General features: G+C 69.1%; 97 protein-coding genes, 1 tRNA gene and 1 pseudogene. 56 read left to right on the plus strand and 43 right to left on the minus strand.

The features are described from left to right. Window positions 1–539 precede the first annotated feature (539 nt). The 4 genes from AB0K60_RS33410 (at window position 540) to AB0K60_RS33425 (ending at window position 5,589) form a co-directional block, all read left to right on the plus strand. Window positions 540–1,676: a DNA methyltransferase gene (locus tag AB0K60_RS33410; RefSeq protein ID WP_364064404.1), complete on the plus strand. Its 1,137-nt coding sequence runs from the start codon at window positions 540–542 to the stop codon at window positions 1,674–1,676. Between the two features lie 111 nt (window positions 1,677–1,787). Beyond that, entirely contained in the window at window positions 1,788–2,912 is a 1,125-nt protein-coding gene (locus tag AB0K60_RS33415) for a hypothetical protein (RefSeq protein WP_364064407.1), read from the plus strand. 44 nt (window positions 2,913–2,956) lie between these two features. After that, entirely contained in the window at window positions 2,957–5,152 is a 2,196-nt protein-coding gene (locus tag AB0K60_RS33420) for a DUF87 domain-containing protein (protein WP_364064409.1), read from the plus strand. A gap of 376 nt (window positions 5,153–5,528) precedes the next feature. Beyond that, a tRNA-OTHER gene (locus AB0K60_RS33425) sits at window positions 5,529–5,589 on the plus strand. 166 nt (window positions 5,590–5,755) lie between these two features. Here the strand turns inward: AB0K60_RS33425 and AB0K60_RS33430 are convergent. The 3 genes from AB0K60_RS33430 to AB0K60_RS33440 form a co-directional block, all read right to left on the minus strand. Then, window positions 5,756–6,115, minus strand: coding sequence for a hypothetical protein (locus tag AB0K60_RS33430; protein WP_364064412.1), 360 nt, complete (start codon window positions 6,113–6,115; stop codon window positions 5,756–5,758). Continuing rightward, on the minus strand, window positions 6,112–6,354 hold the full coding sequence (locus AB0K60_RS33435) for a hypothetical protein (protein ID WP_364064415.1): 243 nt from the start codon (window positions 6,352–6,354) through the stop codon (window positions 6,112–6,114). The genes AB0K60_RS33430 and AB0K60_RS33435 overlap by 4 nt, the downstream gene beginning before the upstream one ends. Window positions 6,355–6,605: 251 nt before the next feature. Beyond that, entirely contained in the window at window positions 6,606–7,067 is a 462-nt protein-coding gene (locus AB0K60_RS33440) for an alpha/beta hydrolase fold domain-containing protein (RefSeq protein ID WP_364064642.1), read from the minus strand. Here AB0K60_RS33440 and AB0K60_RS33445 point away from each other — a divergent pair. After that, a complete protein-coding gene (locus tag AB0K60_RS33445; protein WP_364064644.1) occupies window positions 7,032–7,823 on the plus strand; it encodes an MFS transporter in 792 nt (263 codons plus the stop codon). The genes AB0K60_RS33440 and AB0K60_RS33445 overlap by 36 nt on opposite strands. 40 nt (window positions 7,824–7,863) lie before the next feature. On the opposite strand, the gene AB0K60_RS33450 is transcribed toward AB0K60_RS33445, so the two are convergent. Both AB0K60_RS33450 and AB0K60_RS33455 read right to left on the minus strand, forming a co-directional pair. Next, window positions 7,864–8,463 carry a DUF1707 domain-containing protein gene (locus AB0K60_RS33450; protein ID WP_364064418.1) on the minus strand — a complete coding sequence of 200 codons (600 nt, stop codon included), beginning with the start codon at window positions 8,461–8,463 and terminating at the stop codon, window positions 7,864–7,866. 157 nt (window positions 8,464–8,620) lie between these two features. Next, window positions 8,621–9,568: a zinc-binding alcohol dehydrogenase family protein gene (locus tag AB0K60_RS33455; RefSeq protein ID WP_364064420.1), complete on the minus strand. Its 948-nt coding sequence runs from the start codon at window positions 9,566–9,568 to the stop codon at window positions 8,621–8,623. A gap of 128 nt (window positions 9,569–9,696) precedes the next feature. Here AB0K60_RS33455 and AB0K60_RS33460 point away from each other — a divergent pair, with 128 nt between their 5' ends. Together AB0K60_RS33460 and AB0K60_RS33465 are read left to right on the plus strand one after the other, a co-directional pair. Next, window positions 9,697–10,725: an AraC family transcriptional regulator gene (locus AB0K60_RS33460; RefSeq protein WP_364064422.1), complete on the plus strand. Its 1,029-nt coding sequence runs from the start codon at window positions 9,697–9,699 to the stop codon at window positions 10,723–10,725. 426 nt (window positions 10,726–11,151) lie between these two features. Further along, a complete protein-coding gene (locus AB0K60_RS33465) occupies window positions 11,152–11,580 on the plus strand; it encodes a hypothetical protein (RefSeq protein ID WP_364064425.1) in 429 nt (142 codons plus the stop codon). 178 nt (window positions 11,581–11,758) lie between these two features. Here the strand turns inward: AB0K60_RS33465 and AB0K60_RS33470 are convergent, their stop codons facing one another. The 3 genes from AB0K60_RS33470 to AB0K60_RS33480 all read right to left on the minus strand — a co-directional run bounded on the left by AB0K60_RS33470 (window position 11,759) and on the right by AB0K60_RS33480 (window position 13,527). Then, window positions 11,759–12,172 (minus strand): SgcJ/EcaC family oxidoreductase, encoded by a 414-nt coding sequence (locus tag AB0K60_RS33470; protein ID WP_364064428.1) that lies wholly within the window; start codon window positions 12,170–12,172, stop codon window positions 11,759–11,761. Further along, on the minus strand, window positions 12,072–13,163 hold the full coding sequence (locus AB0K60_RS33475; protein WP_364064431.1) for a helix-turn-helix domain-containing protein: 1,092 nt from the start codon (window positions 13,161–13,163) through the stop codon (window positions 12,072–12,074). The genes AB0K60_RS33470 and AB0K60_RS33475 overlap by 101 nt, the downstream gene beginning before the upstream one ends. A 73-nt stretch (window positions 13,164–13,236) precedes the next feature. Beyond that, complete coding sequence (locus AB0K60_RS33480; RefSeq protein WP_364064434.1) at window positions 13,237–13,527, minus strand: hypothetical protein; 291 nt, start codon at window positions 13,525–13,527, stop codon at window positions 13,237–13,239. A gap of 33 nt (window positions 13,528–13,560) precedes the next feature. Here AB0K60_RS33480 and AB0K60_RS33485 point away from each other — a divergent pair, with 33 nt between their 5' ends. Next, a complete protein-coding gene (locus tag AB0K60_RS33485; RefSeq protein WP_364064437.1) occupies window positions 13,561–14,241 on the plus strand; it encodes a hypothetical protein in 681 nt (226 codons plus the stop codon). A gap of 298 nt (window positions 14,242–14,539) precedes the next feature. Here AB0K60_RS33485 and AB0K60_RS33490 read toward each other — a convergent pair whose 3' ends face one another. Further along, entirely contained in the window at window positions 14,540–15,202 is a 663-nt protein-coding gene (locus tag AB0K60_RS33490) for a GntR family transcriptional regulator (RefSeq protein ID WP_364064440.1), read from the minus strand. A 131-nt stretch (window positions 15,203–15,333) separates the two neighbouring features. Between AB0K60_RS33490 and AB0K60_RS33495 the strand changes: the two genes are divergently transcribed. From AB0K60_RS33495 to AB0K60_RS33520, 6 genes are all read left to right on the plus strand, one after another. Then, complete coding sequence (locus tag AB0K60_RS33495) at window positions 15,334–16,992, plus strand: L-lactate permease (RefSeq protein WP_364064443.1); 1,659 nt, start codon at window positions 15,334–15,336, stop codon at window positions 16,990–16,992. Beyond that, window positions 16,992–18,377 carry an FAD-linked oxidase C-terminal domain-containing protein gene (locus AB0K60_RS33500; RefSeq protein ID WP_364064446.1) on the plus strand — a complete coding sequence of 462 codons (1,386 nt, stop codon included), beginning with the start codon at window positions 16,992–16,994 and terminating at the stop codon, window positions 18,375–18,377. The genes AB0K60_RS33495 and AB0K60_RS33500 overlap by 1 nt, the downstream gene beginning before the upstream one ends. Continuing rightward, a complete protein-coding gene (locus AB0K60_RS33505) occupies window positions 18,374–19,585 on the plus strand; it encodes a (Fe-S)-binding protein (RefSeq protein WP_364064449.1) in 1,212 nt (403 codons plus the stop codon). Before AB0K60_RS33500 ends, AB0K60_RS33505 begins: the two co-directional genes overlap by 4 nt. Before the next feature lie 21 nt (window positions 19,586–19,606). Then, window positions 19,607–20,026 (plus strand): RidA family protein, encoded by a 420-nt coding sequence (locus tag AB0K60_RS33510; RefSeq protein WP_364064452.1) that lies wholly within the window; start codon window positions 19,607–19,609, stop codon window positions 20,024–20,026. Between the two features lie 194 nt (window positions 20,027–20,220). Further along, the gene (locus AB0K60_RS33515) at window positions 20,221–21,444 is read left to right on the plus strand and encodes an FxsB family cyclophane-forming radical SAM/SPASM peptide maturase (protein WP_364064455.1); all 1,224 of its coding nucleotides are present in this window, start codon (window positions 20,221–20,223) and stop codon (window positions 21,442–21,444) included. Further along, on the plus strand, window positions 21,441–22,775 hold the full coding sequence (locus tag AB0K60_RS33520) for an HEXXH motif domain-containing protein (protein ID WP_364064458.1): 1,335 nt from the start codon (window positions 21,441–21,443) through the stop codon (window positions 22,773–22,775). The genes AB0K60_RS33515 and AB0K60_RS33520 overlap by 4 nt, the downstream gene beginning before the upstream one ends. A 43-nt stretch (window positions 22,776–22,818) precedes the next feature. On the opposite strand, the gene fxsT is transcribed toward AB0K60_RS33520, so the two are convergent. Beyond that, on the minus strand, window positions 22,819–25,434 hold the full coding sequence (fxsT, locus tag AB0K60_RS33525; RefSeq protein WP_364064461.1) for an FxSxx-COOH system tetratricopeptide repeat protein: 2,616 nt from the start codon (window positions 25,432–25,434) through the stop codon (window positions 22,819–22,821). Window positions 25,435–25,636: 202 nt separating this feature from the next. Here fxsT and fxsA point away from each other — a divergent pair, with 202 nt between their 5' ends. From fxsA to AB0K60_RS33545, 4 genes are all read left to right on the plus strand, one after another. Continuing rightward, window positions 25,637–25,807, plus strand: a complete 171-nt coding sequence (gene fxsA, locus AB0K60_RS33530) for an FxSxx-COOH cyclophane-containing RiPP peptide (protein WP_364064464.1) — start codon at window positions 25,637–25,639, stop codon at window positions 25,805–25,807. 133 nt (window positions 25,808–25,940) lie between these two features. After that, a complete protein-coding gene (locus tag AB0K60_RS33535; protein ID WP_364064647.1) occupies window positions 25,941–26,822 on the plus strand; it encodes an SIR2 family protein in 882 nt (293 codons plus the stop codon). Beyond that, window positions 26,822–28,873, plus strand: a complete 2,052-nt coding sequence (locus AB0K60_RS33540) for a tetratricopeptide repeat protein (protein WP_364064466.1) — start codon at window positions 26,822–26,824, stop codon at window positions 28,871–28,873. The genes AB0K60_RS33535 and AB0K60_RS33540 overlap by 1 nt, the downstream gene beginning before the upstream one ends. A 158-nt stretch (window positions 28,874–29,031) precedes the next feature. Further along, a complete protein-coding gene (locus tag AB0K60_RS33545; RefSeq protein WP_364064468.1) occupies window positions 29,032–30,465 on the plus strand; it encodes an MFS transporter in 1,434 nt (477 codons plus the stop codon). Between the two features lie 374 nt (window positions 30,466–30,839). Here the strand turns inward: AB0K60_RS33545 and AB0K60_RS33550 are convergent, their stop codons facing one another. Then, window positions 30,840–31,178: a hypothetical protein gene (locus AB0K60_RS33550; protein WP_364064471.1), complete on the minus strand. Its 339-nt coding sequence runs from the start codon at window positions 31,176–31,178 to the stop codon at window positions 30,840–30,842. Window positions 31,179–31,192: 14 nt separating this feature from the next. After that, entirely contained in the window at window positions 31,193–31,906 is a 714-nt protein-coding gene (locus tag AB0K60_RS33555) for a hypothetical protein (protein ID WP_364064474.1), read from the minus strand. 476 nt (window positions 31,907–32,382) lie between these two features. On the opposite strand from AB0K60_RS33555, the gene AB0K60_RS33560 reads away from it, so the two are divergent. The 5 genes from AB0K60_RS33560 to AB0K60_RS33580 are packed head-to-tail and all read left to right on the plus strand — an operon-like array spanning window position 32,383 to window position 37,615. Next, window positions 32,383–33,414, plus strand: coding sequence for a LacI family DNA-binding transcriptional regulator (locus AB0K60_RS33560; RefSeq protein WP_364064476.1), 1,032 nt, complete (start codon window positions 32,383–32,385; stop codon window positions 33,412–33,414). After that, entirely contained in the window at window positions 33,411–34,625 is a 1,215-nt protein-coding gene (locus AB0K60_RS33565) for an extracellular solute-binding protein (protein ID WP_364064479.1), read from the plus strand. Before AB0K60_RS33560 ends, AB0K60_RS33565 begins: the two co-directional genes overlap by 4 nt. 52 nt (window positions 34,626–34,677) lie before the next feature. After that, window positions 34,678–35,796: an ABC transporter ATP-binding protein gene (locus AB0K60_RS33570; protein WP_364064482.1), complete on the plus strand. Its 1,119-nt coding sequence runs from the start codon at window positions 34,678–34,680 to the stop codon at window positions 35,794–35,796. Then, window positions 35,793–36,746: a sugar ABC transporter permease gene (locus tag AB0K60_RS33575; protein ID WP_364064485.1), complete on the plus strand. Its 954-nt coding sequence runs from the start codon at window positions 35,793–35,795 to the stop codon at window positions 36,744–36,746. Before AB0K60_RS33570 ends, AB0K60_RS33575 begins: the two co-directional genes overlap by 4 nt. Next, window positions 36,743–37,615, plus strand: a complete 873-nt coding sequence (locus AB0K60_RS33580) for an ABC transporter permease subunit (protein WP_364064487.1) — start codon at window positions 36,743–36,745, stop codon at window positions 37,613–37,615. The genes AB0K60_RS33575 and AB0K60_RS33580 overlap by 4 nt, the downstream gene beginning before the upstream one ends. 80 nt (window positions 37,616–37,695) lie before the next feature. Here AB0K60_RS33580 and AB0K60_RS33585 read toward each other — a convergent pair whose 3' ends face one another. Next, a complete protein-coding gene (locus AB0K60_RS33585) occupies window positions 37,696–38,508 on the minus strand; it encodes an SAM-dependent methyltransferase (protein ID WP_364064490.1) in 813 nt (270 codons plus the stop codon). A gap of 171 nt (window positions 38,509–38,679) precedes the next feature. On the opposite strand from AB0K60_RS33585, the gene AB0K60_RS33590 reads away from it, so the two are divergent. Beyond that, the gene (locus AB0K60_RS33590; RefSeq protein WP_364064492.1) at window positions 38,680–39,669 is read left to right on the plus strand and encodes an AEC family transporter; all 990 of its coding nucleotides are present in this window, start codon (window positions 38,680–38,682) and stop codon (window positions 39,667–39,669) included. 3 nt (window positions 39,670–39,672) lie between these two features. Here the strand turns inward: AB0K60_RS33590 and AB0K60_RS33595 are convergent, their stop codons facing one another. Then, entirely contained in the window at window positions 39,673–40,173 is a 501-nt protein-coding gene (locus tag AB0K60_RS33595) for a MarR family transcriptional regulator (protein WP_364064495.1), read from the minus strand. Window positions 40,174–40,280: 107 nt separating this feature from the next. Between AB0K60_RS33595 and AB0K60_RS33600 the strand changes: the two genes are divergently transcribed. The 3 genes from AB0K60_RS33600 to AB0K60_RS33610 all read left to right on the plus strand — a co-directional run bounded on the left by AB0K60_RS33600 (window position 40,281) and on the right by AB0K60_RS33610 (window position 42,095). Continuing rightward, entirely contained in the window at window positions 40,281–40,745 is a 465-nt protein-coding gene (locus AB0K60_RS33600) for a VOC family protein (RefSeq protein WP_364064497.1), read from the plus strand. Between the two features lie 8 nt (window positions 40,746–40,753). Continuing rightward, window positions 40,754–41,620: a class III extradiol ring-cleavage dioxygenase gene (locus AB0K60_RS33605; RefSeq protein WP_364064500.1), complete on the plus strand. Its 867-nt coding sequence runs from the start codon at window positions 40,754–40,756 to the stop codon at window positions 41,618–41,620. Between the two features lie 109 nt (window positions 41,621–41,729). Then, the gene (locus AB0K60_RS33610; RefSeq protein ID WP_364064502.1) at window positions 41,730–42,095 is read left to right on the plus strand and encodes a hypothetical protein; all 366 of its coding nucleotides are present in this window, start codon (window positions 41,730–41,732) and stop codon (window positions 42,093–42,095) included. Between the two features lie 64 nt (window positions 42,096–42,159). On the opposite strand, the gene AB0K60_RS33615 is transcribed toward AB0K60_RS33610, so the two are convergent. The 6 genes from AB0K60_RS33615 to AB0K60_RS33640 form a co-directional block, all read right to left on the minus strand. Continuing rightward, window positions 42,160–43,374, minus strand: a complete 1,215-nt coding sequence (locus tag AB0K60_RS33615) for a hypothetical protein (protein ID WP_364064505.1) — start codon at window positions 43,372–43,374, stop codon at window positions 42,160–42,162. A gap of 43 nt (window positions 43,375–43,417) precedes the next feature. After that, on the minus strand, window positions 43,418–43,708 hold the full coding sequence (locus AB0K60_RS33620) for a DUF6098 family protein (RefSeq protein ID WP_364064508.1): 291 nt from the start codon (window positions 43,706–43,708) through the stop codon (window positions 43,418–43,420). 34 nt (window positions 43,709–43,742) lie between these two features. Next, window positions 43,743–44,528 (minus strand): aldo/keto reductase, encoded by a 786-nt coding sequence (locus AB0K60_RS33625; RefSeq protein WP_364064511.1) that lies wholly within the window; start codon window positions 44,526–44,528, stop codon window positions 43,743–43,745. A 66-nt stretch (window positions 44,529–44,594) separates the two neighbouring features. Beyond that, on the minus strand, window positions 44,595–45,017 hold the full coding sequence (locus AB0K60_RS33630; RefSeq protein ID WP_364064514.1) for an archease: 423 nt from the start codon (window positions 45,015–45,017) through the stop codon (window positions 44,595–44,597). Next, window positions 45,014–46,417 (minus strand): RtcB family protein, encoded by a 1,404-nt coding sequence (locus tag AB0K60_RS33635; RefSeq protein WP_364064517.1) that lies wholly within the window; start codon window positions 46,415–46,417, stop codon window positions 45,014–45,016. Before AB0K60_RS33635 ends, AB0K60_RS33630 begins: the two co-directional genes overlap by 4 nt. 64 nt (window positions 46,418–46,481) lie before the next feature. Then, window positions 46,482–47,252, minus strand: a complete 771-nt coding sequence (locus tag AB0K60_RS33640; RefSeq protein ID WP_364064519.1) for an HAD family hydrolase — start codon at window positions 47,250–47,252, stop codon at window positions 46,482–46,484. Window positions 47,253–47,570: 318 nt separating this feature from the next. Between AB0K60_RS33640 and AB0K60_RS33645 the strand changes: the two genes are divergently transcribed. Beyond that, complete coding sequence (locus tag AB0K60_RS33645) at window positions 47,571–47,966, plus strand: hypothetical protein (protein WP_364064522.1); 396 nt, start codon at window positions 47,571–47,573, stop codon at window positions 47,964–47,966. Between the two features lie 144 nt (window positions 47,967–48,110). Here AB0K60_RS33645 and AB0K60_RS33650 read toward each other — a convergent pair whose 3' ends face one another. The 6 genes from AB0K60_RS33650 to AB0K60_RS33675 all read right to left on the minus strand — a co-directional run bounded on the left by AB0K60_RS33650 (window position 48,111) and on the right by AB0K60_RS33675 (window position 54,527). Further along, complete coding sequence (locus tag AB0K60_RS33650; protein ID WP_364064524.1) at window positions 48,111–48,794, minus strand: SDR family oxidoreductase; 684 nt, start codon at window positions 48,792–48,794, stop codon at window positions 48,111–48,113. 2 nt (window positions 48,795–48,796) lie between these two features. Continuing rightward, entirely contained in the window at window positions 48,797–49,687 is an 891-nt protein-coding gene (locus AB0K60_RS33655) for a cupin domain-containing protein (RefSeq protein ID WP_364064527.1), read from the minus strand. Beyond that, complete coding sequence (locus tag AB0K60_RS33660; RefSeq protein ID WP_364064530.1) at window positions 49,687–51,033, minus strand: amidohydrolase family protein; 1,347 nt, start codon at window positions 51,031–51,033, stop codon at window positions 49,687–49,689. The genes AB0K60_RS33655 and AB0K60_RS33660 overlap by 1 nt, the downstream gene beginning before the upstream one ends. Before the next feature lie 230 nt (window positions 51,034–51,263). Then, window positions 51,264–52,253: an alpha-ketoacid dehydrogenase subunit beta gene (locus AB0K60_RS33665; protein WP_364064533.1), complete on the minus strand. Its 990-nt coding sequence runs from the start codon at window positions 52,251–52,253 to the stop codon at window positions 51,264–51,266. Next, the gene (locus AB0K60_RS33670) at window positions 52,241–53,221 is read right to left on the minus strand and encodes a thiamine pyrophosphate-dependent dehydrogenase E1 component subunit alpha (protein ID WP_364064536.1); all 981 of its coding nucleotides are present in this window, start codon (window positions 53,219–53,221) and stop codon (window positions 52,241–52,243) included. Before AB0K60_RS33670 ends, AB0K60_RS33665 begins: the two co-directional genes overlap by 13 nt. Next, entirely contained in the window at window positions 53,214–54,527 is a 1,314-nt protein-coding gene (locus AB0K60_RS33675) for a Xaa-Pro peptidase family protein (RefSeq protein ID WP_364064539.1), read from the minus strand. Before AB0K60_RS33675 ends, AB0K60_RS33670 begins: the two co-directional genes overlap by 8 nt. 259 nt (window positions 54,528–54,786) lie before the next feature. On the opposite strand from AB0K60_RS33675, the gene AB0K60_RS33680 reads away from it, so the two are divergent. The 8 genes from AB0K60_RS33680 to AB0K60_RS33715 all read left to right on the plus strand — a co-directional run bounded on the left by AB0K60_RS33680 (window position 54,787) and on the right by AB0K60_RS33715 (window position 65,733). Next, entirely contained in the window at window positions 54,787–55,830 is a 1,044-nt protein-coding gene (locus AB0K60_RS33680; protein WP_364064542.1) for an XRE family transcriptional regulator, read from the plus strand. A 492-nt stretch (window positions 55,831–56,322) separates the two neighbouring features. Then, window positions 56,323–56,520 carry a hypothetical protein gene (locus AB0K60_RS33685; protein WP_364064545.1) on the plus strand — a complete coding sequence of 66 codons (198 nt, stop codon included), beginning with the start codon at window positions 56,323–56,325 and terminating at the stop codon, window positions 56,518–56,520. After that, the gene (locus AB0K60_RS33690; RefSeq protein WP_364064548.1) at window positions 56,505–57,770 is read left to right on the plus strand and encodes an amino acid ABC transporter substrate-binding protein; all 1,266 of its coding nucleotides are present in this window, start codon (window positions 56,505–56,507) and stop codon (window positions 57,768–57,770) included. The genes AB0K60_RS33685 and AB0K60_RS33690 overlap by 16 nt, the downstream gene beginning before the upstream one ends. 299 nt (window positions 57,771–58,069) lie before the next feature. Then, window positions 58,070–58,939: a branched-chain amino acid ABC transporter permease gene (locus AB0K60_RS33695; protein WP_364064550.1), complete on the plus strand. Its 870-nt coding sequence runs from the start codon at window positions 58,070–58,072 to the stop codon at window positions 58,937–58,939. Beyond that, a complete protein-coding gene (locus AB0K60_RS33700; protein WP_364064553.1) occupies window positions 58,936–61,236 on the plus strand; it encodes an ATP-binding cassette domain-containing protein in 2,301 nt (766 codons plus the stop codon). The genes AB0K60_RS33695 and AB0K60_RS33700 overlap by 4 nt, the downstream gene beginning before the upstream one ends. Continuing rightward, the gene (locus AB0K60_RS33705; RefSeq protein ID WP_364064555.1) at window positions 61,229–61,933 is read left to right on the plus strand and encodes an ABC transporter ATP-binding protein; all 705 of its coding nucleotides are present in this window, start codon (window positions 61,229–61,231) and stop codon (window positions 61,931–61,933) included. The genes AB0K60_RS33700 and AB0K60_RS33705 overlap by 8 nt, the downstream gene beginning before the upstream one ends. 243 nt (window positions 61,934–62,176) lie before the next feature. Further along, on the plus strand, window positions 62,177–63,199 hold the full coding sequence (locus tag AB0K60_RS33710) for an NAD(P)-dependent alcohol dehydrogenase (protein WP_364064557.1): 1,023 nt from the start codon (window positions 62,177–62,179) through the stop codon (window positions 63,197–63,199). A gap of 77 nt (window positions 63,200–63,276) precedes the next feature. Next, window positions 63,277–65,733, plus strand: a complete 2,457-nt coding sequence (locus AB0K60_RS33715; protein WP_364064560.1) for an FAD-dependent oxidoreductase — start codon at window positions 63,277–63,279, stop codon at window positions 65,731–65,733. A 201-nt stretch (window positions 65,734–65,934) separates the two neighbouring features. Here AB0K60_RS33715 and AB0K60_RS33720 read toward each other — a convergent pair whose 3' ends face one another. Together AB0K60_RS33720 and AB0K60_RS33725 are read right to left on the minus strand one after the other, a co-directional pair. Continuing rightward, window positions 65,935–66,138 (minus strand): winged helix-turn-helix transcriptional regulator, encoded by a 204-nt coding sequence (locus tag AB0K60_RS33720; protein ID WP_364064650.1) that lies wholly within the window; start codon window positions 66,136–66,138, stop codon window positions 65,935–65,937. Between the two features lie 59 nt (window positions 66,139–66,197). Next, window positions 66,198–66,791 (minus strand): hypothetical protein, encoded by a 594-nt coding sequence (locus tag AB0K60_RS33725; RefSeq protein ID WP_364064562.1) that lies wholly within the window; start codon window positions 66,789–66,791, stop codon window positions 66,198–66,200. 495 nt (window positions 66,792–67,286) lie between these two features. Between AB0K60_RS33725 and AB0K60_RS33730 the strand changes: the two genes are divergently transcribed. Together AB0K60_RS33730 and AB0K60_RS33735 are read left to right on the plus strand one after the other, a co-directional pair. Next, on the plus strand, window positions 67,287–67,745 hold the full coding sequence (locus AB0K60_RS33730; protein ID WP_364064564.1) for a hypothetical protein: 459 nt from the start codon (window positions 67,287–67,289) through the stop codon (window positions 67,743–67,745). Beyond that, window positions 67,742–68,125 carry a hypothetical protein gene (locus AB0K60_RS33735; protein ID WP_364064567.1) on the plus strand — a complete coding sequence of 128 codons (384 nt, stop codon included), beginning with the start codon at window positions 67,742–67,744 and terminating at the stop codon, window positions 68,123–68,125. The genes AB0K60_RS33730 and AB0K60_RS33735 overlap by 4 nt, the downstream gene beginning before the upstream one ends. A 104-nt stretch (window positions 68,126–68,229) precedes the next feature. Here AB0K60_RS33735 and AB0K60_RS33740 read toward each other — a convergent pair. The 3 genes and pseudogenes from AB0K60_RS33740 to AB0K60_RS33750 all read right to left on the minus strand — a co-directional run. Further along, window positions 68,230–68,790, minus strand: a pseudogene (locus AB0K60_RS33740) (glutamate dehydrogenase); the annotation flags it as partial. A gap of 400 nt (window positions 68,791–69,190) precedes the next feature. Next, window positions 69,191–70,831, minus strand: coding sequence for a serine/threonine-protein kinase (locus AB0K60_RS33745; RefSeq protein ID WP_364064569.1), 1,641 nt, complete (start codon window positions 70,829–70,831; stop codon window positions 69,191–69,193). A 125-nt stretch (window positions 70,832–70,956) separates the two neighbouring features. Next, window positions 70,957–72,603, minus strand: coding sequence for a serine/threonine-protein kinase (locus AB0K60_RS33750; protein WP_364064571.1), 1,647 nt, complete (start codon window positions 72,601–72,603; stop codon window positions 70,957–70,959). Window positions 72,604–73,090: 487 nt separating this feature from the next. Here AB0K60_RS33750 and AB0K60_RS33755 point away from each other — a divergent pair, with 487 nt between their 5' ends. Continuing rightward, window positions 73,091–73,363, plus strand: a complete 273-nt coding sequence (locus AB0K60_RS33755; protein WP_364064574.1) for a GlsB/YeaQ/YmgE family stress response membrane protein — start codon at window positions 73,091–73,093, stop codon at window positions 73,361–73,363. A 306-nt stretch (window positions 73,364–73,669) separates the two neighbouring features. Here the strand turns inward: AB0K60_RS33755 and AB0K60_RS33760 are convergent, their stop codons facing one another. From AB0K60_RS33760 to AB0K60_RS33790, 7 genes are all read right to left on the minus strand, one after another. Continuing rightward, window positions 73,670–74,623 (minus strand): sporulation protein, encoded by a 954-nt coding sequence (locus AB0K60_RS33760; RefSeq protein ID WP_364064576.1) that lies wholly within the window; start codon window positions 74,621–74,623, stop codon window positions 73,670–73,672. A gap of 284 nt (window positions 74,624–74,907) precedes the next feature. Further along, the gene (nhaA, locus tag AB0K60_RS33765) at window positions 74,908–76,236 is read right to left on the minus strand and encodes a Na+/H+ antiporter NhaA (RefSeq protein ID WP_364064652.1); all 1,329 of its coding nucleotides are present in this window, start codon (window positions 76,234–76,236) and stop codon (window positions 74,908–74,910) included. Between the two features lie 297 nt (window positions 76,237–76,533). Continuing rightward, entirely contained in the window at window positions 76,534–76,776 is a 243-nt protein-coding gene (locus tag AB0K60_RS33770; protein ID WP_364064578.1) for a hypothetical protein, read from the minus strand. A gap of 49 nt (window positions 76,777–76,825) precedes the next feature. Continuing rightward, window positions 76,826–77,506 (minus strand): spermidine synthase, encoded by a 681-nt coding sequence (locus AB0K60_RS33775; RefSeq protein ID WP_364064581.1) that lies wholly within the window; start codon window positions 77,504–77,506, stop codon window positions 76,826–76,828. Between the two features lie 181 nt (window positions 77,507–77,687). Beyond that, window positions 77,688–78,506, minus strand: coding sequence for a class II fructose-bisphosphate aldolase (locus AB0K60_RS33780; RefSeq protein WP_364064583.1), 819 nt, complete (start codon window positions 78,504–78,506; stop codon window positions 77,688–77,690). Window positions 78,507–78,676: 170 nt separating this feature from the next. After that, window positions 78,677–79,561, minus strand: coding sequence for a sugar isomerase (locus AB0K60_RS33785; protein WP_364064585.1), 885 nt, complete (start codon window positions 79,559–79,561; stop codon window positions 78,677–78,679). A 130-nt stretch (window positions 79,562–79,691) separates the two neighbouring features. After that, complete coding sequence (locus tag AB0K60_RS33790; protein WP_364064587.1) at window positions 79,692–80,450, minus strand: DeoR/GlpR family DNA-binding transcription regulator; 759 nt, start codon at window positions 80,448–80,450, stop codon at window positions 79,692–79,694. A 274-nt stretch (window positions 80,451–80,724) separates the two neighbouring features. Between AB0K60_RS33790 and AB0K60_RS33795 the strand changes: the two genes are divergently transcribed. The 12 genes from AB0K60_RS33795 (at window position 80,725) to AB0K60_RS33850 (ending at window position 93,865) form a co-directional block, all read left to right on the plus strand. Then, on the plus strand, window positions 80,725–81,546 hold the full coding sequence (locus AB0K60_RS33795) for an endo alpha-1,4 polygalactosaminidase (RefSeq protein WP_364064590.1): 822 nt from the start codon (window positions 80,725–80,727) through the stop codon (window positions 81,544–81,546). Window positions 81,547–81,645: 99 nt separating this feature from the next. Beyond that, the gene (locus AB0K60_RS33800; protein WP_364064592.1) at window positions 81,646–82,968 is read left to right on the plus strand and encodes an ABC transporter substrate-binding protein; all 1,323 of its coding nucleotides are present in this window, start codon (window positions 81,646–81,648) and stop codon (window positions 82,966–82,968) included. Window positions 82,969–83,015: 47 nt separating this feature from the next. Continuing rightward, window positions 83,016–84,044, plus strand: coding sequence for a sugar ABC transporter permease (locus tag AB0K60_RS33805; RefSeq protein ID WP_364064594.1), 1,029 nt, complete (start codon window positions 83,016–83,018; stop codon window positions 84,042–84,044). Continuing rightward, window positions 84,041–84,931 (plus strand): carbohydrate ABC transporter permease, encoded by an 891-nt coding sequence (locus AB0K60_RS33810; RefSeq protein ID WP_364064597.1) that lies wholly within the window; start codon window positions 84,041–84,043, stop codon window positions 84,929–84,931. Before AB0K60_RS33805 ends, AB0K60_RS33810 begins: the two co-directional genes overlap by 4 nt. A gap of 86 nt (window positions 84,932–85,017) precedes the next feature. Then, entirely contained in the window at window positions 85,018–86,010 is a 993-nt protein-coding gene (locus tag AB0K60_RS33815) for a carbohydrate kinase family protein (RefSeq protein ID WP_364064599.1), read from the plus strand. A gap of 7 nt (window positions 86,011–86,017) precedes the next feature. Further along, entirely contained in the window at window positions 86,018–87,328 is a 1,311-nt protein-coding gene (locus AB0K60_RS33820; RefSeq protein WP_364064601.1) for an alpha-glucosidase/alpha-galactosidase, read from the plus strand. A 283-nt stretch (window positions 87,329–87,611) separates the two neighbouring features. Next, window positions 87,612–88,226, plus strand: coding sequence for a helix-turn-helix domain-containing protein (locus AB0K60_RS33825; RefSeq protein WP_364064604.1), 615 nt, complete (start codon window positions 87,612–87,614; stop codon window positions 88,224–88,226). Continuing rightward, entirely contained in the window at window positions 88,226–88,423 is a 198-nt protein-coding gene (locus AB0K60_RS33830) for a ferredoxin (protein ID WP_364064606.1), read from the plus strand. The genes AB0K60_RS33825 and AB0K60_RS33830 overlap by 1 nt, the downstream gene beginning before the upstream one ends. Then, a complete protein-coding gene (locus AB0K60_RS33835) occupies window positions 88,423–89,694 on the plus strand; it encodes a cytochrome P450 (RefSeq protein ID WP_364064608.1) in 1,272 nt (423 codons plus the stop codon). The genes AB0K60_RS33830 and AB0K60_RS33835 overlap by 1 nt, the downstream gene beginning before the upstream one ends. Before the next feature lie 323 nt (window positions 89,695–90,017). Beyond that, window positions 90,018–91,199, plus strand: coding sequence for a hypothetical protein (locus AB0K60_RS33840; protein WP_364064611.1), 1,182 nt, complete (start codon window positions 90,018–90,020; stop codon window positions 91,197–91,199). A gap of 45 nt (window positions 91,200–91,244) precedes the next feature. Further along, window positions 91,245–92,789, plus strand: coding sequence for a sugar ABC transporter ATP-binding protein (locus AB0K60_RS33845; protein WP_364064613.1), 1,545 nt, complete (start codon window positions 91,245–91,247; stop codon window positions 92,787–92,789). Further along, window positions 92,774–93,865, plus strand: a complete 1,092-nt coding sequence (locus AB0K60_RS33850; RefSeq protein WP_364064615.1) for an ABC transporter permease — start codon at window positions 92,774–92,776, stop codon at window positions 93,863–93,865. The genes AB0K60_RS33845 and AB0K60_RS33850 overlap by 16 nt, the downstream gene beginning before the upstream one ends. 313 nt (window positions 93,866–94,178) lie before the next feature. On the opposite strand, the gene AB0K60_RS33855 is transcribed toward AB0K60_RS33850, so the two are convergent. Next, window positions 94,179–95,045, minus strand: a complete 867-nt coding sequence (locus AB0K60_RS33855; protein ID WP_364064618.1) for a hypothetical protein — start codon at window positions 95,043–95,045, stop codon at window positions 94,179–94,181. A 491-nt stretch (window positions 95,046–95,536) separates the two neighbouring features. Here AB0K60_RS33855 and AB0K60_RS33860 point away from each other — a divergent pair, with 491 nt between their 5' ends. From AB0K60_RS33860 to AB0K60_RS33875, 4 genes are all read left to right on the plus strand, one after another. Continuing rightward, window positions 95,537–96,283, plus strand: a complete 747-nt coding sequence (locus tag AB0K60_RS33860) for a dienelactone hydrolase family protein (protein WP_364064620.1) — start codon at window positions 95,537–95,539, stop codon at window positions 96,281–96,283. Between the two features lie 31 nt (window positions 96,284–96,314). Beyond that, window positions 96,315–96,593 carry a DUF6295 family protein gene (locus AB0K60_RS33865; protein ID WP_364064622.1) on the plus strand — a complete coding sequence of 93 codons (279 nt, stop codon included), beginning with the start codon at window positions 96,315–96,317 and terminating at the stop codon, window positions 96,591–96,593. Between the two features lie 692 nt (window positions 96,594–97,285). Continuing rightward, window positions 97,286–97,903: a hypothetical protein gene (locus AB0K60_RS33870; RefSeq protein ID WP_364064625.1), complete on the plus strand. Its 618-nt coding sequence runs from the start codon at window positions 97,286–97,288 to the stop codon at window positions 97,901–97,903. Between the two features lie 67 nt (window positions 97,904–97,970). Then, the gene (locus tag AB0K60_RS33875; protein ID WP_364064627.1) at window positions 97,971–98,876 is read left to right on the plus strand and encodes a DUF72 domain-containing protein; all 906 of its coding nucleotides are present in this window, start codon (window positions 97,971–97,973) and stop codon (window positions 98,874–98,876) included. 361 nt (window positions 98,877–99,237) lie between these two features. Here AB0K60_RS33875 and AB0K60_RS33880 read toward each other — a convergent pair whose 3' ends face one another. From AB0K60_RS33880 to AB0K60_RS33890, 3 genes are all read right to left on the minus strand, one after another. After that, the gene (locus tag AB0K60_RS33880) at window positions 99,238–100,944 is read right to left on the minus strand and encodes an amidohydrolase family protein (protein WP_364064629.1); all 1,707 of its coding nucleotides are present in this window, start codon (window positions 100,942–100,944) and stop codon (window positions 99,238–99,240) included. A gap of 407 nt (window positions 100,945–101,351) precedes the next feature. Further along, on the minus strand, window positions 101,352–102,146 hold the full coding sequence (locus AB0K60_RS33885) for an inositol monophosphatase family protein (protein ID WP_364064632.1): 795 nt from the start codon (window positions 102,144–102,146) through the stop codon (window positions 101,352–101,354). A gap of 97 nt (window positions 102,147–102,243) precedes the next feature. Continuing rightward, window positions 102,244–102,723, minus strand: coding sequence for a hypothetical protein (locus AB0K60_RS33890; RefSeq protein WP_364064634.1), 480 nt, complete (start codon window positions 102,721–102,723; stop codon window positions 102,244–102,246). A gap of 222 nt (window positions 102,724–102,945) precedes the next feature. On the opposite strand from AB0K60_RS33890, the gene AB0K60_RS33895 reads away from it, so the two are divergent. Then, complete coding sequence (locus AB0K60_RS33895) at window positions 102,946–103,773, plus strand: alpha/beta fold hydrolase (RefSeq protein WP_364064636.1); 828 nt, start codon at window positions 102,946–102,948, stop codon at window positions 103,771–103,773. Window position 103,774: 1 nt separating this feature from the next. On the opposite strand, the gene AB0K60_RS33900 is transcribed toward AB0K60_RS33895, so the two are convergent. Next, the gene (locus AB0K60_RS33900) at window positions 103,775–104,266 is read right to left on the minus strand and encodes a hypothetical protein (protein ID WP_364064639.1); all 492 of its coding nucleotides are present in this window, start codon (window positions 104,264–104,266) and stop codon (window positions 103,775–103,777) included. Between the last annotated feature and the right edge of the window lie 139 nt (window positions 104,267–104,405).

A 104,405-nucleotide genomic window follows, 5' to 3' on the forward strand; every position in this document is an offset into this window, starting at 1 on the left:
TCATACACCAGCCGCTCGCCATGCACGACCCAACGCGTCCGCTCGCCGTCCTCGCCCACACCGCGAAGCTACCGCCCCACACCCCCGCCGTACACGGCTACCGGACGATACCTGCAAGCATTGCCGAATTACGCCTATGATCAAGGGCGGCGCTGCGCTCGGCCGCGCGCTGCGCGTGCGGCCTGGAGGCCGTTCTCGCGCGCGCCCGTGCTCGGACCGCGCTACAGGAGCGCATCGTCATCTGTCGCCTCTGGGGCAGGCACCATCCCCCGACGACTCCATCGGATCACAGGCCGGAAGCGATAGCACAGCACCCGATCGGTAATCAGCGAGGATCCTCATCACGTTTCAGCAGCGATCCGGTCGCGAGGTACATGGTCTACCCGCGATGGAAGGTGCGAGATGCACAACGTGGTTGCAAGGCGGATATCTCATGAATCGGCAGTAGTAGGCCGCATGACCCATCAGGTCCGCATTCTGTGGGTGGCAGAAGCAGGATGTAACTATACCTGGTGAACAGTACCTGTACCATCATCCGCATGACGGCGACGGCGGCAGCCCCTGCAGTAACGTGGTCCGAGGATGCGCTGCGGCTCAACGCCGTCTGTCCGTACTACACGATGTTCCCTCTCGATTTCCCGCTCCAGCAGTTGGCGGCTTATCCGAGCGCGAGTCGCGTGTTGGACCCGTTCTGCGGGCGCGGTACAACTCTGTACGCAGCTCGCTTGGCAGGGCTACCATCCGTAGGTATTGACATCAACCCAGTGGCTGCTGCGATTGCACAGGCCAAGCTCGTAAGCGTTACCGCCGGCGCTGTAGTCCGCCTTGCGAAACGCATCCTTGAGGATGGCTTGGGGGGGGAGGCTCCCCAGGGCGAGTTCTGGCTTTGGTGTTATGAGAAGGAGACGCTCCGCCAGATCTCGACACTGCGAGAGAAGTTGCTCGAGCTGGAAACTCCAACAGCGGCGATGTTGCGGGCGATCATGCTTGGAATCCTGCACGGGCCACAGAACAAGGGTTTGCCGTCGTACCTGTCGAACCAGATGCCACGCACCTACGCATCTAAGCCTGCCTACGCGGTGAAGTTTTGGAAAAAGCGAGACATGACGCCGGTCCACGTCCCAGTTTTGGACGTCATCGAACGGCGAGCACGACGCCTATTGAAAGCCACGCCATTACCCCGCGGTGGCAAGGTATACCTCGGTGACTCAGTCCAGACTCTCAACAAACTACGGCAACGCTTCGACCTGGTAGTCACCTCACCCCCCTACTACGGCATGCGCACCTATGTCGCCGATCAGTGGCTGCGCTCGTGGTTCCTCGGGGGTCCGCCGGAAGTCCCCTATGGTACCCACGGCCAGATCGCTCGACAGCCGAGCCAGGATGCCTTCATCAAGGCTCTAGCTGACGTATGGGCTGCCGCTGCACACAGCTGTCACCCCAAGGCCCGCCTGGCCATTCGCTTCGGCGCACTCCCTTCGGCCCGCACCGACCCCGAGCAGATGCTGGTCGCCTCGCTGAATGAGGCGAAGGCAGGCTGGGTCGTCAAGGACGTCAGCCAAGCTGGCACTCCGGCTAAGCGCGCCCGCCAAGCCGAGCAGTTCGGCAAGGCGGGCTCCGCAATCGGCGAGATCGACCTCGTTGCGGAGCTGTTGGACTGCCCTACTGGTCGGTAATCCAGTTACTTTTCGGAATCAATGGCTTATCGTCAGTATCGCATGCCATGCTGTGGATCCACACTTGTGCACGACTCGCCTGTGGCGATCCAAGGGGGCGCGGGGAGGGGCATGTTCAACGCAGAGCAGATCCAGCAGTTGAAGCAGCTGATTGGCGATCAGGTTGAAGCTGGGCGAGCTGAGCTTGACAAGCTGGTTAGCCAGGCTCGCGCCATGTCTAGCAGCGTGAAGGTGATTAAGCCACGGGTAGCAACGTCGGTCGCGCTGATGGCCTCCGACGGAGGTAACAATAAGGTTGCATTCAACCCCTTCTACCTGCAGGTGGTTCGCGTCGTCGATTCCAACGGCAAGGAACTGTGCCTAGAAGTAGTTTCCCCTCTCTCCGATATTGGCGAATTGGGGCGTCGTCAGTTCCACGAGAACGGCGTACCACGCACCGCGCTAGGCAAACTGATGAAGGGACTGGGCGTGCAGTCGCTCAGAGACCTTTCCCCGATGATGTCCGGAAAGTCTCCGAGCTGGGTGCAAGTCTTCCGTGATCTGTGCGAATGGGCAACTCTATATGATTTGATCTGCTACCGCGACTACCCCGTGGACACCCTTATCGTTCGCGACGGCTTGCTGCGCAGCAAGATCTTTGCCAAGGACTATTTCGTTCGCATGGGCGAGCAGATGCACGAAGCGATTGAGCGAGTCTATAAGCGCGACCGATGTAAGGTATGGCTCGTTGGCCTCGCGAAAAAAACCCAAGTACTCGAATATTACCGCCTGGCGATCTCTTTGTCCGGCCTATTCGACAACGGCGCACCTTGCTTTGCCGAAGTGCCGTCGTCAATGCTCGATAAGGTCTATAAGTGGGAAGAGTACACCCGCGAGCTCGACGACACGACTATCGCCGAGGATCCAAAGTTTAACTTCGGAAGGATGTACTTCGTGCGCTTCGGCCCCTACTCCGGCGACCCTATATGGACCGTGGACATCATGTCCCGCCAGAACAAGGACGCTCAGGCGATCTTCGGCTACCTCCAGGCTGATGCCGTAGCTGGCTTTCCCATCCCGTTTTACCCCAACTGTATCCAGCAGGCAGATAACTTCTCCCGCGTCGCAGACTTGGACATAGACATTGTTGAGGACTATCTCGTAGACGCGGTTCGCACCCAGGTCGGCGAAGATAAAGCTCCCGTCATCGACGCGCTACGGTTGGCTTCGGACGTCGCTGCCCGTCGCTACGAGTAACTCATTCCTATAGCCCCTCGACATCTTGTGGAGCAATAAGTCCTATGAGTCTTTTTGACCGTGACAAAGTTGTTGGCACCTTCCGCGGGTTCTCCGAAAGCGGCATGGAGTTCCACGCCGACCTCGTTCTTCCACACCATGATGACTTCCAGACCATGGCGATGCATGGTCAGTTCGTGCTCGTGCAGCTTGAACACGAACGCGAGGCTATCCTCGGACGGATCACCACAATCGCCTCCCAGGGTCGTCTGGTCTCCCCCATCGGAGAGGACTATGCCCTCCGAGCCGTGCGCGACCAGCGGCCCATTCCTGATGAGCTGCGCGAGCGCTACCTGAAGTACAAGGTCGACATCCGCATTCTCGGCGTGCTTCGGATGGAAGGCGACAAGCACATCTTTGTGCCCAGCCACCGACGTCTGCCGCACGTTGGCGCCCAGGTTGCCATGCTTTCTGAAGACCTGCTGGCCGAGGTCGTCAACGCCAACGACACAGGCGACGGCGCGGTTCCTATCGGTTATCTTGCCTACGGGGAGTTCGTTTACGCGGGGGATGACTCCCGTGTCGGTGACTCCTCGTGGATGCAGATCCAGCACCCGGCGATCATGCCAACGTTTCAGATCAGCAAGCTTGTAGCCCGGCGCAGCTTCGTCTTCGCACGCGCTGGCTTCGGCAAGTCAAACCTCGTCAAGTTGCTCTTCTCAGCCCTCTACAAGGATCAGCCCACCGTGCCGCGCCGCAATGGCGAGGCTCCTGTCGGAACGGTGATCTTCGACCCGGATGGCGAGTACTTCTGGCCTGACTTCAAGGGCCGCCCAGCTCTGTGTGACGTGCCGCACCTGCATGACAAACTGGTCGTCTTCACGAACCGAAAGAACCCGAGCGACTTCTACCAGTCCTTCGTAGTCAACGGTGTGAAGATGAATATAAAGGAGCTCAGCCCGTCTCGTGTCCTGGGTATTGCCCTGCCTCCGGACAAACAGGACCAGCAGAACGTCGTCAAGCTCAAGTCTCTCGACGGCCCTAAATGGAGCAGACTCGTCGATTTAATTTATCGGGAGAAGTACGGTGCCGATCGTGCCCAGGTTCAGGACCTCCTAGGCCTTGACCATAGCGAGGAGGCACAAACCAACGCAGCGGTCGGCAATATGACCCGGGTGGTCAATGCTTTGCATGACCCTGAAAGCCAGTTGCTGAGCGCGTTGAAGGACTGCCTCTCTCAGGGGAAGTTGTGCGTGGTCGACATCTCTCAGATGCGCGGAGCTCAGGGGCTACAACTCGCAGGCGTCATCCTTAGCGATATATTTGAGCACAATCAGACACAGTTCACCGAGGCTGATCCCAAATCAATCCCAACCATTGCGGTCATTGAAGAGGCCCAGTCTGTCCTCGGAGGCTCCAATCAGAGCGAAGACGGCCCTTTCGTCTCTTGGGTGAAGGAAGGCCGAAAATATGATCTGGGCGCTTTCCTGATCACTCAGCAGCCTGGCAGTCTGCCTCAGGAGCTTCTTAGCCAGGGAGACAATTTCTTTGTCTTCCACCTACTGTCCGCAGGTGATCTGCTCGCCCTGAAGAAGGCAAACGCGCACTTCTCTGAAGATCTATTGGCGACCTTGCTGAACGAACCATTGGTTGGCAATGGTATCTACTGGTCCAGTGCTCCCGGAACCGACCGGCATTCACGACCCTATCCCGTATCGGTGCGCGTCCTTAGCTTCGAGGACTCCTACAAAATGCTTGATCCCGACTATGATAGCCCAGCCCCGGACAGCTTTGCTGCGCGCGCTCGTGCCCACGTCATTACACGACGAAACGAAGCCCGAGCTGCGGCAGCCAGCCTCGCAGCGAGCCACCCTCAAGACGGGCACAGCAACGTCGGCAGCCCGCCAGCAGCCGAGGACAAAGACATCGCCATCGCGCACCTGCGGGATAAGGCTGAGTTCCAGCGAAAGATTAAGACCCCTGAAGGGATCAAATGGGGGAGGATCGGCTATCTTCTCGCCGAGAAGGCACCCGAACACGCAAAACGTACCGGCTCTGCTCGTGACTGGGGGTTTGCCCTTGTGAAGGAAGCCTTAGACCGGTTGTATCCCAGTCAGTGGACATCGATCGCTCGCCTCGAGCCCGACAGCAGCGCCCCCCGTAAATGGGTAATGCTTAAGGAGTATGCGGCTGAGTCGAGGTCTGACCAAAGTGATACCCAGTTCGAATCCGAGTCACCGGGTGAAGAACTGCCCTTCTAATCTCGTATAACAATTCAGCGGCAGGAACCCTCTCGCCCGGGCGGGAAAGAGTTGCAGGAAAGGGGACATACCTGCGGCAGGAACTAGGAAATCAATGCTAGCGGCAGGCAAGTGGCGACGGGTACGCCGCTTACTGATTGCGTCGACTGAATAGGGCCATGACGCACCGCACAGATACCACCCCCACGATCGCCCGTCTCCGGTTGACCGCCGTACTTGGCCGTTGACAGTCGGGACAGGGTTCGTTCCTCACCCAGTCCCACCGTAACCGTGGCTGGCGTGCCCGTCACGTGCCCGATGGGATGGGAAACAAGGGGAAACAGCGGGGAGTCACGGGACATGCGGCTAGCCTCCTGAGCTGCATATCTGCAGGTCGGGCGTGACCGGCATGCGTCTTTGCAAGCAGAGGGTCAGGGGTTCGAGTCCCCTAAGCTCCACCTGCGAAAACGCCTCCGCCGATGGCTCCTCAGCGGGAGTGTTGGTGACAAACTAAGTGACGACGAACCTTTGGCGGCAGGGCATGCCGGAGTCATGGAACTATTCGACGCTCTTGTTGAGTGCGTCCCCATACGCCATGGCGTCGGCAAAGGCCATGTCCTTGAGTCAGCCTGCTCGCAGGAAGCGTTCAAAGGCTTCACGTGCCAATGCGGACACTGTCTTGCCCTCTTGCTCTGCACGAGCCTTCGCGCGTTCGCGCAATTCCTCTGGCACTCGGAATGAGACTCTTGGCGAGTGTGTACCTTCGCCGGAGAGTGAAGGACGACCGGCGCGGCCGGTTGGTACGGGTACACGACCTTCGTCGATCGCGCGATGAACGTCGTCGACAGCCTCGTCCACGTACTCGTCGGTGATCTTGTTGCCTTTACAATCATAGATCTCTTCTGAGTCGCTGTCGATTTCGGAGTCCTGGTCCAAGGCTAGTTCGATGTCTTCCGGTGGCCAGGCTGCCGCATGCTCGGTCATGACTTCCTCCTCAACGCGGTCGGCATCACATGGATGATCACTAGGTACTTGTCGGTGAGGATGCCGATCACCTCTAGTTCGATGCCTCTATCGTCCGGGCCTATCCACACCCATCGATCCTCCAATCTCGGGTCCGCCGCCGGAACGATCGCCGGCGGCCCGGACCGGATCACGTGAAGGGCATGCGCCTGCCCGATGCGGTGCCGACGGGCCGACCGGTAGAAGCGCAACTTCCTCATGCCCATATTATGTCCGACATAACCTCGGCGTGGAGGGCAATCATCAGTTCGCTGGGACGAGCAACCAATGACAGTTCAGGGTGTCGGTGCCGATGGAGTCGCTTGGCTGCGGGGACAGAGAACCTGCAACCGGAGCCCCTGTTTACCGACAGATCCCGCATGCCGCCCTGTCCAAAGCCCGCTCCCGGCACGGCGCTCCGACTCCGGATCAACGTCGCTCTGCTCCCACCGCTCAGCTCAATCGGGGCCCCTCAGTCGTGCAGGTTGCGGCGGAGGAAGGTGTGCCAGGTCTGCCCGAATGAGCGGGACAGGGCCGAGGCGGCCGCGAAGCGGTCCCAGGCGTGGAAGGCGCGGGCGTAAAGGTGCAGGTTGACCGGGACGTTGGCGGCGAGTAGTCGGCGGGCGAAGTCGATGCCCTCGTCGCGTAGCACGTCGAACTGTGCGACGGCGATGAAGGTGTCGGGCAGGTTGGTGAGGTTGGTGGCGCGGCCGGGTGCGGAGTATGGATGTACGTCGTCCGTGCCGGATTTCTCGCCCAGGACGGCGGACCAGGCGAGTTCGATGTCTAGGCGGCGAAGACAACCTCGGAGTCGGGCTCGGAGCTTGACGGCGCCTGGAGGCGGTCGTCGAGCATCGGGTAGAGGAGGGACAGCGAGCACGGACGCGGGGGGCTCGGCATCGGCACGCTTGGCGTACTGCTGGTCGTCGCCCAGTCTTCCGTCTGGGACTCTCCCTGGGTCGGGGCGTCGGTGCTCGTCGTCTCCGCCGTCGCGCTCGGCGCGTGGGTTGTGGTCGAACGGCGCGCTGCCGCGCCGCTGGTCGAGCTGGGCTTGTTCGGCCGGGGCGGTATGGTGCGCGCCAACGCGGCGATGCTCGCTTCGGGCGTCGGGATGTATTTGTTGTTTTCGCTGCTGACCCGCTATGTCCAGACCCCGCAGGATGCTGGATACGGGTTTGGGCTCTCCGGTGTGCTCGCCGGGGCCGCGCTCACGCCGTTCTCCGTGCTCGGTTTCGTCGCCGGGCGGCTCGCGCCCTGGCTGGCAGTGCGCGTCTCCGCGCGGTGGAGTTTTGTGATCTACGCGGTGTTCGTCGTTCTCGCCGCGGGGACGTTCGCGGTGACGCGCGGCTCGCTCGTCGCGACTCTCGTGGCGATGGCGGTCCTCGGCTTCGGGGTCGGCGGCGTTTCCGCGATCATGCCGAGGCTCGTGCTCGTCGGAGTTCCGCAGCAGGAAACGTCCAGCGTTCTGTCGATCAATCAGATCGTCCGGAGTGTCGGGTTCAGCATCGGCAGTGCGCTCGCCGGTCTCCTGCTCGCCACCGCCACCCCGGCCGACGCCCGATTTCCGGACGACCACGGCTACACGATCGCCGCCGGCTGCGTACTTCCGTTGCTCGTGCTCGCTGCTTTCGTCATCCTGCCCTCACCTCGTGTGGCGGCGGGGCGGGACGCCCGTGGGAGCCGGCCGTAAGTCCCCTATCGGCACCCTTGCCGGGGAATGGTTTCGCGCCCTATGAGGAGTGGGCTTGGCGTAGTTTGCGGCGTTCCCAGGCGTTGGGGTGGCGGATGATCACGCCTCCTAGGCCGCCGGTGCCGGTGACATGGATCAGCGGGGTTCCCGGGAGGCGGTCGGGGGTTGTTTTGTCTTTCATGCCGCCGAGATCCGGGTCCACTTCGCTGCTGTCCACGGCCCAGCCGTCGGGGACGATCACTTTGACGCCGCCCGTCTGACCGTGCACTTCCAACTCCACCCTGGGGAGGTGGCACTCGGCCTGGGAGAAGTCGAGCCTGACGCCGCCCATGCCGCCGTACGCCGTCATCCTCGCGGGGACCTGCCAGCGTCCGGTGCGGGTCGCGCCTTGTAGTCCTCCCTTGAGGACCAGGGGTTTTTCGGGGGCCGGCGGGGCTTCGGGGGGGAGGTCGGCGGTGAGGGGCTCCAGGTCGCCGTAGGTTTTGGCGGTGAGCGCCCGGTCCAGCCGTTCGTCCAGTTCGTCGAGGTCGATGCGGCCGTCGGCCGCCGCCTTCTTCAGCCTCTCCACCACTTCTTCGCGTTCGGCGTGCGAGACGCGCAGCTCGCTGGAGCGGAGGGGCTCTGGGCGATCGACGGTCATGGAACCGATGATACGGAGACTAGAGCAAAAGTGACGAAGGTGGAGGTGACTGGTTTTTCGGCAGGGCGGGTACGCGACCGCCGTCGCGCTTGATATGCCTTTTGCGGCGAACCGTTTCCAGTCGCGGGCTGGAAACGGTTCGCGGTGTGACGCCCGATTATGTGGCCGGTGTCAGGATGTAGCGGACGTTCGGGTCGCCATTCCAGGCGTCGGCCACGGCCGGGAGCGGGAGGCTGGTGAACGGCGTGTCGAAGCCGGCCGCGGGTGCGGCGGCGAGCAGTTCGCCGGCGCAGGCCGCGTAATCCCTGACGGCCACGCTGCCGATGCCGCTTCCGATCAGTTCCAGGCCGCTGCCGCGCAGCATGTCGCCGCGGATGGGGATGTCGTCGCCCGCCGAAGTGCCGAGCTGGACGTACCGCAGGCGCGGCTCGCCGGCTCGGGAGGCGCGGTCCTTGGTCGCGGCGGTCAGGGTGCGAAGGGCGGGCTCGCCCCAGAGGAAGTCGAGCACGACGTCGACTCCTTGATCGAACTGCTCGCGCAGCTTCTTGTCCGCGTCATCGTTTAGGGCGATGTGCACGTCCGCGTTCAGCCGGTTGAGTTTCGCCTCGTCGCGGCCGACGGCGATGACCTTGCTCGCGCCGAGGTGGCGGGCGGTCTGGAGCGCCATGCCGCCCGCGGCGCCCGTGGCGCCGAGGACCAGCACGGTCTCGTCGGGACGGAGGTGGGCTCGTCGGGAGAGGGCGGTCCATGACGCGACGCCCGCCGCGGCGATGGCCGCGGCGCGGTCGCTGGGCAGGTCCTCGGGAATCGGCGCCGTCGCGTCGATTGCGACCAGTGACTTTTCCGCCATGGCTCCGAATGGGGGCTTCGGGAACAGGAAATAGACGCGGCGGCCCGTTTCGTCGACGCCGACGCCGTCGATGCCGGGCACGAATCCTGCGGACGTGCCGCTGGTGTAGTGCGTGCCCGCGGCCAGGCGCTTCACGATCGGTTGGAGGGCGGCGGCGTGCACCGTGACCACGGTTTCGCCGTCGCCTGGCTTCGGGTCACGGAAATCCTGGTACGCCGGCGGGACGCCGAATGAATTCACGACTGCGGCCTTCATGCTGTCTCACTCCAAAAGATGTCCTGGGTCTCCTCGCCGAGACCCGTCACCCTTGAAATGTAGGCAGCTCAGTTCGTACGAACTATACTTAATGGTCGCTGTTTTGTTCGCAATCGTCCGAGGAGCGCATGGATCCCCTCTCCGAGGTTCTCTCCCTGCTGAAGCCGCAGGGCTATATCACCGGGGGCTTCGACGCGGGCGGGCGATGGGCGCTCGCGCTCGATGACCTGGCCGGGCGCATCAAGTGCTACGCCATCGTCAGCGGCGCGTGCTGGCTGACGGTGCAGGATGTCGACGAGCCGGTGCGGCTTCAGGAGGGCGACTGCTTCGTCCTGCCCAGCGGGCGGCCGGCGATCATCGGCAGCGATCCGGACGTCGAGCCGACGCGGGCGAGTGAGGTGCTCGGGCCCGGCCGCAGCGGAGGCAGGGTCACCTACAACGGCGGCGGGGACGTGTTCATGGTCGGCAGTCGCTTCGAGGTGAACAGCCGCCATGCCGAGGTGCTTCTGCGGACGATGCCGCCTCTCATGCAGGTCAAGACCTCGGGCGATCGGGCCAGACTGCGATGGTCCATCGAGCTGATGATGGAGGAGTTGCGCGAGGGCCGGCCGGGATCGGCGCTGGTGGCGCAGCAGCTCGCGCACATGATGCTGGTGCAGGCGCTTCGTCTGTACCTGTCGGAGCGCTCCCGCGACGGCGTCGGATGGTTCGCCGCCCTCGCCGATCCTCAACTGAGCGCCGCGCTCGAAGCGATGCACGAGGATCCGGCGTACCCCTGGACGGTGGAGAAGCTGGCCGCTCGGGCCGGAATGTCGCGCTCGGTCTTCGCGGAGCGCTTCCGCGCGCGGACCGGGGAGACGCCCATCGCCTATCTCACGCGCTGGAGGATGATGCTGGCGGGTGAGAGGCTTGTGCAGGGCCGGGACGCGTTGGCTCGAATAGCGGGGTCGCTCGGGTACGAGTCCGAGCATGCGTTCAACACGGCGTTCAAGCGCGTCATGGGTATTTCACCGAGGCGGTATGCCCGAGCCGAAGTCTCCGAAGGATCGGGTCAGATGGACGGGGCGGGGGAATCCGGAGAGCGCGGCGTCGGCCGGGTGGACCGCTATGACGTGGAGCGGCTACGTCTGATCAACAGGGCGGCCGACACTGCCTGAATGGCGAGTATCATCAGCGCGATCAGAGCCGATACGGCGCTCGATTCTTCCTCCGAAAGGCCGCCGACACACTCCGTTATGTTGCCGCCCTCGTACGGCAGAGCGCAGCTTGATCTGAGGATCGCGGAAACGATGAACCAGTTGGCGAGCAGGAGAAGGGGAGCGCTCACGACAAGGGACAACGTGAGATTCCTCGCCTTCCGCATACCTCGGACTCTTGACCATCCGTACACTGTTGCTGAATGGTGGGTGCCATCGCGTTGCAGTCGTACATACCCGCAAATCGGCGACGATCGGCTCTAAATTGGAGCTAATGTAGTCCCAGTGAGCCAATCCGACATTCCGCGCCGACACCGGCGCTTTGGTCGCGGTCGGGCGCGCAGACCGGAGCCTCCACAGCGGACCCCGGGCTCGATCTCCGCCTGGGTGTACGGCAACATCATCCTCTTTGCGGCGCTGGTCCCGCTGGTGGACGAGGACACGGCGGACGGGCGGGCGCTGCAGGTGGTGTTCGGGGCCGCGGTGTCGACGTTCCTGGCGCACGCGTTCGCCGCGTTGATCGGTGCCCGAGCCGGTGGCAGGGTGACTCGCGGCGAGGTGCGTAACGAGCTCCGCGACGCGACGCCGATCCTGGTGTCGGCCGTGCTGCCGTGTTTTCTCATGGCCGCCGCCTGGGCGGACCTGGTCCCCGGCTCGGTGGCGATCATCGCCTCCGACGTCTACCTGATGGTGCGCCTCGCGCTCCTCGGACTGATCGTGAACCGTCCGGGCTCAAGACGTACACTCGTGGCCGGACTGGCGCTGGCCGGTGTGGCCGCCGCCATCGCCCTGCTCAAGGTGATCTTGAGCCACTGAGGACGAGCGCGTTCAGCCCGGCGGCGGATCCAGGGGACGCGCGGAGGCCGGCCATGCCTGCGGGTCCGTCGCGTCGATCGGATAGATGAAGAACATGTCGGCGTGTCCGGACGTAATGCTGTCCTCGGCCCACAGCCGGCCGCAGCGGGTGCACCGCAGCACCCCGAGCCATTTCCCGCTAGCCGGCGGAGAAGGTCTCCAGGGCCGCCATGGTCTCCATGGACAGCAGGCGCGCGTTCTCCAAGGCCGCGACCACCCAGCGGTCGTCTCGCCACACCATGGCGAACAGTTGCATCGAGTAGCGCGTCGACGGCGGCTCCTCCTCGCCCGGCAGGAGGATGCCGACGCGGCTGTGGACCACGCCGACGCCCGGGCTGATGATCCGGGCGAACATCACCTCGCCCCGTACCAGCCGGGAGCCTTTCATCACCGTGTCGATGAGCGTCTCGTGTGCCGCGATCGCCTCCGCGCGGTTCCAACAGATGGTGCCCTCAAGTTCCGCGAACACGGCGTCCTCGGCGAAGTCCGCGAAGAAGCCCGGGACATCCCCGCGGTTCCAGGCCTCGTACATGCGCATGGGGATGGCGCTCATCGCCTCGATTGACTGCTCCACGCGATCGCCTTCCTCTGCTGTGTGCACCCCCATCCTCTTCGGACCGGACGGCGGACGCCTTGACCATCCGTGCACGGTTGCTGGACATCAGCGCCGTCGCGTTGTAGCCGTATGTCGCCTTGAAGAGCCTGCTGAAATGCGCGGGGTCGGCGAAGCCCCAGCGGGCGGCGACGGCCGCGACCGTGCGGTCGCCGCGCGCCAGTTCGGCGCGGCAGCGTTCGAGGCGGCACCGGCGGATGAGGGCGGCGACGGTCAGCGGCTGATCCTCGAAGAGCCGGTGGAGGCGGCGTACGGAGATGTGGTGTGCGGCGGCGATCCTGGCCGGGGTGAGCTCGCGATCGGACAGCCGCGCCTCGATGTAGCCGAGAACGCGGTCGCACAGCGCGTCGTCGGCGTCCGGTGGCACGTCGCCCAGTTGTGCCTCGAGCGCCACCGAGATCAGCTCGATCACCGCGGCCGCCGACCGGCCCGCCTCGCCGGCCCGGAACCCGCTCAGCGATCGGGCCATGTCCCGCGCCAGCGAGAACACCAGGGCTCCCGGGCCACGGTCACCCCTGATCCGTACGCCGGTGAGGCGGGCGGCGTCGCCTGGACGGAGCCGCAGCTCCCGCCGGGGCACCAGCAGGGTCACGTGCGTGGAGGCGGTGCTGGCGAACCGGACCGGCCGCGCCGGGTCGATGAGAACCAGATCGGCAGGCTGGAGATCCGCGCTGCCGCCGCCCTGCTCGACGCGCGCCCGTCCCTTCGTCATCAGATCGATCTGCCACAACTCCTCGTCGGCGGCGCGGGCGTGGCGAGCGTCGCGGAAGCATTCGCCCTCCGGCGTGACCAACTCGACCGCTTTGAGCGGCCCGAGGTCGCGCGCCGTGACGGCGGCCCGGAATTCCCCGCCGTCGTGCCGCCCACTGCGCACAGGGGGCAGCCCGCTGGCTGCGAGTGTCTCCTGGAAGGTTTCGATGTCGGTCAGCACAGCCCCACGGTAACGTCGGACGACGATCGTCCCGCGCGTCGGCGACAGTTCTGGATCAAGGGACGGCGTCCTGTCAGCCGGGCGGCGGGTTGAGGGGGTGTGCGGCGGATAGCCATGCCTCGGGGTCCGTCGCGTCGATGGGATAAATGAAGAACATGTCGGCTTGTCCGGATGTCATGCTGTCCTCGGCCCACAGCCGGCCGCAGCGGGTGCACCGCAGCACCCCGAGCCAGCGGGAGTCGTCGCGGGCGACGACGGTCAGCAGGTGGGCGATGCCGGTGTGGTGCCCCGCCAGTGCCAGTGCCTGACGTTGGGTCCGCGGGGCCGCCCAGGCGTCGTGGCCGCAGGGGCAGGGGTCGGTCACGATGTCGAGAGTACGTCGGGAGCGCGAGGTGCCGTGGAGCGGGTTGAGTGGACCAAGTCGGCCGATGGCCGATGGACGCGGACGCGATGGCTTCTCGACGAGGAGACGGTACGGCGGTGGCTGGCGACGATCCGGCCACGGGACTGCGTGTTCAGCGACGTGATCGAGGTCGCGGACCCGGCGATCGCCGTACGGCCGCTGGCCCAGGCGCCGGTCGTCGCCCTGCTGCTCGCCGGGGTGACGAGGACGGGGCCGGTCCTGGCGGGGCTGGTGGCCGGCGGGTGGAACGGCGACGCGGAGGCGTTGGCCCTGACCCGTTTCCTCGCCGACCGTTTCCCGCCGGGCGTTCCGATTCCCGCCGTGTCGGACCGGTGGCTGCCCGCTTTGCGGGACATCGCCCAGGGCGAGCCCGGCGACCCGGTCGCGCACGGGCTGTTCCCCAGCGTTCCCGGCAAGCTCGCCCGACTGGCGCTCGCCCGCGCGGGCGAGCCTTCGGCGCGGGCGGTCCGGGCCGCCGCTCTCCGGGCGTACGACCGGGGCCGTCCTTACCATGCCCACGATGCCCTGGCCTGCGCGATCGTGCATCCGGGCGTGGACGCGGCGGCGCTCGTCGCCGAACTCACCGCCGCCGCGCCCGCTCGCGGGTGGCGTTCGCGCCGCAAGACGCATCGCGTCATCCGCTGGGCACGCGACGCGGGGCATCTGAGCGGGTAGTGCCGCCGTCCTTCCCCGGCGCGGTTCGCCGGCTCAGCAACGTCCGGCGTTCCCGCCCTCGGCCTGCTCCGTACGCTGCCGCGACCTGTTCACGCACCGCAGGTCGACCAACATTCGCGACGCCGGGCATGGCCTTCGCCGCCTCGATCACCGGACCAGGCCGGGATGGTGCGCGGCGAAGATGACGGCCACGTCCACCCGCTCGTGTCCCACCGGTCGCCCGGCGGACACCACATCCACTCTGATGTTCCACAGACGCGTCGGCGCCCTGGATGCTGCTCGCCCGCGGGAACCTGGGTCAGGTTTCGGCGAAGACCTGGCGAAGGGAGCGGCAGGCGCCGTCGAGGTGGTCGCGCATGCGGCGGACGGCCTCGTCGGCGTCGCCGGCGCGCATCGCCTCCAGGATGCCGCCGTGTTCGGCGACGATGCGTTCGCGGCCGAGGGTGTGCCGGGTCTGCACCATCGACAGGTGGACCTCGCCTCTGATCTGGCGGTAGAGGCGGTCGTAGCGGGGGCTGCCGACGGCGTCGACGAGGGACTGGTGGAAGCGCAGGTCGGCCTCGACGAAGGCGGCGTGGGCGGCGGTGGCGTCGATGTGCTCCAGGTCGGCGACGGCGCGGGCGGCCTCGATGACCGGGACGGCGTCGCGGGCGATCAGGATGCGGACGACCTCGGTCTCCAGCGGGATGCGGATGAGGAACAGGTCCTCGATGTCGGCCTGGGAGAGGCGGGGGACGCAGGTCCGCTTGTTGGCCTCGCGGTACAGGAGGCCCTCGTGCACGAGGGCGGTCAGGGCGCTGCGGGCGGTGGGGCGGGAGACGCCGTAGGCGGTGGCGATCTCGGCCTCGGTCATCGTGCTGCCCGGCGGGATCTGGCCGTCGAGTACGCGGTCGCGCAGGGAGGCCACGAGGGCGTCGACGACCGAGACGGTGGACAACCGGAGTGCGGCGTCCCGGGGCATGCACACCTCCCACGTGGGCTTTGTCCCCATTCTGACACGACGGATGAAATGCACTGTTGACATACAAGACACATTGTCTGACACTTTGCCGAACGGGGGTGATGCGACAAACCGGACGTAAGGAGCAGGTCGTGGAGGGCTACCGGCAGGTTTTCGACCCCGTGGCGGGGTCGCTCGGATGGAGCGCGCTGTTCGCCGCGCTTCCTCTGGTCACACTGTTCGTGCTGCTCGGCGCGCTGCGCTGGAAGGCATGGAAGGCATCGCTCGCCTCGCTCGCGGTGGCCCTCGGCGTGGCGATCTTCGCGTACGCGATGCCGGTCGGCCAGGCGATGCTGGCCGCGAGCGAAGGGGCGGCATTCGGCCTGTTCCCGATCATCTGGATCGTGCTCAACGCCCTGTGGATCTACAAGCTGACCGAGGTCACCGGGTGGGACGCGGTGCTACGGAGGGCCTTCGGCTCGCTCTCCGACGACCAGCGCGTCCAGGCCGTGATCATCGCGTTCTGTTTCGGGGCGCTGCTTGAGGCGCTGGCCGGTTTCGGCACGCCCGTCGCGGTCTCCTCGGTGATGCTGATGGCGGTCGGCCTGCGGCCGATGAAGGCGGCGGCGGTCTCCCTGGTCGCCAACACCGCGCCGGTCGCCTTCGGCGCGATCGCCGTACCGATCACCACGCTCGGCAAGATCACCGGGTTGGACGCGGGCACGCTCGGGGCGATGGTCGGCCGGCAGACGCCGGTGCTGGCGCTGTTCGTGCCGCTGCTGCTGGTGTTCATGGTGGACGGCAGGCGCGGCGTGCGGCAGGTGTGGCCGGTGGCGCTGGTCGGCGGGGCCGCGTTCTCGCTCGCGCAGTTCATCAGCGCCAACTTCCTGTCGTACGAGATCACCGACATCGTGGCCGCCTTCGTGGGCGCGCTGGCGATCGTGGGGATGCTGCGGGTGTGGCGGCCCCGCGAGGTGCTCGCCGCGCAGGAGGCGATGCCGGTGGTGGCCGGGGCGTCGGTGACCGACGAGCGGTTCGAGGCCGTTCAGCGGCGGCGGGCGACCGGCGAGGGGTCGGCGCTGATGGCGTTCGCCCCCTACCTGATCGTGGTCGTGCTGTTCGCCGCGACGACCGTGGGGCCGATCAAGACGTGGCTGGCCGCGCACTCGGGGTGGGCGTTCGCGTGGCCCGGCCTGGACGTGGTCAACGCCGAGGGCAAGGCGGTGTCGGCGACGACGTTCAACTTCAACCTGTTCAGCGCGGGCGGCACGACGCTGCTGGTGGCCGGGGTGCTGACCGCGCTGCTGTACCGGGTCGGGATGAGCCGGACGCTTCGGGCGTACGGCCAGACCGTGCACCAGTTCCGGTGGACGATCGTCACGGTGATGGCGGTGCTCGCGCTCGCGTACGTGATGAACCTGTCCGGGCAGACGGTGACGCTGGGGTTGTTCCTCGCGCAGACCGGGTCGGTGTTCGCCCTGCTCTCGCCTATCGTGGGGTGGCTGGGGGTGGCGGTCACCGGGTCGGACACCTCGTCGAACTCGCTGTTCGGCATGTTGCAGTACGCGGCTGCGGAGCAGACGGGCATCCCGGCCTATCTGCTGGGAGCGGCCAACACCACGGGGGGTGTACTCGGAAAGATGATCTCACCACAGAACCTCGCGATCGCGGCGGCGGTCGTCGGGCTCGAAGGCCGCGAGGGCGAGCTGTTCCGCAAGGTGGTCGGCTGGGGCATCGGCCTGCTCGTCGCGGTCTGCGTGCTCGTCTACCTGCAGTCGACGCCCGTGCTCGGCTGGATGGTCGTGGGCTGATGATCTCGCGTGCGGACCTGGCCAGGGCGCTCGCCGGCATCGTGGGCGACACACACGTACGCGTCGACGACGGCGCCCTGGCCGCCCACGCCCGCGACGCCACACCGCTGTTCGAGTCGCTGCCCCAGGCGGTGGTGTATCCGGGCAGCGCCGAGGAGGTGGCGGCCGTGCTGCGGTACGCCACCGCCCACCGGGTGCCGGTGGTGCCGCGCGGCGGCGGGTCCAACCTGTGCGCGGCGGCCGTGCCCCTGCACGGCGGCATCGTGATGGTGCTGACACGGCTCGACCGGATTGTGGAGGTCAGCCGGGAGGAGTTGCTGGCGCGGGTCCAGCCGGGCGTGACCACCGCCCGGCTGGGCGCCGCGGCGGCCGAGCTCGGCCTGCTGTACGCCCCCGACCCCGGCAGCCACACCGTGTCCACGATCGGTGGCAACATCGCCACCTGCGCGGGCGGGCTGCGCGGGCTCAAGTACGGCGTGACGCGCAACTACGTGCTCGGCCTCGAGGCCGTGCTCGCCACCGGGGAGATCATCCGTACCGGAGGGCGGCTGTGGAAGGACGTGGCCGGATATGACCTGACCCGGCTGCTCACCGGGTCCGAGGGCACGCTCGCAGTGATCACCGAGGCGACGGTGGCGCTGCTGCCGAAACCGAAGGAGAGCGGCACCGGCCTGGCCTACTTCGCCTCGCTCGCCGACGCGTCCCGGGCGGTGACGGCCGTGATCGCCGCCGGGATCGTGCCCGCCACGCTGGAGTTCCTCGACCGCAAGTGCATCACGGCCGTGGAGGATTTCGCGCGGCTCGGGCTGCGCGACGACGCCGGGGCGCTGCTGCTGTTCGGCGACGACGGGGAGGCCGGGGCGGTCGCGGGCAACCTCGACCGGATCAAGGGCGTCTGCGTCGACAACGGCGCCCTGGAGGTGACGCTCGCCGAGAACGTCGCCCGCGCCGAGGCGCTGCTCGCGGCGCGGCGGTGCTCGCTGCCCGCGCTGTCGCGGCTCGGGCCGCTCACCGTGCTGGAGGACGTCACCGTGCCGCGGCACCGGCTCGCCGAGATGGTGGACCGCATCGACGAGATCGCGGAGCGGCACGAGCTGCTGATCGCCACCTTCGGACACGCCGGGGACGGCAATCTGCATCCGACGTGCGTGCTCGACCCGCGCGACACGGCGGCGATCGAACGGTGCCACCAGGCGTTCGCCGAGATCTTCTCCGCGGCGATCGCGCTCGACGGCACGATCACCGGGGAGCACGGGGTGGGCGCGGCCAAGCTGCCCTACCTGGCCGAGCGGCTCGGCGCCGACCAGGTGGCGCTGCTCGGGCGCATCAAGCAGGCCTTCGATCCCGCCGGGATCCTCAACCCCGGGAAGCTGGGCTCCTCATGATCGATCATTCCGCCTTCGACGGCCCGTCCGCCGCCGCTCCCGAGTGCGCCGAGCCCGGCGGCCGGTCCATCTTCGATCCGCAGTTGCTCGATCGGTGCATCTCCTGCGGGTTCTGCCTGCCGGTGTGCCCGACGTACAAGCTGACCGGCCAGGAGACCTCCTCCCCGCGCGGACGAATCACCCTCATGCGGGCGTTGGAGACAGGCCGCCTCGAACCGGACGATCCGACGCTCGCCGAGGAGGCATCGTTCTGCCTCGGCTGCCGAGCATGCGAAACCGTCTGCCCCGCCGGGGTGCAGTACGGCGAGTTGCTGGAACAGTGGCGCGACCATCAGTGGGCCGGTCGGAGGCGTCCGCTGATCGCCCGGCTGCTGATGGCCGTCGTGTCACGCACCGGACTACTCAAACTGCAGGGGCTGGTACGGCGGTACGCCAAGGTGCGCCGAGCCGAACCCCGCCCCGGCGTACCCGACGACGCCACGCCCCGCCCCGCAGGCGAAACCCCCTCCCTAATGCTGGGCTGCGTCGAACGCGGCCTATACCCGCAGGTGTCCCAGGCCGTCCTGCGACTGCGCCCCGAACTCGCCGTCCCCCCGAACCAGGGCTGCTGCGGCGCGCTGCACGCCCACAACGGCGACTCGGCCGCCGGCCGGGAACTCGCCCTCAAGCTCGGCGAACGCCTCCCCGGCACGATCGTGACCACGGCCGGCGGCTGCGCCGCCCACCTCGCCCACCACCTGGGCCGGGACCGGGTCGCCGAGCTGAGCGACTACCTCGACCGAACGGGCCACCGCCCCTCCGGCGAGGTCCGTATCGGCGGGCGGCGAGCGCGGGTAACCCTCCAGGACTCCTGCCACCTCCGCAACGGCCTCGGCGTCACCCGCCCGCCCCGCGAGCTGATCGCCGCCGTCGCCGACTACGTCGAACTCCCGGGCGCCGCCGACTGCTGCGGCGCGGCCGGCACATACTCACTGCTCCGCCCCGCCGACAGCCGCGCCGTACTCGCCCCCAAAACCGCGGCGATCGAGGCGGCCAACGTCGACTACATCGTCGCGCTCAACCCCGGCTGCCTGCGCCAACTCCGCCAAGGCCTGCGCCGCGCCCGCAGCACCGTAAAGGCGATCCACCTCGCCGAACTCCTCGCCATGGCGGCGAACACGACAGACGACAAGAAAGGGAACACCACGGCGAATTCGACACGCCCCTGACCCGCCCGCGAAGATGCCGCCATGACACCCCGCAAGCTGATCTCCAGCGGCTCAACCTTCGAGAACTCCATCGGCTACTCCCGCGCCGTCGTCGTCGACGGCTGGGTGCACGTGTCGGGCACCACCGGCTTCGACTACACGTCGATGACCATCTCCGACGACGTGGCAGAGCAGGCACGGCAGTCCCTGCTCAACATCGAGGCCGCCCTGACGGAGGCGGGCTCCAGCATGGCCGACGTGGTCCGGGTCCGCTACATCCTGCCCAACCCGGCCGACTTCGAGCCATGCTGGCCGGTCCTGCGCGAGTTCTTCGACGAGGTACGCCCCGCCGCCACCATGATCTCCTGCGGCCTGGCCGACCCGCGCATGCGCATCGAAATCGAGGCCACCGCCCGAATCGGCAGCGGCGTCCCGGCGAGCCGGGCGGCGACCGAAGGATGACAGGGAGCGTTCCACCGGCTCCCCCTGCACAGCCAAATGTCTCACGCCCGGGTTTCCCCTGGTCAGAACCGTGCTGAATATATTCCCGAGAACGCGCATGAATTGCACGTCCGTAAACAAGCTCCAAATTGATACGATTTTCTGATACGGTATTGATTCCATCGTTAATGCCGGGCCGTGCGGGAGTTCCCAGCGTGAGCACCGACATCGAAGGACCGACGAGACGGACGCCGCCGGAATGGCCCGCCACGCTCGACGTCGCCCGGCTGGCCGCCGGTGAGTGGCGGCCCACGCCCTTCCGGCAGTTCATCCTCAAGGTGCACAGCCGCTGCGACCTCGCCTGCGACTACTGCTACGTTTACACCCTGGCCGACCAGAGCTGGCGGTCCCGGCCCAGGCGGATGCCGCGTCCTTTGCTGCGGGCGGCGGCGCGCCGCATCGCCGAGCACGCGCACGCGCACGGGCTCGACGGAGTCCGGGTGATCCTGCACGGCGGGGAGCCCCTGCTCGCCGGACGCGACTACCTCGCCGAACTGGTCGCCACCATGCGCGAGGCGCTGAACGGCGTGGACGTCCGGTTCTCGGTGCAGACCAACGCGATGCGGCTGGACGAGGACTTTTTGCGGCTCTTCGCCGAGCTCGGCGTCCGAGTCGGGGTCAGCGTCGACGGGGGGCCCGAGGCCAACGACCGGCATCGCCGTACGGCCGACGGGCGCGGCAGCCACGCGCGGGTCGCCGCGGCCCTGCGACTGCTCGCTGGGTTCCGCCAGGTGTACGGCGGGCTGCTGTGCACCGTGGACCTCGCCAACGATCCCGTCGAGACGTACGAGGACCTCCTCGCCTTCGAGCCACCGCGCATCGACTTCCTGCTGCCGCACGGCACGTGGGCCGCGCCGCCGCCCGGCCGGACCGCCGATCCGCGGCACACGCCGTACGCGGACTGGCTGATCGCGGTGTTCGACCGCTGGTACGGCGAGGGCCGCGGCGCCACCGGGGTGCGGCTCTTCGAGGAGATCATCCACCTGCTGCTCGGCGGCCGATCCGGAGTCGAGGCGCTCGGCCTCACCCCGTCCAGCCTGGTGGTGATCGAGACCGACGGCACGATCGAGCAGTCCGACTTCCTCAAGGTGGTCGGGCACGGCGCGCCGGCGACCGGGCTGAACATCGTCGACCATCCCTTCGACGCGGCCCTGTCGCATCCGGGCGTGGTGGCCCGCCAGCTCGGCTGGGCGGCGCTCGCCGACGAGTGCCGGGCATGCAGGTTCGCCCGCGTCTGCGGTGCCGGGCTGTACGCCCACCGGTACCGTCCGGGCAGCGGCCACCGCAACCCTTCGGTCTACTGCCCCGACCTGTACCGGCTGATCGAGCATGTCCAGACCCGGATCCGGCGCGACCTGAGCGGGGGAAACCCACGGTGATCCGCAGGCACCGGATCCCCGAAGGGCTCTTCTCCGCCCTCGCGCACGGCGCCGGCGGCGAGCCCGCGATGCGGTTCCTCGCCGGCACGGCGCGCAGCAAGCATCTGCTGCTCACCCGCCACGTGGTGGCCCTGGCCGCACGAATCGGACACGAGCGCGCGGGCGAGCTGGCCGAGGCGTACGAGCTGCTCGCCGCGCTCCACGAGGAACACCCGGCAGCGGTGGAGCAGGTGCTGCCCCACCCCCCGGTGGGCACGTGGGCCCTGCGCCTGTCCCGCGCCCTGCCGCACAAGGCGGCCGGGCCGGTGGCGCTCGGGTACCTTCCGGGCATGGCGGTCGCCGCGGCCGTACGGGCCGGGACGAGCGTGACGCTGGAGTTCACCGTGCCGCAAGGGCGAGTGGTGCTCCCCTCCCTCGGCGTCGCCCGGCTCCCGGTCGGCCGGGACCACCGCGCCACCCGGGTGACGGTGCGGGTGAAGAACGGCGCCGGCGAGGTGGTGGGGGCGGGAACCGGCGCCGAAATCCCAGACGCGCCGGATCGGTACGCGACCGGCTGGACGGGCGTGCGCACGCTGACCGCCCGGGCCGGCTCCCGGACGCTCACCGTACTCCTCGACGACCTGGACCCCTACCGGCTGCCGGAGAGCCGGCCCGCGCCGCGGCAGCGCCCCGCCGCCCTGGAGCGCTGGCGGCAGGTGCTGGAGGAGGGCTGGCGGCTCCTCGTTTCCCACCACCGCCTGTACGCCGAGGAGGTGGCGGCCGGGATCACGACGTTCGTGCCCATGCATCGGCCGCGGGGCCGACACGTGAGCGCCACCTCGCGGCACGCCTTCGGGGCCTTCGCCGTGTCCCTGCCCGATGACGGCAGGATACTCGCCTCGCTGCTCGCGCATGAGATCCAGCACGCCAAACTGTGGGCGCTGCTCGACTTGGTGCCGTTGACCGAGCAGGCCGTGGATACCGGGCGCACGCTGTGGTACGCCCCGTGGCGCGAGGATCCGCGTCCGCTGGTGGCATTGCTCCAAGGCGCCTACGCGCATCTCACCGTGGCCGCTTTCTGGCGCGTGCAGCGTTTCCTCGACGAGGGCGAGGACGCGATGCGGGCGCACGGCGAGTACGCGCGATGGCGGCAGCACACCAGCGACGTGGTGGACGCCCTACGTGCCAGCGGTCGGCTCACGCCCGCCGGGGAGGAGTTCGTCGCGGGCATGCGGGAGACCCTCGACGGGTGGCGGGGCGACGACGTGCCGCTCACGGCCGCGCGCCGGGCCCGGGACGCGGCGAGCGCACACCATCGGGCGTGGCTGGAACGCAACCGGCGAGGGACCTGACCCCCGGCACGGCCCTTCCCGCGGGCCGTGCCCGGTCTCCGGATCAGACGGGGGGCGGCTCGAAGTCGAGGTCGATGCGCACGCGCTGACGCACCAGCCGCAGGTCCGGGTAGTCGTCGCCCAGGGTACGGCGCAGCGCGTCCAGCGTTCGCGCCCGCAGCTCCTCCGCTCGCTCGGTGTTGCCCATGGCCTCCTCGTCGAGGGCGAGGTTCGCGGCGCAGGCGAGCGTATGCGGGTGCGTTTCGCCGAGGACCACGCGGCAGCGGTCGAGGCCGTCGGCGTCGAACTGGCGGGCGTCCTTGACCTGGCCCAGTTCGGCGAGGGCGCTGGCCAGGTTGGTGGCGCAGACAAGCGTGTAGTGATGATCCTCGCCGAGGCTCCGCAGCAGGCTCTCGCGCGCCGCCTCCAGCATGTCCCGGGCCGCGGCGGGGTCGCCGAGCAGCCGCAGGGCGATGGCGAGGTTGTTCCGTGAGGCGTGGACGAAGGGATGATCCGGGCCGAGCACGCGGGCGTACCGGTTAATCGTCTCCCGCAGCAGTGCCGCGGAGGACGGGTAATCCCGCATCAGCCGGTGGGCATTGGCGAGGTTCACCGCCGCCGCGAGCGAGTTGGGATGGTTCTCGCCGTACGCCCGGCGGTAGCGGTCGTACACCTCCTGTCCGAGGTCGAACGCCTCGGCGTACGCGCCCGCCTTGCGACGGGCCGCCGACAGCTCTCTGGCCTGCGACAACACGTCGGGGTGGTTCTCGTCCAGGAGGCGCTGCCGGACGATTTCCTGGTAGGTGACGTACGCCCGCTCGCTGCGGTCGCGTGCCTCCAGGTAGCGGCCGACGAGCCGCAGGTCACGGCTGATGGCGTTGAGGGCGTACACCACGCGCCAGTTGTCGTCACTGCCGTAGTAGTCGCGGCGTTCCCGGTAGCCCTGCTCGTCCAGGCGCAGCGCGTCCTCGTAGCGGCCGAGCAGGACGTAGTCGAGGGCGAGGTTGTTGGCGACGCGGAAGGTGTTGGGGTGGTGCGCGCCGAAGACCCTGCGGTGCCGGGCGAGGGTCGACTCGTCGAGGGCGAGCGCGCCGGTGAAGTCGCCGAGCGCGCGCAGGATGCCGCCGTGCATGTTGTTCATGAGCAGCGTCTCGTCATGCTCGGGACCGTAGGAGGCCTCCAGGCGCTCCCGTGTGGCGTCGCTCAGCTCGAAGGCCTGCCGGTAGAGGCCCTGGGTGTGCAGCAGGTTGACCTTGTGCCGGGACATGACGAGCAGGTACAGGTCGTCCGGGCCGCTCACCCGGGCCCAGTGCTCCAGGGCGAGGTCCGCGGACTCCTGGCAGGCGTCCAGGTCGCCGGTGACCAGCAGGTAGCGCACGACGTTGGCGGCGAGCCTGCGCACCTCCGGGTCCTCGGACTCGACGATGGCGGCGGGGCCGACGTGCGCCACCAGGTCGTCGTACTCCGGCCACTTCTCCACGTCGTCGGGACGGTCGGGGTCGGCGGCGGCGAGCAGCAGGTGCACGTCCCTCCGGCACACGGCGCGCTGCTCGGGCGCGAGATCCTCCCGGATCAGGGTCTGGATGATGCGGTGCATCTGCAACGTGCGGCGATGGTTGTCGATCCGCGCCAGCGCGTAGCGGCCCAGCTCGCGCACCGCCTCGCTCATCCGGTACGGATCCTTGATCGTGTCGCGCAGCGGGGACGGGCCGAGGACGTGCCGTCCCAGCAGGATCAGGTCGAGCGGGATCGGCTCCGGGCCGAAGTAGGCGCAGCGGTACAGCAGTTCCATGGCGTGCGGCATCTGCTCGCGCAGCCGCGCCACCGACATGCTCCACGCGGCCGCCACCGGCACCGGATAGTCCAGCGGCGTGCCCTGCGCGAGGATCTTGCCGGCCTCCACGTCGAGACGCTCGAGGTAGACCCCCACCGTCATCGCGGTCTCCGCCATGAGAGCGCCCGCCTGCTCCAGGGCGAGGGGCAGGTCGCCGAGTTTCTCGGCGAGCCGATCCGCCTCCTCCCGGCTGATGCCCGGCACCCGGCGTTCCAGGAACTCCAGGCTCTCGTTCCGGGGGAAGACGTTCACCTCGAGCGTGTCCGCGCGGCTCTGCCAGCGGTGGTTGCGCGAGGTGATGAGCACATGGCCGGGCCCGTGCGGGATCAGCTCGTGAAGTTCCTCCGGCTGGTCGGCGTTGTCGAACACCAGCAACCACCGGTCGTACGGCACGCCCCGGCGCAGCGCGTCGCGCACGGCCTCGATGGCGTCCTCCACACGACCGGGGGCAATGCCGGTGATGCCGAGCCGGGGGGCGAGCGCGGCCAGCGACGACCGCATCAGAGCGGGCTGGTCGGCGGGGACCCACCACACCACCTGATAATCGTGCGAATGCCGGTAAATGTACTCGATCGCGAGCTGCGTTTTCCCCACTCCGCCAAGACCTTGCAGCGCGTGCGGAAGAAGCGCGGTCACCTCCGAGTCGAGTCGCCGCCGCAATTGCCGCAAAAGATCGGAGCGTCCGGTGAAATTCGTGTTGCGTTGCGGGACATTACCCCACACCACAGGTGCCGTCAGGCGAGGAGGCAGTCCGCTGTTGGTCTCCGAACCGGGCACTCCCAACCTCCTCACGAGAGACGCCAATGGCCCATATACTAACCCCTGAATTCCGCCGCATGGAGGCACCGGAAACGGACGTCCGTAACAGTGGTAAAGATCGGCCGATTCTGGGCTCTCTCTTCCCGGGAAGCCTCTGGCTATGGACGTCGGGCGGCGTCTTGCGTATCAAGGAAGTGGTGAGCACGATCAGGCCGTAAACCGCAGAAGATCGGCGCGGGAGGGTGGCCGACGACTCGCCGAACGAATTTCATGAGAAGGAGTTGCCCGTATGACTGGTGATTCGATCGGACTCGAGACCGACCTCATCGACGCGAGCGGACTCTCCTTGAACGACATCACGAAGTTCGACGATTCGATTCTCGGCCACGCACTCCACCGCATCCTCCAAGAGGCCGGGGGAACCGACGATCCCATCGCCGAGTTCGACGCGAGCATCTGACGACAGGGCGCGAACGGATCACCACGTCCGTCGACGTCCCGGCTCGGGCCGCCTGGCGCCGCCGGTCGGCCCCGGCTACATTCATCCACCGTCGAGAGAGTGAACCTCCACCCTCCAGTCAACGGCGGTGGCCATGCGAGAGTCCGACTGGAACCGGTTGATCGACGTGTTGACGCGCGGCGAGTGCACGCCCTTTCTCGGGGCGGGCGCCTGCCATCCCACACTGCCCACGGGGCGGGAACTGAGCGAAACGTGGGCGGAACTGGTCGATTACCCTTTTGAGAATCGCGGTGTGCTGCCGGAGGTGATGGACTTCGCGTCGGTCACCTACGGCGACCCGATCTACGTCAAGCAGCGGGTCGTCCGCATGCTCACCGAACGAGGACATCCCGATTTCGCCGACGAACACGAACCGCACGCCCTGCTCGCCCGGTTCCCGTTACCGGTCTACCTCACGACGAACTACGACGATTTCATGGTCCGCGCCCTGCGGCGGCAGCGTAAGCGCCCCCGAGCGTTGTCCTGCCCCTGGTATCTGAACCCATCGGAGGTGGCCCAGGCGCCGGAGGACGACAATCTGACACCCCGGGCGAAGGAGCCCGTCGTCTTCCACCTGCACGGGAACGCCGCCGACGCGCGATCGCTCGTGCTCACGCGGACGGATTACGTCGAGTTCCTGGTGAATCTCACCAAGGACTACGCCGCGGACGACCGCAAGCTGATTCCCACGGAGATACGCCCGTGGCTCACCAACTATCCCCTGTTGTTCCTTGGCTACAGCCTGCAGGACTGGACGTTTTCCGTGCTGTTCCAAGGACTGCTGAAAACGATCTCCGAGCTGCAGCACCGGCGGCACATCAGCGTGCAACTGCCGCCTCCCGGACGCGGGATCGACGACCAGAAGAGAGCTCAGGATTATTTAACAAGATACTTTGATAGATGGAATATCTCTGTATATTGGGGTACGGTTAATGGCTTCTGTCAGGAGCTACGCCGCCGGGTGGGGTGGAGCTGATGAGCGTGCTCACCGACAACCCTTACGTGGGACTCCGCCCCTACGGCGCCGGTGACCAGGACCGTTTCTTCGGCCGCTCGCGCGAGTCGCGCGAGGTCTCCCACCTGTGGCAGAGCAACCGACTGGTGGTGCTCTACGGACCCTCCGGGATCGGCAAAACGTCGCTGCTGCACGCCGGCGTACTGCCCGCGTTGCCGTCCGACCGGATCGACGTGCTGCCGATCGGCCGGGCCTCGCACGGCTCGTCCTTCCCCACCGCCGCCCTGCCTCGGCACAACCCCTTCACGTTCGCGCTGCTGTCGTCGTGGTCGCCGACGGACTCGCCGCTGCGGCTGTCCGGACTCACCGTGGCCGAGTTCCTGCGCCGCCGCCCCCGCAAGTCCGACCGGTACGGCGACGCGGTCCCCCTACTGTGTGCCATCGATCAGTTCGAGGACGTACTGGCCCCGGGCACTCCGTGGACCCGGCACCGGGATGCCTTCCTCGGCCAACTCGGCGACGCCACCAAGGAATTCCCCCACCTGCGCCTGCTCATCTCGATCCGGGAGGACTCCCTGGGCGGCCTGCTGTCGCGCGAAGCCGATCTCGCCGGCCACGCCCGGGCCAGGATCCGGGTCAGTCCGCTCGCCCAGGAGGCCGCGCTCGCCGCCGTGGTCGGGCCGGTCACCGGCACCGCCCGGTCGTTCGCACCCGGCGCGGCCGAGAGCCTGGTCCGGGATCTGCGCACGGTGGAGATCACCGATGTCCTCGGGGAGCGCCGGAGCATGATGTTCGACACGGTCGAGCCGTGGCAGCTCCAGGTGGTCTGCTCAGCCCTGTGGGAAGGGCTGCCCGCCGACGCCGAGGTGATCACCACGGCGGATGTGCACCGGTTCGGCGACGTCGGCAGGGCGCTCACCGATTTCTACCGCCGTACGGTGCGCCAGGTCGCCGCCGACTTCGGCATTCCGGAGGGACGGCTGCGCACCTGGCTGGAGCGGGTGTTCGTCACCGAGCTGGGCACCAGGGGCACCGTGTACGAGGGGCTGAGCGAGACCGGCGGCATGCCCAACGCCGTCGCCCGGGCCTTGGAGGAACGCCACGTGCTGCGGTCGGAGCGCCGGGCCGGCGCCCGCTGGTACGAGCTGCAGCACGACCGCCTCGTCGCACCGATCCGGGAGGCGAGCCGATCCTGGTCCGGGCCGGGGCCCCAGGAGGCGGCCGAGCCCCAGACGACGCCCGGGCCCGCGGACTACCTGCGGGCCGCCGAGGCCGCCCTCGCGGACGGCGAGGTGAGCCTGGCCGAGAAGCACGCCGGTGAGGCCTCCCGGTTGTCGGCCGGGGACGCGGCCCGTGTGCAGGCGGAGGCCGAGTCGTTCCTCGGCAACATCGCGTTCCTGCGCGGGCGGCACGAGGCCGCCGAGCGGCACTACCGGCAGGCGGCCCGCCTGTTCGAGGTGCTCCAGTCGCCGGGCGCGGTGGCCCGGCTGCTGGCCGCCATCGGCCGCATCCTGATGGAGCGGGGCGAGTACGCCGGCGCCATCGAGGAACTGCGCACCGCGGTGGACCGGCTGCCCGGTGACCTCGCCCTGCGGGTCGAGCTGGCCCGGGCGCTCTGGTTCTCCGGGCAACTCAACGGCGCCTCGGCGTTGTTCGGCTCGGTGCTGACGGTCGCCCCAGAACACACCGAGGCGCTGTCGGGCCGCGGCCAGGTGCTGCTGGAGCTCGGCGATCACGCCGCGGCCCTGGATGATCTGGAGCGGCTGATCCGGCTTCGCCCGGAGGCCGCCGTCGACCCCGAGGTACGGGCGGCGAGGGCGCTGGCGCTGGCCGGGGTGGGCCGGCAGGCGGAGGCGCTGAGCGAGGCGACGGCCGCCGTGGACGCTGCACCGGGCAGCGGCCCGGTCCTGCTCCGCGCGGGCGAGGTGGCGGCGTCGGCCGGCGAAGCCGGCGACGCGATCGAGCGTCTCCGGCTCGCCCTGGATGCCGCCGCGCCTTCCCTTGCCCGGCACCAATTCGCCCACGCCCGGGAGATGCTTTTGGGGCTATTAGGGCCAGATTCCTCCATATAGGAGTTCTTTGGGGTGTTACCACTCTCAAGACCTTTTCATTCGCCTATGGCAAAGCTCTTCCCATGACTTCTCGCCCACTTCCCATCGCGTTGCGGATCATCCCCGACGACTAGGCCATAATCCGAAGGAACGCATTTAGGGGACAGGACGCAGGAGGCATGGGGCTCAAGCGCCAGACGACCGCCTTTTATTGGGCCTGGGCGGGGTCAACGACCTCCATGTTGGGCTCCCGGACCCTGAGTGTCGCCTACCCGCTGCTGGCGCTGACCCTGAACGGGTCCGCCGTCGAGGCGGGGTGGGTGGGTTTCGCCTGGACCGTGCCCGCCCTGCTCTTCTACATTCCGGCGGGCGCGTTGGTGGACCGCTGGAACCACCGCAGGGTGATGCTGTACAGCGAGGCCGTCAGGGGCTGCGCCGTCATCAGCGTCTGCGCCCTCCTCGCGGTGGGTCGGCTGGAACTCGGGCACCTGCTGGCGGTCGCCTTCGTCGAGGGCGCGCTCGGGGTGTTCTACTCGCTCGCCGTGGCCGCGCTGATCCCGTCGCTCGCCGCCGAGGGACGGCTCCTCCCGGCCCTGGCGAGCAGCGAAACCAGCAATCACGCGGCGGTGCTGATCGGGCGACCGCTGGGCGGCTTCCTGTTCGGCATCGGACAGGCCATACCATTTCTGGTCAATTCTGGACTATTCATCCTATCAATCGTCGCGACTACCCGGCTCCCCCGAACGGCAAGCGGCACCCCACCCGCGACCGATGACGCACCCACGCCCGGCGGAATGCTGGAAGGCTTTCGCGAACTGTGGCAATTCCGAACGCTCCGCGCCGCCACCGCCATGATCGGACTCACCAATGCGGTGGTTCATGCACTCATCATGGTTTTTGTCGCTCTGGCCGTCTCGGAGAATGTCACCCCGCTGAACGTGGGCTGGGCCATGGCGGCGACCGGCGTCGGCGGAGTGCTCGGCGCCCTCGGGGCCCCTCTCAGCCAGCGCTGGGCCCGAAGGTTCCTCAGCGGCACCTGGTCGCGCCGACCGCCCCGCATCAAACGCGTCTCCATGCTGCTGGTGCACACCTGGCTGTGGGTCATCGCCCTGCTCATCCCGCTCGTCTGCGGCACCGCCTGGTGGTCCTTCGCCCTGGCGCTGGCCGTGATGGGCCTCGCCGGGGCACGCAGCAACATCACCATCAGGACCCTGATCGCCCTCCACGTGCATCCCGGCAAGGCGGCCCGGGTGCTCGGCGTCTACCGACTGGTCGGCTACAGCACGATCGCCCTGGGTCCGCTGCTGGGCGGCATGCTGATGAATTCCGCGGGCCCCACCGGCGCCGTGGTCGTCCTGCTGTCGGCGATGCTCGCCTTCTCGCTGCCGGCAACCTTCTGGCCGCCGGCCCGCCGTACCTTCTTCCACGAAGGGCCCCAGCCACCGGCCACGCGCAAGGGAACGAGCAGCGAGACGGTGGCGCTCAAGCGGACCGCCGAGACCGGCCCCGGCCCGCGCGGCGCCTCCGGCGGTCAGCCACGAGGCGAAGAGGTCGCCGCCACGCGGTCGGGCGAGGTGTGGAAGCAACCCCACAAGCCCCGCGAAACCACGTAAGTCATCCGTCGGAAAGGCGTATTTTCCGACCTGGCGACCCACCAGAAGATGAGCGCACCGGCGATTCGGCTTCGGCGAGGGCCTCACCGTCCACCCCGCCGCGCCTCAGTACCTTCCGCAGGTGGGCTCGGGCCTGGCGTACCAGGGAACCGGGCTCCAGCACCCACAGCTTCTCACAGGGAATTGCCAGTAGGCCGGAATTGTCGCCGACTGCGACGCACCATAGCGGGTTGGGTCGCGCGGCTGCCGCGGCCGTCCTACGTCGGGCCTTGCCATTGAATGTTTTTCATCCTCGGGCTGCTTCATGGTTTTGCAGGAGGGCGATGGACTTGCACAGGTGACCGGCATGCTGGGGCTGCAGCGGAGCCTGCGCATCACGCCCGGGGGACAAGGCTCGCCGGCATTGCCCTCGGCGGATCGGCGTAGAAGGCGTGGGTCCGCTCGACCTCGCGTTTCCAGACGAGGTGGAGCGCTCGATCGGTCCTTGGCACCTCGTAACCCAGGCCGGCGAGGATCTCTCGGAACTCCGGATTGACATCGGCGTCCGGCGAGGAGACAAGCGCGGATAAAAGGGGGCCAGTGTTTTTTGCCAGCTCATCGATGCTCACAAGCGCGGCGATGGGGAGTGGACCCTCCGTTTCCGTTTCCTGCAATAGATTCTGCACGGTAATGGTGGTCTGGCTGCGTGCAACCCTCTTCAGGACGGCGGTCAAGCTGTTGCTGATGGTTACAGGGGCCGCAGATTCCTGCTGCGCATGATCTTCAGCAACGGGGTGACGATTCCTGTATCGGCGATCTCACAGTTACTCAGCGCCACCCACTCCAAATCGCCATCGCTTGTCTCCGTGCCCACTTTGACGACGCGGGTTCCGTCTACCGCCTCGCAACGCACCCGAAGTGCGTATCCGTCGCGATCCACCAAGTACTTCGCGGTCGCGATCGCCTTCGGGCCCAGCATCCAGTCGACATGGCGAAGCCGGGTACGGAGCGCTGCGTCTTCCTCCGCCCACTCGTCGGCCGAAAGGTTGACGAACTGGACTTTGAGTGCAGCATGGCCTGGTCTCAGGTTTACCAGCAGGTCCGTGCAGTGACCGTTGATCACGGTGCCCTGGAAGCGCTGTGAGCTCTTCGCGAGGGAAGTCAGGCCGCGATGGACATAGAGGTGATCGGCACTGTCGGCGCCGACGTGACGACGCTCGCAGTCCGGGGCAAGCCCCATCGGGTCGGGGTGGTGCGCGAAGTGGCAGACGCGGTCACGGTAGAGCTTGCCCATGAGCTCCCACCCGCAGCCGCCGAGAGGGGTTCCGCAGAAGAAGCGTTTGCCTTTGTAGCGCGACAGGTAGAGCGCCGCCTCCCTGTGGTCGGTGGGGAGAGAAAGCGGATCGTCGGAGCTGGGGCTGCCGAGCACTGCGGTCTGGACTCGGCGATTGTCTTGTGTCATGGCATCTCGCGGATCTCCACGAGGTCGGGCCAAGCGGACTCGGCCGGCGACCACGGCATAGCCGTCCTGGGGTCGGTGGGGCTCAGACGGCAAGAATCATGATCGGACGGTCCAGGATCTTACGCCTCGATGAGTGTCCGCCCTCCTGCGCACACGATTGCCGATCGCAGTGTCTGTCGACAGATGCCCTGATGCTGCCGTGGAGGAGTGCGGCGCCGGTCTCCGTCTTGAGCCTGGGGCGAGGCGTGGGAGCGGTTCCACGGCGCGTAAGTTTGCGTGTGTCATCTGCGTGATACGTCGTACGTCATTTGGCGTAGTGGTGCGGATGCGGGTTTGGATCTTGTTGGTGGGGGCGTTTTTTCTGGTCAGAGAGGGCTTTAGGGGGGCTTTCTCACAGTCTGGATGAGTGTCTCGTCAGGAGTTTTTCGTTCGGTGTTATTGACAGGTTCCACAACCGCTTTCATTCTGGGGACGCCATGGAAGACGTAACCGAGGTTTCCGGGGGCGCGCGGCCTGTGACGATTCACATGGTCGCGGCGTCCGCCGGGGTGTCCGCATCGACGGTGTCTCGCGCGTTGAACTTTCCCGAGCTTGTGAAGCCGGGGACGCGGGAGCGGGTGCTGGCGTGTGTTGAGAGGCTTGGGTATCAGCCGAATCGGGCCGCTCGGTCGCTTGCGTTGGGGCGGACGGCCTCGTTGGGGCTGATCGTGCCGGACATTGCGAATCCGTTCTTTGCGCCGTTTGTGAAGGTTGTGCAGTCGCGGGTGCGGGAGGCGAACTATGCGTTGTTTCTCGCTGACACGGATGAGGATCCGGCCACTGAGGTTGAGCTGGCGTTGGCCATGTCGCAGCAGGTGGATGGGCTGATTCTGTGTTCGCCGCGGATGCCGGGGCGGAAGTTGCGGACGATCGCGGCCAAGACTCCGGTCGTGGTGGCCAACCGGGTGAGCCGCAGTGTGCCGTCGATCGCGTTGGACTTTGGTCCGGGGATTCGGCAGGCGGTGGCGCATGTGCATGCGCTCGGGCATCGCAGGTGTGCGTTCCTGTCGGGGCCGAGCGGGTCGTGGTCGAATCAGCAGCGTCTGCGGGCGTTCAAGGCCACGTGCGAGTCGTACGGGATCGAGCTGGTGGTGCTTGGGCCGTACGAACCGCAGTTCAGCGGCGGGTATCGGGGGGCCGATGAGGCGCTCGCGGCCGGGGTTACGGCCGTGTTCGCCTTTAATGACCTGTCCGCCCTCGGCGTCATGTCACGGCTGTCGGACCGCAATGTGCGGGTGCCCGACGAGATGAGCGTCGTCGGGTTCGACGACGTCGAGGTGGCGTCGATGACCTCTCCACCGCTCACCACCGTGGCGATTCCCGTCGACACGGTGGCCAAGGCCTCCGCTGCCCTGCTGTTGTCGCTGCTGGCCGAGACCACCCCTCAGCGGCCGGCGGCGCAGGAGCTGGCGACGCGCCTCGTGATCCGGAACACCACCGGAGTGCCCAAGGAGGACCAACAATCATGAAAACCCCCCGCCTGTCCCTCCTCGCCGGATTTCTCGTGCTCGGGCTGGCCGTCGCGGCCTGCGGCGCCCCCGAGCCCGGTCAGGGATTCGTGCCCGAGCCGGCCGCCGCGGACGTGAAGATGCCCAGTGAGCCGGTCACGCTCAACATCGTCGACGTCGCGGGCAACCTGCAGCTCACGCAGCAGATCTTCGACAACTACGCGGCGGCGAACAAGGACAAGGTCGCCCGGATCACCTACACCAAGGTGACCTCGCCCGAGCTGGCCGGCAAGGTCAAGGCGCAGCAGGACGCCGGGCGGCTCGACATCGACCTCGTGCTCACCGGGACCGACGGGTTGTCGGCCGGGCTTGAGCAGAACCTCTGGGTGGACCTTGCTGGGAAATATCAGGACAAGTTGCCGCAGGCGAACTACCTGGAGCCCGCCGCCAAGATGGCCGAGCTCGCCCAGGGCAAGGGCGTGGTGATCACCTACTACCCGTCCGGGCCGCTGATCGAGTACAACCCCAAGACCGTGCCCAACCCGCCCAAGACGGCCGAAGAGCTGCTTGAGTGGGCGAAGAACAACCCGAAGAAGTTCTCCTACGCCCGACCGGCCAACTCGGGGCCGGGCCGTACCTTCATCATGGGCCTGCCGTACATCCTGAAGGACTCCAACCCGATGGACCCGGTGAACGGCTGGACCAAGACGTGGGAGTACCTGAAGGAGCTCGGCAAGTACGTCGAGTACTACCCGACCGGCACCACGCAGACGATGAAGGAGCTGGGCGAGGGCACCCGGGACGTCATCGTGTCCACCACCGGGTGGGACATCAACCCGCGCGTGCTCGGCCAGGTGCCCAAGGACTTCAAGGTCGGCACGCTGGAGGGGTTCACCTGGGTGACCGACGCGCACTACATGGTCGTGCCGAAGGGCATCTCCGGCGAGAAGCTCGCCGTGGTGCTCGACCTGATGAAGTACTCGCTGCAGCCGCAGCAGCAGGCGATCACCTTTGACAAGGGCTACTTCTACCCGGGCCCGGCCGTGCAGGGCGTGACGCTCGACATGGCGCCGGCGGAGAGCCAGCAGGCGATCAAGGACTTCGGGCGTCCGGAGTACGACCAGCTCATCGAGAGCAACCCGAAGGCCGTCCCGCTCGACGCGAAGGCGCTGGTCGCGGCGTTCGACAAGTGGGACAAGGAGGTCGGCGGGGACAAGGTGAAGGCATCGTGAGCACCGGCACGTACGTCGGTCCCGTGATCTGGGTGTCCTAGGAGGAGTGGGCATGAGTGACGGGGTCGTCGAATCGGAGAAGCCGCAGGACGGTTTCGACGCCCTGCGCATGGAGGGCGTGACCCGGCGGTTCGGGAACGCCGTGGCGTTGCGCGAGCTCGACCTCACCATCGCGGGAGGGGAGTTCATCGCCCTGCTCGGCCCGTCCGGCTGCGGTAAGTCGACGGCCCTGAACTGTCTGGCCGGATTGCTGCCGCTGAGCGGCGGCAGCATCTGGCTGGACGACAGGCGCATCGACACGCTTCCGCCGGAGCGGCGCGGGTTCGGCATGGTGTTCCAGAACTACGCGTTGTTCCCGCACCTGTCGGTGCGCAAGAACGTCGGCTTCGGGCTCTCCATCCGGGGGGTCGGCAAGGCCGAGACGCGGCGGCGGGTGGACGAGGCGCTGAAGCTGGTGGAGCTCACCGAGCACGCCGAGAAGCTGCCCGGCCAGTTGTCGGGCGGTCAACAGCAGCGGGTCGCGATCGCCCGCGCGATCGTGATCCGGCCGCGGCTCGTGCTCATGGACGAGCCGCTGTCGAACCTCGACGCGAAGCTGCGGCTGCAGATGCGCACCGAGATCCGGCGGCTGCACCAGTCGCTCGGCCTCACGACCGTGTACGTGACCCACGACCAGGAGGAGGCGCTCGCGCTCGCCGACCGGATCGTGGTGCTGCGCGGCGGCAAGGTCGACCAGGTCGGTACGCCGGAGGAGGTGTACACCGACCCGGTCAACACCTACGTGGCCGGGTTCATGGGATATCGCAACCTGCTGGAGCTGCCGGTGGCCTCCCGCGACGGCGGCAAGGCGGTGCTCGCCGAGCCCGGGTTGCGCCTGACGGGGGTGATCCGGGAGGCGTTCGTCGGCGGTACGGCCGTCGCCGCGATCCGCCCCGACGATTTCCGGGTCGCGCCCGAGGCAGGAGCCGGCGAGGAGCGGGACGCGATCCGGATCACCGTGGAGGTGGTGGAGTTCCACGGCCGCGAGGTGGCCGTGGAGGGCGTCACCGAAACCGGACGGGTGATCCACGCCCGGCTCTCCGAGCGCGTCGCGCCCGGCGACAAGCTGGACGTTTACGCGCCGCCGGAGCGGGTGCTCGTCTTCGGTCCCGGCGGAGAGACGGGGGAATGATGGCCGAGCCCCGCACGCTGACGAGGAAACCCGCGGGGGACGCCGGTGCCGTGGGCGCGTCCGGGGTCGGCGCGCCCACCACCCTCCGCCACCGGCTCGCCGAGCGCGGCATCGACCGCCTGCTGCTGTTGTTGCTGCCGGCGCTCGCCACGATCATCGCGTTGTTCCTCTATCCGATGATGTACGGCGTCGGCCTGTCGTTTCAGCCGCGCAGCGGCGGGATCTTCGCCAACTACGTCAACTTCTTCACCGACCCGTACCAGAGCAGCACGATCTGGAAGACGATGCGGCTGGCGCTGCCCGCCGCGGTGTTCAACGTGGCGGTGTCGGTGCCGATCGCCTACCGGCTGCGCGGCCGGTTCCGGGGCAAGCGGTTGCTCACCGCGATCCTGGTGCTGCCGGTGACGCTCGGCACGGTGCTCGTCGCCGACGGCATCCTGCGGTACTTCGGGCCGCGCGGCTGGTTCAACCGGGTGCTGATGGAGCTCGGGCTCATCGACGAGCCGCTGCGGCTCATCTACAACTACTGGGGAGTCATGTTCTCCCTGGTGATCACCGGGTTCCCGTTCGCGTTCCTGCTGGTGCTGTCGTACATGTCGGGCATCGACCCGACGTTGGAGCGGGCGGCGGCGACGCTCGGCGCGGGCCCGTGGCAGCGGGTGCGCCGCATCACGCTGCCGCTGCTGGCGCCGGGGCTCGCCACCACGTTCATCCTGTCGTTCGTGCTGGCGTTCTCGGTGTTTCCGTCGGCGAACCTGGTCGGCGAGCCCGCCGACGAGACCCGGGTGATGGCGATCGCGGCGTACCAGGCGGCGTTCGAGAAGTACGACTACACGATGGCGTCCACGATCGCCGTGCTGATGGGCGCGTTCGAACTGATCGTGATCGGGCTGGTGATGCTCTGGCGCGGGCGGTTCTACGCCGGTCACACGGGAGGGAAGGGGTCATGAGCGTGATGCGGACACAGGCCTCGCCGGGGTTTCTCCGGCGGGCGCTGCGCGGTGGGCCCTTCGCCTGGATCGTGTGGGGCGGGGTCGCGTTCTTCCTGCTCAACCTCGCCGCGCTGATCTTCTCGGTGGTCGTCAACTCGTTCGCGGTGACCTGGTTCGAGGGCTGGCTGCCGTCGGGGCTCACCACGGCCTGGTACGGCGACGCCTGGCAGGAGTTCGGCCTCGCCGATGTGCTGCTGGTGACGTTGATCGTCGCGTTGACCGTGGTGGGGCTGTCGCTGCTGCTCGGCGTGCCCGCGGCGTACGCGCTGGCCCGGCGGGACTTCGTCGGCAAGCGGGCGGTGATGGTGCTGCTCCTGCTGCCGGTGCTGCTGCCGCCGATCACGTACGGCATCCCGCTGGCGACGGTGATGTACAACGTCGGCCTCGCCGGGTCGCTGGCCGGGGTGATCGCGGTGAACCTCGTGCCGGCGCTGCCGTTCGTGGTGCTGGTGATGACGCCGTTCATCGAGCAGATCGACACCAATGTGGAGTCGGCGGCGCGGATGTGCGGCGCGGTCACCCGGCAGGTGTTCACCCGGATTCTGGTGCCGCTGCTGATCCCGGGCATCCTGGCGGCGGCGGTGCTGGTGCTGGTGCGCACGGTGGCGATGTTCGAGCTGACGTTCCTGGTCGCCGGGCCGGACAGCCAGACGCTGATCGTGGCGCTGTACAGCGCGGCGTTCACGCCGGGCATCCGGGCGGCGCAGGCGATCGACGCGATGGCCGTGCTGTACACGCTGCTGTCGTCGGTGCTGCTGGTGCTGGCGCTGTCGTTCGTCAACCCGACGCAGATCGTGGCGCAGGTCAAGGAGGTCGCGCCGGAGTAGAGCCGGAGTAGGTCGGCGCGGATCGGTCCGACCGGTCCGACCGCACAGTGCGGTTGGACCGGTCAGTGCGTTCTGACCGGTCAGACGACGCGGGCGACGCCCCAGGTCACCCACGCCTTGCTCGGCCGCTGGACGAAGAAGGGCGACTCGGGGCGCCACTCGCCGGCGTACACCAGGCCCGGCTCGACGAGTTCCATGCCGTCGAAGAAGCGCAGCACCTCGGCCCGTTTGCGGGAGGCGTCCTCCTCGCGGCGTAGGATCCTCCGGTAGATGTCGACGATCGGTTCGGCCAGCTCGGGGCGCTCGTCGAAGACGACGTGGCTGATCGCGATGAAGCTGCCGCGGGCCAGCCCGTCGCGGAGCCTGGCCACGCACTTGAACGGGTCGTCGGCGTCGGGGATGTACTGCAGGACCCCCCGGATGATCACGCCCACCGGCAGGTCGAGATCGATCAGGCGGCGCAGCGCGGTGTGGGCGAGCATCTCGCTCGGGTGCAGGATGTCGCCCTCGACGACGGCGACGCGCGGATCCGCCGCGAGGATCGCACGGGCGTGCGTGAGCACGATGGGGTCGTTGTCGACATAGACGGTGCGCACGTCGGGCCGCAGTTCCCGCGCGACCTTCTGGGTGTGGTCCTGCGTCGGCCGGGCGGTGGCCACGGTGATGAACTGATCGATGCCCTCACCGGCCAGAAAGCGGACGATGCGTTTGTGGCCCGCCTGCTCTTCCTGCGCCATCTCTTTGATCTCCGGGGCGATCGCGAGCAGCGCGTCCGCGGCCTTGCGGTCGGCGGCGAAGTTGTCCTTGCCCCCGATGAAGTAGTCATGCATGCGGGCAAGACTGGGCGTGCTGGTATCAATGCCTCCGAGGCGCCTGCGCAGCTCCTCGTTCATCCGTTGTCCCTTCCACGTCCCGATCCTTCCGCGTGACCCCACTTCCCGCAGTCGAAACACTACGACTCACAACCCGTTATGGCCACAGGTGGGACGCGGGTTTCTTGAATCAATCCAGGGAAGTACATGCCGGTAACAACCGATCAATGACGGTACGCGAGAATCGACCGAATGACAGAGGTGGTGGCGGCATTCGCCGCTCTGGTGTCGGTCGCGGTGCTCGGGTATGTGATCGGGCTGAGCGGGGTGTTACGCCCGCAGGACGAGGGGGTGCTCTCCCGGCTGGCGTTCTTCGTCGCCGCGCCGGCGCTGCTGTTCACCACCATCTCCACCGCGGATCTGAGCTCGATCCTGTCCCCCGTGCTCGTTACGGCGGTCGTGGGGGTGCTGGTCGTCCAGACCGTGTACGTGCTGACGGCGAAGGTGCTGTGGCGGCGTCCCCGGTCCGAGGTGGCGCTCGGCGCGCTCGCCTCGTCGTATGTCAATTCCGGAAATCTCGGCATTCCGATTAGCGTGTACGTGCTCGGCGACGGCGCGCTGGTCGCCCCCATCCTGCTGCTTCAGTTGCTGGTAATCGTTCCGGCGGCGTTTCTGGTCCTGGACGCGGGGCCGGAGGGGCAGGGCCCCGGCTCGGCCTGGGGGGTGCTCTGGCGGGCGTTGCGCAATCCGATCACCGTCAGCAGCCTGCTCGGGCTCGCGGTGGCGCTGACCGGGCTCGACATCCCTGATCCGATCATGGAGCCCATCGGGATCGTGGGGGCCGCCGCGGTGCCCGTGGGTCTTCTGGCGTACGGCCTGGGCCTCAGCGGCGGCGGCCGGCGGCGCGGCCGAAGCGACCGAAGCGACCGGGGCGACCGGGGTGAGGCGGGCGGCGAGGCCGCCGATCCGCCCGAGGCGGCCACCCGGCGTGACATCGTGCTGGCCGTGCTGCTCAAATCGTTCGCCCAGCCGGCGGTGACCCACCTCGCCGGCCTGCTGCTCGGCCTGCAGGGCACGATGCTGCTGGCCGCCACGTTGTTCGGCGCGCTGCCCACGGCCCAGAACATCTATATCTTCGCCGTGCGCTACCGCTCGGCCATGCGGATGGTCCGGACCACCCTCATGGTGACCACCGGACTGTCCATCCCGGTCATGGTCGTGATCAGCGGGCTGCTGCGCTGAGGCTCATCCGGCGTTCGTCTCGCCGCCGCCGCTCACCTCGCCGAGCGGTTGCTTTCCCATCGCCGCGAGGATCTCCCGGGAGATCTCGTTGAGGCGGCGGACCTGGTCGGGGGTGAGGCGGTCGAACAGGACGCGGCGTACCTCGGCGACATGGCCGGGGGCCGCCTCGGCGAGGGCGGCGTAGCCCGCGTCGGTGAGGATGGCGAGGGTGGTGCGGCCGTCGGTGGGGTGCGGGCGGCGGACGACCAGGCCCTGGTCCTCCAGGCGGCGGACCGCGTGGGACAGGCGGCTGGCCGAGGAGTGGGTGGCGCAGGCCAGCTCGGTCATGGTGAGGGTGCGGTCGGCGGCCTCCGAGAGCATCGCCAGGATCACGTAGTAGGCGTGCGGCATGCCCGCGTCGCGCTGGAGTTGCCGGTCGAGTACGCCGTCGAGCAGTCGCGTGGCCGCCATGAAGGCGCGCCAGGTCTCCTGCTCGTGGTCGTCCAGCCACCGCGTCTCGGCCATACGACGAGCATACGGAAGAACTTGAATGCTCAAGCGTGGTCCGGGTAGTGTCGATAAAGTTGAAGACTCAAGTAAAGCCCGCGTCGGCCGGGCGGAGCGGAGTGCGGATGGAAGTCAAGGAGCTCGGGCACCTCGTGCTCTACGTGCGCGACCTGGAGCGTTCGGTCCGCTTCTACCGGGACGTGCTCGGCTGGCGGCAGATCCTGCCCACCGGCGACACGCTGCCCGTCCCGTTCGCCGCCTTCTCCGCGCCGTACGGACGCACCCATCACGAGCTGCTGCTCATCGAGGTCGGCGAGGACGCCGCGGCGCTGCCCGCCGGGCGGCGGGTGGGCCTGTACCACTTCGGACTCAAGGTCGGCGACAGCGACGACGAGCTGCGCGAGGCGCTGCGGACCGTGCGGGAGGCCGGGGTGACGATCCTCGGCGCCAGCGATCACACCGTCACGCACAGCCTCTACATCGCCGACCCCGACGGCAACGAGATCGAGCTGTACATCGACGTCCCCGGCGTGGACTGGCGCAACGATCCCGCCCTCATCGCCGCGCCCATCAAGCCACTCCACCTGTGAGGCCCGCCATGACCAGGCTCGTCTACCCCTTCGACCGGTTTTACGCCGAGGCCGCGCCGCTCAGCCGTGACCAGCGGGCCTGGACGCCCGAGGACGGCCCGCTTCCGGCGCTCTACCTCGGGCACGGCGCGCCGCCGCTGCTCGACGACCCGGTGTGGATGAACGAGTTGTTCACCTGGGCGCAGGGGATGCCCAAGCCGCGCTCGATCCTGGTGGTGTCGGCGCACTGGGAGCACGCGCCGCTGAGCATCTCCGGCACCGCCGCCGGCACGCCCCTCGTCTACGACTTCGGCGGGTTCGAGCGGCGCTTCTACGAGATGACCTACCCCACCCCGGACGCCAGGGCGCTCGGCCGACAGGTCGCCTCGGCCCTGCCCGACGCCACCGACCTGCACGAACACCGCAGCCGGGGCCTCGACCACGGGGCGTGGGTGCCGCTGAAGGTCATGTATCCGCTGGCCGACGTGCCGGTCGTGCAGTTGAGTCTGCCCACCCAGCACCCGGACCGGCTGCTCGACCTTGGCAGGCGGCTCGCCCCGCTGCGCGAGGAAGGTGTGCTGATCATCGGGTCGGGGTTCCTCACCCACGGGCTGCCGTTCCTGCGGCGGGACGACTGGCTCGGCATCGCCCCGCCGCCCGGCTGGTCCCGCGACTTCGACGCCTGGGCCGCCGACGCGCTGGCCCGGGGCGACGTGGACACGCTCGCCGCGTACCGGGATAAGGCGCCGGGCATGCCGTACGCGCACCCGACGGTGGAGCACTACATCCCACTGTTCGTCACCCTCGGCGCGAGCGGTCGCCCGGACCAGCCGGTGGACACCACCATCGAGGGATATTTCGTGGGATTGTCGAAGCGGTCCTTCCAGGTCACCTGACTCCGATCACCCGGCCGGGGCGTACGGCCAGACCACGATGACATGGCCCGGTGCCAGGCTGCCTCCGATTACTTACGCTGGAGAAAACCCGGAGCGTGAGAGGGGCGTCATGGAGCCGATCGTCATCCCCACGCTGGCCGCGATCATCTCGGCGGCCGTCGGCGGCGCCGCGGGCGAGGCGGGCAAGAGCGCCTGGGCCTCCCTCACCGCCCTGGTGCGCCGCCTGCTCGGCCACGACCGAGAGGCGGTGGAGGCCGTCGAGCGTCCGGACGCGCACAGTCCCGACGAGCTCGCGCGGCTGCTCGCCGACCGGGCCGCCGCCGATCCGGGGTTCGGCAGGTCGCTCGCCGCGTGGATGGCGCGGGCCGAGCCCGCGGCCCGGACGGTCAACACCATCAGCGGGGACGTCTCCGGGAACGTCGTCCAGGCGGGCGACATCCACGGCTCGATCAATTTCGGCGACCCGCGACGGTGACCGGCCGGGCCGTACCGGCGTGACCGCCCGGCATAGGGGCGGTCACGCCGGCGGGATCGGTTCGCTACTTGCGCGTGGTGCGGTCGATGCGCAGGCTCGGGATCGGGTGCGGTCCGTCGATCTCGACGCGGTACTCCTCGCCGGACTTGTGACGGTTCTCCTCGATGACGCGCTCGGACGCCGGCTTCTCCTCGCCCTGCAGCATCTGCTGCCAGCGCTCGAAGCGCTCGTGCATGTCCTTGACGTACCCGGTGCCGATCGTGGTGACGTCGATCTCGTTGGTGAGCAGCTCGCGCAGGTACTGCCGGTTGGGCTCGAAGGTGACCGGCGCGGGCAGCTCGGGGGCGACGACCTGCTCGGGGTCGCGCCCGTCGTGCCGCCGGAACATCTCCGCGGCGATGCGCAGGTGCTCCAGCTCCATGTTGAGGTGAAGCTCCCAGATGTTCCTCACCCGGGAGTCGGACTCGTTCTGCATGAACGAGTGGTACATGTAGCACTCGTTGTACTCGTGGTTGAGCCACATCTCCCACCACGACTCGCCCGGGTCCACCAGCGACTCGTAGTGCGTGACGTGCTCCTCCTCGACCATCCCGATCTCCTGGTAGAGCTGCCGGGCGATCGGCTCCATGTACGTCGGGCCGACGTTCATGTAGAAGTTCATCGTCTGCTGCTCCGCCGACATGATCGTCAGCGCGTGCAGCTTGGAGATCGGCGAGGCGCTCGACCGGTCGTACGGCTCGCGCACGTTGTCGATCGGGTGCCGGTGGTGCAGGTACGTGGGCCGCCCCGGCATCACCTCGGTGAGCTGATCGACGATCTTCTCGGCCTGCCGGTGCTCAATCATCTCGTACAGGTTGGCGTACCGGTACAGATGGTCGAAGTCCTCCAGCACGCCGAAGTTGTAGGCCTGCTTGAGGTACGGGTCCGGCTCCATGCGCGCGACCCAGGCGGTGAGGTCGACGGCCACCTGCTCGTAGGCGATCGTGGTCTCCAGGACCGAGGCGAGGCCGGGCAGCAGCCAGTTCACCGCGCGCTGCTGCTGCGCCTCGACGTAGCGCACCTTGGCGAGCTGCTGCCGCATCTCGGTGTCGGGGCAGTGCCGGGCGAAGTGGTGGCTGAAGAAGACCGCCTCGGTCTCGATGCCGTTCATCGTGATGATGCGGCACCGGGTGTACGGATCGGAGTGATCCGGGTCGATCGGGTTGACGTCCAGCTCGCGCCAGTTGCGGAACTGTTTGTCAAGGGGTATGCCGCGCTCTCGGAGAGGATTGAACGTCATTGGTGTCCCTTCGTGAGGCTCGACGGCATGGAACACCTCGCGCCTACCCTCTGCCGTTCGCTCCAACCTGACGGGCCGTCTTTTCTCCTGCTCCTTTGACCAGCGCAAACGGTGGATCACCCGATGGAGTCCCGCCCCGCGTGACCGACAGGCCGGGCAGCCGCAGGCCGCTCTCGTGGTCCACGCCGGGCCGGCCCTCGTCGGCCTGCGGGCCGCGGGAGTGGCGCGGATACGGGCCCGGCCGCTCGCGTACGAGCGTCTCCGACCGGTCGAGGTCGTCGATCACCGGGAGATCCTCGTCGTGGAGGTCCCCGGTCATGCCGTCATCGCCCATGTCCGCCCCCTGCTCCCGCGGCCCGGGCGGCGGATCAGCCCGCCATCGCGTCGATCTGGGCCATCTCCTCCTCGTCGAGGGCGAAGCCGAACAGGTCGAAGTTGGCCGCGATGCGGTCCGGCCGCGCCGACTTGGGGATGACGACGATGTCGTGCAGCAGGTGCCAGCGCAGCACGACCTGGGCGGGGGTCACGCCGTGCCGCTCGGCGATCTCGGCGAGCACGGGGTCGTCGAGATCGGTGCCCTTGAGCGGGCTGTAACCCTCCACCACGATGCCGCGCTCGCGGTGCCGGTCGAGCAGGCTCGCGCTGTGCCGGGGCGGGCTCCACGGGATCTGGTTCACCGCCGGGGCCTCCCCGGTCGCCCGGGTGATCTCGTCGATCTGTGCGATGCTGTGGTTGCTGACGCCGACCGTCCGGGCCAGCCCCCGATCCCGTGCGGCCAGCAGCTCCCGCCACGTCCGCACCAGCGCCCCCGGGCCGGGCGGCCAGTGCACCAGCCACAGGTCCACGCAATCGGTGCCGAGTTCCCGCAGGCTGCGCTCGATCGTCTCGGCCTCGCGACCGGCGTTGCCCTGCGGCAGCTTGGTGGTGATGAACACCTCGCCCCGGTCCAGTCCGCTGTCGCGCACCGCGCGCCCGATCTCGGCCTCGTTGCCGTACATCGTCGCGGTGTCGATGTGCCGGTAGCCCAGGTCGAGCGCGGCCCGCACCGCCTCGTACGCCTCCCGCCCGCTGAGCCGCCAGGTGCCGAAGCCCACGACCGGCATCAGCGCCCGGTCGCCGAGCCGCACCGTGGGAATCTCCCGTGTCTGCGCCATAAGTCCTCTTTTCTGCCCCTGCTCCGCCGCCGTACGTACCCTGGCGAAGGCCCACCGGCACCCTACTCACACGTCAAGCGTCACTTCACAGGCCCACCCGTCCCCTCGCCGCTCGAACACCGCCTCGTGCAGCGCGACCGCCTTCGGCACCGCGCCGATCTGCGGCAGCCCGGCCACGTCCGCCAGCTCCAGCCGTACCCGCAGCCCGGTCTCGTCGCGGGTCGCCGTCGCCCCCACCGGGACCTGCCCGGCGACGTCCAGCAGGTAGATGACCTCGTCCAGCACGGCGATCATCTGGTCGACCGGCTCCCCCGGCTCCACGCGCACCTCGCGGTGACCGGCCGCCCGCGCCCCGGAGATGTCGACGAAGGTCTCCACCGCGCCGAGCACGACCTGCGCGAGGCACTCCTCGACGCTCGAGCCCCAGGCCGCGATCCGGGTGTCGGCGGTGTGCGGCAGCGCGCGTCGTCCGGCGGGCCGCCCGGTCATCCCTTCACCACGCCGAGCGGCACGAGCCGGGCGACCCTGCGGCACAGCCCCGCGCCCTCGGCGGCGGCGATCACCGCGTCCACGTCCTTGTACGCCGCGGGCGTCTCCTCGGCGAGCCCGCGCCAGGTCGCGCCGCGTACCTGGATCCCCTGGCGGTGCAGCTCGTCGCGCAGCCGCCGACCGTTGACGGAGCGCGCCGCCTGGTGGCGGCTCTGGGTACGGCCGGCCCCGTGGCAGGTGGAGAAGAACGCCCGCCCGTCGGGCACGCCCGCCAGCACATAGGAGGCGGTGCCCATCGTGCCGGGGATCAGCACCGGCTGCCCGGCGGACGCGAGGTCGTCGGGCAGGTCCGGGTGGTACGGCGGCAGCGCCCGGGTCGCCCCCTTGCGGTGCACGCACAGCCGCTTGCCGTCGTGCACCTCGATCTTGGCGAGGTTGTGTGAGATGTCGTAGACGAGCTGAAGCTCCCCGTCCGACCCGAAGGTGGCGGCGAAGGCGTCGCGGGTGGCCTGCCCGAGCAGTTGCCGGTTGGCCCGCCCGTAGTTCGCGGCGGCGGCCATCGCGCCCAGGTACGCCTCGCCCTCGGGCGACGTGACCGGCGCGCAGGCGAGCTGGCGGTCGGGCACCTGGATGCCGTGGCGCGGCATCGCCTTCTCCATCGCCCGCACGTGATCGGTGCAGATCTGGTGGCCGAGCCCGCGCGACCCACAGTGGATCATCACGCACACCTGCCCGGCCCGCAGCCCGAACGCCCGCGCCACCGCCTCGTCGTCGATCCGGTCCACCGCTTGGACCTCCAGGAAGTGGTTGCCGGAGCCGAGGCTGCCCACCTGGGCCTGGCCGCGCTCCATCGCCCGCTCGCTCACCTGGGCGGGGTCGGCGTCGGCGACCGCGCCGAAGTCCTCGCATCGGGCCAGGTCGCGGGGCGTGCCGTGCCCCTGCTCGACGGCGTGGGCGGCGCCGCCGTACAGGAGTTTCTCCAGCTCCGAGCGGCCGGACAGGCGCCACACGGCGCCGCGCCCGGTGCCGCGCGGGATCGCGGCGCCGAGGCGGTCCATGAGCGTCTCCAGGCGGGGGCGCAGCGTGTCGCGGTCCACCTCGGCGGCGAGCAGGCGCACCCCGCACGAGATGTCGAAGCCGACCCCGCCCGGCGACACGACCCCGCCGTCCGCGACGTCGGTGGCGGCGACGCCGCCGATGGGGAAGCCGTATCCCCAGTGCAGGTCGGGCATGCCGTACGAGGCCTCGACGATGCCCGGCAGCGTGGCCACGTTCACCACCTGCCGCAGCGCCTGGTCCTCCGGCATCAGCGCCCGCGAGACGAACACGACGCCGGGGACCCGCATCGGCCCTTCGCGCTCGATCCGGAAGCGGTAGGGGGTCTCCTCGACAACCTTCATGCGCTTCCCCTTCCCGCATTCCCCGCGCCGACCACCCCCGCGCCGACCACCCGGGGCCGGGGGATCACCCCGGCGGCTCGCCGTGCACGAGCAGCGGCACCCGTCCCGACACCTGCAGCTCGGCGAGGTCGTCGATCTCGCAGTCGGCCCGGATGTCCGGCCCGGGGTGCGACCGCACCTGGTGGCGCACCGCGACGACCAGCCCGAACCTGCCGTTCACCGCCGCCTGCAGCGCGGGCTCGGTCGCGACGACGACCACGCACTCGTACGGCTCGGCCCGCAGCCGATGCGCGGCCAGCACGGGAATGGCGGGGTCGGGCATCGGGGGCAGGCCCAGCGTGACGCCGTCCGTGCCGTCCACTCGCGCGTCGATCAGGTCGGCCAGGGCCGAGCGGGCGAGCACCTCGGCGCAGTTGCGGCTGGGCGAGATGGCGGCCTGCCGCGCGCCGTGCCGGTGCAGTTCGCGTACGAGCGCCATCGCCGAGGGGAAGGCGGCCACGCCGTGGTGGCGGATCTCCCGCAGGTACAGCGCGTCCTTGACCTCGCCGAGCTGCGACAGCGTGGCGTCGCCCTCGGGGCCGGGCGGCAGCGTGACGCCGCGTGCGGCGAGGAACGAGCGTGCGCCCTCCAGCCGGGGCCTGCCGTCGAGATGGTGCAGGTAGTCGTCGCGGACGTCGAACGGCCTGGCCTGCTCGGGGGTGAGCCCGGGGCGGTGGCGCAGGAAGTCGTCGAAGGCGCGCTTCCACGCCGCCGCGTGGATCCGCGCGGTGTCGGTGAGCACGCCGTCGGTTTCGAAGATGACCACGCTGAACCGGCGCAAATCGATCAGTGTCATGTCGTCCTCCCCACACCGGCCTTCCCCCGATCGTCCCCATCGATCGTGGTCCGGGGGAACGGGCTGGAAGACCTTTTCGCCCGGGTCTTCGGTCCTGACCTCGCCGGGCCGCCTCGGCGCGGTTCGCCATGGAGGGGTTTTCGAATGTCCGGAGAGATGCCCGCAGAGGCAAAGGGACGTTCTCACTTTCCCTACCGCAGGCAACTTCTCCCGTTTTGACCGGATTTGCGGTTTATGTCGGGTAGTACGGCCTCCGACGAAAAAGGCACGCGAGGCGAAACAGGGACCTCGCGCCGCGAAGCTTCGGAAGGAGGCGTTATGCGCGGCAAACGAAGCCTGATGCTGGTGGGACCGGCGCTCCTGGTCGCGCTCGCCCTGCCGCCGGTCGCCGCGACCGGCGCGTCCGCCGCCACCGGGACCGCGACGGTCGTCGCGTCCCAGGCGGTGCAGGCGAAGGCGGGCACCACCACGGTGGCCGCGAGCGACCACGCCAGGTGCAAGCGGTTCCGGCACCGCACCTGCTGCAAACGGCACGGCGATTGGCGCTGCTGGAACCACCCGCGGCGGCACCACCACCGGAAATTTGGCCACCACAGATTTGGCCACCACGAATTTGGCCACCACGCCAAATTCCGGCACCACACGCGATATGACCGGTACGCCAAATTCGAATATCGCGACTCGTTCCGCCACTACGGTCACGGACGGTGGTAATTGGCGACACGGCCACTTGCGGCGCGACATGAGCACGCGACATGAACAGGCGGCATGAACATAGGTCCCGTCCGGCTCTTCGGAACCGGACGGGACTTATGTTTCCGGACGGTTGACCGGCCGCGGATCGGCCGCCGGACCCGGCTACCGCCAGCCGCCGTCCACGGTCAGATCCACCCCGTTGATCGCGGGGTTCTCCAGCAGGAAGCGCGAGGCGTCGACCACGTCGGCCATGTCCGCCAGCTTGCCGGTGAGCGTGCTGGACCGGACCGCCTCCAGCGGCTTGCCCGCCCAGAACGGGCTGTCGCCCACGATCCCGGGATGGATCGAGTTGACCCTGATCGGCGCCAGCTCCACCGACAGCGTGCGCACCATGCCGACCACCCCGGCGTTGACCGAGCTGACCGTGGTGGATCCCGGGTACGGCCGCAGCCGGGCCATGCCGCCGAACAGCAGGATCGACCCCGCGCCGGTGAGGCGGTCGCGCAGCGCGTGGATGACCTCGGTGTAGCCGACCAGCTTCATGGTCACCAGCCCCACGGCGGCGTCGATGTCGTAGTCCGCCACCGAGTTGGCGTCCCGGTCGATGCCCACGAGCGCGAGGTGATCGACCGGCCCCACGTCGGCCAGCGCCGACGCCAGGGTCGCCGGCTTGGACAGGTCGAGCGCGATCCCCCGGACGTTCGGCCCGATCTCGGCGGCGACCTTCTCGGCCCGGGCCTGGTCACGCCCGGACAGCACCACCTCCCGGTCGCGCGCCGCGTAGTGCGCCGCGAGTTCGCGCCCGATGCCGACGGTGCCGCCGACGATTACCACGCTGCCTGGCATGTTCAGTGTCCTCCGGTGACGGATCGCAGGTATTCCCAATCGCGTACGAAGCGGTAGGAGTGACGGCCGGGCGGCTGCGGAGCCTGCGTCTCCAGCCAGCGCACCGGGCCGTCGCCCACGTTGCGGAAGCCGTGCACGGAGCCGACCCCGGCGAAGGCCGCGTCGCCCGCCTTCAAACGGTACGTGATCCCGTCGAACTCGGCTTCGGCCTCCCCCTCGAGGAAGAGGTAGGTCTCCTCGAAGGGGTGGTCGTGCGGCCCGGCGACCCCGTCGGGCTCGTACTGCACCATGAACATCGTGGTGAGCAGCGCGCCCTGGTCGCTGTCGACCATCATCTTCACCGTGATGCCGCTGTAGACCAGCAGCGCGGTGCGCATGCTCGCGGACTGCGCCAGCATCTCCTGCTTCTGCATGTCCACCCGCATGTTCACCGGCTCGATGTGGCCGTAGTCGCGGTTGCGCGGGTCGCGCGGGTCCACCGCGATCGGCTCGGTCTCGCCGAGGGCGGGCACGTCGAACACGTCCCGGCCGTAGCGGGCGCGCGGCTGCGGGGAGCGCATCTGCGCCCACCGGGCCGTCTCGCCCTCCTCGTTGCGCCAGGCGTGCGCCACGCCGAGGGGCAGCAGGCCGTAGTCGCCGGGCGCGAGCCGTACGGCGCCGTCGGGGGTCTGCAGGATCGGGTGGCCCTCGGTGACGTAGAAGCACTCCTCGAAGGACTGCACCGCGGTCGCCACCCGGCCGCCCGGGTCCAGCGCGCACACGTTGAACTCGGTGTGCGCGGCTCCGGTGGTCGTCTCGTCGGCGATGACCCACCGGCTGTAGCCCTCCGAGCCCCTCGGCTCGTCGGGGACGGTGTACTTCGCCTCGTCCGCGCGCCGGACGACGTGTCGCATCAGCCCTCCTTCTTGGCGGCCACCTGGGCGAGCAGCCGGTCCTTGGCCTCGTTGACGAGGCGGCGGGCGCGGTCGACGTCGCCGGTGAGCCTGCCGTCGCGCTTGTGCACCTTGCCGCCGATGAGCACGGTGTCGACGTTGGAGACGTCGGCGCACAGGGTCACCGCGGCGGCGGCGTCGTGGATCGGGGCCACGTTGATGTCGGTGGCGCGGATCAGCACGACGTCGGCCTGCTTGCCGGGGGTGAGCGAGCCGGTACGGGACTCCAGCTGGGCCACGTGCGCGCCGTTGATCGTGGCCATCTCCAGCATCTGGCGGGCGGTGAGGTGGCCCTCGGCCGGCTCGTTGCGCTCCCAGAAGACCTCGTTGACGCGGGCCCGCTCGGACGCGAACGCGGCCCGGATCTGGGTGAACATGTCGCCGGGCACCGTGGTGACGACGTCGATGGAGAAGCTGGGGCGCAGGCCGTACTCCAGCGCCTTGTTCACCGGCACCCAGCCGTGGCCCATCTGCAGCTCGACCTGCGGGGCGAGCGAGACGGTGCCGCCGCTGTCGGCGAGCAGCCGCCACTCCTCCTCGCTGAGGTAGGAGCAGTGGATGTAGGTGGTGTCCGGGCCGAGCAGGCCGTAGTCGCTCAACTGCTTGATCATGCTGAAGCGGCCGGCCAGGCGGCCCATGGCGACGTGCACGGTGATCGGGATGTTCAGCTCGCGGGCGAGCTCCCACTCGGCGCGCACCACGCTCTCGGTGCAGAAGCCGGGGCCGCGGGTGGCCAGGGCCATCGTGAGCAGGCCGTCGTCGGAGGAGAAGTACGTGTCGCGGATGCGCCGGACGTCGTCGCCGGGGATCACGATCTTGCTGTCGAACCAGTAGTCGGCGAGCGAGGTGTTGGCGCTGCCGTAGGCGTACTGGGCGCGGATCCCCGACTCCTTCAGGCCGCGGATCGCCGCGTCCGGGTGCTCGGGGGTGTTGTTGATGTGCGACCAGTCCACCAGCGTGGTGATGCCGGCGTTGACGCACTCCAGCGCCCCGGCGAGGTTGGAGGCGTAGACGTCCTCGGCGGTGTAGACGGGGGCGAAGGTGTCCAGGATCTCCACGAAGTAGTCGTCCAGGGTGGCGTTCGGGGCCACGTTGCGGATCGCCGTCTCCCAGGTGTGCCGGTGGGTGTCGACGAAGCCGGGGATGACGATGAAGCCGTCGGCCTCGATCACCTCCGCGTCCGCGCTGATCTCCGGCTCCACGGCGACGATCTTGTCATCCTCGATCAGCACGTCGCCCTTGGGCAGGTCGCCGATCTGAGGATCCACGCTCAGCACATGCCCGCCACGGATGAGGATCTTGCTCATGGCCAACTCCTTCGGGGCCGATTTGGGGGGTTGATCCGAGTTTCCAAGCACTGGTTGCGCGAGGGTCGTCCCCCGAGGACATCGCGCCGCCGTGACTCCTGTCACCGGCTCCTTCGCGGAAGCCGAGTTGTCGTTGAGTGGGTCGTTATCGGGTCGGTCGTTTCGGGTGCTGTACGAATGTGCGGGAGGGCGGGGCCCGGGGTCCCGGGCCCGGACGCGTCCCCGCGTCGTCAGTAGTCGACGACTCCCCTCACCGCGGCGACGACCTTGTCGACGGTGGGGATGACCTCGTTCTCCAGGTTGTCGGCGAAAGGCAGCGGCACGTTGGCCGAGGTCACCCGCCGTACCGGGGCGTCGAGCAGCTCGAAGCCCTCCTCGACGACGATCGAGACGACCGTGCCACCCCAGCCGCCCTGGTGCGGGTTCTCCTCGACCGTGACCAGCCGCGAGGTGCGCCCGACCGACGCGAGCACCGTGGTCATGTCCATCGGGATCAGACAGCGCAGGTCCACGACCTCGGCCGAGACCCCGTCGGCGGCCAGGCGCTCGGCGGCGGCGAGCGCGGTCGGCACGGTCGAGGCGAGCGCCAGCAGCGTCACGTCGCTGCCCTCGCGCACCACGGCCGCCCGGCCCAGTTCCACTTCATACCCCTCCGGCGGGCGGGGCCCCTTGCTCGCGAACAGGCCCTTGTGCTCGAACACCACCACCGGGTCGTCGCTGCGGATCGCCGCCGACATCAGGCCGATCACGTCGGCGGGGGTGGACGGCGCGGCGATCTTCAGGCCGGGGATGGTGAGCGCCCAGTTCTCCACCGCCTGGGAGTGCTGCGCGCCGAAGCCCAGCCCGCCGCCGTTCGCGGTGCGGATCACCAGCGGCACCTTCACCTGGCCGCCGGTCATGTACCGCACCTTGGGGATCTCGTTGGCGAGGTAGTCCCAGCAGCAGGCGAGGAAGTCGGAGAACATGATCTCGGCGACCGGCCGCATGCCGGTCATCGCCGCGCCCAGCGCCGCTCCGACGATCGCCTGCTCGGAGATCGGCGTGTCCCAGATGCGCTCGGGGCCGAACTCCTCGAACAGGCCCTGCGTGGTCTTGAACACCCCGCCGGCCGCGCCGATGTCCTCGCCCAGGCACACCACCGACGGGTCGCGGCGCATCTCCCGGGCGATGCCCTCGGCCACGGCCTCCCGGTAGGTGATCACGTTGTTCAGTTCCGCCATGCCGCACCTCCGTCGGCCCACACGTCGGTGAACGCCTCGGCGAGATCGGCCTCCGGCGCCGCCTTCGCCGCGGCGACCGCGTCCTCCACGGTCTGCGTGGCCCGCCGCTCCGCCGCGGCGATCTCCTCGGAGTCCACCCCGAGGGTCTCCAGCCGGGTACGCGCGATGTCGAGCGGGTCGCGCTTCAGCCAGGCCTCGACCTCCTCGGCCGGGCGGTATTTCGCCGGGTCCGTACGGCTGTGCCCATAGTGGCGATAGGTCTGCGCCTCGATGACCGTCGGCCCCTCCCCGGCCCTGCCGCGGGCGGCGGCGCGGGCCACCGCGTCGCGGACCACGAGCACGTCGTTGCCGTCGATCACCTCGGCGGCCATGTTGTACGCAGGCGCGCGGCCCGCCGCCGGGTGCTCCACGGCCGTCACCGAGCCGATCGGCGTGTACTCCATGTACAGGTTGTTCTCGCAGATGAACACGACCGGCAGCTTCCACACCTGGGCCAGGTTGAGCGCCTCGTGGAAGGCGCCGATGTTGGTGGCGCCGTCGCCGAAGAACGCCACCGCGACCTGATCGGTGCCGCGCAACCGCGCCGACCACGCGGCGCCGACGGCCATCGGCAGATGCGCGCCGACGATCGCGTACGACCCGAGCATGTTGCCCTCGGCGTACGTCAGGTGCATGGAGCCGCCCTTGGCCTTGCAGATGCCGGTGGCCTTCTGCATCAGTTCGGCGAGGCACGCCTCCGGCGAGCCGCCCCTGGCGATCGTGTGGTGGTGCCCGCGGTAGGTGGCGAACACGTAGTCGTCGGGCCGCAGCGCGGCGCTCGCGCCGACGGCCACCGCCTCGTGGCCGGAGGCCAGGTGCGTGGTGCCCTTGACCAGACCCGCCAGGAACAGGTCGTAGGCGACCTTCTCGGTGCGTCGGATGACCATCATCTGCTCGTACAGCGCGAGCAGGTCCTTGCCCTCACTCACCGCGGCCCGCCTTGGTGTTCAGGTGCGACTGCGGCTCGCGCTCGGTGTTGAGCGGGCCGGTCGCGGTCCAGTAGCGGCGGCCCGCCACCAGCAGTTCCTCGGCCGGGAACTTGGTGATGACCTCGCAGCCGTCGGCCGTCACCACGACCTCCTCCTCGATGCGCGCCGCTCCCCAGCCGTCCTTGGCGGGCCAGTACGTCTCCAGCGCGAAGACCATGCCCTCTTCGAGGACCTCCGGGTGGTCGAGGGAGACCAGGCGGCTGAAGATCGGTTTCTCCCAGATGGACAGGCCGACGCCGTGGCCGTACTGCAGGGCGAACGCGGCCTCCTCGTTGGCGAAGCCGAACTCCTGCGCGGTGGGCCACAGCCGGACGATGTCGGCCGTGGTGGCGCCGGGCTTCACCGCGGCGATGGCCATGTCCATGTACTCGCGGCAGCGCACGTAGGCGTCGCGCATCGCCGCCGAGGCGCTGCCCACGGCGAAGCAGCGGTAGTAGCACGTGCGGTAGCCCACGTGGCTGTGCAGGATGTCGAAGAACGCCGGGTCGCCGGGGCGGATCAGGCGGTCGCTGTAGACGTGCGGGTGCGGGGCGCAGCGCTCGCCGGAGATGGCGTTGACGCCCTCGACGTACTCGCTGCCCAGGTCGTACAGGACCTTGCTGACCACGCCGACGCACTCGTTCTCGCGCACGCCCGGACGCAGGAATTGGTACAGCTCCTCGTAGGCGGCGTCGACCATCGAGCACGCCTGGGTGAGCAGGGAGATCTCGTCGCGGGTCTTGATGCGGCGGGCCTCGAGGAACAGCTGCTGGCCGTCGACCACCTGCACGCCGGCCTTCTGCAGGGCGAGCAGCACGGGCATCTCGACGATGTCCACGCCGACGGGCGCGTCCAGCATGCCGTGCTCGGACAGCTCGTGCGCGATCTTGCGGGCGAGTTCGTCGGCGATGCCGGCGTCGGGGTGGAACGCTCCGCGCAGCACGGAGATGCCCGCTCTGGCCCGGTTCTCGCCGTCCAGCCAGGGGTTGTAGAGCTGGTGATGCCGGGCGGCGGACCCGAAATCCCAGACAATGGGCTCCGCGCCGCGGACGAGCAGCGCGAAGCGGATGTACTTGTCGATCGCCCAAGTGCCGATGTGGGTGGCCGTCATGTACCGGATGTTGGCGAAATCGAATGCCAGGACCGCACCCAGCTCCGAGCGCTCGAGCGCCGCGTTGAGCCTGGCCAGGCGCTCGGTGCGGAGGCGGTCGAGGTCGATGCGCTGCTCCCAGTCGACGGCGTTTGTCCCGTAGGTGCCGATCGCCATCGCCCACGCACCTCTCTGCTACAGTTCTCAATGTGTTCAGTACTGCTTACCGGACGTTAGCCCTCGGCATGGTGAGCGTCAAGCCTCGTTTCACACTCGGGGGACGCCTATCATTGAGAGACTCGAAACATCCGGTGACGCAGACGTTCACCTCCCGGCCACTCCACACCGCCCCCCGCCTCGGCGGGCACGGTCTCGGGAGCACCGCGCGCGGCGGATCGGCGACCGGATCAGCGACAGCAGGGAAGGTGGCCTCACGATGAGCGCATCGGCGGTCGCCGCGATCGGGGAGCGGCTACGCGAGGCCCGGCTGCGGCGCGGCATCAGCGTACGTGGGCTGGCCCGCGCCGTCGATGTGTCGGCGAGCCTGATCTCCCAGATCGAGACCGGCAAGAGCAGCCCGTCGGTGAGCACGCTGTACGCGATCACCACCGCGCTCGGCATCTCCATCGAGGACGTCTTCGGGGAGCCGGGGGCCGACCGGGAGGACGCGGCCGGGCGGGAGGACGCGGCCGGGCAGGGCGGCGACGCGCGGGACGCGGGCGCGAGCCCCGCGGACACCGGCCCCGGCGGGACGAACGCCGCCGCCACGAACGCCGCCGACGCGGGCCCCAACGCCACAGGTTCCGCCGACGCGGGCCCCAACGCCATGGGCCCCGGCGACGCGGGCGCCGACCGGCCGGTCGAAGGCGCGATGATCGCCGCGCTGGCCGGGCTCGCCACGAATCTCGCCGCCGGCTCCTCTCCGGGGTCGCCCGTGATTCCCGCCGTACGGCCCGCGGGCGAGTCACCGGCCGAACCCGCCGCCGCCGAACCTCCGGCCGACGCCGCCCCCGACATCGCCTACGCCGACACGGGCTCCGCGGGCGCACGCGCCGGATCCGCCATAACGCCGCCGGCCGGGCCGGGCGGGCAGTCGGCCACCGCCAAGGGCCTGCGCATGCTCTCCAAGAAACGCCTGGTGGGCCCGGTCGTGCGCGGCGACGAGCGTGAGGTGCTGCACCTCGATTCCGGCGTCACCTGGGAACTGCTCGGCCAGTTGCCCGACACGCACGTGGACTTCCTGCGCATCACCTACGCCCCGGGCGGCAGCTCGTCCTCGGGCGGCATGCTGATGCGGCACTCCGGCACCGAGTTCGGCCACGTGCTCAGCGGTCGCCTCACCCTCACGCTCGGCTTCGAGAACTACGAGCTCGGCCCCGGCGACTCGGTCTGTTTCGACAGCTCGACGCCGCACGCCTACGCCAACCACGGCACTGAGCCCGCCGTCGGCGTCTGGTTCGTCCTCGAACGGTTCCGCTGACCGTTCCCTCACGCTTAACGCTGCTCTGTACGTCTCGCCGAACACCGGGCTCGGGGCGCAGGTTCTGGCCTGACCGTTATGCCCCGTTCATCTGCCCTATGCGGACGGGGATGCGGCGACACACGTGCGCCATTTCGCAGTGATTCGCGCCAAATATCCGGATACGAGCGTTGGTCCGCGCCCTCCGGCCAGGCGATCTCCCTCGGCCATTGTTCATTTCGGTGAACACATGCGGGACGGTGTATTGCAGACCGTACATCGTCACTATACACTCGCGGCCACGAAACCTGTCCGAAACAGTGGCCCCCGCGCTCCCGACGGTGCGCACGCCCCGCTCCGACGTCCTCGTACGTCTCGAAGGACGGTGAAGCTCTCCAGCGAATCCCACGTCGAGGTGTCAGCCCGGACCAAGGGCGGGCGACGGAGCGGCCAGCCGCGACATGGCCTCGCTCGACCCCGCCGGGCGTCCCAACCCACCAGGCGGAGCCCTCCATGAAGGCCCTGATGAAGGCCCTGATGAAGCAACCCCCCACATCAACCCGCCGACCCGGCCTCGGCGGCGCGCCGTCCGCCGCCTCCGAGGCCGGCCCGAGGAAGACCCATTCGGTGTTGACCGTGCTCGGCGGCACGGTCGTGCACGACACCGGCGCCGTCCACCAGGAAAGGGGACGCCCGTGCGCAGACGACTGATGGCCGTACTCGCGACCGCCGCTCTCGCCGCGACGAGCGCGGCCTGCGCGGACCAGGGCAGCGGCGGCGGCGGAGGCGGAGGCGGTGACACGAGCGAGCCGATCGTGGTCGGCTCCACCCTGTCGCTGACCGGCCCGTTCGCCGCCACCGGCGTGATCCACAAGATCGCGGGCGAGGAGTTCGTCGCCCGCCTCAACGCGCAGGGCGGCCTGCTCGGCCGCCAGGTGCAGTGGAAGGTCCTCGACGACCAGTCCGACCAGGCCAAGGTGGGCCAGCTCTACGAGCAGCTCATCACCCAGGACGGCGTCGATCTGATCATGGGACCGTACGCCACGCCCAACATCCTGTCCGCGATGACGGTGGCCGAGCGGCACGGCTACGTGCTGCCGCAGCACACCGCCGTGCTCGCCCCGCTGATGACGTACTCGTGCCAGTTCCCGGCGTGGTCCATCGGGCCGACGCCGAACCGGTTCGTGCCCGAGATGCTCTTCGACGCGGTGGCGACGCTGCCCGACCCGCCGAAGAAGATCGCGGTGCTGACCAGCCAGAACGGCTCGGCGGCGTTCGTGACCGACGGGCACGGCTCGGACAAGACCGGCGTGCTCACCGTCGCCAAGGAGCGCGGCCTCGACGTGGTCGTGGACGTGCACTACCCGCCGACGATCTCCGACTGGGGCCCGATCGCGGCGCAGGTCCGCGACGCCAAGCCGGACCTGGTCATCAACAACGGCCTCGGCGTGGACACGGTGAACGCGCTCACCGCGATGAAGCAGCTCGGCTACCGGCCGCCGCTCACCTTCAGCCTCTTCCCGGCCTCGGGCCCGCTGCTCGGGCTCGGCGAGGACGCCGAAGGCGTCATCTCGACGTCGGTCTTCGAGCCGAACAAGGCGGTCCTCGACAAGCTGCCCGCCGAGACCAAGGCGATCGTGGACGATTTCACCAAGCGGGCCACCGACGCCAAGCAGCCGTACCCGGTGTTCGAGACGCAGGCGGCGGCGAGCTGGACGGCCTGGGAGATCCTGACCGAGGCCGTGAAGGGCGTCGGCAAGATCGACCATAAGGCGATGTGCGACTGGCTGCACAGCAACGGCGCGAACACCACGTTCAACGGCAAGCTCACCTTCGATCCGAAGACGAACAACTTCTGGCCGAGCACGCTCGGTCTCAAGCAGATCCAGAACAAGGAATGGACCCTGGTCTGGCCGACCGACCGCGCGGCGGCGAAGCTGATCGCCCCCAAGGCTGGCTGACCGGGTTCCGGCGCGTCCCGTCGCGGCGGTCATCCGCCGCGACGGGATGACGAGCCGACTCGGCTTCTCGGTCCGCGCGAAAGCCGGACGACGACCGACAGCGAACCGATCGAGCCCGAGGGCGGACCGGCCGGGCCGGCGGCGAGCCGACCGAATTCCGGTCGTGAGCCGCTCGGACCGGCGGCGAGCCCACCCGACCCGCCGACCGGATCCCCCCGGCCCGGTACGGCGCCCGCCTCCCCCACCAGGCGACGCCGTACCGGGCCGACTCCCGGCGCTGGTCCCGAACCGGAGTACGGATGATCACATTTCAGGCGGCGCTCACCGGCGCGCTCACCGGCGGACTGTACGCCCTGATGGCGGCGGCGCTGTCGGCCACCTGGGGCGTGCTGCGCGTCATCAACCTCGCCCATTTCGGCCTGATCCTGGCCGGTGCCTACCTCACCTACCAGGTGACCACCTCGTGGGGATTCGACCCGGTCGTCACGCTGGTGGTCACGGTCCCGGTGCTCTTCCTCGCCGGGGCGGCCCTGCAGGGGGCGTACGACAGGCTCGGCGTGGCCGGGTTCGGCTCGCTGCTGATGAGCTTCGGCCTGCTGATCATCGTCATTCAGGTGGCGAACAACATCTGGACCGCCGACTACCGGCGCATCGACCCGGCCGTCAACCCGTACGCGACGGGGAGGCTGAGCATCGGGCCGCTGGTGTTCCCGGCGAGCACGCTGCTCGCGTTCGGCTTCGCGATCGTGCTCATCGGCGGCGGATATCTGGCGCTGCAGCGCACCTTCCTCGGGCGGGCCATGCGGGCCTTCGCCGAGGATCGCATGGTGGCGGCGGCGTTCGGCATCGACCATCGGCGGCTGGGGCTGCTGCTGGGCGGCCTCGGCGGGGCGAGCGCGGCGGTGGCCGGCATGATCTTCGCGTTGTCGAACAGCATCACGCCGACGACGCCGTACGAGTGGTTCGGCACGGTGTTCGCGGTGGTAATCCTCGGCGGGATCGGCAACCTGCTCGGCACGCTCGTCGCCGGGATCGGCATCGGGGTGCTGTCCGGCGTGGTCTCGGTGGTGTGGTCGCCGTCCACCGAGCCGTTCGTGCTGTTCCTGGCGATCATTCTGGCGTTGCTGCTGCGACCGCAGGGCCTGTTCACCCGGCAGGGGGCACGATGACCCCATCGACGACGCCGACCTCGTCGGCCACCTCACCCGGCGCCTCGTCCGGTGCCTCGTCCAACGCCTCGGCGCGGATCCCGTCCGCGGGCTCCCGGGCGGGCGGGTCGCGGGCCGACCGGGGGGTGTCCCCGCTGATGCGCGGTCTGGGCGGACTGGTCCTGGTCTGGATCGTGCTGGCGCTGGTCGGGAACTTCAACGAGGCCATCGGGCTGCCCCGGTACTTCCTGGTGCTGAGCGCGTCCGTGCTGTTCTGGGTCACGCAGGCGACGAGCTGGAACATCCTCTCCGGCTATGCCGGATATTTCAGCTTTGGTCAGGGCGCGTATTTGGCGCTCGGCGCGTACACCACTGCCGTTCTCAACGGCAGGCACGGGTGGAACTTCTTCGTCACGGTGCCGCTCGGCGCGCTCGCCGGGGGCCTGCTGGCGTTCGCGGTCGGCGCGGTCGCGTTCCGGCTGCGCTCGCTGCGCGGGGAGATCTTCGCGCTGCTCACGCTCGCCGTGCCGTTCATCCTCGCCGCGTTCGCCCGAATCAATCACGACATCGACGGCGGCCAGGGCACCACGGTCCCGGTGCCGGAGTTCCCCGCCTGGCTCGGCGAGACCTTCCAGCACCTGCTCTACCAGCTCAACCTCGTGGTGGCCGCGCTCGCCGTCGGCATCGCGCTCGCCATCCACCGCTCCCGCCTCGGCCGCGGCCTGGCGGCCATCCACGACGCGGAGGAGGCCGCCGAGGTGCTCGGCGTACCGACCTTCCGCTACAAGATGATCGCCATCGTGATCGGCGGGGCGCTCGGCGGCATGAGCGGCAGCCTGTTCACGCTGCAGATCGGTTTCGTGACCGTGGAGAGCGTGTTCAACCTGATGTTCCCGCTGTTCGTCATCGTGATGAGCGTGCTCGGCGGGCGCGCCCACTGGCTCGGGCCGGTCATCGGCGCGGTCCTCGTGGTGCTCGGGCAGGATCTGCTCACCGGCGAGCACCTGTCCGCGTGGAGCTCGATCATCTTCGGCGGGCTGCTCGCGATCCTGGTGGTCGTCGCCGGGGACGGCCTCTACGCCCGCCTGCGCGCCCACCCGCTCCCGGCCCTGATCGCGTTCGTCGTGGTCACCGGGGGCTGCTTCGCCCTCGGCACGCTCACCTCGGTCGCGTCGCTGCTGTTCGGCCTGATCGCCGGGGCCGCGGCGGCCGTCGTCGCGGGCGTCCGTACGGCCCGGCCCTCGGGTCGCGGAGCCGTACCCGGGGAGACGCGGGCCGAACCGGAGACGCCTCACGCACCGGAGACCGAGGCGGGCGACTCAGGCCCGGCCTCCGACGACGCCGACGCAGGTGCGGGTGCCTCGGAGACGGTCGCCGGAGATGCCGCACCTGTCCCGGCTTCGGGCAGCGCCTCGGAGGCTGCCGACGTAGCCGCGCCCGTTTCCGGTTCGGGATCGGCCCCCGGCACCGTCGAGGAGACGGCTGACGCCTCGGAATCGCCGGGCGAGACGGTCGCTCCGGCCATCGACGACCCGCCCGCGCCACCTGCGAAGCCCGCCCCCACCGGCGGCCCGGACCGGACCGGGAACGGCACGCCGCTGGTCGAGATCGAAGGCGTCAGCAAGAACTTCGGCGGCGTGCGCGCCCTCTCCAACGTGTCCTTCTCGGTCGGCGAGGGAGAGATCGTCGGCCTGGTGGGGCCGAACGGCTCCGGCAAGACGACGCTGGTCAACCTGTTGTCCGGTGCCCTGCAGCCGAGCGAGGGCACGATCCGGATCGCCGGCCGGCCGATCGGGGGCCTGGCCGCGCACCGGATCGCGCACGCGGGGGTGGCCCGCACGTACCAGATCCCCAAGCCGTTCGCCTCGATGAACGTGCGGGACAACGTCGCGATGGCGGTGATGTTCGGCCGCGACCACGCCTCCCTCGCCGAGGCCCGCCGCGTGGCCGAACGCCACCTCGCCACCGTGCACCTGGAGCACCTGGCGGACGCGTACCCGGCCGACCTCAACCTGCATCAGCGGCAGTTGCTGGAGATGGCGCGGGCGATCGCCGCCGACCCGATCGTGCTGCTGCTGGACGAGGCCCTCGCCGGCCTCAACCCGGCGGAGATCGACGACGCGGTCGAGGTGATCAAGCGCATTCACGGCGCCGGGATCTCGATCATCATCGTCGAGCACCTGCTGCGGGTGCTGCGCGGCCTGGCCACCCGGCTCGTCGTCATCGACCGGGGCGTGCAGATCGCGGACGGCGAACCGGCGGCGGTCCTGGACGATCCGGCCGTGGTGGAGGCGTACGTGGGGAGGCAGAGTGCTTGAGGTCCGCGACCTGTCCGCGCACTACGGCGACGCGCAGGCGCTGTGGCAGGTCGATCTCGACGTGGCCGCGGCCGAGACGGTGTGCCTGGTCGGCCCGAACGGCGCGGGCAAGACCACGCTCGTGCACACGATCGCCGGGCTGCACCGGGCGACCACCGGCAGCGTCCGCGTCGACGGGGTCGAGGTCTCCGGGGTGCCCGGCCATCGGGTGTGCGATCACGGCGTGGCGGTCGTCCCGGAGGGCCGCCGCGTGTTCGGCCACATGACCGTGCGGGACAACCTGCTGCTCGGGGCCTATCGGCGGGGGGCCAGGGGGGAGCATCGCCGTACCGAGAAGGAGGTCTACGAACTGTTCCCCCGGCTCGCCGAGCGCGCCCACCAGCACGCGGGCACGCTCTCCGGCGGCGAGCAGCAGATGCTCGCCATCGGCAGGGCGCTCATGGCCCGCCCCCGCCTGCTGCTGCTCGACGAGCCGTCGCTGGGCCTGGCCCCGGTCGTCGTCGACGAGGTGTTCGACGCCATCGCCGAGATCGCCGCCACCGGCGTCGGCGTCCTCGTCGTCGAGCAGGACGTGCACCGCGCCCTCGCCGCCGCCGACCGGGGCTATCTGATCGTCGAGGGCCGCATGGCCGCCGGCGGCACCGCGTCCGAACTCGCCGCCTCCCCTGTCGTACGGCAGCGCGTGCTCGGTATGTAAGCCCGTCGCACAACGCACAGGCCCCCTCGTGCCCGTCCGGGCGTGAGGGGGCCTACGTGCGCTCGCCGTCCCGGTGGCAGCGGCTTACCGAGGCCAACGCGGGCATGTCGCCGCCCCCGCCCAGAGCCACATCCGGCCGCGCAGCGAGGTCAAGAATCCTTGACATCATGTCTACGTCTTTCTACATTCGATGTTAAGAGCTTTTGACATCGGTCGCGGTCCGGGCACCGTACCAGGAAGGAAATGATCAACGTGAAAGCCATCGTCTATGACCGGTACGGATCCCCCGACGTCCTGCGCAACGAGGAAGTCGAAACGCCCGCACCCGGCGACCGGGATGTGCTGGTGCACGTCCACGCCACGTCGGTCACCCCGACCGACGCCATCTTCCGCTCCGGGCGGGTGGTCTCCGCGCGGATGTTCACCGGCCCGCTGCGGCCGAGGCGAAGGACGCTGGGCGGCGAGATCTCCGGGCAGGTCGTGGCCGTCGGCAAGGGCGTGACCAAGTTCAAGGTCGGCGATCGGGTCTTCGCCGACACCGGGTCCGCATTAGGGGCCCACGCCGAATACGTACGCATATCCGAGGACGGGGCGCTGGCGATCGCACCGGCCGGCCTTGACCATCGGGAGACGGTCGCCGTGCTGGACGGCATGCTGACCGCCCTGCCCTTCCTCCGGGACGGCGCACGACTGCGCGAAGGGCAGGAGATCCTGATCAACGGCGCGTCCGGCACCGTGGGCGCGGCGGCCGTGCAACTCGCCAAACACCACGTCGGGGCGCGCGTCACCGGCGTGTGCAGCACCGCCAAACGGGAGATGGTGGAGTCACTCGGCGCGGACGAGGTCATCGACTACGCCAAGGCCGACTTCACCCGCGGCGGCCGGACCTATGACGTGATCTTCGACGCGGCAGGCAAGAGTTCCTTCTCCCGCTGCCGGCGGGCGCTGCGGCCCGGCGGGATCTATCTGACGACCACCCCCTCCCTCACGATCTTCCTGCGGTCGCTGTGGACGCGCGGGTTCGGCGGCAAACGCGCGGCCATCATGTTCACCGGCCTGCGGCCGGACGGCGACAAGGCCACCGACCTGCGCCTCCTCGCCGAACTCGCCGAGGCGAAGACGATCCGGCCGGTCATCGACGGCGTCTATCCGCTCGCGGAGGCCGCCGAGGCCCACCGGCGCGTCGACTCCGGGCGCAAGCAGGGCTGCGTCCTGCTGACCACCGAGCAGAACGGCGTGCCTGACCCGACGGCCGAAGGCCACTGACGTTCAAGGTCATCGGCCCGGTAGTGTCCTGTGCTGCCGCAATGTCCCAGGGAGCCGGACGTGCCGAGGAGTCGCCGATGAGCAAGGAATTGCCCGCCCGTGCCCGCGTCGTGATCATCGGCGGGGGGATCGTCGGCACCAGCGTCGCCTACCATCTGACCCACCTTGGTTGGACCGACGTGGTCGTGCTTGAGCAGGGGCGGCTGTCCGGCGGCACCACCTGGCACGCGGCCGGGCTGGTCGGTCAGCTCCGCTCCACCGAGAACGGCACGCGGCTGGTGCAGTACTCCGCCGAGCTGTACAGCAGGCTGGAGGAGGAGACCGGGCTGGCCACCGGGTTCAAACGCTGCGGCGGGGTGACCGTGGCGCGTACGCAGGACCGGATGACGCAGTTGCGGCGCACGGCGGCGACCGCGGAGGCGTACGACCTGGAATGTGAGCTGATCAGCCCCGGGCGGGCGAAGGAGCTGTATCCGATCCTGGAGACGGCGGACCTGGTGGGAGCGATCTGGCTGCCGGGGGACGGCACCGCCAACCCGACCGACGTGACCGCGTCGCTCGCGAAGGGGGCACGCGATCGCGGGGCCCTGGTGCTGGAGAAGACCCGGGTCGTCGGGATCAGTCAGCGCCGCGGCGTGGTGACCGGGGTGCGCACCGACCGTGGGGACATCAAGGCCGAAATCGTGGTCAACTGCGCCGGGCAGTGGGCCAAGGCCGTGGGCGCGCTCGCCGGGGTGAACGTGCCGCTGCACTCGGCCGAGCACTTCTACGTCGTCACCGAGCGGATCGAGGGCGTGCACCGCATGATGCCGATCCTGCGCGACCCGGACGGCTACACCTATTACAAGGAGGAGGTCGGCGGCCTGGTGGTGGGCGGCTTCGAGCCGGTCGCCAAGCCGTGGGTGGCGCCGGACCGCCTGCCGCACCCCTTCGAGTTCCAGCTCCTTGAGGAGGACTGGGACCACTTCTCGATCCTGATGGAGAACGCGCTGCAGCGCATCCCCGCCCTGCACCACACCGGGATCAAGAAGTTCTACAACGGGCCGGAGAGCTTCACGCCCGACAACCAGTTCATCCTCGGCGAGGCGCCGGAGCTGAAGAACTTCTTCGTCGGGGCCGGGTTCAACTCGGTCGGCATCGCCTCGGCGGGCGGGGCCGGGCGCGCGCTGGCGGAGTGGATCGTGAACGGCGGGCCGACCAGCGACCTGTCCGCGGTGGACATCCGGCGGTTCGCGGCGTTCAACGGCAACAACCAGTGGCTGCACGACCGGGTCGGGGAGATCCTCGGCCTGCACTACGAGGTGCCGTGGCCGGGACGCGAGCTGGAGACCGCCCGGCCGTTCCGCCGCTCCCCCGTCTACCACCTGCTCAAGGAGGCCGGGGCGGTGTTCGGCTCGAAGATGGGCTGGGAGCGGGCGAACGTGTTCGCCCCGCCCGGCGTCGAGCCGCGCCTGGAGTACACGTGGGGCAAGCCGAACTGGCTGCCGTGGTCGGCCGCCGAGCAGCAGGCCACCCGCGAACGCGTCGCGCTGTTCGACCAGACCTCGTTCGGCAAGCTGCTGATCAAGGGGCGGGACGCGGAGGCGCTGCTGCAATGGCTGTGCACCGCCGACGTCGCCGTCGCCCCCGGCCGCGTGATCTACACCGGCATGCTCAACGAGCGCGGCGGCTACGAGGCGGACGTCACCGTGACCCGGCTCGCCCACGATGAATACCTGCTGGTCACCGGCTCGGCCTCGGTCGTACGCGACCTCGACTGGATCCGCCGACACATCAGGCGCGAGCAACACGTCGAGGTCGTCGACATCACCTCGGCGTACGCGGTCTACGGCGTCATGGGCCCGAGCTCGCGCGACCTGCTCGCCCGCCTCTCCCGCACCGACCTCTCCACCGCGGCGTTCCCCTTCGCCACCAGCCGCGAAATCGACCTCGGCCACTCGACCGTACGCGCCACCCGCATCACGTACGTCGGCGAGCTGGGCTGGGAGCTGTACGTCCCCACCGAGTTCGCCGTCGGGGTCTACGAACTGCTCACCGAGGCCGGCCAGGAGTACGGCCTCGCGAACGCCGGCTACTACACGATCAACTCCCTGCGCCTGGACAAGGCCTACCGCGCCTGGGGCACCGAACTGACCCCCGACCACAACCCCGTCGAGGCGGGCCTCCTATTCGCCTGCAAACTCCGCACCGACATCCCCTTCCTCGGCCGCGACGCCGTCGAACGCGCCAAATCAAACGGCCCCCGCCGCAAACTGGTCTCTTTCGTCCTCGACGACCCCACCCCCATGATGTGGGGCGGCGAACTGGTCCTACGCGACGGCCTCGCCGTCGGCCAAGTCACCTCCGCCGCCTGGTCACACACCCTGAACGCCTGCGTCCCCCTCGCCTACGTCCGCCACCCCGACGGCGAACCCGTCACCGCCGACGATCTCACCTCCGGCCACTACGAAATCAACATCGGCGGCGACCGGTACCGTGCACGCCTGCACCTCACCCCACCGTACGACCCTGCGGGCAGCCGAATCCGGACTTGACCTGGATGCCGTGAGGACAACCGATGTCGAGAGCGATAGTACGATCTGTCCGACTTGCGTTTGCGTTCGCAAAGTCCAGCCCACCGTTCGCTGCCGATCGCAACAAGCGGACCCAGAGCGTGCGGTGGACAGCGGTGACGAAAGCCGTCAGCCCTGCCGATCGTGTTGCCCGATCGTAGGCGTGCCGACTGGCTACGAATCTCAGCCGCGTTCGCGAGAGCCCATTTCGTAGACGTGCCCCCGAACGGCTCCCGAAAAAGATCGACCGAGCGGGGTGAGGGAGTACTCGACCCCTACCGGCGACGTGGGCAGAACGGTGCGCACGATCATTCCGTTATGCTCCGGTCGGCGCAAGGCTGACTGAGAACACGATGTCGCCGCCCGGCGCTTGGCGTTAGACGACATCGGCTTCGCTTCACTGGTGGCGTCCGCGACGGGGTCCTCTGCCACGAGCAGTTCGTACGCTACCGAGAGGGATATGCCTCGCCAGACGACCTCTTCCTCCACACTTGCTCATCATCCGACCACCCATGAACACAGGCCGTCGCGATGGCAAGAGCGGTGATGGCGCCCTTGACCACAGCGCTTGTGTCCAACTGCCATCCCTCATGAGAGCGCGTCCAGAGGATCGCAATGACATCGTCTTCGGACGGATCTCTGGAACTCCACCACTGCTCGGCCAAGTCAAGGACGGCCCGAGGCTGGCGGAGCGACACATGGCAGCACATTCGGTTGTAAACATTGACGCCAAGGGGCGCATACCGGTCGCGGGCCGCCGCGTTCAGGTGTGTGAGCGCTCGGGCGGGGTCTAATGGAATCAGGCAGAATCCCAGATTGTTCCGTGCACGCGCATCGGCCGGCCACTGGTGGACCGCGAACTCGAAGAGCACGGACGCTTCGGCCGTCCGCCCGGCGACCAGCAGGTCACGAGCACGGTTGGTCATCTCCGCGACGATGAATTCGGTACGCACTTCCGGGACCGCCGGATCCCAGTTGAGCGCCGTACGGCGGGCAATCTCATCGGTGAGATCGGAGTAGGGGACTTCTCGCTCATCCATGACCCAGGAATCTCGTCGCCGACGGTGGCCTCGTGCGGGATACGAAGCAGCGAACGCCAGCCTTCGATGTCCACGCCTGATTTCGCAACCTCCTCCGCAATGTCAGATTTGGGCAGTATGTGACCGATCAGCAGTACACCCATGAGCGGAGCGACAATTTCGCTAAGCATTCCATAACGGACAATCGACTCGGCATCGAGGCCGCGTCGCATCAGTTCTTCGGTAGCCTTCTCGAAGGAGTCTCTGGCCTCACAGTATCTGGCGGTGAACCGACTAAGGAGGGCGTCCTGTATCTCCTTGATCAGGCTGGTAAGCCGCCAACCCTCCCTCGACCCAGACCGATCTTCACTGAGACGGATCCTGTTCGCGTCGAACGGCTGCGACTCGTCGTACAACCCCGTCCCCCCAACGCAGAGGTTTCGCCGAACGGTTACACCGGCTTGTCAGAATCTCGGGTACGATCGTAGCTAAGATCCTGGCAGCAGGAGGCCCGCCATGTCAGACATCATCTTTCAGGCTTCCGATCTTGCGAACAAACGTACGGAGATTCTGGAGCGAGCCCGCCAGGGCCTGGCTCAGATTCGCGATAAGGACAGCACCAGCCTGGTCATGCTTCCCGAGCGTCGACTGCGCATGCTCGAGGAGATCGCTAAATGGTCCCTCGCTCATATGCGGCTGGACGACCTGCTCCGACGCGACGCCGCGCCCAGCATCAGCGATCTTGGCGACCTAGCCTGGTTGCGCGTATTCGAGGCAGACGATCTCCGCGAGTTCGTCGACGAACTTCACGCGGTGCTCATCGCCGCGCACTCAGACCAAGATCCATCAGCTCTCGACGAGTTCATTCGGTCCTGGCGTATCACGGCGCGGCAACTCGAGGATCCTCTCAGACGGTCGGTGCTTCTCGGCCGCCATGATCCAAATGATTTTGTAGAGGCACCGATGCCACAATGAGCAGCTCCTATGACCCCATGCGACCGGCCCGACGGCCTGGGGGAAAACCCGACGTCACCCCGCTGTATCGGGTGCTGGTGCATCGTCGCTACCTGCAGCACTACTCGCAATTGGTTGAGCGGGTGGGGCTGCAGCAGGCTCAGCAGTTCTGGGATCACATCTCACAGGAGCCGGGGAAACCTGCCGCCCTCGCCTCGATCACAATCTTGAAGGGCTCTGCCGGGCGCCCCCAAGGCCCTGGATGGTCGCGGACCCATCACTATGAGCTCACGAGCAAGGCTCGAGTGGACTATCAGTATCACGATGAGTACACCACACAGCCGGACGGCGATCCGCATCCTGTGGTCGTGATACTCACCATCAGCTTCGGCAGTCACTAGCGATATCCGTCTGCACCGGACGCGGGGCGGAATGGCGCCGGCCACCAAACGACCGTCTGGGATGTACTCCACATCCCAGACGGTTTCTGCCGTGGTGACGTCGGTCAGACGAGGCCGAGGGCGAGCATGGCGTCGGCTACGCGCTTGAAGCCGTCGATGTTGGCGCCGGCGACGTAGTTGCCGGGCATGCCGTACTCGTCGGCGGTTTCCAGGCAGCGGGCGTGGATGTCGCGCATGATGTCGCGGAGGCGCTGCTCGGAGAACTCGAAGGACCAGGAGTCGCGGCTGGCGTTTTGCTGCATTTCGAGGGCGCTGGTGGCGACGCCGCCGGCGTTGGCGGCCTTACCGGGGCCGAAGGCGACGCCGGCTTCGAGGAAGAGGCGGATGCCTTCGGGGGTGGTGGGCATGTTGGCGCCCTCGCCTACGGCGATGCAGCCGGAGCGGACGAGTTTTTCGGCGTCGCGGCCGGTGATCTCGTTTTGGGTGGCGGAGGGCATGGCGACCTCGCAGGGGAGCTCCCAGACGCTGTGGCCGGCGATGAAGACGGAGTCGCCGCCGCGGCGCTTGGCGTAGGTCTCGATGCGGGCGCGTTCGACCTGTTTGATCTGCTTGAGCAGGTCGACGTCGATGCCCTTCTCATCCAGGACGTAGCCGGAGGAGTCGGAGTAGCGCGCTCGGGCCGTACAGCCAGGACCGGTTAACCTGCCTGCACCTTTATGTGGCACTTACTGCTGTTATGATCCCACCCCTGCCTACTGGTCCCTTATGCCCCTGAAGTGGGGTAATTCACAATCTGAGAGGGCGGTCAGTGAGGGAATGGGATGTCACGTCTTGCGGGCGGGAGGATCATGAAGACTCAGAGCACGTGGTCGGCGGGCGGTGCCTCGCGGGCTTCTCCACGGCGGGCCTCGTTCTCCACGGCCATGGGGGCGACCTGCGGATCGCCCAGCACGTACGCGGCGAGCGCGCCCAGGCCGAGGCGGCGGCGGCCAGGCGAGAAGGAGGGCGACGCGACGGTGGTGTGACGCGCGGGGGACGAGGAGCGACGATCAGCCGGCGTCGCGCTCAGGGTAGCCGGGCGATGCTGAAATCGTCGAAGAAGGCACGTGTTTGGCCCTCGCTTGTGCCCTCCACGTAGAGCCCGAAGCGGGGCGGGCCCACCGCCTTGGCCACCTCGGTGTCCGACACTTCGGCGATGAGGTTGTCGCCGATCCACATCGCCAGGTGGATTTCGCCGTCGCCGCGCGCACATTCGACCCGCAGCGGCACGTTCGTCTTGTTAAGGCCGGGCAGCGGCACGTCGCGGGTCAGGTCCGCCCACTTGTCCTCTGCTTTGACTATCTTGGCGTAAGCATCGCGGAGTTCCAGGATGTAGAAGAAGTCGCTGTCCTGCTGATCGTCCTTGGAGTACTCGCAGTAGACCCCGGTCCATTGCGACGCCGCGGAGACGTCGATTTTCACCGACACCACGGCCCGGTCCGGAAGGACCGCGTTCACCGGCGCCTGGGCCCACCTGCCCTGGTCGGTGTAGTTCGCCCCCATTGTGTAGCGGCCGTCCCCCGCATAGCCTCTGTCGGCGGTCGTGCCGCTACCGTCCTGCGGCCAGCCGGTGTTCGTGGCGCCGAAGTCGTCCCGGTACACAACGTCGCCCTGATCCGGCGGGCCGGACGGCAACGTCCCCAGCCCCAGCACGATCCCGGCGACCAACGCGATCACGAGCAGGCAGGCCCCCGCGCCCTTCGCCATGTCCATCAGCCGCTGCCGCGGCATCCGACGCTTCGGCGTGTCCGCAGGCGCCGCCTTCGTTTCGGCGGGCAGGAAACGCGTGGTGATCGAGCTCAGGTCCAGCCGTACGGTGCCGGCGACCTCGGCGGTGTCGGCATGCGGTCGGCGTACGAGCGTGTCCAGCAGTTCCTGCGCGGTGGGACGCGCGGCCGGATCCTTGCGCAGGGCCGCCTCGACGATCGGCCGCAGGCCGGGATCGACGCTGCTCAGGTCGGGCTCCTCGTGGACGACCCGGTAGAACGCCTGCGGCACGCTCTTGGAGGCGAACGGCGAGGAGCCCGTGGTCGCCGCGACCATCAGGCACCCCCAGGCGAAGACGTCGGCGGGCGGCCCTCCCTTCTTGCCGTCGAAGAGCTCCGGCGCCATGTAGTCGGGCGTGCCGAGGATGTGGCCGGTGGCGGTCTGCCCGTCCCCGGCGTCGAGCGCGCGGGCGATGCCGAAGTCGATGACGCGCGGGCCGAGCGGCGACAGCAGCACGTTGCCGGGCTTGAGGTCGCGGTGCACCACGCCCGCGTCATGGATGGCGGTGAGGGCGGTCGCCACGCCCACCGCGAGCGCCTCGACGTTGGAGCCGGTGAGCGGGCCGTTCTCACGTAGCACCCGGCCCAGGTCAGGCCCGGCCACATACTCGGTGACGACCCACAGCGGATCGCCGTCCAGCTGCGCGTCGAGCACCGGCGCGGTGCAGAACCGCCGCACCCGCCGGGCCGCCTCCACCTCGCGCCGGAACCGCACCCGGAACTCGGGGTCGTTGACGAGATGGGGGTTGATCACCTTGAGTGCGACGGGCCCCGACGGTCCTTCGGCGAGGTAGACCGTACCCATGCCGCCTTTGCCCAGCCTGCTGGCGATTCGATAGGGACCGAGTTCGGTCGGATCGGTCGAATCCAGAGCCAATGCAGGCGGCAAATCGTACGGCATCACAGTCGCTGATCCTAACGATCTACCCTCACCTTACGTAGTCGCAAAGTCTAATCATGGACTCTGTTCACACGCTGACCACCGGCGTTCACCCCCTCATCACCGGCGGCGCGGGTTGCCTGGCGTCAAGGGAGCCGGGCGATGGTGAAGTCGTCGAAATAGGCCCGGGAGTTGCCGTCGTTGTCCTCGGAGAAGAGCCCGAAGCGGGGCGGGCCGACGGCCCTGTCCACCTTGGTGTCCACCACCCGGGTGACGAGCTGATCGCCAGCCCACAACGCCAGGCGTACCTCGCCGTCGCCGCGTACGCACTCGGCGCGGAGCACGGTTTTCCCCCGGACGCCGATCCGCGGCACCTGGATGTCGCCGGTCATGTCGGCCCAGACCCCGCCGTCCACCTTGACGACCTTCGCGTACGCGTCGGCGCGGAACTCCAGGATGTAGAAGGCGTCGTTGGCGTCCTGATCGTCGATGGAGTATTCGCAGTAGACCCCGTACCAACTGCCGGGATTGGTCTGCGAGAAATCGACCTTCATGGACACGAGTGCGTGGTCGGGGAGGCCCGCGCTCGCCGGCGCGGCGATCCACGACTTCCCGGCCCCCTTCATCGTGTACCTGCCGTCGCCGGTGTATCCCCGGTCGGTGTCCACCCTCGTGCCCGAGTTGGGCCATCCCGAGGTGTCTGCGGCGAACGTCTCGCTGTACGCCGCCTGACCGCTGGGAGGGGTTTCGGGCATCCAGTCCGGACCCCATACCAGGAAGGCCGTCACGGCCAGCGCGCTCACGGTCAGGGCCGTCCCCGCGCCGATCAGTGCCGTGCGCCGCCTGCGCCGCGCCCATTTGTCCGGTGCGGGGGACGTCCGCACCGGGATGTGGGCCGGGTTTCCCCTGCTGCCCATCGTGCTCAGGTCGAGGCGTACGGTGCCGGCGATCTGGGCGGAGTCGGCGTCCGGGCGCCGTACCAGCGCGGCCAGCAGTTGCTGTGCGGTCGGGCGCTTGGCCGGGTCCTTGTTGAGCGCCGCCGCGACGATCGGCCGCAGGCCGGGATCGATCTGGCTCAGATCGGGCTCCTCGTGGACGACCCGGTACATCGCGTGCGGCACGCTCTTGGAGGCGAACGGCGAGGCGCCCACGCTGGCCGCGACCACCACGCAGCCCCAGGCGAAGATGTCCGCGGGCGGGCCCACCTGCTCGCCCTGCAGCAGTTCGGGCGCCATGTACTCGGGGGTGCCGAGGACCTGGCCGGTGGCGGTCTGCCTGTCGCCGGCGTCCAGCGCGCGGGCGATGCCGAAGTCGATCACGCGGGGGCCGAGCGGGGAGAGCAGCACGTTCGCGGGTTTGAGGTCGCGGTGCACCAGCCCGGCGCCGTGGATGGCGGTGAGCGCGGTCGCCATGCCCACCGCGAGCGCCTCGACGTTGGAGCCGGTGAGCGGGCCGTTCTCGCGCAGCATGCGGCCGAGGTCGGGTCCGGCGACGTACTCGGTGACGACCCACAGCGGGTCGCCGTCCAGTTGCGCGTCGAGCACCGGTGCGGTGCAGAACCGCCGCACCCGCCGGGCCGCCTCCACCTCGCGCCGGAACCGCGCCCGAAATTCCGGATCATTGGCGAGGTGGCGATTGATCACTTTGATCGCGACCGCGCCCGAGGGCCCGTCGGCCAGGTAAACCGTGCCCATGCCGCCCTGCCCCAGCCTGCTGGCCACGCGATAGGGGCCGAGTTGTATGGGGTCGCCCGAATCCAGGGCAAGGACGGGAGGAAGTCCGTAGACCGTCACGTTGTACGATCCTAACGACGTCCATTACCCACATTGTGGGACATAGCGCAATTCATACCGGCGAATTTGCGTGAATGATGGGGAATTCCTGCCTACGGATCAGACCGTCGGCACCACCATCGGGGTGCCGGTGACCGGGTCGGGGACGACGACGCAGGGCAGATCGAAGACCGCGTGCACGTCCCGCCCATCGAACTCGACCGCGCTCGCAGCGGGCCTCAGCAGCCGGACCAGGGCGCGCGTCGGCCTTCATCACCGCCTTCATGAAGGAGTACGCCTGCACGCCCGGCCGGTACGCGCAGGGACGCGAAGGCCGCCCGCCACGGCCGAGCCGTACCGCCGGGACGAGGTGAGCGGCTCGACGGCGAGCACGCGGCCTTCCGCTCGCGGGAACCGTGCGGGGCGCGAAAGCGTTCAAGAGGATGATCGGCCTCGTCGTCATCGGCTGGCAAGGACGGCCGAAGGCCGCTGCGTGGGAGCGTGCGCCATGGAAGTAACCGGCATCATTTCCGCCCTCATCATCGGACTCATCATCGGAGCGCTCGGACGGCTCGTGGTCCCCGGCCGTCAGCGCATGCCGATCTGGCTCACCATGATCATCGGCATCGTCGCCGCGTTGATCGGCACCGCCGTCGCGACCGTGCTCGGCGTCGCCGACACCCGCGGCATCGACTGGATCGAGCTGGCCATCCAGGTGGCGCTGGCCGCCGGAGGCGTGGCGCTGGCGACGGGCACCTACGGCAGACGTGGCATCCGCTGACCGAACCGACCAAACCGAGTAGCCGAGACTAAACGGCCTAATTCCGACGCCCGGACGTCACCGCTTGACGCCGGGCGTCGGCATATACGGCCCGCCCCGCCGACAGGGCCGTTCCCCTCATGGGCGGCACGGCCATCCGCCGCCGTGCGACCATCCTCGGCGGCGACCATCCCGCCACCACCTAGCGGCGACGCCCGAAGACAGGCCCCCCGTGGACGCCAGGCGTCGGCATGTACCGCCCGCCTGCCTCCACGGCGGGGTCATACCCGTTGTGAGCGGCAGCGGCCATCCGCCGCCGTGCGGCCGTCAGTCCTCTTCCTCTTCCTCTCCCTCGAACATGTCGCCGATCTCGTCGATCACCTCGGCGGCGATCATGCCGCCCACCACTCCGGCGGCTCCGGCCGCGGCGACGGTCCCGAGGTCGTGCCCGCCGTGGTGGGAGTCGTGGTCGTAGGGGTCGTGGTGGCCGCCGTACCCGCCGTGTCCGCCGTGCTGCGCGAGCGCGGTGAGCCAGCCGTTGATCTCGGCGGCCCAGTCGCGGTGCAGGGCCTCCTCGTGGCTCGCCCGCCAGCGGCCGAAGGAGTCGCCGGAGTAGCCCGAGTGGCCGCCGCGCGCGTCGGCCTCCAGCACGATGTCCAGCCCGGCGGGGCTCGCGACGAAGGTCAGCTCGATCTCGTTGACCACGTGGGCGTACGCGGGCGGCGGGTAGAACTCGATCTCCTGGTAGAACGGCAGGTGCTGGTCGACGCCGTACAGGCTGCCCACCTCCAGGTCGGCGCCCTTGAACTGGAAGCCGAGCCGGGCGAACGCCTGGAGCACGACGTCCTGGGACGGCAGCGGGTTGACCCGTATGGCGTCGAGGTCGCCCTTGTCCACCGCCTTGGCGATCGCCAGCTCGGTGCGCACGCCCATGGCCATGCCGTGCAGCGGCTCGTTCCACACCTCGGTGACCGGGGTCTCCCACGGCACCGGGAACTCGAACGGCAGGACGCGCTCCTCGCCGGTGCCGAGGCGGAACGGGCCGGACACCTCGGTCCGGTAGAACTCCATCAGGCCGGTCTGCTCACCCTCGCCGTGCTCAGCCTCGACCCGGGTGACGAGCCCGAGGGCGATGTACTCGATGTCGGCGTCGAAGTCGCCGCCCTTGAGCCGGACCTCGCCGCGCATCGTCTCGCCGGGCCGTACCCCGGGGGTGGCCAGGACCGTGTCCACCGACGGCGCGCCGACACCGAACGCTCCGAGCAACCGTTTGAAGACCACGACTTCCCTCCTGCGTGCAAAATGTGATCGCCGTTCGAACGATCACCGAGGCGGGAGGGTTCCCGCCCTGTCCAGGGTCGCCGGACACGGCCGCGCCAGGAAGCGGAACGGCCGTATCGGCGGGGATGAAGGCAATTTGTAGCGCGCCGGATACCATCCGTTTCGCGGGGAATCGCCCCACAGGTCACGTTCGGCGGGCCGCTGCGGTGATCTACCGGCACGCCATCGGGAGGAAGGAGCCCGGGCAGACCGGTCGCGGGGAGGGCCGCGGCCCCGGCGGGGCGTCAGCCGCCGTTTCCGGGCGCCGGGTCCGGCTCGTAGTTGTCGGGGACGCCGTCGTGGTCGCGGTCGGCCATCTCCTGCTCGTGGATGCGCCGGTAGACGCGATCGCGCAGGTGCAGAATCACCATCGCCAGCAGCACCGCCGCCAGCGAGCCAGCCAGGACCGCCAGCTTGACCTGGTCGTTCCTGTCGGTGCCGATGCCGAACGCCAGCTCGCCGATGAGCAGCGACACCGTGAACCCGATCCCGCCCAGCACCGATAGGCCGAGCACGTCCACCCAGCTCAGGTCCTCGTCCAGGTCGGCGTGGCTGAAGCGGGCCACCAGCCAGGTGGCCAGCATGATCCCGACGGGTTTGCCCACGACGAGCCCGACGATCACCCCGATCGCGACCGGGTCGCTCAGCACCGCGCCCAGACCGGTCACGCCGCCCAGCGGCACCCCCACCGACAACAACGCGAACACCGGTACGGCGAAGCCCGCCGACAGCGGCCGGAACCGGTGCTCGAAGTGCTCGGCCAGGCCCGGCCCGGCCTCCGGCCCGCCCGCCTTCTCGCTGCGCACCACCGGCACGGCCAGCGCCAGCAGCACCCCGGCGACGGTGGCGTGCACCCCCGAGGCGTGCACCAGCGTCCAGGTGGCGACGGCGAGTGGCAGCAGCAGCCACCAGGAACGCACCCGGCGCTGCACCAGCGCGGTGAACGCCGCCAGCGGCACCAGCGCCGCCGCCAGCAGCCCCGGCACGAGGTCGTCGGTGTAGAACAGCGCGATGATGACGATGGCGATCAAATCGTCTACCACGGCGAGCGTGAGCAGGAAAGTGCGCAGGGCCGTCGGCAGGAACCGCCCGATGACCGCGAGCACGGCCAGCGCGAACGCGATGTCGGTCGCGGTCGGGATCGCCCACCCCGCCGCGGCGCCCTCGGTGCCACGCGTGATCGCCAGATACAGCAGGGCCGGCACGATCATCCCGCCCACGGCGGCGGCGACAGGAACCGCAGCCTGCCGTACGTCCCGCAGATCGCCGACCACGAACTCGCGCTTAAGCTCCAGACCCGCGACGAAGAAGAAGATCGCCAGCAGCCCGTCGGCGGCCCAGGTGGCCAGGCTCAGGTCCAGGTGCAGCGCGGCGGGACCAATCGTGAACTCGCGTACCGTGTCGTAAGAGCCGGCCCAGGGCGAGTTCGCCCAGATCATCGCCGTCAGCGCCCCCGCCAGCAGCAACGCCCCACCCACGGTCTCCTGCCGGAGAATGTCGGCGACCCGGCGCGTCTCGCTCCAGGACCCTCGACCGAACAGGACAAACTGCCGCCGCTTGCCGCGCACGCCCATAAAAACTCCGATGGCCGGAAGTGTCTCGTCGTCGCCGACCAGACTTCCCGGCACACCACATTTATTGTACCCGACCGATCGGAAAACAGTCGTTTGGGAAGGAAAAGGGACGAAGTCGCCGCCTTTGGCTCGCACGCCCGAACGCCAGGGCTCGATGCCACCCCCGGCGACCAGCGGCCCGAGGACAGCATCGCCCGGAACCGCCAAGAGCCGCCGAAGGTCATCGCCACCGACGAGAGAAGCACGACCGGAGGAGCGGGCGGGACGAAACCGGGCAGCGGGCATCGGACGTGGCATTCATTGGGGGGAGCGGCGGACGACGGTGCCGGTGAGGCAGGCGTGTTCGGCCGCCCAGACGACGCGGTGGGTGGCGAGGCTCTCGGCCGCGTCGGTGGGCAGGGCGGTGGGGTCCCCGCTCTCCGCCGGGCTGGCCTCATTGCAGGGCCAGTTCCAGGCCGACTGCCCGGTGCTGATGGCCGGGTCGCTGCTCGCCTCGCTGCCGGTGATCGTCGTGTTCGTCCTGCCGCAACGCCAGTTCATTCAGGGCATCGCCCACACCGGCGTCAAAGGCCGAGCGCGTCATGACGGGTCACCGGGCGCAGGCGCGTGCGACGTAGACGAGGTCGGGGCAGCCGCGGGGGCGGGGGGTCGTCACTGTCTCGACGCCGTTGAAGCGGTCGCGCAGGCGCTGTTCGTAGGCCGGGTCGGGGCGGGCGCACCATACGGCCAGTACGCCGCCGGGGCGCAGGCGGCGGGCCAGCAGGTTCATGCCTCGATCGGCGTAGATGTCGGCGTTTGTCTCGAATACCAGCCAGTCCGAGCCGTTGTCGGTGTCGAGGCAGATCGCGTCGTAGCGATCGGGGGTGCGGTCCAGCCAGTCCAGGATGTCGGACTCGATCACTCGGACGCGGGGGTCGGCGAGGGCGGCGCCGGTGATGTGGCGCAGGAATCGGTGGTGCCAGTCGATGACGGACGCCTCGATCTCCACGACGTCGATGGCGGCCAGGCGCTTGTGGGCGATGGCGCGGACGAGGGAGAAGCCGACGCCGAGGCCGCCGATGAGCAGGCGTGGCCTGGGGGCGGCGCATCTGGCCAGGGCGGCGTCGATGAGGAGTCGCTCGGACGTTCCGTCCGAGGTGTCCATGAGGAACACGCCGTTGCTGATGATTTCGAACCGGCCGTTGACCTGCCGGAGCACCGACTCCCCGCGAGGGCCTCGCACTCGGTCGAGGACCTTGGGCGCGCCGTATCGGTCGTCGGTGAGCGTCATGCGGATGTTCTCCTTCCGCCGGGGACCTCCTTTCGGTGGGAACCGTACCGCCAAACGAGCAGCGTGATTCGTTGTTCGGCGGCGTCCGGGCCGGATGTTGGGCTGATGCTGTCCGTTGGATGGGGCGAGCGGGTGTGGTTCGCCTCTCCGCAGCCGGATCCGTCGTGATCGGGGGCAGAGGTCAGCGGATCGTGACGACCTTGAGGAAGTGGGCCACGACCTCGGCCATGGCGGTGCGGGCGGGGGCGAGGTAGCGGCGGGGGTCGACCTGGCCGGGGAGTGCCTGCCGTACGGCGTCGGTGAAGGCGATGTTGAGGGCGGTGCCGATGTTGATTTTGGCCATGCCCCCGCGTACGGCCCGGCGTAGTTCGTCGTCGGGTACGCCGGAGGAGCCGTGCAGTACCAGCGGCACCGGGAGGGCGGCGCTCAACTCGGCGATGAGGGCGTGGTCGAGCCGGGCGGTGCGCTCGGTCATCGCGTGCGAGCTGCCCACGGCGACGGCGAGCGCGTCCACGCCGGTCGCGGCGACGAACGCCGTGGCCTCCCCCGGGTCGGTCCGCGCGCCGGGCGCGTGCGCGCCGTCCTTGCCGCCGACCTCGCCCAGCTCGGCCTCCACCCACAGGCCGCGCTCGTGCGCCCAGGCGGCGGCCTCGGCGGTGCGGGCCACGTTGTCGGCGTACTCCAGCTTGGACCCGTCGTACATGATCGACCCGAAGTCGTGGTCGGCCGCCTGTCGCAGCAGGTCGAGGTCGGTGACGTGGTCCAGGTGCAGCGCGATCTCGGCCGACGACGCCCGCGCGACGGCGGCTGTCGCCGCGGCGATCGGGCCGAGCCGCCCGCCGTGGAACTTGACCGCGTTCTCGCTGATCTGGCAGATGACCGGCGTCCCGGCCTCCTCGGCCCCGGCCACGATCGCCTCGGCGTGTTCCAGCGTGATCACGTTGAAGGCGGCGACGCCGCGTCCGGCGGCGACCAGGTCGCCGGTCTTCACCAGGGGCATGGGGAACTCCTTGCGTATGACGCCCGCCGCGTCGGGGGCGCGGGCGCCCCCGGGGGTCACGCGGGGCCGGGACGTCAGGGTCGTGCGGGTGGGACACCGCCGCGATCCCCTGCGGTGTCGGGTGGTGTCGGGTGGTGTCGGGTGGTGTCGGGGTGGTGTCGGGGCGGCGATCAGGCGAGGACCACCGAGCGGGAGAGGTTGCGGGGCTGGTCCGGGTCGAGGCCCTTGGCCTCGGCGAGCTCGACGGCGAGCCGCTGGACGCGGATCAGGTCCGCCACCGGATCGAGCTGCGAGACCGAGACGATCGCGCCGGTCCGCGCCACCTCGTCGGCGAGCCCGGCGGGCGGCTCGCCGAAGAACCAGACGACGCTGCCGGAGTCGGTCACGCTGATCGGGCCGTGCCGGTACTCCATCGCCGGATACGACTCGGTCCACGACCCGGACGCCTCCCGGACCTTCAGCGCCGCCTCGTTCGCGATCCCGACGCTCCACCCCGTGCCCAGGAACGTGAACTGGGTACGGCCCGCCGCCCCCGCCGGCGGCGCCGCGGCGATCGCCTCGGCGGCCTGGCCGGGCAGGCCATCGGGCAGCACCGAGGGTTCGGACAGGGCCAGATGCGCGCGCAGGAGGGTCAGCGCGGACGTCGCGAACCGCGTCTGCACGACCGACTTCTCGTCGGCGAAGGACAGGTCGATCACCACGTCGGCCACGTCCGAGATCGGCGTGGCAGGGTCGCCGGTGAGCGCCGTCGTCGGCCGCGAGACGCCCCGCAGCAGTTCCAGCACCTCGGTCGTGGTGCCGGAGCGGCAGATCGTCACCACCCGGTCGTAGCCGCGCCGCCGGGGGAACTCCGAGGCCGCGAAGGCGTCGGTCTCCCCCAGCCCGGCGGACTCGCGCAGTCCCGCGTACGCCTGCGCCATGAACAGCGAGGTGCCGCACCCGACCACGGCCACGCGCTCCCCGGGAGCGGGCAGCCCCTCGACGGACCCGGCGAGCTCGATGGCCCGGTCCCAGCAATCCGGCTGGCTCGCGATCTCCCCCGCGACGAACGTCATCTCACACCTCTGACGCGCAGTTATGAGTGATTTGCGACTTAAACGTACAAGTCCGCTCACAGCCGCGCAAGAACGTCTCGCCATCGAGGTCAGCAGGCGTGCGCCCCCCACGGGAGGCGGGGCCGTCCGGTCAGACGGTGGTGACGGTGACCCCGGCGTCGGCGATGGCCGCCAGGTGGGTCTCGGAGGCGCCCGCGTCGGTGATGAGGCGGTGGACGTCGCTCAGCGGGCAGATCTTGGCGAACGTGACCTTGCCGATCTTGGTGTGGTCGGCCACCACGATGATCTCGCCGCTGCTGCGGGCGAAGGCGCGGTCGGTGGCCGCCTCCAGGTGGTCGTGGGTGGTGCAGCCGTGCCCGGCGCTGATGCCGTCCACGCCGAGGAAGGTCACGTCGGTGTGGTAGTCGGCGAGCGTCTTCTCCGCGATCGGCCCGACCAGCTCGTAGCTCTCGCTGCGCGCGTTGCCGCCGATCACGACCAGCGTGGCGTGCTTGTGCAGCACGACCTCGGCGGCGATGTTCACCGCGTTGGTGACGATGGTGATCGGCCCGCGCTCCACCAGCCGCCGCGCCACCTCGGTGGTCGTGGTGCCGCCGGTGAGGCCGACCACCGCGCCGACCGGCACCAGGTCGGCCGCGGCCTTGGCGATGGCCCGCTTCTCCGGCCGGCGGCTCTCCATGCGGTGCTGGATCGGCACCTCGATGCTGAGCCCGCCGAGGACCGCCCCGCCGTGCGTGCGGCGCAGCAGGTTCCGCTCGCTCAGATGCTGCAGATCGCGTCGCACGGTGGCCCCGGAGACGTTCAGCAGCCTGGACAGCTCGTTGACGTCGATGCTGCCCCGCTCCGCGACATGCTCAAGTATCCGCGCATGACGCTCAGTTCTCAGCATCCCATGAGCATAACCGGCCCCACCCCGTCGCCCGGTACACGTTTTGCGCAGCGATACGGCGAAGCACACAGGATCGGCGGAGATCCATGCACATTCACGCTCTTGACATGAGCAGTTTTGCTCGATTTACTCCGAGTCACGCTGGAGTTGAACACTCCGCGCAGAGGTACGCCTAGCCGGTAGGTGGCTGCGCCACGAGTCCGGCCCGAGTCGCCAGGATCGCTACGCGCATCCGAGGCGGGGACGTCCCCTCCACTCACCTGGAGAGCGATACATGAGCCCCACCCCCGTTCGTGTCCGATTCCCCGGTTTCATCGCGGCGGTCGCCGTCGCCGTCGGCGCGGCCCTCGCCGCGACCCTGCTCATCCCGCCCGCCACCGCGGCGGCGGTCACCCCGCCCCCGCCGGGGGCGAAGTTCGACTACCAGATCGGCGGCGCGTACACACCCCCTTCCGGGGTCACCGTCGTCAGCCGGGACCGCGGGGACGCCCCCGCGCCCGGCCTGTACAACATCTGCTACGTCAACGCCTTCCAGGTCCAGCCCGGCGAACAGGGCGACTGGGACGCCGATCTGCTGCTGCGCGACTCCGCCGGCCGGCTCGTGATCGACGAGGACTGGGGCGAGCCGCTGCTCGACCTGCGCACCGCCGACAAGCGGCAGCGCATCGCCGCCAAGGTCAACGGGTGGATCAGCGAGTGCGCCGACGACGGCTTTCAGGCGGTCGAACCGGACAATTACGACAGCTACACGCGTTCGAAGAACCTGGTGACCGCCGCCCACGCGCAGGCGTACATCCGCCTGCTGTCCGCCCACGCGCACGGCCAGGGCCTGGCGATCGCGCAGAAGAACACGGTCGAGCTGGCCGGCGACCGCGTCCAGAACGGCCTGGACTTCGCGATCGCGGAGGAGTGCGGCTACTACCGCGAGTGCGGTGACTACACCGCCGAGTTCGGCGACAACGTCATCGTGATCGAGTACACCTCCCAGGGTCTCTCCCGTGCCTGCTCGGGCTTCCGCAACCGGCTCAGCATCGTCCGCCGCGACGTGGACGTCTCCCCCGCGGGCAGCCCCGGCTACGTCTACCGGACCTGCTGACCCGCCCCCTGCCCATCCCATCCACCCGTCCCGCCTCCCGTCCAGTCAGCCCCCGATCTCACGCCCGCCGCCCGCCGTCGTTCCCCATCGGAGGTCCAGATGACTCCCCCGCCCTACTCCCGGCGACAGCTTCTGCGTGGCGGTGCCCTCGCCTTCGCCGCGCTCGCCGCCGCCGCGTGCGCCCCCGGCTCCGGCACCTCCACCGGCGGCGCGGGCGGCGGCGGGTCGGCCGGGCCGGTCACGATCGAGATGTGGCACGGCCAGTCCGACTTCGCGCTAGAGGCGATCAAGAAACTCGTGGCCGACTTCGAGAAGTCGCATCCCACGATCAAGGTGGACATCAGCGGCGGCGTGGTCGCCGACGCGATGCTGCAGAAGGTCACCGCCGCGCTCGCCTCGGACTCACCCCCGGACATCGCCTACATCTTCGGCTCCGACCTGCCGAACGTGGCCCGCAGCCCGAGGGTGGCCGACCTCACCGACATGGTGAACTCCGGCCCGACGCCCTGGCAGGACTACTGGCAGTCGGTACGCGACGTCGTCACGATCAAGGGCCGGGTGCGCGCCATGCCCGCCCTGGTCGACTCGCTCGCCGTGGTCTGCAACAAGAAGCTCTTCGAGGAGGCGAAGATCCCGCTGCCGCAGGCGGGCTGGACCTGGGATGACTTCGTCGAGACCGCCCGCGAACTCACCGACCCCAAGCGCAAGGTCTTCGGCACCGGCTGGCCGGGCGCGGGCGACGAGGACACGGTGTGGCGCATCTGGCCGCTCGTGTGGGACCTCGGCGGCGACGTCGTCGGCGCGGACGGCCGCAGCAACGGCTTCGCGGGCGTGGGCGCGCAGGCCCTGCAGGTCGTGGAACGGCTCGCCAAGGACGGCAGCGTGTACATCGACCCCAAGCCGGGCAGCGAGCAGATGTACCAGGTGTTCCTGTCCGGCCGCATGGGCATGGTGCCCACCGGCCCCTGGCAGTTGCCGGACGTCATCGACGCCAAGATCGACTACCACGTGGTCCCGCTGCCGAGCTTCAGCGGACGCCCGGTCACGATCGCGGGCCCCGACACCTGGACCGTGTTCGACAACGGCCCCGACCGGCTCAAGGCCGCCCAGACCCTCGTCACCTGGCTGACCCAGCCCGCCCAGGACGTACGGTGGGACGTCGACGCCGGCAGCCTCCCGCTGAGCAAGGGCACCCAGGCCCTGCCCGAGTGGACCGAGCACGCGGAGAAGACCGAGGGCCTGGCCACGTTCGTCACCGCGCTGCAGTCCGCCCGCGGCCGACCCGCGAACCCCGCCTACCCGCAGGTGTCCACGGCCGTCGGCGAGGCCATCGTCGCCGTACTGCTCGGCAGGAGCACCCCGGCCGACGCGATCGCCGCCGCCACCACGAAGGCGGACGCGGCCCTGCGCGTGCCGAACTGATCCGCATCGACCTGACCGGATCCGCCGAACAGGTTGAGGAGATCACCATGCCAGGCCTGCCCAAACCGATCACCGTCGCCGACCCCGTCGCCGACCTCGGCCCCGGCGGTCGTGCCGCCCGGTCGCCCGCGCGGCATGGGCGGCGATCCGGCCCGCGCCGGGGCGAGAACCTCGCCGGCTGGGCGTTCATCTCCCCGTCGGTGCTCGTCATCATCGGGCTGGCGGTGGTGCCCGTCGGCTGGTCGCTGCTGCTGTCCTTCCAGGCCAACGACCTGGTCACGCCCGGCCGGTGGGTGGGCCTGGACAACTATCGGGCGCTCGCCGAGGACCCCGCGTTCGGGCAGGCCGTACGCAACACGCTGCTGTACACGGCGCTGTACGTGCCGCTCAGCGTCGGCCTCGGGCTCGCGCTCGCGCTGGTGCTCAACCGGAACATCCGGCTCGTCGGGCTGTACCGGGTGCTGTTCTTCGTGCCGTTCGTGATCTCGGCGACCGCGCAGGGCACGTTGTTCTCCTTCGTGCTCGACCCGGAGTTCGGCGTGGCCAACTCGGTGCTGTACTCGCTCGGCCTGGAACCGCAGGGCTTCCTCACCGATCCGGGGCAGGCGCTGCTCACGCTCGTCGGGATCACGCTGTGGAGCGGCACCGGGTTCTGCGTGGTGGTGTACCTGGCGGCGCTGCAGGACGTGCCCCCATCGCTGATCGAGGCCGCGCGGCTGGACGGCGCGGGCGCGTGGCGGCTGCTGTGGCACATCACGCTGCCCACGCTCGTGCCGGTGACCGTGTTCCTGGTGCTGTGGCAGCTCATCATGTCGCTGCAGGTCTTCGACCTGGTGTACGTCACGACCAAGGGCGGGCCGCTCGGGGCCACCACGGTCATCGTCTACTTCATCTGGGAGCAGGCGTTCAAGAACTTCACCGCCGGGTACGGCGCGGCGGCGGCGTACGTGCTGGCGGTGGCGCTGTTCGCGGTCGCGATCCTGCAGCGGGTGCTGCGGCGGCGGCAGGGCGAGCCACAGGAACGGCTCGCGGTCCGGCATCCCGGCGACGGCCATCCAAAGGGGAGCACGCCATGACGGCGACGATCACCCAGCGGGACGCCGCGCGCCGCCCGGCCGCCTCGCCGCCCGCGTCGCGGCGGAGGCGGCGGCTGCTGCCGTTCAGTCCCTGGCATCTGCTGCTCGCGCCGCTCGCGCTGCTGTTCGCGATCCCGCTGATCTGGCTGCTGCTCAGCTCGGTGATGAGCAACGCGGAGATCAACCGGTTCCCGCCCGCGTTGTGGCCGTCGGGGGTGAATCTCGGCGGATACCAGTACGTGTTCAACAACGCCGGGTTCCCGCGCTGGTTCCTCAACTCGACGATCGTCTCGCTGGTGACGGTCGCGACCAACCTCGTGCTCGGGTCGCTGGCGGGCTACGCGTTCGCCCGGATGCGGTTCTTCGGGTCCCGGACGCTGCTGGCGCTGATGCTGGCCACGATGGCGATCCCGTTCCAGCTCACGATGATCCCGACGTTCCTGATCATGAAGCGGTTCGGGCTCATCGACACGCTGGGGGCGCTGATCGTGCCCTCGCTGGTGACGCCGTTCGCCGTGTTCCTGCTGCGGCAGTTTTTCCTGTCGCTGCCCAGGGAACTGGAGGAGGCGGCGTGGATCGACGGTTGCGGGCGGTTGCGGGTGCTGGTGCGCATCGTGCTGCCGCTGTCGCGTCCGGCGTTGAGCACCGTGGCCGTGCTCACGTTCCTGTCCACCTGGAACGACCTGACCTGGCCGTTGATCGCGCTCAACCACGAGAGCCAGTACACGCTGCAGCTCGGCCTGGCGACGTTTCATGGAAAGCACCTCACGAACTGGTCGGCGCTGATGGCCGGAAACGTGATCACCGTACTGCCGGTGCTGCTCGCCTTCCTCGGCGCGCAGAAGGCGTTCGTGCGGTCGATCACGAGCAGCGGGTTGAAGGGCTGAGTTCACCTCGATCCACCGACAGAGCTCAATACTCGCCCGTCATACGGTCCACAACCATGCCACGCCACAACCACGGGGGACGCCGGATGCCATACGCCTTCGATCTGCTCGTCGTCGGGGACGCCAACCCCGACGTGATCGCCGGACCGCTGCCGGAGGCCATCGCCTTCGGCCAGCGCGAGCAACTCGTCGACAGCGGAACGCTCACGCTCGGCGGCAGCGCGGCGATCATGGCCTGCGGCGCGGCGCGGCTCGGCCTCCGGGTCGCCTTCGCCGGGCGGGTGGGCGACGACGACGCGGGCCGGTACGTCCGGGACACCCTCGCCTCGCGCGGGGTGGACGTCAGCGGGCTGCGGCTCGACCCGGACCTGCCCACCCCGCTCACCGTCGTGCTGACCAGGGGCGACGACCGGGCCATCGTCACCTCGCCGGGCACGCTGGCGGCCACCTCCGGCCGGGACGTCCCCGAGTCGCTGCTCGCCCGGAGCAGGCACGTGCACGCCGCGTCCTACTTCCTGATGCCCGGGCTCGCCGCCGCGCTGCCGGACCTGTTCCGCACCGCCCACGCCCACGGGGCCTCGACCTCGCTCGACACCAACGACGACCCCGCCGGGCGGTGGGACCCCGACGGCATCGCCGCCGTGCTGCCGCACACCGACATCCTGCTGCCCAACGCCAACGAGGCGTACCGGCTCGCCCAAGCGGTCGAAGGCGGCGACGGGTCGCCGGAGGATCTTGAGGCCAACGCGCTCGCGCTGGCCGTACGCGGGCCGCTGGCGGTGGTGAAGAACGGCGCCGACGGCGCGCTGTGCCACGACGGCACGGCCGTACTGGCGACCAAGGGCATCAGCGTGACGCCCGCTGACGCGGTCGGCGCGGGCGACAGCTTCGACGCCGGGTTCGTCGCCGCCACCCTGGCCGGGCTGCCCACCGCCACCGCCCTGGAGTTCGCCGCCGTGTGCGGGGCCCTGTCCACCCGCGCCCACGGCGGCACGGCCGCCCAGCCCACCTGGGACGAGGCCCGCTCGCGGCTCGGCGGCCACAGCAGCGTCCCGACCACGCCAACCATCACGAAGTGAGATCGAAATGACCACCACGAAGATCGCGTTTATCGGCGCAGGGAGCGTCGTGTTCACCCAGGGCCTGCTCGCGGACCTGTTCGCCTACCCCGAACTGAAGGACGCCCACATCGCCCTGCACGACATCGACCCCGACCGGCTCGCCACCGCCGAGGCGGGCACCCGGCACATCGCCGCCCGGTTCGGCGCGAGCCCGCGCGTCACCGCGCACCTCGAACGGCGCGAGGCGCTCCCCGACGCCGACTTCGTGATCAACATCGTGCAGGTCGGCATGGCCGAGGCGACCCGCGTCGACTTCGAGATCCCCGCCCGGTACGGCCTGCGCCAGACGATCGGCGACACCCTCGGCGTCGGCGGCATCTTCCGCGCGCTGCGCACGTTCCCGCTGCTCAAGGCGCTGGGCGAGGACATCGCCGAGCTGTGCCCGCAGGCGTGGCTGCTCAACTACACCAACCCGATGGCGATGAACGTGGCCTACCTCGCGCGGGCGACCGGCCTGACCCGGGTGGTGGGCCTGTGCCACTCGGTCTACTGGACCATGCGCGGCCTCGCCGGCCTGGTCAAGGTGCCGTACGAGGAGATCACCTACCGGTGCGCCGGGGTGAACCACCAGGCATGGGTGCTGCGGTTCGAGCGCGACGGCGCGGACCTCTACCCGCGCCTGGACGAGGCGATCGCCGCCGACGACCAGTTGCCGCGCCGCACGCGCGTCGACATGTACCGGCGGCTGGGCTACTTCCCCACCGAGTCCAGCGAGCACTCGGCCGAGTACGTGCCCTGGTACCTGCACCACGACGCCGAGATCGAGCGGCTGCGGCTGCCCATCGGGGCGTACCTCGACATCGTGGCGGAGAACCAGCGCGAGTACGAGCGCACCCGCGCCGCGCTCGCCGACGGGACCCCGCTGCAGGTCGAGGGCACCCAGGAGTACGCGCCGCAGATCATCCACAGCATCGTCACCGGCCGTCCCCGCGCCGTGTACGGCAACGTGCCCAATCACGGCCTCATCCCCAACCTGCCCGCCGACGGCGTGGTGGAGGTGCCCTGCCTCGTCGACGGCACCGGCCTGCAACCCACCCGCGTCGAGCCGCTGCCCGCCCAGCTCGCCGCCCTCAACCGCGGCTACCTCAACGTCGTCGACCTGGTCGTACGCGCCGCGGTCGAGGACGACCCCCGGCACATCCGGCACGCCGCGATGGCCGACCCGGCGACCGCCGCGGCCCTGCCCGTCGAACGGATCTGGGCCCTGTGCGACGACATGGTCACCGCCCACGGCGACCGTCTCCAGCCCTCGCTGCGCGCCCGCCTCGGCGGCTGAACCCGCCTCGCCCCCGGGAGGCGCCGGCGGGACACCGGCGGGAGGTTGCGCGGCGCGTGACGGGCGGGTGGCGATACGAGGCGGCCGTCACCGCCCCCGACGCGGGGCGATGACGGCCGCCGTGGTGCTGTGCTACCTGGAGAAACGCCCGCGGTCGGGTCTGATCCCGCCTTCCGTCCCACGCGTTCGCCCGATCCGGCCGGCAGCCGGGGCCTTCGTCATTCGGTCCTCGAAATCCCCCGCGATCTTGACATAACTAAATAAATGGTTTTTTACTTCTGTCATGGGGCGCATCGCGGGTGTCACCGCGGCCGAGACTCGGAAGCGCTTGCTGCGTGCCGCCGCTGACGTCTTCGCGCAGCGGGGGTACGACGGCACGCGTGTCGCCGACATCGCCGCAGCCGCGGGCGTGAGCAACGGCGCGCTGTACGCGCACTTCGGTTCCAAGGTCGAACTTCTCGTCGCCGCGTTACGGGAGCACGGGCGGCGAAAGCTCGAGGATCTGTTCCACGAAGACCCGACGGAGTCGGTCATCAAACTGCTGCTCACCGTCGGCAACAGGCTTCCCACCGGCAAGGACGCCTCCGGCGACCTGGTGGTGGAGGCGCTCGTCGCGGCCCGCCGCGACGAGGACGTCGCCAGGCCGATGCGTGACTACATCGGTGACCGCGCCGACTGGCTCTGCGACCTCATGCGGGTCGGCCAGGACCGCGACGAGATCGATCCGGAACTGTCCCCGAAGGCGCTGGCCCACCTGTGTCTCCTGCTCGCCCTGGGCAGCACGCTCATCACGCCCGACCTGCACCCCGTCGACAAGGACGAGTGGGCCGCGTTGCTCACCCGGCTGACCTGCGCTCTGGCACGGCCCAACACCACTGCTCAGACAGGAGCACCGTAGTGAAAGTGCAGATCAATCCCGATCGCTGCCAAGGGCATGGCCGCTGCTACGACCTCGCCCCGGAACTGTTCGGAGACGACGAGGAGGGCTACGGAACCGTCCTCGGCGACGGCCTCGTGCCGCCGGACCTGGAGTCCAAGGCGCGGCGCGCGGTGGCCAACTGCCCGGAAGGCGCCATCGAACTCCAGGAGGCGTGATGACCGTCGACAAACGCTTCGCGGAGGACTTTCGGGAAGCCGACCGGGGCCTAGGGGAGAGCAGCAGGAGCAAGATCGTCACCGGGCCGGTCTCCGACTGGGCGACGGACTTCTCCCACCTGGAGCCGGAGTGGGCGGCCGACCCCTACCCGATCCAGGACGACCTGCGCGCACGCTGCCCGATCGCGCACACCGACCGCTTCGGCGGCGGCTGGCTGCCCACCCGCTACGAGGACGTCGCCGCGATCGCCTACGACACCGAGCGCTTCTCCTCCCGAGGGGTCGTCGTGAGCAATGTCCGCCCGCCGCTGGAGGTCGCCCCGGCGGGCAACGTGCCGCCGATCACGTCCGATCCCCCGTTCCACCACGACGCGCGCAAGCTGCTGCTTCCGGCGTTCACCAAGACCGCCGTCGGCAGGCTGGAGCCGTCCACCCGGGCGTTCTGCCACTCGCTCATCGACTCCTTAGCGGGCAAGGACGTCGTCGACGCCGCCACGGACTACGCCCAGCACATTCCGGTCCGGGTGATCGCCGACATGCTGGGGTTCCCGCCCGAGGACGGGCCGCGGTTCCGCGAGTTCGTCGAGATCATGCTTGAGGGCGTCAACCTGCCGACCGAGGAACGCCAGGCCAAGATCAATATGGTGTTCGACTACATCCTGGCGCAGATCCACGACCACCTCGCCAACCCGCGCGACGACCTCACCACGTACCTCATCAACGCCGAGCTGTACGGGGAGAAGCTCAGCGCGAAGCACGTGGCCGGTATGACGTCCCTGCTGCTGATCGCCGGCGTCGACACCACCTGGAGCGCGATCGGCGCCTCCCTCTGGCATCTGGCCAAGACCCCCGCCGACCGGGAACGCCTGGTCGCCGACCCCGGCCTGATCCCCACCGCCATGGAGGAGTTCCTGCGCGCGTACGCCCCCGTCACCATGGCCCGGCTGGTGAAGCAGGACATGCACTGGCGCGGCGTGGACATGAAGGCCGACGACTGGATCCTGCTGTCGTTCCCGGCCGCCAACCGCGACCCGGCGCAGTTCGACCGCGCCGACGAGGTCGTCATCGACCGCGAGGTCAACCGCCACGCCGCCTTCGGCCTCGGCATCCACCGCTGCCTCGGGTCGCACCTGGCCCGCATGGAGCTGCGCGTGGCCCTGGAGGTCTGGCTCGAACGCGTCCCGGCCTTCACGTTGACCGATCCCTCCGCCGTCACCTGGTCCACCGGCCAGGTCCGCGGCCCCCGGCACATCCCGGTCCGCATCGGCTGATCGGGCCGATACGGGCGCGACCCCCGTGGGTCGGCCTTGTTGAGGAAGCCGTCCCGGCCCGCCGAACGGGCCGGGACGGCGTGAACATTCCCGGCATCCCCGCTCGGGTCGGCCCGCACGCCGGGCGGCGATGCCCGCCTGCGCGGGCCTGGTCCATACCGAGCCGAAACCCCGGCTGAGCCGCATGGCCATATTGCGTGCCGTTGGCCGGAACAGTGTGCTCCACCCCGTTTTCCGTGCGTGACAGCCTTGCCTGACCTTCGCGACGAAGGATGAGATTCGCGCGCCGCCCCTGGTGCGGCCCGATCGCAAAGGAACCAGGCATGATGCGTACGAGCCGTTCGATCATGCGGCGCTCGGTCATGGCCATCGCGGGCATCGCCGCCACCTCACTCATGCTCACCGCCTGCGGCAGCGGCGCGGATTCCGGAAGCGGCGCGTCCGGGACGGCGGCGTCCCCGGCCGATGACCGCTTCGCGTCCCTGAACAGCGAGATCGACGCCCTGCGCGGCCCGATTGCGTGGCCGGAGCCCGAGGCGCTGTCCAAGCCGGTCGACCTCAAGGGCAAGACCATCTGGTGGGTCCCGATCGGCGCCTCCATACCGGTGATCAACGGGTTCGGCGAGGGCGTCAAGGAGGCCGTCGGCAGGCTCGGCGGCACGGTCAAGCTGTGCGACGGCAAGTTCAACCCGAGCGACATCGGCAACTGCCTCAAGCAGGCCGGGGAGCAGAAGGCCGACGGCGTCATCACGGCCTTCATCGACTACGCCATGATCCCGAACGCCTTCGACTCGCTCGTGAACCAGGGCGTGCCCGTGCTGGTGGCGGGCGTGCCGCCGACGGGCAACAAGGAGCCCGGCGACAAGTTCTCGTTCCTCGACCCGACCCCGCAGGTCATCAAGATGTACGAGACGGTCACCAAGGTCGGCCTCGTACAGAACGGCTCGAAGAGCAACGGCCTGTGGCTGCGGCTGCTCGACTCGCAGCTCACCACCCGGGCCAGCGACGCCGGCATCGCCAAGTTCAAGGAGCTGTGCCCGGACTGCCCGCTCGCCACGGTCGACTTCACCACGGCGAACGTCGACAAGCTGCCGTCCGCGGTCAGCGCCGAGCTGGTGAAGAACCCCAACGTCAACACCCTGTTCGTCCCGGTGGACAACTTCGTGCAGTCGGCCCTGCAGGGCGTGAAGACCGCGGGCAAGACCGGCATCAAGATCGTCTCCAGCAGCGGCGACCTGCAGAACATGCAGGCGGTGGCCGCCGGTGAGCAGGCCGGCGACATCGGCACCCCGGTGAACTACAGCGGCTGGCAGTACGTGAACGGCCTGATGCGGCTGCTCGCCGGCGACGAGGTGAAGCCGGTACAGACCCTGACCAACCGCTTCTTCGACGCCTCGAACGTCAAGGACCTCACGCTCACGCCCGAGGCGTACCTCACCGGCGAGTGGTACGGCGACGGCTCCTACAAGGACAAGTTCCTCGCGGCCTGGGGCGTCGCCCAGTAGTCCCGGCCGGTCGACCACCAGGGAGCAGAGGGGGTATTCGGCGCGATGCATCGCCTGGAAGCCCGGAACGTGTCCAAGACGTTCGGCTCGACCAAGGTCCTCCACGACGTGGGGCTGCGGGTCGCGCCCGGCGAGATCCACGCCCTCATCGGGCAGAACGGATCGGGCAAGTCGACCGTCGTCAAGATCCTGACCGGGTACCACGCGCCCGACGCCGGTGCCTCCCTGACGCTGGACGGGCGGCAGATCCCGCTGCCCGTCCAGTGGCGCAGGGCGAGCGAGCTCGGGATCTCGGTGGTGCACCAGGATCTCGGGCTGCTCGACCAGCTCACCGTCTCCGACAACATCGGCATCGGCGGCTACCGCCACTCCCGGTTCCTGCGGCGCATCGACTGGCGCAGGCAGGCCGAGATCGCCCGCGACGTGCTCGCCCGGCTGGATGTGGACATCGACCCGCAGACCCCGGTCGCGGCGCTGTCCGCGACGCGCCGGGCCGAGGTGGCGATCGCCCGCGCGCTGCGTGAGCACACCCCCGGCACCGGTCTGATCATCCTGGACGAGGCGACCCGCGCCCTGCCGCGCGAGGAGTTGGTGAAGTTCCACGCGCTGCTGCGGCGGGTCGTCGCCGAGGGCACCTCGGTGCTCATGGTGAGCCACAACCTCGAAGAGGTCCGTACGCTCGCCGACCGCGTGACCGTCCTGCGCGACGGCACGGTCGCGGGGGCCGGGCTGCCCACGGCGGATCTCAGCGAGCAGGACATGGCGCGGCTCATGCTCGGCAAGACCGTCGGCACGCTCAGCCCCCGTGGCGTCGATGCCGCCGACCGGCCCCCGGTCGCCGTCGTCACCGGCCTCACCGGGGACGGGCTGGGCGAGGCCGAGGTGTCGCTGGAGGTTCGTGAGGGCGAGGTCGTCGGGCTCACCGGCCTGCCCGGCTCGGGCTTCGAGGCCATTCCGTACCTGATCACGGGCGCCCGCCGGGCCGGCGGTGGCACGCTGCGTACCGACGCCGGCGAGCTGCCGCTCGACCGGGCGACGGTCGCGCAGTGCATGGCGGCGGGCGTCAGCCTGGTGCCCGAGCGCCGCGAACGCGACGGGCTCGCCTTCGAGCTCAGCATCCGCGACAACATCGCCCTGCCGTCGGTCCGCAGCCGCGGCAAGCCGTGGTTCGTGCGCAGGGGCTGGCAGGACGCGCAGGCGGACGAGCTGATCGGCAAGCTCGCCATCCGCACCCGCTCGTCCGCGACGCTGGTGAAGGAGCTGAGCGGCGGCAACCAGCAGAAGGTGTTGTTCGCCAAGTGGCTGTCGCTGCGGCCCAGGCTGCTGGTGCTGCACGAGGCGACGCAGGCCGTGGACGTGGGCGCGCGCCAGGACCTGCTCACCGCGATCCACGAGGTCGCCGACACGGGGGTGGGGGTGCTGTACGTCAGCGGGGAGCCGTCCGACCTCGCCGACGTGTGCGACCGCATCCTCGTCCACCGGCCCGGCCAGCCCTTCCTGGAGCTTCGCGACGTCACGGCGGACGCCGTACTCGACGCAATCTACGCCGGCACGACCACCGCAGGAGGCTCCCAGTGCGGGAACCAGTGAGCGAGACCGCGGCAGAGCGGCTCAGCACGGACGACGACACGACCCATCGGCTCGTGGCCGACGGCGGCGGGCCGCCGGAACCGGCCGAGGCGCCGAAGCGCGTGACGCTGCGCAGCCGGTTCGAGCCGCGCTGGCTGCACGTGATCACCAGCCGGTACGCGCTGGTGATCGTGTGGCTGGCGGTGGCGGTCCTCTACTACGCGCTCATGCCCGGCACGTTCGGGTCGTGGGGCGCGGTGCGGGCGATCTTCGGCGGTCAGCCGGTGCTCGTCTTCCTCGCCATGTCGGCGCTGATCACGCTGATGGTGGGCGAGTTCGACCTGTCCATCGCCTCGATCATGGGGCTGGCGGCGACGATCGTGCCCGTGCTCGCCGGGCTGCACGGGTGGAACATCTGGCTGGCCTGCGTCATCGCGCTCGCCGCGTGCGCGCTCGTCGGCGCGGTGAACGCCTTCTTCGTGGTGCGCCTCGACGTGTCCTCGCTCGTGGTCACCCTCGGCGCCGGGACCCTGGTCACCGGCATCTCGCAGGCCATCTCGTCGTCGAACGTCGTCTCGGTGCAGGACAAGCTGTTCAGCGACATCACCGGCTATCCGGTGCTCGGCATGCCGGTGTCGTTCTACTACGGCCTGGCGCTCACGGCCGGTATCGCGTACATCATGGCCTACACGCCGCTGGGGCGGCACATCCTGTTCGTCGGGGCGAACCGTGAGGTGGCGCGGCTCGCCGGCATCCGGGTGGATCGGATCCGGGTGGGGGCCTACATCATCTCGTCGGTGGTGGCGGGCATGGCCGGGCTCATCATCGTGTCCACGCTCGGCGGCTTCGACTCCACGACGGCGACGCAGTACCTGCTGCCCGCCCTCGCGGCGGTCTTCCTCGGGACGGCGGTCGTGCATCCGGGGCAGTTCAACCCGATCGGCACGCTGATCGCCATCTACTTCCTGTGGACGGGGATCTTCGGGCTGCAGTTGCTCGGGTTCGCCGGGTGGATTCAGAACGTGTTCTACGGCGGGGGGCTTGTGGTGGCCGTCGCGCTCGCCAAGATCGTGCGAAACCGCTCCACGGCCACGTGAGGGTTCGGTGCACCATGACCGGCCCGGATGCTTCGGCGTCCGGGCCGGTTCCACTGTCACCTGTTGCCGACACCGATCAACCTGCACCGAATCAACCGAGGGACCCGCAGACCGGCTTCGGCCGAGCCCTTACCCTCCTCCTCGCGCCGCTCGCCCTCGGCTCCGGCGCCTCGGTACTTGTCCGCTCCCCCGCCTCGCCGCTTTGAAGATTTGGTGGACCGTGACCTGCCCGGATGCTTCGGCGTCCGGGCCGGTTCTCACTGTCACCCGCTTTGCCGACACTGATCAACCCCGCCGATCAACCTGCATCGGATCAACCGAGGACCCGCAGGCCGGCTTCGGCGGAGCCCTTACCTTCCTCCTCGCGCCGCTCGCCTTCGGCGCCGCCCTTCTCCGGCGCCTCGGCACTTGTCCGCTCCCCCGCCTCGTCGCCTTTCCGCTCCTGCGGCTCGGCCTCGGTCTTTCCGGTCGGAGCGGCGTTTTCCTTCTTCTCGGTCTTCTCTGTCGTGTCTGCCTTCTCCGCGTCCGCTCCGGTGGCGCCGCCGAGAACCTTGCCCACACCGCCGGCGAGGTCGCCTGCTTTTCCGACCGTCTCGCCCGCCGTCTTCCCGACCGTCTCGCCCGCGGTCTCGGCCGTCTTGCCTGCTACGTCTCCTGCCTGCCCGCCTACCGATTCGGCCGCTTCCCCGGCCCCGCTCGCCGCCTTGGCCGCCTCACCGCCGACCTTGGCCGCGGCGTCGCCTCCTGCCTTCGCCGCGGTGTCCGCCGTCGCCTTGACCTGCTCCTCCGGGTGGCGCAGGGTTTCGGCGCGCTGGTGGATGGCGTCGCTCCACGCGTTGATCTGCCTGCTCGCGGCGGCCACCATCGCGGTCTTCCCGGCGTCGAGCAGATCCTCACGGAGACGACCGGCCAGCTTCTCCAGTTCCGGTGAGCCAAGAGCCTTGACGCCCTTGTCCACCACCTTGCTCTTGCGACGCAGCCCGGCCACACCGGCCGCCGCCAGCGCGCCCGGGACTCCCAGCTTGCGGTGTCGACCGAGGCAGTAGCCGACGGCGGCCGCCAGGCCAACCTTGACAGCATTTTTCATGATTCCCCCTTGTGACGGCTGCGCCGTACGGGAGAGCTCGGCGCGCGTTTCCTCAAACAGGCCCCTGCCCGAAAGGTGGATATAAGAACACAAATATTCATAAAACAGACATCGCTGCCCTGTATCGAAGGCTCGGGGCGGAGCCGCGTCGCGCCAGGGTCCATATCCGCCCGACCGCCGAACGCCGACAGCGCGGCGAAGGCGGGGCGCACTCGGTCTGACAGCCGGGCGCGGAACGCTATGGTTCCCTGCCGTTGTTCCGCTTCACCCTGTGGTCGCGATCAGCACGGCGAGCGGGAGCAGCACCCCGGTCGGCGTAGCCGGAACCCCGTCGCACCGGCGACGCGCGGCCTCTGTCCGCCGGTCCGGCCCGATCGTGCCGCGCGCCATCATCACCTCCGGGGGGCCGCAGGTAAGCCTGTATCAGGAGTCGGGCCGTCGCGCGGGGGCACATCCGCGTATTCAGGGTCATATGGCACGATGTGGCCTGCGTATGACGGGAACCGACTCCGGCCGGGGCCGCAGGAGCACGCGGACGTTCAAGGCGTTGCCGCGCCCGGTCGCGCAGGGAAGGATGCCGAGCCATGAGTGATGCGATGTGGGCCGGAACGGTGGCGTTCGCCGGGCACGAGGGCGCCGAACTGGAGGCGTACCTGGCCCGGCCGCTGAGCGAGGAGCCGCGGGGCGGGGTCGTGGTGATCCACCATTTGCCCGGGTACGACGAGCCCCACAAGGAGATCACGCGGAGGTTCGCCTCGCGCGGGTACGCGGCGGTCTGCCCGAACCTCTACTCGCGGGAGGGAAAGGACGTCAGCCCGGACGACCAGGCGGCGGCGGTGCGTGCCCGGGGCGGCTTGCCGGACGAGCAGGTCGTCGGCGACGTGGCCGGTGCGGCGGCCTACCTGAACTCGCTCGACCACGCCAACGGCAGGATCGGGGTGATCGGGTACTGCTCGGGCGGGCGGCAGACGTTCCTGGTCGCCTGCTCGCTGCAGATCGACGCGGCCGTGGACTGTTACGGGGGGTTCGTGGTCAACCCGCCGCCAGCGGATTCCCCGTTCGCCATGACGCCGCTGCTGTCGAAGGCGCCGAATCTGTCCTGCCCGCTGCTCGGGCTGTTCGGCGCGGACGACAAGTTCCCCAGCCCGGACGAGGTCAAGGTCTTGTCGGACGAGCTCGACCGGCTCGGCAAAGAGCACGAGTTCCACACTTATCCGGACGCGGGGCACGCGTTCTTCGCCGTCGACCGGTCCGCGTACCGACCGGCCGCGGCCGTGGAGGGGTGGAAGAAGGTCTTCGAGTTCTTCGGCCGCCACCTCAGCAGCTCCTGACATCTCAGCACTCGACTGGAGACATCGGCATATGTGCACCTATCTGACTGAGAAGTTCGAGTGCGAAGGCGCGGGCAAGGGCGGCTCCGGCTGGTTCACCCTCAGCGAGGGACGCGTCTACGTCGACCACCCCTACCACGCCTGCCTTGAGCACACGGTGAACATCGACTTCGTCAACCCGGCCGAAGGCCCCTCGGCCCGCGTCGCGGTCGAGCTCACCGAGGAGGCCGCGCTCGCCCTCGTGGACGCCATCCACAAGGCCCTCGCCGCCGCTCCCCCTGGCCTGGCGTCCACCCGGCGCTCCGGCTGACCCGAAAGGATCAACATCACCGGCCTCGTGGCGATGTGGCAGTGGATCGGCGACGAGGGCGCGACCACCTTCAGCTACTGATCGCCCCTTCCCGATCCACCCGCCACCGCACCGCGCGGCCCCTCCCCTGGATCGGCCTGGCGAGCCGGCCGCCGTACCCACGGCCGGTTTTGGCGATTTCCGGCGCTTTGCCGCGGCCTGCCCGCCGGACCACGTCAGCGATCGGGCCTCCGCCAAGTGGCCCACGCCGACATGTCGCCGCCTTCCCACCGGGACTTCGCGTCCCACAAACGCTTCGCCTTGTCCACGCAATCCGGGCAGACCACCTGCTCGACCGAACGCGCCACGGCCTCCGGCGACGGCTCCCGCATCGTGGCCGCCACGGTCATCCCCAGCGGCAGATTCGTCTCTGGATCATGCCGAAATTTGAAGACTTCCCCTGGTTTGTAGGCGAAAGTGCGCTTGCACAGGTGACACGTCCCGATCGTTGTGATTCGTCCGTCTGACATGCGACGACGCCCCCCTTCACCAGCACTGTACAACCGGCGCATTCCAGGAATCAGGCACAGCAGACCGAGTAAGTGGACCGAAATCGTCTCCCCGGACATCACCGCGGCGGCACAAGGCCCCTCCCGACAAGCGGCGTCGGTCGCGCCTGCACGGCCACGCCGCCGGGGATGCGACCATGGACTATGCGTTTTGAGCTGGTGGTGTGGCACGAGCCGAAGCCGATCACGCGGGAGCGGGCCGCGGAACTGCGCCGGCGCTTCGCCGACGGCGAGGACGCCACCCCGCACCCGGGCGTCGCGGCCTTCGCCGAGGCGCTGTCGGCGCTCTTCCCCGAGCCGAAGGTGCGGATCCACCCCGGCCACGCGGTGGTGACCATGGCTCCAGAGATCGCCGACGCCGTCTCCACCGAGGCGTACTCCCTGGCCAGAAAACACGGACTGGTCTGCTACGACCCGGTACGCGACCTCGTGCACAACCTGGAGCCGGTGGGCGTCCACCCCGACATGCAGTTGCGCACCGGCGACGGACTGATGATCACCAACCCCGATCTGACCCTCGTCAACGACGCCCTGGCCACCCTGTCACCGCACAACCCGTTCCTCGCCCTGGTCAACTTCGGCCGCCACTTCCTCCAGGTGTCACCGGAACCGGGCGGCTACGAACTGGAGTACCGGGACAGCGTCACGGGCCGCATGCACCGCACCACCGTCGCCGACCTCGCGGAGCTCAGGCGATGCTTCGCCGAGTACGCCACGGGCGACCACGCCTTCCTCGGCAGGCACACCTGGACGATCACCTAGCGCCCCGAGCCCGCATTCGGCCCGCCGGGTTCCGGTACCGCGCGCCCGCTCGGGCACGTACCTGCCTATGGGACGAATCCTGGTCGGCACCGCCTCCTGGACGGACAAGACACTCATCGCGTCGGGCTGGTACCCGGACGACGTCACGACGGCACAGCAGCGCCTCGCCTACTACGCCGCCCAATTCCCGCTGGTCGAGGTGGACGCCACCTACTACTCGCCGCCCGCCGAGACCACCGTCTCCCTCTGGCGGGACCGGACGCCGCCCGGATTCACGTTCAACGTCAAGGCGTTCTCCCTGCTGACCCAGCATCCGACCCGGCCCACGGCGCTCTACAAGGACCTGCGCGAGCGGCTCGGCGAGCCGAAGAAGAACCTCTACCTCCGCGACATCGACCCGGCGATCGCGGACCAGGTGTGGGAACGCTTCCTCGCGGCGCTCACGCCGCTGCACGAGGCGGGCAAACTCGGCGCGATCCTGTTCCAGTTTCCGCAGTGGTTTCCGATCGGCAAGCGCAACAAGCACTACATCCTCGAATGCAAGGCCCGCTGCGCGCCCATGCGGATCTGCGTCGAGTTCCGCAATCACACCTGGATGAGCGAGGAGAACCAGGCCGAGACGCTCGACTTCCTCAGCTCGTACGGCGTGCCGTACGTGAGCGTCGACATGCCCCAGGGCCACCCCAGCTCGATCCCTCCGGTCCTCGCGGCCACCGCCGACCTGGCCGTCGTACGGTTCCACGGCCACTCGACAAAGTGGACCAGCAAGAACATCTACGAGCGTTTCGGCTACCGCTACAGCGAGGAGGAACTCCGGCGGTGGACGCCGAAGCTACGCCGCCTCGCCGAGGACGCGCGAACCACGCACGTGCTCATGAACAACTGCTACCGCGACTACGCCCAGGTCAACGCCGCCCAACTCGCCCGCCTGCTCCGCCTGTCCACCCCCGAGGCCGCCACGGCACGACGATGACACGATCAGCGGACTCCATCGGCCGGACCGGCACCAGCCGGCCGAAGCCCCGCTCGGTCGCAGCCGCAGTTCGATCGGGTCCATGCCGATCTGCCAGGCCAGCTCGTCCATGGCCGATGCGGACACCGGCATCGGACGGCCGCCACCCCCGGCCGTCCCCCGGCCATCACGCCAACAGCGGAACGCGGAGTCGGCCCAGCGATGGGCGACCCGCTCAGAGCAGGTCGCGGGCCTCCTCGCCGTCCTCCCGCCCCGAACCCGCGCCCAAATCCCCCGACGATCTCGGCGGCACAGCCGAAAGCCCCCGCCCGAGCGGGGGCTTTCACATCCGACAGCGGTTCCGAGCCCGACCGGGGACGCCTCAGTGCCGCCGCGTCAGTTCGCCGGAGTCGTACACGATCTGCCCGCCCACCGTGGTGAGCAGCGGCTTGATCTTCTTGATGTCCTCGTCGCGAACCGTGCGATAGTCCCGATCCAGCACGACGAGATCGCCCAGCTTGCCGTTCTCGATCGTGCCCAGTTTGTCCTCCATGTTGAGGAACCAGGCGTTCTCCCGCGTGTACAGGCGCACCGCCTCGTCCCTGCTGATCTGCTGCCCGTCATTGATCAGGTTCCCGAGCGCGTTGCGGCCCGTGGTGGCGTAGTAGACGCCGTACCAGGGATTGAGCGGCGCGATGTGCACCCCATCGAGGTGGATCCCGGCCTTGATGCCGTGGTCGAGAATCGCGCGGAACGGCGCGCCCGCCGCGGGCCCGTTGCCCGCCACATAGCTGTACGCCCCGCACTGCACGGCGCCGCCCAGCGCCCGCAGCCGATCGAGCAGTTCCGAGGTCACCACCGGCACGTGATCGATACGCCAGCGCAGCTTCGTGATGTCGTACTCCGCGTTGACCGCCTCATACCCGGCGATCTCCGCCTCCAGCTGGGCCAGGTTCAGCGCCCGGTTGGTGTTGCGCCACCCCGCCTGCGCGATCAACTGCTGGGCCTTCGTCCACGCCGGCCCGCTGCCGTCCCCGGGCGCGCCCCACTCCCCGATCCCGCCGGTCATCATCAGGTCGTCGCCGAACAGCTGGAACTGGTTGTTGAGCCGCTGCGTGAGCTCGGGCAGGTTGATGTCGTTCTGGTTGTGCAGGAAGTTCATCTGCAGCCGGATGAACGTCCGCCCTTCCCGATGCAACGCGAGCCACGAGTCGTACATCCGATAGTGGTCGAAGTTGGACAGAAGCTGCCCGGGAGCCGGCGGCCCGATCACCGGGAACCCCACCTGGTCCTGCACGGCGGTGATCCCCACGCTCGCCGCGTAGGCCATCGCGTCGAGCGTGCTGCGCTTCTTGTCGTCGAAGGTCTGCGTGCGCCGCACGTTGTACAACGCGGCCGTGGCGTTCGCACCGGCCGCGATCAGCCCGTCCGCGCCGACCACGACCGGCACCTCGGCCGCCTCCAGCACCGCCTTACCCTGGCTGTTCGTCGCGGCCGGACCGCTGAACCCCTGGAACAGCAGCACCGGCCGATCCGGCACCGCGGCGTCCAGCTCGGCCAGGTTGGGCAGCCGCCGCTCGGCGAACATGTTCGGATGCCAACCGCCCATCGCCGTGATGAACCGCCCCTCCGGCACGTCCCTGCGCCGCGCGCTGAGCAGCGCCTGGATCCCGGCGATGTCGCCCGCGTTCTCGATGACCACGTGGTAGCCGGGCCGGATCGCGAGGCTGACGAAGTGCACGTGCGCCTCGATCATCCCGGGAATCACGGTACGGCCCCGCAGATCGATGACCTTGGCGTCCCGCGAGACCAACTGCTTCAACTGCCCGAGCGACTGCCCCACCCCGACGATGCGCCCCTGCGCGACGCCGACCGAGGACACGGTGCGATCGCGGTCGTCAAAGGTACGGATCTTTCCGTTGTGGAGGATCAGATCGCCCTCGGGCGTCGTCCGCCCGTTCCCCCGTCCCGCCGGGTCGGCCGCCACGCCCGCCACCGCCGTACCGGGAACGGCCATCGCGCCCCCGATCGCCACCGCGCCCGCGCCGAGGATGTTACGCCGGGAGACCCCACGTCGGTCCATGCTCATTCGAACCGCCCTTCGTTGTTGCATCGCCGACCGTACGGATCACCCGAAAGAGCATCCTGTGGAGATCGATGACGCCCTGCTCGAACCGGGCACGCCGTACCGGCGTCATCGAAGGAGCCGACGCGCAGACCCTCACGGCCGCAGCGAATCGCCGAGGCCGGCGACCGGTCGGAGGACGAGTTTCCCGCTGGCGCTCATCCGCCACCCAAGCCCTTCCTGCCGCAGAGCTCTCGGCTTGAAGTTTCTGTTTCAACTATCCGCCGGAAGATCGGCAGTGGCAAGGGCGAGATCACAGCCTATTTACGTAGCTTGTGCGGCTTCGGCCGCTAAGCTCCCCGACGACCCGCCGCCCGCGCTCGACACACCGCACCGGACCTGCGAGGACGCCCTCACGAACCCCCGGTAACTCACCCCAGAAGAAGCGACCGCACGGTGTCCCAGCACCCCCGATCGGCGGCGGCAAGCAGACCGGGCCTCGTCTCCACGGGCCGATACGGGCTGTCATCCGGACGCCGCGCACAACCGCCCGCCTCGTGCAGCAGCAACACCCCAGGCGTGTGATCCCACGGCAGCGTCCAATGGAACAACACAAAGTCCAGCTCATCATCGACAAGCCAGGCATACTCCACCCCCGCGCTGCCGACGCCCGGCCCGAAGCCGGCGAACCGCGCCCCCGCGGCCTCGACCCGCGCCCTCTTCGCCGGATCGAGATACTTGCTGAGCGCCACCCCCCGCAGCGCCGCCGGATCGGCCGGCGCCGGCTTCCTGTGCAGCCGACCGCCGTCCCGCCAGGCCCCCGCCCCCCGCTCGGCGACGTACACGCGCCCTTCGACCGGCAGCACGATCCACCCGGCGACCGCCTCCCCGCCGCGCACCAACGCCGCCATCACCGCGTACTCCACCCGGCCCGCGACGAAGTTCGCCGTCCCATCCAGCGGATCGACCACCCAGGCCTCCGGCGCCTCCCGCAGCGCCCTCAACAACCCGGGATCCTCGGCAACCGCCTCCTCGCCGACCACCGGCGCGTCCACCACGTCACGCAACCGCCGACTGATCAGCTCCTCGGCCTCCCGATCGGCCACCGTGACCAGCTCCCCAGGCGACTTCTCGGCGACCTCCCCCTCCCCCAACGCCCGGAACCGAGGAAGAATCACATCCTCGGCAGCGCCGACCAGGATCTCGGTCACCTTGTCGATCCACATGCCCACGACCCTAGCCCTGCCTCACCACGGATCAGCGGGCGAGAGTACCGGGCCAACCTGGTCAACGACGTTCAAAGTAGGTTCGAGATGCGCGATGTCACTCTCGGGCCGCGCCCTCCGGCCATATGACGAGCACCGGCAAACCTCGCGACCTGGCCTCCTCCACAACATCCGCGGTCCCACCGGCCCCTGCCGAGGGCTGCCCATCCCACACGGCCACCAGCTCGTCAATGGAGCTCAGTACCGCTTCGTTCGCCGCGACGTACGCCTCGCGACCCGCATGGTCGAAATCCATCACGCGAACTCGGTCGGCCTTGGCCACCAGAGCGTCGAACTGTTCGACATGGTCTGCCTTGACCTTGGATGCCCGGTAGTCACGCGACGGCAAGACCACCTCAAGCGAACCCCCGACATCGAGTACGGCCTCCGCGAACAGCGAGTCCGCACCCCGGGCGACGCAGGACACGCCCACTACCCCACCGTCCACTTCGCGGAGCCGAGAACGAAGCGCCTGAGACACGAGCTCCGCCGTATCCGCAGTCAAATCCATGTGGCCGGTCACACCGATCCGCACCAACAACATCTCCTATCCGATGAAGGCATCTTCCTAGCGTGCCAGCGTCTCCCGAATCTGCCGACGAATCACATTGCGTCGCCTCTCGAGTTCACCGTAAGACCCTCGGAGCTGCCCACACATACCCAATCAGATCGGTTTTGACCTGCGCTTCCTGCCACTGCAAGGGAGACGACGTGATTACTTTGAGCTGTCAGGACCCAGGCACTTCATATGCTTCTGTACGTGACCTCGATCACCCGGGAAACCACCCTGCGTTCCCTCGACGGCCTCCACCTTGTCGGAACACTCGTAACATCGGCCGAATCACCTCGTTCCGGCGTGGTCCTGCTACACGGGGGTGGGGTGACGCGTGAGGAGGGCGGGTTCTTCACTCGGTTGGCGGCCGGATTGGCCGAGGCGGGTGTGGCCAGCCTGCGCTTCGACCTTCGTGGCCATGGGCAGAGCGAAGGGCGGCAGGAAGACCTCACCCTGTCGGCCATCCTCAACGACATCCGCGTCGCGCTGGCACATCTTCGCGAAGCAATCGGCGTGGCGGACATCAGCCTGCTCGGCACGAGCTTCACCGGTGGGATCACCGCCTACTACGCCGCCAAGTGTCCAGAGGAGGTCTCCCGCCTCGTTCTGTTCAACCCCCAGTTGAACTACAAGAAGCGGACGGTTGACAGCCGTCCGTTCTGGCGGAACGACCAACTGACCGAGGAAGCAGCGACGCGACTTCGCGACCAGGGCTACCTACATCACTCGCCAACCCTCAAGCACGGGCGAGCAATCTACAACGAGGTGTTCTGGCTGCATACCCATGAAGTGCTGGGCGAGGTGGCCGCCCCGACGCTCATCGTGCACGGCACCGAGGACACATTCGTGCCGGTGGAAGCGTCGCGGGCGGCGGTGTCCCAGTTTCGAGCGCCGTGCCGACTGGTGGAGATCGAGGGTGCCCAGCACGGTTTCGCCGTGCACGACGACCCGCGATATCTCAACCCGCAGAGCCAGGAGTGGCAGGCGTTCGTCATTCGAACGGTGGCCGAATGGCTGTCGCAGGAAGACGGCTAAGTCAACCGCGCAGCGCCTCGCCCAGTTCCCTCGGGCCTGGCCGGGTGGCCCACGGACCGAGGGAACGAACAACGCGCCCCAGCTCCCGTTTCGTACGCAACGAGTTGGTGGCGTCGGCGAGCCGTACGGACGTCAGCCCAACGGCGGCGGCTTCGTCGGGTTGGCCGGCCAGGGCCAGCGAGTAAGCCCGGCGAGCCAGGAAATACCCCTGATCCCGGCGAGAGAGCGACTTATCCCGCAAGACCTCGTGGTACAGGCCCGCCGCCCGTGCCGGTTGTCCGGCCTCGATGTAGCAACTGGCGGTCTGCAAGGTCAGGCCGGCCCGGCTGTAGTGACCGCTGAGTTGTCTGCCGCCGCCATCGTCATGACCACTCTCGAAGTCGGCAAGCAGCCGATGGGCTTCGCCGAGTGCCCGTTCCACCTTGTCCATGGGCTCACCGACCATTGCATAGCCCCGGGCCTGCTGTTGCGCGACTTCCGCCCTGATCTTCACCGGCAACCGCCACCGCTCATGACCGGCTGCTTCGGCCAGGGTAATGTCGCCGGATCTTGAAAGCTGACCCCCTGGGGTACTTTGAAAGTTAACCCCCCTCCGAGATCTTGGAGGGTGCTGAAAGTGGAGGACTGGGCCG

Origin of the sequence: Thermopolyspora sp. NPDC052614, assembly GCF_040678635.1 — a bacterium.
Classification (GTDB): Bacteria; Actinomycetota; Actinomycetes; order Streptosporangiales; family Streptosporangiaceae; genus Thermopolyspora.

What these genes read in the sequence shown, in the direction of transcription:
- AB0K60_RS33410 (WP_364064404.1), top strand. Translation starts at nt 540, where the DNA reads ATGACGGCGACGGCGGCAGCCCCTGCAGTAACGTGGTCCGAGGATGCG.
- AB0K60_RS33415 (WP_364064407.1), top strand. Translation starts at nt 1,788, where the DNA reads ATGTTCAACGCAGAGCAGATCCAGCAGTTGAAGCAGCTGATTGGCGAT.
- AB0K60_RS33420 (WP_364064409.1), top strand. Translation starts at nt 2,957, where the DNA reads ATGAGTCTTTTTGACCGTGACAAAGTTGTTGGCACCTTCCGCGGGTTC.
- AB0K60_RS33430 (WP_364064412.1), bottom strand. Translation starts at nt 6,115, where the DNA reads ATGACCGAGCATGCGGCAGCCTGGCCACCGGAAGACATCGAACTAGCC.
- AB0K60_RS33435 (WP_364064415.1), bottom strand. Translation starts at nt 6,354, where the DNA reads ATGAGGAAGTTGCGCTTCTACCGGTCGGCCCGTCGGCACCGCATCGGG.
- AB0K60_RS33450 (WP_364064418.1), bottom strand. Translation starts at nt 8,463, where the DNA reads ATGACCGTCGATCGCCCAGAGCCCCTCCGCTCCAGCGAGCTGCGCGTC.
- AB0K60_RS33455 (WP_364064420.1), bottom strand. Translation starts at nt 9,568, where the DNA reads ATGAAGGCCGCAGTCGTGAATTCATTCGGCGTCCCGCCGGCGTACCAG.
- AB0K60_RS33460 (WP_364064422.1), top strand. Translation starts at nt 9,697, where the DNA reads ATGGATCCCCTCTCCGAGGTTCTCTCCCTGCTGAAGCCGCAGGGCTAT.
- AB0K60_RS33470 (WP_364064428.1), bottom strand. Translation starts at nt 12,172, where the DNA reads ATGAGCGCCATCCCCATGCGCATGTACGAGGCCTGGAACCGCGGGGAT.
- AB0K60_RS33490 (WP_364064440.1), bottom strand. Translation starts at nt 15,202, where the DNA reads ATGCCCCGGGACGCCGCACTCCGGTTGTCCACCGTCTCGGTCGTCGAC.
- AB0K60_RS33500 (WP_364064446.1), top strand. Translation starts at nt 16,992, where the DNA reads ATGATCTCGCGTGCGGACCTGGCCAGGGCGCTCGCCGGCATCGTGGGC.
- AB0K60_RS33505 (WP_364064449.1), top strand. Translation starts at nt 18,374, where the DNA reads ATGATCGATCATTCCGCCTTCGACGGCCCGTCCGCCGCCGCTCCCGAG.
- AB0K60_RS33510 (WP_364064452.1), top strand. Translation starts at nt 19,607, where the DNA reads ATGACACCCCGCAAGCTGATCTCCAGCGGCTCAACCTTCGAGAACTCC.
- fxsA (WP_364064464.1), top strand. Translation starts at nt 25,637, where the DNA reads ATGACTGGTGATTCGATCGGACTCGAGACCGACCTCATCGACGCGAGC.
- AB0K60_RS33535 (WP_364064647.1), top strand. Translation starts at nt 25,941, where the DNA reads ATGCGAGAGTCCGACTGGAACCGGTTGATCGACGTGTTGACGCGCGGC.
- AB0K60_RS33540 (WP_364064466.1), top strand. Translation starts at nt 26,822, where the DNA reads ATGAGCGTGCTCACCGACAACCCTTACGTGGGACTCCGCCCCTACGGC.
- AB0K60_RS33545 (WP_364064468.1), top strand. Translation starts at nt 29,032, where the DNA reads ATGGGGCTCAAGCGCCAGACGACCGCCTTTTATTGGGCCTGGGCGGGG.
- AB0K60_RS33555 (WP_364064474.1), bottom strand. Translation starts at nt 31,906, where the DNA reads ATGACACAAGACAATCGCCGAGTCCAGACCGCAGTGCTCGGCAGCCCC.
- AB0K60_RS33560 (WP_364064476.1), top strand. Translation starts at nt 32,383, where the DNA reads ATGGAAGACGTAACCGAGGTTTCCGGGGGCGCGCGGCCTGTGACGATT.
- AB0K60_RS33565 (WP_364064479.1), top strand. Translation starts at nt 33,411, where the DNA reads ATGAAAACCCCCCGCCTGTCCCTCCTCGCCGGATTTCTCGTGCTCGGG.
- AB0K60_RS33570 (WP_364064482.1), top strand. Translation starts at nt 34,678, where the DNA reads ATGAGTGACGGGGTCGTCGAATCGGAGAAGCCGCAGGACGGTTTCGAC.
- AB0K60_RS33575 (WP_364064485.1), top strand. Translation starts at nt 35,793, where the DNA reads ATGATGGCCGAGCCCCGCACGCTGACGAGGAAACCCGCGGGGGACGCC.
- AB0K60_RS33580 (WP_364064487.1), top strand. Translation starts at nt 36,743, where the DNA reads ATGAGCGTGATGCGGACACAGGCCTCGCCGGGGTTTCTCCGGCGGGCG.
- AB0K60_RS33585 (WP_364064490.1), bottom strand. Translation starts at nt 38,508, where the DNA reads ATGAACGAGGAGCTGCGCAGGCGCCTCGGAGGCATTGATACCAGCACG.
- AB0K60_RS33590 (WP_364064492.1), top strand. Translation starts at nt 38,680, where the DNA reads ATGACAGAGGTGGTGGCGGCATTCGCCGCTCTGGTGTCGGTCGCGGTG.
- AB0K60_RS33595 (WP_364064495.1), bottom strand. Translation starts at nt 40,173, where the DNA reads ATGGCCGAGACGCGGTGGCTGGACGACCACGAGCAGGAGACCTGGCGC.
- AB0K60_RS33600 (WP_364064497.1), top strand. Translation starts at nt 40,281, where the DNA reads ATGGAAGTCAAGGAGCTCGGGCACCTCGTGCTCTACGTGCGCGACCTG.
- AB0K60_RS33605 (WP_364064500.1), top strand. Translation starts at nt 40,754, where the DNA reads ATGACCAGGCTCGTCTACCCCTTCGACCGGTTTTACGCCGAGGCCGCG.
- AB0K60_RS33610 (WP_364064502.1), top strand. Translation starts at nt 41,730, where the DNA reads ATGGAGCCGATCGTCATCCCCACGCTGGCCGCGATCATCTCGGCGGCC.
- AB0K60_RS33615 (WP_364064505.1), bottom strand. Translation starts at nt 43,374, where the DNA reads ATGACGTTCAATCCTCTCCGAGAGCGCGGCATACCCCTTGACAAACAG.
- AB0K60_RS33620 (WP_364064508.1), bottom strand. Translation starts at nt 43,708, where the DNA reads ATGGGCGATGACGGCATGACCGGGGACCTCCACGACGAGGATCTCCCG.
- AB0K60_RS33625 (WP_364064511.1), bottom strand. Translation starts at nt 44,528, where the DNA reads ATGGCGCAGACACGGGAGATTCCCACGGTGCGGCTCGGCGACCGGGCG.
- AB0K60_RS33630 (WP_364064514.1), bottom strand. Translation starts at nt 45,017, where the DNA reads ATGACCGGGCGGCCCGCCGGACGACGCGCGCTGCCGCACACCGCCGAC.
- AB0K60_RS33635 (WP_364064517.1), bottom strand. Translation starts at nt 46,417, where the DNA reads ATGAAGGTTGTCGAGGAGACCCCCTACCGCTTCCGGATCGAGCGCGAA.
- AB0K60_RS33640 (WP_364064519.1), bottom strand. Translation starts at nt 47,252, where the DNA reads ATGACACTGATCGATTTGCGCCGGTTCAGCGTGGTCATCTTCGAAACC.
- AB0K60_RS33645 (WP_364064522.1), top strand. Translation starts at nt 47,571, where the DNA reads ATGCGCGGCAAACGAAGCCTGATGCTGGTGGGACCGGCGCTCCTGGTC.
- AB0K60_RS33650 (WP_364064524.1), bottom strand. Translation starts at nt 48,794, where the DNA reads ATGCCAGGCAGCGTGGTAATCGTCGGCGGCACCGTCGGCATCGGGCGC.
- AB0K60_RS33655 (WP_364064527.1), bottom strand. Translation starts at nt 49,687, where the DNA reads ATGCGACACGTCGTCCGGCGCGCGGACGAGGCGAAGTACACCGTCCCC.
- AB0K60_RS33660 (WP_364064530.1), bottom strand. Translation starts at nt 51,033, where the DNA reads ATGAGCAAGATCCTCATCCGTGGCGGGCATGTGCTGAGCGTGGATCCT.
- AB0K60_RS33665 (WP_364064533.1), bottom strand. Translation starts at nt 52,253, where the DNA reads ATGGCGGAACTGAACAACGTGATCACCTACCGGGAGGCCGTGGCCGAG.
- AB0K60_RS33675 (WP_364064539.1), bottom strand. Translation starts at nt 54,527, where the DNA reads ATGGCGATCGGCACCTACGGGACAAACGCCGTCGACTGGGAGCAGCGC.
- AB0K60_RS33680 (WP_364064542.1), top strand. Translation starts at nt 54,787, where the DNA reads ATGAGCGCATCGGCGGTCGCCGCGATCGGGGAGCGGCTACGCGAGGCC.
- AB0K60_RS33685 (WP_364064545.1), top strand. Translation starts at nt 56,323, where the DNA reads ATGAAGGCCCTGATGAAGGCCCTGATGAAGCAACCCCCCACATCAACC.
- AB0K60_RS33695 (WP_364064550.1), top strand. Translation starts at nt 58,070, where the DNA reads ATGATCACATTTCAGGCGGCGCTCACCGGCGCGCTCACCGGCGGACTG.
- AB0K60_RS33700 (WP_364064553.1), top strand. Translation starts at nt 58,936, where the DNA reads ATGACCCCATCGACGACGCCGACCTCGTCGGCCACCTCACCCGGCGCC.
- AB0K60_RS33710 (WP_364064557.1), top strand. Translation starts at nt 62,177, where the DNA reads ATGATCAACGTGAAAGCCATCGTCTATGACCGGTACGGATCCCCCGAC.
- AB0K60_RS33715 (WP_364064560.1), top strand. Translation starts at nt 63,277, where the DNA reads ATGAGCAAGGAATTGCCCGCCCGTGCCCGCGTCGTGATCATCGGCGGG.
- AB0K60_RS33720 (WP_364064650.1), bottom strand. Translation starts at nt 66,138, where the DNA reads ATGTCGTCTAACGCCAAGCGCCGGGCGGCGACATCGTGTTCTCAGTCA.
- AB0K60_RS33725 (WP_364064562.1), bottom strand. Translation starts at nt 66,791, where the DNA reads ATGGATGAGCGAGAAGTCCCCTACTCCGATCTCACCGATGAGATTGCC.
- AB0K60_RS33730 (WP_364064564.1), top strand. Translation starts at nt 67,287, where the DNA reads ATGTCAGACATCATCTTTCAGGCTTCCGATCTTGCGAACAAACGTACG.
- AB0K60_RS33735 (WP_364064567.1), top strand. Translation starts at nt 67,742, where the DNA reads ATGAGCAGCTCCTATGACCCCATGCGACCGGCCCGACGGCCTGGGGGA.
- AB0K60_RS33745 (WP_364064569.1), bottom strand. Translation starts at nt 70,831, where the DNA reads ATGCCGTACGATTTGCCGCCTGCATTGGCTCTGGATTCGACCGATCCG.
- AB0K60_RS33755 (WP_364064574.1), top strand. Translation starts at nt 73,091, where the DNA reads ATGGAAGTAACCGGCATCATTTCCGCCCTCATCATCGGACTCATCATC.
- nhaA (WP_364064652.1), bottom strand. Translation starts at nt 76,236, where the DNA reads ATGGGCGTGCGCGGCAAGCGGCGGCAGTTTGTCCTGTTCGGTCGAGGG.
- AB0K60_RS33770 (WP_364064578.1), bottom strand. Translation starts at nt 76,776, where the DNA reads ATGAACTGGCGTTGCGGCAGGACGAACACGACGATCACCGGCAGCGAG.
- AB0K60_RS33775 (WP_364064581.1), bottom strand. Translation starts at nt 77,506, where the DNA reads ATGACGCTCACCGACGACCGATACGGCGCGCCCAAGGTCCTCGACCGA.
- AB0K60_RS33780 (WP_364064583.1), bottom strand. Translation starts at nt 78,506, where the DNA reads ATGCCCCTGGTGAAGACCGGCGACCTGGTCGCCGCCGGACGCGGCGTC.
- AB0K60_RS33785 (WP_364064585.1), bottom strand. Translation starts at nt 79,561, where the DNA reads ATGACGTTCGTCGCGGGGGAGATCGCGAGCCAGCCGGATTGCTGGGAC.
- AB0K60_RS33790 (WP_364064587.1), bottom strand. Translation starts at nt 80,450, where the DNA reads ATGCTGAGAACTGAGCGTCATGCGCGGATACTTGAGCATGTCGCGGAG.
- AB0K60_RS33795 (WP_364064590.1), top strand. Translation starts at nt 80,725, where the DNA reads ATGAGCCCCACCCCCGTTCGTGTCCGATTCCCCGGTTTCATCGCGGCG.
- AB0K60_RS33800 (WP_364064592.1), top strand. Translation starts at nt 81,646, where the DNA reads ATGACTCCCCCGCCCTACTCCCGGCGACAGCTTCTGCGTGGCGGTGCC.
- AB0K60_RS33805 (WP_364064594.1), top strand. Translation starts at nt 83,016, where the DNA reads ATGCCAGGCCTGCCCAAACCGATCACCGTCGCCGACCCCGTCGCCGAC.
- AB0K60_RS33810 (WP_364064597.1), top strand. Translation starts at nt 84,041, where the DNA reads ATGACGGCGACGATCACCCAGCGGGACGCCGCGCGCCGCCCGGCCGCC.
- AB0K60_RS33815 (WP_364064599.1), top strand. Translation starts at nt 85,018, where the DNA reads ATGCCATACGCCTTCGATCTGCTCGTCGTCGGGGACGCCAACCCCGAC.
- AB0K60_RS33820 (WP_364064601.1), top strand. Translation starts at nt 86,018, where the DNA reads ATGACCACCACGAAGATCGCGTTTATCGGCGCAGGGAGCGTCGTGTTC.
- AB0K60_RS33825 (WP_364064604.1), top strand. Translation starts at nt 87,612, where the DNA reads ATGGGGCGCATCGCGGGTGTCACCGCGGCCGAGACTCGGAAGCGCTTG.
- AB0K60_RS33835 (WP_364064608.1), top strand. Translation starts at nt 88,423, where the DNA reads ATGACCGTCGACAAACGCTTCGCGGAGGACTTTCGGGAAGCCGACCGG.
- AB0K60_RS33840 (WP_364064611.1), top strand. Translation starts at nt 90,018, where the DNA reads ATGATGCGTACGAGCCGTTCGATCATGCGGCGCTCGGTCATGGCCATC.
- AB0K60_RS33845 (WP_364064613.1), top strand. Translation starts at nt 91,245, where the DNA reads ATGCATCGCCTGGAAGCCCGGAACGTGTCCAAGACGTTCGGCTCGACC.
- AB0K60_RS33860 (WP_364064620.1), top strand. Translation starts at nt 95,537, where the DNA reads ATGAGTGATGCGATGTGGGCCGGAACGGTGGCGTTCGCCGGGCACGAG.
- AB0K60_RS33865 (WP_364064622.1), top strand. Translation starts at nt 96,315, where the DNA reads ATGTGCACCTATCTGACTGAGAAGTTCGAGTGCGAAGGCGCGGGCAAG.
- AB0K60_RS33870 (WP_364064625.1), top strand. Translation starts at nt 97,286, where the DNA reads ATGCGTTTTGAGCTGGTGGTGTGGCACGAGCCGAAGCCGATCACGCGG.
- AB0K60_RS33875 (WP_364064627.1), top strand. Translation starts at nt 97,971, where the DNA reads ATGGGACGAATCCTGGTCGGCACCGCCTCCTGGACGGACAAGACACTC.
- AB0K60_RS33880 (WP_364064629.1), bottom strand. Translation starts at nt 100,944, where the DNA reads ATGAGCATGGACCGACGTGGGGTCTCCCGGCGTAACATCCTCGGCGCG.
- AB0K60_RS33885 (WP_364064632.1), bottom strand. Translation starts at nt 102,146, where the DNA reads ATGTGGATCGACAAGGTGACCGAGATCCTGGTCGGCGCTGCCGAGGAT.